A 115,343-nucleotide genomic window follows, 5' to 3' on the forward strand; every position below is an offset into this window, starting at 1 on the left:
CCGGCCACCGACATTTCCTACATCGCCAACGCGCGCAAGCTCCTGTCGATGACCGATCACATCTACCCGCAATTCGCCACGCACAACGCCCATACCGTGGCCGCCATCCTCGACATGGCACGCGAGATGGAGAAAGGCCCCGAGACCTTCGAATTCCAGCGCCTGCACGGCATGGGCGAGTCGCTGCACAACATCGTCATGAAGGACCACGGCACCAACTGCCGCATCTACGCCCCCGTCGGCGCCCACCGCGACCTCTTGGCCTATCTGGTGCGCCGCCTTCTGGAAAACGGCGCCAACTCCAGCTTCGTCAATCAGATCGTGGACGAGGACGTCGCCCCCGAAACCGTCGCCCGCGACCCGTTCGAGGCCTACAAGGACGACCGCCCACAACTGCCCACCGGGCCGGAACTCTTCCTGCCCGAACGGCCCAATTCCAAGGGCTTCGACCTCAAGCACCAGCCGACGCTCGACGTGATCGAGGCCGCCCGCGGCCCCTTCGCCAACGCCACGTGGGACGCAGCCCCGCTGATCGCGGGCAAGGCGGCCCCGGAAGACCCCGAAGCGGTCTCGAACCCCGCCGACCCTTCCGACAGCCCCGGCACCGTCGCAACGGCCAGCAAGGCCGACATCGAAACCGCGCTGTCCTCGGCCGCGCCCTGGGACGCCTCGATCGAGGAGCGCGCGAAAATCCTCAACGCCGCCGCCGATCTCTACGAGGAAAAATTCGGCGAGATCTTCGCCATCCTCGCCCGCGAGGCCGGCAAGACCCCGATGGACGCCGTGGCCGAACTGCGCGAGGCCGTGGACTTCCTGCGCTATTACGCCGCCAACGCGCCGCAGGACCCGCCCGTGGGCACCTTCACCTGCATCAGCCCGTGGAACTTCCCGCTGGCGATCTTCACCGGCCAGATCAGCGCCGCCCTGGCTGCCGGCAACGCCGTGCTCGCCAAACCGGCCGAGCAGACTCCGCTGATCGCCCATTACGCCATCTCGCTCATGCACAAGGCCGGCGTGCCGAAAACCGCCGTGCAACTCCTGCCCGGCGCGGGCGACGTGGGCGCGGCGCTCACGTCTGACGCCCGCATCGGCGGCGTGGCCTTCACCGGCTCCACCGAAACCGCGCTCAAGATCCGCGCCACCATGGCCGAGAACCTCGCCCCCGGCGCGCCGCTCATCGCCGAAACCGGCGGGCTCAACGCCATGATCGTCGATTCCACCGCCCTGCCCGAACAGGCCGTGCAGGCGATCGTCGAATCCGCTTTCCAGTCGGCGGGCCAACGCTGCTCCGCCCTGCGCTGCCTCTACGTACAAGAGGACGTGGCCGAAGGCTTTACCGAAATGCTCACCGGCGCGATGGACGCGCTTTCCATGGGCAAACCGTGGTCACTCTCGACCGATGTCGGCCCCGTGATCGACACCGAGGCCCGCGACGGCATCGCCGCCCATATCGAACAGGCCCGCGCCGACGGGCGCCTCATCCACGAGATCCCCTCGCCCAATTCCGGCTGCTTCATCGCGCCCACGCTGATCAAGGTGAACGGGATCGAGGACATGCAGCGCGAAATCTTCGGCCCCGTCCTGCACATGGCCACCTTCAAGTCGCGCAACCTCGACAAGGTGATCGGCGCCATCAACGGCACCGGCTATGGCCTGACCTTCGGCCTGATGACCCGCATCGACGACCGCGTCCAGCACGTGACCGAGGCGGTGCACGCCGGCAACATCTACGTCAACCGCAACCAGATCGGCGCCATCGTCGGCAGCCAACCCTTTGGCGGCGAAGGCCTTTCCGGCACCGGCCCCAAGGCGGGCGGCCCCAACTACCTCGCGCGCTACACGTCCCGTCCGGCGGATCACACGGATGCCACCTGGGACAAAGACATGGACGCCAAGGCGGTGCAATCCGCGCTCGACAAGGCCGCCAAGGGCCACACGCCCGACCCGGTCGAGGCCATTGTCCTGCCCGGCCCCACCGGCGAATCCAACCGCCTGACGGCCCACGCCCGCCCGCCGCTCCTCTGCCTCGGCCCGACCAAGGAGATGGCCGAGGCGCAGGCCAAGGCCGTCGAGGCCCTGGGCGGCCGCGCCCTGCGGGCCACCGGCAAAGTCGAGCCGGATGCCCTCACCACGCTCTCGGGCTTCTCCGGCGCGCTTTGGTGGGGTGACGCCGACACGGCCCGTGCCTATGCATCGGCGCTCAGCCAGCGCAATGGCCCGATCCTGCCGCTGATCACCGGCCTGCCCGATACCGGCCACGTCATGGGCGAACGCCATGTCTGCGTCGACACCACGGCGGCAGGCGGCAATGCGGCCCTTCTGGGCGGCGTCGCTTGAGCAAAGGCCGGCGCCCCGGCTTTTTCTTGCTGAAAATACTCATATCCCGCCGCCCGCCACGGGCGCGGGATATGACGTATGACACCTCGCCAAGACCACCGCGCCCATTTTCTGCGCAGAAAATGGATTGGAAAATACAAATTTTCCAAATCAGAATTTGCGCAAATTCTGCCCGCCCGGCCGCACGCGCGCGCTTGACCTTCCCGCGGCGCGCGGCCACCTTGCGTCAATGATCCCCATACGCGACCATAACCCCTCGGGGCGTATCCCATTCGTCACCTACGGGCTGATGATCCTCAATATCGGGATCTTCCTCAGTTACTTCCCCGCGCTCTCGGGCGATCCGCGCGCGTTGATGGTGTTCTATTACGACTGGGCGATGGTCCCGGCGCGGGTCACCAGCGAAGGCACTTACAGCACGCTGATCACCTCCACCTTCCTGCACGGCGGCTGGATGCACCTTGCCGGCAACATGCTGTTTTTGTGGATCTTCGGGAACAACATGGAAGAGGAATTCGGCCATGTGGGCTACCTCCTCTTCTACCTCGCCTGCGGGCTTGCCGCCAGCGGCGCGCAACTCGTTTCGGCGCCGCTCAGCCAGGTGCCCACGGTCGGCGCCTCGGGCGCCATCGCCGGGGTGATGGGCGGCTACCTGCTCCTGTTCCCCAAGGCCAAGATCGACATCTTCATCTTTCTCGTCTTCATCATCCGCATCATCTCGGTCCCGGCCTGGATCATGCTGGGCCTCTGGTTCTTCTTCCAGCTTTTCGGCGGCGCCGGCAGCAGCGCGGATGATGGCGGCGTGGCCTACTGGGCCCATGCGGGCGGCTTCGTGGCCGGGCTCATTCTGACCCTGCCGCTCTTCCTGCGCCGCGGCGGCCCCGCCTATTGGGACCGCACCGAGGGCCATCCGCCACACCCGGAAGCGAAATACAAGCTCAGCCGCACGAACATCCCCAAGGTCACACGCAAATGACCCTGCACACGGCCAGTTGCCATTGCGGCGCCGTGCGCTTCACCGTCGATATCGACGGGCCCATCCAGGGCGCGATGCGCTGCACCTGTTCGTACTGCCGTCGCCGCGCGGCCCCCAATATCAGCGTGCCCCTGTCCCGCCTCACCATCACCCAAGGCGCCGACAACCTCAGCCTCTACACCTGGGGCACCGGCACGGCGCAGCACTATTTCTGCAAGACCTGCGGGATCTACACGCACCACCAGCGCCGCTCGGACCCAACCGAGTATGGCATCAATCTCGGCTGCATCGACGGCCAGAACCCCGCCGAGCACGAGCCGATCCCGTGGAACGACGGCGTCAACCACCCCTCGGACGCGAAAAAGACCTAAGGCGTTTCCGGGTCAGTCTGAAACATGCATCGCTTTTTGCCTCTCAAGAGGCAGTGAAAAGCGATCCAGTGTGTCCCTGAAACGCTCTAGACCGGCCTCAGGTGTTGCGGATGATCCCGGCGAACTTGTCGAAAATCGCCTCGTTGGCGCAGACCACGTTCCCGTCTTCCAACAGGTCGCCCCCGGGTGTCAGCGACTCGACGAAGCCGCCGGCCTCTTTCACGATGATGACACCCGCCGCAATGTCCCAGGCGTTCAGCCTGCGCTCCCAGAACCCTTCGTAGCGGCCTGCCGCCACATAGGCCATGTCCAGCGCCGCCGACCCCCAGCGCCGCACGCCCGCGCAGGTCGGCATCAACCGCGCCAGATCCTGCAACGTCGCAGGCAGGTCGCCGCGCCCGCCGAAGGGCACGCCGGTGGCAAAGATCGACTCGATCAGCTTGGACCGGCCCGACACCCGCAAACGCTTTTCGTTGATGAACGCACCCTCGCCCTTCTCGGCCAGGAACATCTCGTCCTTGGCGGCGTCGAAAATGACCCCCGCCACGACCTGCCCCTTGTGCTCCAGCGCGATCGAAACACACCAATGCGGCAGCCCGTGCAGGAAATTCGTCGTCCCGTCCAGCGGGTCCACGATCCAGCGCCGCGTCGGGTCCTTGCCCTCTTCGCCGCCGCCCTCTTCGGCCAGCCAGCCATAGGTCGGCCGCGCGCCCATCAGCTCTTCTTTAAGGATCGCCTCGGCCGCGATGTCGGCGCGGCTGACGAAATCGCCCGCGCCCTTCATGCTGACCTGCAGGTTCTCGACCTCGCGGAAATCCTTGACCAGCGACCGCCCCGCCTTGCGCGCGGCTTTCAGCATGATGTTGAGATTGGCACTGCCGGGCATGTCTCGGGCTCCTTTGGGGTCAGGCCGCGCGTATACGCGCGCCGGTCGCGCACCGCAAGAGGCCGCAAGCGCCCGCGCGGCGACACCCCTTTCCACTCGCGCGCCCTGCGCCTAGCATGGCGGCAAAAGCAAAGGAGGTCCGGCGTAATGGACAAGGTCAGCTTCACCCAGATGAAGGACGGCACCAGGGAAGATTACGAATTCCTGACCGCCCACGAGATCGACCACACCAAGCATACCGCGCAGCGCCTGCTCAAGGCGCTGGTCGAACTGGACGAAAGCCTGTCAGGCTACCAGATCACCCGGCTGGGCCATTCGGTGCAATCGGCCACCCGTGCCTGGCGCGACGGGGCCGATATCGACTGGGTCGTGGGCGCGCTACTGCACGATATCGGCGACATTTACGCGCCCTACAATCACGACGAATACGCCGCCACGATCCTGAAACCCTTCGTGCGCGAACAGGTCACATGGTGCGTCGCCACCCATGGCGATTTCCAGATGCTATACTACGGCCACCACCTCGACGGCGCCGATCCGAACAAGCGCGACCGCCACGCCGGCCACGCCTATTTCGACGACTGCGCCGAATTCTGCGAACGCTGGGACCAGGCCTCGTTCGATCCCGGCTACGACACCCTGCCGCTCGAGTTTTTCGCGCCCATGGTCGAAGAGGTCTTCGCCCGCACGCCCTACGACCCGGACGTCATCCGCCCCGGCGCGCGCGAACCGCTGGTCAATCCGGAGAGAGCCGCCGAACGCGGCTGAAACCGTCGCGCCCCGAAACCCGGGGCGCGACCTTGGCGCGCTAGTCCGTCGATGCGATCGTCGGCGCGTCGGGATAGCTGGTGCAGGTCCCGTGGCTGCCCGCCGGGTCCTGGCAGGCAGCGTTCAGGATGCCCCAGATGAAATCCACCTGCGTCGCCGTCACCGTGGGTCCGCCCACGCCGTAGAACCAGCTGGGATTGGGCGTGCCCATTTCCACCTGCTGATAGCCCAGCAGGTTGGGCCGCCAGCCCGCGCCCACACCGGCCAGGGTCGAGGTGCCGTCCTCGTCCGCCGCCGCCTGCGAATGGCAGGTCGTGCAGCTGGCCGAATTGACGAACCCGCCCTCGGTGATCGTGGCGCCGGTGCCCGTCGGGAGACCCGTCGCCGTGGTGAACGAGGTCTGGGTGCCCTTGAGGCGATAGTTCTTCCACGCCGGATCCTCGGCGCTGATCGTCCGTGGGTCCGGGTCGGTGGCTGCCGTGGCGATGCCCATCTCCTGGAACAGCGCCTGCAACTCCGCCGTGATCTCCTCGCCCGTCTCGGCTGGGTCATAGACCTCGCCACTCACGAACAGCGGGTCATTCCCCGTCACCTTGTCGTCGTTCAGCTCGATCTTCGGCGGGATGAACCCGGTGCCGAAATTCGCGCCCGCCTGCGCCGTGGGGTTCGCGTCGTAGCCAAAGCTGTCATTGCACCCGATGTAATCACAGCGCCCTTGGTTGGCGACATGCTCCATCGCGTACCAGTGCCATGTCGGCAGGTCCTTCGATGCGTTCGTCATCGCCAGCATGTAGTAATAGCCCGGCACTTGCTCCTCCCCGCCATCGCCGTCCAGGTAGACGGTCAGGTAGGGATAATCAGGGTTGTTCGGCACGTCGCTGCCGTCGATATCCTGGATAAGACCCTGGTCCATCAGGATATCCTGGTGCAGGAAATCCGCCTTCACCATCACCGCGTCGATCGGGAATCGCACCTCCAGCGCATGCGCGCCCGCGATGTCGCCCGCCTTGATCGCCGCGTTCTGCGCCCGGTTGCGCGCGCCCAGCCCCTCGCGGGAATAAAGGTCGTTTCGATAGATGTAGTCGGTCATCGACTTGTTGCGGAACACCAGCTCCAGCTCCAGGTCCCGCAGCAGCCGCCCGGGGTCGATCTCGTCGGCGGGCACAAGGCCCCTGTGATTGATCACCCCTTGCGCCGGCTTGCCGTTGGGCGTCGCGGGCAGCGGGCTGATCGGATCATAATCCGCCCTGAAAACCGGGCATTGAGTCGGCTGATCCCCCTGCACCGGCGCCGCGTCGGGATCGCAGCAATTGCTGGTCACCTCCGCGCTGCACAGCGGCAGCGGGCTCTCGGGCCAGATCGTCTGGTCGATCCCCCAGGTCCAGAACTCGGCGGCCACCGCGTTGATCAGCTGCGCCCATGCAAAGGCATCGGGACAGGTCGCCGCCCCCGACACCGCGTTGATCCCGGCGATTGCGGCCGTGCCGTTCTCGACCGTGACCGCGCAGGTGTCGGCATCCTGCACGAAACTGCGGTACAGCATGAATTTCTGCAATCCGTTCGGCCCGTCCTGCGCCTGAACCGGCAGCGCCGTCAGTCCCGCAACTGCGGCCAGAATGGCCGACGGTCCGGTGAATCTCGGTATCATCATCTGAAAAACCCTTCGTTTGCTTGAAATGAACCCATCTGTCACTCGCACCAATGGGCTTACCTTACGTAAGTCAGCGATTCCCGCTAAGGTTTATTTTGATTTTTTTGTTTACCTTTAGATTGTTCCGCCCAACCCCGCCGCGCCGCACCCCAAGAAAATGCCGCCCGCGTCTTTCCCTCGCCCTGCCATTTGGGTATTCCGGCCAAGACCTCATTTTCCGATCACGGGACCCGCATCATGGCGATGGAAAAGACCTTCAACGCAGCCGAGGCCGAACCGCGCCTCTCCGAAGCCTGGGAAACCTCAGGGGCCTTCAAGGCCGGCGCCAACGCCAAGCCAGGGGCCGAGACCTATTCCATCATGATCCCGCCCCCGAACGTGACGGGGTCGCTGCACATGGGTCATGCCTTCAACAACACGTTGCAGGACATCCTGATCCGCTGGCACCGGATGCGCGGCTTCGACACGCTGTGGCAGCCCGGCACAGACCACGCCGGCATCGCCACCCAGATGGTAACCGAGCGCGACATGGCCGCGAATGGCGAGCCCACGCGCACGGAAATGGGCCGTGAGGAGTTCGAAAAGCGCGTCTGGCAGCAGAAGATCAAGTCGCGCGGCACCATCATCGGGCAACTGAAGCGCCTCGGCGCCTCCTGTGACTGGTCGCGCGAGGCGTTCACCATGTCCGGCGCCCCCTCGGCCCCCGAGGGCGAGGAGGGCAATTTCCACGACGCCGTCATCAAGGTCTTCGTCGACATGTTCGAGAAGGGCCTCATTTATCGCGGCAAGCGGCTGGTCAACTGGGACCCGCATTTCGAGACCGCCATCTCCGACCTCGAAGTCGAGAATACCGAGGTCGCGGGCCACATGTGGCACTTCAAGTACCCGCTGGCGGGTGGGGCCACCTACACCTATGTCGAGCGCGACGAAGACGGGAATGTCACCCTCGAAGAAGAGCGCGACTATATCTCCATCGCCACCACGCGCCCCGAAACCATGCTGGGCGACGGGGCGGTCGCGGTTCATCCGTCAGATGAACGGTACGCCCCAATCGTCGGAAAACTTTGCGAAATTCCCGTTGGTCCGAAAGAGCACCGCCGCCTGATCCCGATCATCACCGACGATTACCCGGACCCCGATTTCGGATCGGGCGCGGTCAAGATCACCGGCGCGCATGACTTCAACGACTACGCCGTGGCGCAGCGTGGAGGCATCCCCATGTACCGCCTGATGGACACCAGGGGCGCGATGCGCGACGACGGCCCGGCCTATGCCAGGATGGCCGAGATCGCCATGGCCGTCGCCAAGGGTGAGCGCACCCTGACCGAGGCCGAGGCCGACACGATCAACCTCGTCCCCGACGATCTGCGGGGCCTCGATCGCTTCGAGGCGCGCGAAAAGGTCGTCCGGCAGATCACCGACGAGGGTCTCGCGGTCAATGTTGAAAATGATCAAGGCGAGACCGTGCCGCTTGTGGAAAATAAGCCGATCATGCAGCCTTTTGGCGACCGCTCGAAGGTCGTGATCGAGCCGATGCTGACCGATCAGTGGTTCGTCGCCACCGACAAGATCGTCGGCCCCGCCATCGAGGCGGTGAAATCCGGCGAGGTCACCATCCTGCCCGAGCAGGACCGCAAGGTCTATTTCAACTGGCTGGAAAACATCGAGCCGTGGTGCATCTCGCGCCAGCTCTGGTGGGGGCACCAGATTCCGGTCTGGTACGGGTTCGACCTTGCCGCACCGGACTTCCGCGATGCCGAAGGCGACGGGGCCCTCGATCTTGTTGAAATGCTTGACGTTCTCAACGAAAGCCACTTCGCACCTCTGATGGAATGCGGCCACGATTTCGAGGCCACCGCACAAGCCTTCGCGGCGCAGCTCACCGACCTGCCCACGCCCCTGCAATCCATGACCGTGGTCGAGGCGAAGGACCGCGAGGATGCCCTGCATCAGCTTGCCTCCAGCCTCGCCGACTACACCGCCAGCCAGGACCCGACGCATCTCGTCTACCCGGTCTGGCGCGACCCCGACGTGCTCGACACCTGGTTCTCGTCGGGCCTCTGGCCCATCGGCACACTGGGCTGGCCCGAAAAGACCCCCGAGCTGGAAAAATACTTTCCCACCAGCGTGTTGGTCACCGGCTTCGACATCATCTTCTTCTGGGTTGCCCGGATGATGATGATGCAATACGCCGTCGTGGGCGAAAAGCCGTTCTCGGACGTCTATGTCCACGCGCTGGTGCGCGACGAGAAGGGCAAGAAGATGTCCAAGTCGCTTGGCAATGTGCTCGATCCGCTGGAACTGATCGACGATTACGGCGCCGACGCCGTCCGCTTCACCCTGACGGCCATGGCGGCCATGGGCCGCGACCTGAAGTTGTCGCCGCAACGCATTGCAGGATATAGAAATTTCGGCACCAAGCTCTGGAACGCCGCCCGTTTCGCCGAAATGAACGAGGCGGTCGGCAGCACCGGCGCGATCCCGCAGCCGAAACAGACCGTAAACCGTTGGATTCTCGGCGAAACCGCCAAGACCAAGGCGCTCGTCGATACGGCCCTTTCGCAGTATCGCTTCAACGATGCCGCCAACACGCTTTATGCCTTCGTCTGGGGCACGGTCTGCGACTGGTACGTGGAATTCTCCAAGCCGCTCCTGCTCGACGGCACGGGCGAGGTGAAGCGTGAGACGCAAGACACCATGGCCTGGGTCATCGACCAGTGCCTGATCCTGCTGCACCCCATCATGCCTTTCATCACCGAAGAGCTCTGGGGCACACTGGCCAAGCGCGAAGGCATGCTGATCCACGCCGACTGGCCCACCTATGGCGACGAGTTGATCGACGCCGAGGCCGATGCCGAGATGAACTGGGTCATCGCCCTGATCGACTCCGTCCGTTCCGCCCGCGCGCAAGTGCACGTGCCCGTGGGACTCTACACGCCACTCCTCGTGACCGAGTTCTCGAAATCCGCGCGCCTTGCCTGGGACAACAACGCCACGATGATCAAGCGCCTTGCCCGGATCGAGGCGCTGGAAGTCGTCGACAGCTTCCCCAAGGGCTGCATCACCATCCCCGCCGAAGGCGCCAGCTTCGGCCTGCCCCTGGCCGACGTCATCGACGTGGCCGAGGAAAAGGCGCGGCTGGAAAAGACCCTCGGAAAGCTGGAAAAGGAACTGGGCGGCCTGCGCGGCCGGCTGAACAACCCCAAGTTCGTCGAAAGCGCCCCGGAAGAGGTGGTCGAGGAAGCGCGCGAAAATCTCGCCGCCCGGGAAGAGGAAGAAAGCAAGCTGCGCGCCGCCCTCGACCGGCTGGCCGAACTGGGCTGACAAATCCCGGCTTTTTCTTGCTTAAAATACTCATAACGCCACGTCCGCCCCGGGCGTGGCGTTAACTATTCCGGGTGCCGGAAATTGGCACCGACGCGATGCCACCCAAATACCGACGCGATACCGACACGGGATTCGGGCGTTAACCTCTCCACCCTTCGCCTTGCACCCGGCTCAGGTTTGACGTTACCTCTCCGCATGACCGGCCCACGCTATACCGATATCGTCCGCGCCCTGCCCGCCTCGGTCCCCTTTGTCGGCCCCGAGGTCCGCGAGCGCGAAACTGGCACGCCCTTCGCCGCCCGTCTCGGCGCCAACGAGAATGTCTTCGGGCCTTCGCCCAAGGCCATCGCGGCGATGCAGGAGGCAGTCCACGACATCTGGAAATACAGCGACGCCACCAGCCACGATCTGCGCCACGCGCTGGCCGCACACCACGGTATAGCCCCTGAAAATATCGTTGTGGGCGAAGGGATTGACGGCCTTCTGGGGTATCTTGTCCGCCTGCTGGTCGAACCCGGCGATGCCGTCGTCACGTCCCAAGGCGCCTATCCCACCTTCAACTACCACGTCGCGGGTTTCGGCGGGGAGCTCCACAAGGTTCCCTACAAGGACGATCACGAAGACCCGACCGCGCTCTTTACTAGGGCGAAAGAGGTCGGTGCGAAACTCGTCTACCTCGCCAACCCCGACAACCCGATGGGCACATGGCACGATGGCGCGCTGATCCGCGCCGCGCTCGATGATCTGCCCCAAGGCTGCCTTCTGATGCTCGACGAGGCCTATATCGAATTCGCCCCCGACGGCACCGCGCCGGAGCTGGACATAGACGACCCGCGCGTCATCCGAATGCGCACCTTTTCAAAGGCTTACGGCATCGCCGGGGCCCGCATCGCCTATGCCATGGGCGCGCCTGACCTGATCCAGAGCTTCGACAAGATCCGCAACCATTTCGGCGTCAACCGCATCGCCCAGTCCGGTGCACTGGCGGCCTTGCAGGACGAGGCGTGGCTGACCAAGACGGTCGCATGGATGTCCGAGGCCCGCGACCGCATCGCCGAGATCGCCGCCGCCAACGGCCTGCACAGCCTGCCTTCGGCGGCCAATTTCGTCGCCGTCGACTGTGGCCACGATGGCGATTTCGCCCGCATGGTCCTGAATGAACTGATCGAACGCGACCTCTTCGTGCGCATGCCGGGTGTCGCCCCGCTAAACCGATGCATCCGCATCAGCTGTGGGCGCCCGCAGGATCTCGACCTGCTGGCACAGGCCCTGCCCGAAGCGCTGGCGGCGGCCCGTTCGTAAAATTTAACTGACAGCAACATTTCCTGCACTAAAATCACGTGTATGAGACGTGGCCAGATGCAAGAAGCACCGAACTATACCAATGCCGCATTGGTCATGGGGCTGGTCAATTTGCTTTGGATTTTCATGGCCTTGTGGATCATGTTCGGCCTGCCCGTGGTCATGGCCGTGGGCTACGGGCTGAACCTGTTGATCACGCGATTCAGCCGTTCGAACGCCTAGGCCGCGGCCAGAACCTGCGCCGCCTTCTGCACCGCACCATCGCCATGCGCGATATTCAGCGCAGTCAGCCCCGCCTCGACCGCCCCCAGCACACCCAGCAGCGCGTGACCGTTCAGGTGGCCCATATGCCCGATCCGGAAATAACCGGTGCTGCGCGGGTCCTCCTCGGTCTGCATGCCCAGCCCGATCCCCAGCGTGACGCCCATATGCGCCTCGACCCATTGGCGCAGCTCTTCGCCCAACGGCTTGCCGATCGCCAGTGACGTCACGGCCCGGCTACGATGCGCCGCATCCGGAATATTCAGCCTCAGCGGCCCCTCCGCGCTCCACGCCTCGCACGCGGCCCAGACCGCGCGGGCCAGCCGGTCATGCCGCGCCCAGACGGCCTCGATGCCTTCTTCGCCAAGCATATCAAGGGCTTCGCGCAGGCCATACAGGTGATGCGTCGGCGCCGTACCGCCGAAATACTGGTAGAAAAGCTCCGGCTCGGTCCGCGGCCCCCAGTCCCAATACCGGCTGACGCGCGGAACCGTCCGGCGCACGTCCGAAGCCTTTTCATTGAAAAAGACAAAGCCCAAGCCCGGCGGCGTCATCAGCCCTTTCTGGCTGCCCGCGACCATCACGTCGACGCCCCAGGCGTCCATCTCGAACCTGTCACAGGCCAGCGAAGCGATGCAGTCGGCGGCCAGCAGGGCCGGATGCCCCGCCGCATCCATCGCCGCGCGCACCGCGGCCACATCGTTCAGCACCGACGAGGACGTGTCCACATGTGTGACCAGAACCGCCTTGATATCATGCGCTTTATCCGCTCGCAGTGCGTCCTCGACGGTCTGTGGATCGACCGGCGCCTGCCGTCCGAAATCCAGCATCTGCACCTCGATCCCGCGCGCCTCTGCGACCTCGGCCCAGCCGTGCCCGAACCGTCCCGTCTCCAGCACCAGCACCTTTTCCCCGGGCTGCACCGTGTTTGCCAGGCCCGCTTCCCACGCGGCGTGTCCGTTGCCGATATAGATTGCGGCATGTCCCTTGGTCCGCGCCACGCCGCACAGGTCCGCCACCAGCTTCGGCATCATGTCCACCAACTCGCCGGCATAGATATTGGGCGAGGCGCGGTTCATCGCCCGCAGCACCCGGTCGGGCATGATCGAAGGGCCGGGAATGGCCAGGTAAGGGCGTCCGCCGGCTCCACTCATCACACGTCTCCATCTCAAGAATTGCGTGCAACTTAGCCGCATCACAAGCGCCGTCAATCGCGCTTGCTTGCCATGGGCGCGGCCTGCCCCTACATGGGGGCGTCATCGCAGACGGCGAAGGGTCTTCATGAAGTTCATCAAGCGGATCACCGAATGGGAGCGCAACCTGCGCGCCTCTTACAACACAGACCTGTCGACGCCGGAAAACCGCCGCCGGGCACGCATCTACAACCTGTGGTTCGACCACGAGATCCTGCGCGGCGTCTGGACCAATTTCTTTCAAATCGCGCCGGGGGTTTACCGCTCCAACCACCCGACGATGAAGCGATTCACGAAGATGAAGGAACAGGGCATCAACACCGTTCTGAACCTGCGCGGCGACTACCCCTCGGCCCACTACTTCACCGAGGTCGAGACCTGCCGCGACCTTGGCCTGGATCTCGTCAGCATCAGCCTCCAGGCCCGTCATGCGCCCCCCGCCGAGGACCTGCTGGCGCTGATCGACACATTCCGGACACTGGAAAAGCCGTTCGTGATGCACTGCAAGTCGGGCGCCGATCGTGCCGGACTCGCCTCGGCGATCTACCTGCTGGTGATCGAAGGGGCACCGCTCGACGTCGCCCGCCGCCAGCTTGGCCTGCGTTACCTGCACGTGCGGCGCTCCAAGACAGGCACGCTCGACCATATCTTCGACGTCTACGAGGCCCGCAAAGCCAAGACGCCCATCTCGTTCGAAGACTGGTTGAAGACCGAATACGACCACCTGGCCCTGCAAGCCGATTACCAGACGAACAACAAGCCCTGGTTCTGAGCGATTCAGTACCGCCGCACCAGGTCCTCGGGCCGGGCCCCGCCGAGGTAGCGCATCAACAACCACAGGTTCCGCCCACCACGGCGCAGCCACCCGTCGCGCCTGTAGCGTTCCGCGCTGGTCGTCACCGTCGCGGGCAAAAGCGTGATCCGCCGCCCCAGCGCCCTTGCAAGGGCCACATCCTCCATCAGGGGGATGTCCGGATAACCTCCGGCGGCATCGTAGTCGAACCGCGACAGCAACAGCCCCTGGTCCCCATAGGGCAGCCCGAAAACGTTGCTACGCAGGTTCGCCCAGCCTGCCACGACCCGCGGCATCAGCCCCCGCGAATCGAACGAAAGCCGGAACGCCGCCGGTCCCTGCCCGTTTGCGATATGCGCCTTCACGACCTCCGGCCAACCCGGCGGCAAACCCGTGTCCGCGTGCAGCACCAACAGCCACTCGCCCCGCGCCACGCGCACGCCCCGCCGCAATTGCCCGCCGCGCGACGCCGCGCCGGTGACCAGCACCGCGCCCGCGGCCTCGGCAATCTGGCTCGTGGCATCCTCCGATCCCCCGTCAGAGATTACCAGTTCCCGGATCAGCCCCGCCTCTAGCCCTTCGGCCAGCGCGGGCAGCGACCGCGCCAGCCCGGCCTCGGCGTTCAGTGTCGGCATCACCACGGAAAGTTTTGCCCGCATCGCTGCAAACCCTGTCATTTCATTGCCGGTTTCTTATATGACGCCCATGACAAAGACGAGGCCCCCGATGACCCGCAAGATATTTCAAATCACCGGCGCCGAGGCCAGGTCCTTTCTCCAGGGGCTGGTCACCAACGACATCGCGAAACTGGACCAGGGTCTGGTCTATGCCGCCATGCTGACACCGCAGGGCAAATACCTCGCCGACTTCCTTCTGGTCCCGTGGGACGGCGCGATCCTGCTCGACGTCGACGAAAGCCTGGCCGACGGGCTGCTGCAACGGCTCAACATGTACAAGCTGCGCGCCGATGTGCAGATCACGCAGACCGACCTTGCCGTCTGGCGTGGGACCGGCGAGCGTCCCGAGGGTGCCTTTGCCGATCCGCGCCACCCTGCCCTCGGTTGGCGCCTTTACGGTGCCGAGGCAGGCGATGACGGCAGCGATTTCGAGGCCATCCGCGTGGCGCATTGCATTCCCCGCACGAATGTCGAGCTGACGCCTGATACCTTCATCCTCGAGGCCGGGTTCGAGCGACTGAACGGCGTCGATTTCCGCAAGGGGTGTTATGTCGGGCAGGAAGTGACCGCGCGAATGAAGCACAAGACCGAACTGCGCAAGGGCCTCTCATCCGTTGCGCTCGATGGCAGCGCCCCGGTCGGCACGCCGATCACCGCGGACGGCAAGGACGTGGGCACGCTGTTCACCCAATCGGGCGACCGCGCCATCGCCTATCTGCGATTTAATCGTGCGAAAGGCGCGATGCAGGCGGGATCGGCGACCGTCACCCTGCCCGAGTGACGCGACGTCTCGACGCAGCCGGCCCGGCGCAGGCGGTGCGCCAGAGGATCAGGCGCGTTCGGCGTAATCCATCGTTTCGGTGTTGACGACGATTTCCTCGTCGGGGCCGACGAAAGGCGGCACCATCACCTTTACTCCGTTGTCGAGAATCGCCGGCTTGAAACTGTTGGCGGCCGTCTGCCCCTTGACCACAGGCTCGGTCTCGGCCACGCGGCAGTTCACCTTCTGCGGCAAAGTCGCGTTCAGCGCCTCGTTCTCGTAAAATTCGACGGTGATCGTCATGCCGTCCTGAAGAAAGGGACGGCGCTCACCCAAAAGCTCGGCAGGCAGTTCGATCTGCTCGTAAGTCTCTGAATCCATGAAGACAAGCATCCCGTCCGTCTCATAAAGGAACTGCTGATCCTTTTGCTCCAGCCGGACGCGCTCGACTTTGTCAGCACTTCTAAACCGTTCGTTAAGCTTTGATCCGTTACGAAGGTTGCGCAACTCCACCTGGGCGAACGCGCCGCCTTTGCCGGGCTTGACGTGATCCACTTTGACGGCACTCCAAAGGCCATCATTGTGCTCTAGGACGTTACCGGGACGTATTTCGTTTCCGTTGATTTTGGGCATTGTGACGAAACCATGACAAGAGGTTGATCGATATTAGACCAACCCTATATCTACCGAAGCGATGACGTGCAAGACGACGACATATCGTGCTGCAAGCGCAGCCAGCCATGCAGGAAATGCAAGGGTGTTATGTGATTGGGGGCTATCCGAATCGCAAAAAACTCTCCATAACCGGCGTCACGCCTGAAGCACAAGAGCAATAAAAACAAGGACGAAACATGAAAGATTTCGTTGACGGTACGGCTTTCAACGCTGAACAAGGCAACCGTGCCCGCAAACTCTTCGCAGCCGTCGTACTGGCTGCTCTGGACGACGCCATTGCCGACGACAAGAAGTATGGCAATGGGCCGGAACAGATCGCCCGCTGGGCCCGTTCCCGCGATGGACGCGAGGTGTTGTCCTGCGCCGGGATCGACCCGAACGAACGTGTCGTGACCGGTCTGATGGATTTCGTGGGCAAAGGTGTGCGCACCTCGGTTGCCCTGTCGCGCGAGGAAAGCGAGCGTCGCAATGCCGCCGCGCAGGCCGAAGCCGCCTGACACGCGACAAACCCCAAAGTGAAAGAGCCCTGCCGATGCGGCAGGGCTCTTTCGTTTCCAACGGTTACGTGGCGAACACGAAGGCCCAGATGAACAGCGGGAAAAGCTCCAACCCCGCCAACACCGCGATCAACAGCCGCGACCGCAAACTGGGAAACCGCCATATCAGAACGCCGCACAGCACCGCCGACACGCCCATTTCAATCGGCCCGACCACCCCGGCATGATGCGCCCTGTCCCAGTAACTGATCGGGCTTTGAAACACCCAGTCGGTCAGCGGCCAGAAATGCGGCCGTCCGTCATCGTGGTGCAAGGCCAAATCCAGCGCCAGATGCATCAGGCCTGATGCGGCAAACACCATGCCGTTCCGCGCGCCACACCACCACGACAATACCAGCCCCAGGCCCCAGACAAGAACCGAATTGTCGATCCGGAACACCTGTTGCCACGCGTCGGAAAAGTAAAGCGTGCCAAAAACATACCCCGGATCAAGCCCCAGCAGGTAAAGCGAGACCGCGACCATCACGTAAAGCGACAGATCAGGCGCCAGCCCGCCGGCCACAGCGGCAACCGTGCGCCGCCGATCAAACGGTCGGGCAAAGGCCGCCGCCGCGAATATCACGTGGGCCGGCGTGTTCATCTCTTCCCTCCCCGCCGGTGCAACCGTACCCCTGTGCACGAACTAAAGCGTTTCGCGATAACCCTGTGTCACAGCTTATCGCGAAACGCAGCACAACAGCCAATCGTTGCAGGCGTTTCGCCTTTCGCTGCTGGCTCAGGTAAAAGGCGAAACGCTTTATGGAGAGGCACCGTGGCAAAATCCATCATGATCCAGGGCACCGCCTCGAATGTAGGCAAGTCCCTGATCGTCGCCGGTCTGGGCCGGGCCTGCCTGCGCCGCGGCCTGTCCGTCGCCCCGTTCAAGCCACAGAACCTGTCCAACAACGCGGCTGTCACTGAAGATGGCGGCGAGATCGGCCGCGCCCAGGCATTGCAGGCCAGGGCCTGTGGTCGCGCGCCCCACACGGACATGAACCCTGTGCTGCTCAAGCCTCAGGCCGAGGGCGACATGCAGGTAATTGTACACGGGCAACGATGCACCGATCCCCGGCCTCTCCTGCCTCTGGTCATGGACAGTTTTCGAAGGCTCTGTGGAACTGCCGATCTGATCCTGGTCGAGGGCGCGGGAAGCCCGGCAGAGATCAACCTGCGCCAGTCGGACATCGCCAACATGGGCGTCGCCGAAGCCGCCGACCTGCCCGTCATCCTCGTGGGCGACATAGAGCGGGGCGGCGTCATCGCCCAGCTTGTCGGCACCCAAGCGGTGCTCGCGCCCTCCGACGCAGCGCGCATCAAGGCCTTTGCCATCAACAAGTTCCATGGTGATCCCCGGCTGTTCGACGACGGGCTCGCACAGATCGCCGCCCGCACCGGCTGGTCTTCGCTGGGCGTCATCCCGTGGTTCCACGACGCCTGGCGCCTGCCTGCCGAAGACGTGATCGACATCGCCCCGTCCGCCGGCGCCGGGCTGCGCGTGGCCGTACCTCAGCTCGATCGCATCGCCAATTTCGACGATCTCGATCCGCTCGCTTGCGAGCCGCAAGTCAGCGTCGAGATCATTGCGCCCGGCCGCCCCCTGCCGGGCGATGCAGATCTCGTGCTGATCCCCGGCAGCAAATCCACCATCGCCGATCTTGCCGCCTTCCGCGCCAATGGCTGGGACATAGACCTTGCCGCGCATATCCGTCGCGGCGGGCATGTACTCGGGCTTTGCGGCGGCTATCAGATGCTGGGCCGCTCGGTGTCCGACCCAGAGGGGATCGAAGGCACGGCTGGAACCGTTGCCGGCCTTGGCCATCTGGACTGCAAAACCGTCCTGGGTCCCGAGAAGCACCTGTCGCAGGCAAGAGCCACCTACCTGCCGACAGGCGAAACGCTGACAGGCTACGAGATCCACATGGGCCGCACGGAAGGTTCCGATTGTGCCCGGGCCTGGCTGTCCATCGACGGCCGCCCCGAGGGCGCCGCCGATCCCTCGGGCCGCATCATTGGCTGCTACATGCACGGGATTTTCGCTTCAGACACGTTCCGCGCAGCTTTCCTCGCCGGTTTCGGGCAACGATCAGAAATCGCTTTCGACATGTCTGTCGAGGCGGCGCTCAACGCGCTGGCCGATCACCTGGAAAACACACTGAACTTAGATATGATTCTGGATCTGGCCGAAACACCCAGGGGCTAGTCGAGGTCCTGGCCCATCATCGCGCGGTGGATTTCGCGCCGTACCAGTTTGCGAACGTTCCGCGTGATCCGTTCACCCAGCGTGCCTTGCAATTCCTGCCGCACGATCTCGCTCACCAGGTCGCGCAGCGCGTCCTCGTCCAGGACCGCGTCGGTATCCTCGCGGTACCAGCTATTGTCGTTTCCGGCATTCTCTGCCTCGACGATGCCGGACTTGCGCGCGTGCGAGGCCTGCCCCTCATCCTTCTCCGCCTCTGGCTCGGGGCGCGAGGTCTGGCCGGACGGCATGTCCGGCTCCGCAAAGGTCATGTCAGCATCCGGCTCGCCCGCGTCCCGGGCGGCATCAGCGGACTCTTTCTGCGTCAAGCGCGACGTGAAAACGGGCACGGTCGCCTCCAAATGATCCTCCCAAGGCAGCGGTTCAGTCCGCCCCCCGGCATAGGCGTCTTCGGACGCGCCATCCGGCTCCCATTGATCATCGCGCGCGGCGACGGCGGCCTCGACCTCCGCGATCCGCGCCTCAAGCTCTGAGCCCACGGTCTCACGCCCGGACCATTCGCCTTCGGCGGCAACGCCAGCCTCACCGGGCGCGGCATATTCGAACGCGACATCCTCATCTTCCGCGAACGTCGCCGCTTCGAAATCATCATCCTCGTCGGACAGGTCCTCGGGCCCGTCACCAGGCGACTCGTTCTCGTCTTGCCAAGTGTCAGGGGACGCGGCCATGTCGCCCTCTGCGGTCAGCCACTCTTTCAGCTGCGCGTCGTCACCCTGCGGCGACTCCTCGCTCTCTTCGGGCAACAGATCGCTCAGAGCCTCCGGCTGCGTTGTTTCGTGGTCGTCATCCGGGGCACCTTCATCCGACTGCTCTAGCGCCCCAGCCTCGGCATCTTCGGGATCGACCTGCCATTGCCCAAGCGTCAGATGCTGCGGGTCCTGGTCCTCTGGCGCTTTCACGTCATGCTCGGCGCTGTCCGCGTCGTCCTTCTGATCTTCCGGCTCAACCCGGAACGACGGGGTCAGCACCAGCCGCGCATCGCCTTTGGGCGCAGCCTGGTCCGGCTTGACGGGCGCGGCATCATCGGGCAGCCCGTGATTTTGGAGAGAATGGTCCGTGGCTTTCTCGGCCTCGGCTGCACGATCAGGGCTCGCGTCCTTCGAAACAGAGGGTTTGTCGACGGATACGAGCCGACGAATAGAAGACAAAACGTCTTCGATTTCCGCATTCGAGACGGGATCAGACATGCTCAACTACCATTCTTGCCTGTGCGTCACTGTAGCGGCTGCTGCATATTCGCACAACATTTTAGAACGCCGCCTTTTAGGCGCTTCCGCCGCTCCGGGCCCGCTTGGCGGTCATTTACGTCCAAGCGATTTCAGAACCCGGTCCAGTTGCTTGCCCTGCTTGCTCAGCGGCACCGGCGCATCCTTGACCAGGTTGTAATAGGCCGCCGGGTCGTAGGTCTGCACGTTCAGGTTCAGGTCCTTCGCCGTCAATTGGCCGATGGCCGAAAGTACCTGGTAAGCCGCGATGGCCACGTCTACATCCGCTGAAATCAGGTTGCTGCGTGCGTCGAGCAGTTCCTGCTCGGCGTTCAGCACATCCAGCGTCGTCCTCGCGCCCAGCGTCGCCTCTTCGCGGACGCCACGGAACGCAACTTGTGCTGCGCGCACTTGCTCACGGCTGGCTTCACGCACAACCCGGGCCGATTGCAAGATGGCAAACGCGTTGCCGACGTCCTGCACGACCGCGCGGCGCACAACGTGAAGGTTGCCTCGGGCCGCGTCACGCTGTGCCTGCGCTTGCCGCTTGGCCGAACTCAGCAGCCCACCCTGGTAGATCGGCGCCCGCATGTTCAGCCCGAAACTGCCCGACCGGTTGTAATCGCTGTTGTCCAGGCTTTCGCTGACGCCTAGCGTGCCTTGTGCGGTAAACCGCGGCTTCATCGCGGCATCGGCGGCCAGGATCGTCAAATCAGCCGATGCCACCCGGCGCTGTGCCTCCAGGATGTCGGGATGGTTGCGTACCGCGATGTTCTTCGAGGTTTCGACCCCGCCGGACAGGTTCGGCAACTGGCGCGGAGATTGCAACGCTCCCGGCGACCGGCCCACCACGGCAATGTATTCCTCGATCGCCTGCGCAAGGTTGCCCTGCGCCTGGGCCAGTTCCCCTTGCGTGCTGGCGACACGCGCTTCGGCCTGAGCCACGTCGGTGCGCGTCACCTCGCCCACTTCGAAACGGTCGCGGGCAGCCCGCAACTCCTGCCGCAGCAGGCGCAGGTTGTTCTGGCGCAGCGACACGAACTCGCGATTGCGTTGCACGTCGTAAAAGGCCGCCACGGCCCGCAACAACACCTGCTGCTCGATGCTGCGCAACGATTGCCTCGTGGCAAGGACGGTCTCTTTTGCAGCGTCGATCTGGAACCGGGTCTGGCCGAAATCGAACAGCAACAGTTCCAGCGTGACGCCGGTGCTGAACGTTACATCGCGCGTGGTATTGATCAGGTTGTTGCCCCGGCCCTCGCCGAAGTCCCGCGTGATGTCGGCCGTCCAGTTGATGATCGGCCGCAACCCGGCGACGGCCTGCGCCACATCCTCATCCGCCGCCCGCAACAGCGCACGGTTCTGCTCCAGCAGGCCGCTGTGCTCATAGGCCCAGGCTAGCGCCTGACCCAGCGTCTCGGATTTCGCAGCACCCGGTAGCGCCGTTGCGCCCGCCAGCACAAGAATTCCGGCCGCCATCCACTTCCTCACCATCGGGAAGGGGGCGTTTTTCGCTGTCGTTTCCGGCCTCTGCACGGCTTGCCCTCGCCCGATCATAGGGTAAACGCCGCGTGCCGTTCGAAGCCCGCCAGAACGGGCGCACCGGCATTGAAAGCAAACCGCCAATTCATCTCTCCGTCGATCTTGTAGCCCACGCGCACCGCGCCCAGTCCGCCCTCTGCGAAAAGGCAGGCGATGCGCCCGCCTTCCTTGATCTGGTCAATGATCGCTTCCGGCAGGTGTTCGACCGCGCCCTGAACCATCACCACGTCATAGGGGCCATGTTCCGCCGCACCGTCCGCCAACGGACCTTCGTGAACGATCACGTTGTCGGAGCCCTGCTCCGACAGGATCCCACGGGCTTCCTCGGCCATGTCCCCGATCTCCTCGACGGCAACCACGGCTTCACCCATGCGGGCGGCAACGGCAGATGAATATCCATAGCCACACCCCAGATCGAGCACCAATTCGTCGGCACGAATATCCAATGCATCCAGCATCTTGGATAGCGTCCGCGGCTCCAGGGCAACCCGACCGCCGCCAAGGTCGATATTCTCCCCGACATAGGCCGCCTCTCTCAGGTGACGGGGCACGAATGCTTCACGCGCGACCGACAGCATGGCGTCGATGATGGGAAACTTGGTGACATCAGAGGGGCGCACCTGGGTATCGACCATCATGGTCCGGCGCGCGGCGAAATCGGTCATCTGGTCTTCCCTGTAGTTGAAGAATCCTGCCTAACGTTTTGCCACAAACCCTCGCCCCTCACAATGGGCTTAAACCGAGCGGTACAGATCACACCTTCCCCGTTCAGGAAACAGTCGGCAAAACACCCCCCAGCCAGGTCTGTCGTACAGGTCTGCCGCCGGCTTCGTGGACGGCGACTTAAGCTTTCATAGCCCGCTCCTTCAGGTTGACAGGGCTTGGATAGCCGATAGTCGAGTGCCGAAGCTTGGGATTGAAAAGCCGTTTGATGTCGCCGAAGACGTATGCGCAAGCGTGGTTCCTGTTATTGTAAGTGTTGCGCCTGTTCCGTTCTGTTTTCTGCGACAAAAAACGCTCTCCGTCCCCGCGTTGTCCCGGACATTTACGAAACGGCTCATCCATTGCCGGGCAGGCGTACACAAGGCATGCCGCCGAGCGGCGAACATATGATACCGTGATCCGCCATCAGGCGCTGAAATGGTTCTTTCGTGTATTGGCTGCCTTGGTCGGAACGATGCAGAAGCTTTTTCGGCCTGCCCCTTAGCCAAATCACCAAGACCAGCGTATGCGTGACCATTCGCGATGTCATCCGATCGCTTATCGACCTTGCACAGGAGGTCTGGACATCGCGCCGACGAAACACTAAGCAAGCATTTCAGGCCAGACGGCCCACCACGGATGGCGAGTTGGCGGAGTGGTGACGCAGCGGATTGCAAATCCGTGTACACCGGTTCGATTCCGGTACTCGCCTCCATTTAATATCAATGACTTAGTATATTTCGACGTGAGCGCAGGCAGCAGCGTTTACAGTACCGTTTACACTTGTGTTCATGCTCTGCCCCTTTTGGCACCCGCCAGCTTTCGCAATACCGCGTCGGTTTCCGCCGGCGAAAACGCTCTCCACAAAATCCTGGCAAGTCCAACAATACAACGCGGCCAGCTTATCAAAAGTCGCTGCCAGCGTCAGTGGCCTGATCTGCTTGCGCAGAACCCGCTGCCCAGACGTATCGAAACCCACGATGTGAAATGTATCCTTGCCGATATCGATGCCGATCGACATCAGCCCATTTAAGTCTTTTTTCACCATGCTACTTCTCCAATAGGCAGAAGCAGGCAAAGCCGAACCTGCCGGTGAAGCAGCCGGTACATCCCATTGCCGGACATTCCTGGTGATTGCGGCGAAGGTCCCAAAGAAAACCTGAACCTTGCGATTGCCGCGACCAGTAGCGAGCGCAAACTCGATCAAGCAACTACGACACGATAAGCGCCCCTTTCCCCTCGAGCGAACGGATCTCGTCTTGCGAATACCCATGCTCGGTCAAGATTTCCGCGCCATGCTGACCGAGCGTGGGCGCCGGGATGGTAACGGCGCCCGGGGTGCCGCTGAACTTGATCGGAAGCCCGATGGCCTTGACCGCGCCGGCCTCCGGATGATCGGTTTCCACGATCATGTCCCGTGCCAGGGCCTGCGGGTCGCGGTGCATCTCGGAGATGGTCATCACCGGCCCCGCGGGCAGGCCCGCGGCCTCCATCCGGTCCAGCCAGTCTTTCGTGTCTTGCTGTACGAAATGGCTTTCGAGAATCGGAACGAGCTCCTGCAGGTTTTGCATACGAGCGTGGTTGGTCTCGAATCGGGGATCGCTGCCGAGTTCGGGCGCGTCGAGGATCTCGAGCAGGCGCATCCAGTTGCGCTGGTTGGCGGCGCCCACATTGATCCAGCCGTCGCGCGTGCGGAACGATTGGTAAGGCGCGTTGAGCGGATGGGCCGAACCGAGTGCGCCCGGCGACTCGCCTGTGGCGAAAGCGATTGCGGATTGCCAGTACGTCAGGGAGATACCCGCCTCGAAGAGCGAGGTATCAACCATCTGTCCTTCGCCCGTCTTTTGGGCATGCGAATAGGCTGAAACGCACCCCAGGGCCGCTAGAAAACCAGCGGTGATATCTGAAATCGGCGCGCCCGGCTTGACCGGTGGACGGCCCGGCCCTTCGCCCGTGATCGACATCAGGCCCGACATGCCCTGCGCGATCAGGTCAAAGCCGCCACGCTCGGCATAGGGACCAGTGCGCCCAAACCCGGAGATTGCGCAATAGACCAGCTTCGGATTGCTTTTGCGCAGGCTTTCATAGCCGAGACCAAGCCGCTCCATCGTGTCGTGGCGATAGTTCTCGATCACCACGTCGGCACTTTCGAGAAGTTTGCGCAGGGCCGCGATAGCATCCGGTTCTTTAAGGTTCAGCGCGATGCCGCGCTTGTTGCGGTTCATCATCAGGTAGGCGGCGCTTTCGCCGTTGATGTCGGGCGGCAGAAAACGGCGACTGTCGTCGCCGTCCGGCTTTTCGACCTTGATCACGTCGGCGCCCATATCGGCGAGCATCATGCCGCAAGCAGGGCCGGCCATGATATGCGCCAGTTCGATGACTTTCATGCCGGCAAGGGGACCTTGGTTGCTCATTTTCCACTCCACTCGGGTTTGGTCTTGTTCAGGAAGGCTTCCAGCCCGTGCTTGAAATCCTCGCTCATGTAGCACATGGCGATAAGGTCCTTGTCCTCCACAGCGAGCGCCTCGCGATTGCGGCGCATCGCCTCCTTCGTGGCCCTCAGGGTCAGCGGCGCCATGTCCGCCAGGTGGTCGGCCAGTGCTTGGGCACGCTGCAGGAGAGCCTCTTCATCGGAAAGGACCTCGGAAACGAGGCCGGTCGCCAGGGCTTCGTCGGCGGTCATCAGGCGCGCGGTGAATATCATCTCGCGGACGCGCCCGGCGCCGATTAGCTCGCTCAGGCGGGCGAGGTTGCCGGCATTGAGGCAATTGCCCAGCGTCCGGGCGATGGGAAAGCCGAACTTCAGCTGCGCGCTCGCGATCCTGATGTCGCAGGCCGCGGCGATCGAGGCACCACCGCCGGTACAAGCGCCGTGGATGGCAGCCACGGTGGGCACGGGACAAGTATCCACGGCGGTCAGGATGCGGGTGATCTCGTTCTCGTAGTCATGCGCGTCCTGCGCCGTCTTGAAGCCGCGGAACTGCGTCATGTCCGTGCCCGCCGCGAAGGCCTTGCCGCCTGCGCCATGGATGACCACCGCGCGCACCGATCCGTCTGTCGGAACGTTGGCGCAGACGTCGGCCAATTCCTCGTACATGGCGAAGGTGAGGGCATTGCGCGCCTCGGGCCGGTTGAAAGCGATCCAGAGCGTGTTGTCGCGACGCTGGGAGTGAAGTTCGTTTGTCATCTTGAGAAGGTCTCCACGGAATTACGGGGATTTGCTGATCGGAAATCGAGCAGCATGCGGGGTGTGAGCAGGTCGGCGGGCCGAGGGTGGCGGCGGCGCGGCGCGTGCTCTTCCGGTACGGAAGGTGGCGCTGTCATCGCGGGGCCGGCGTTTCAGGCGTTTCGACGTCGAGAACGCCAGAGCCCAACGCCTTCAGGTGCGCCGCGAACTTGTTCATCATGTGCGTCTTCATTACCTGTCCAAGTCCTTTCGCATCGCGGTTGCGAAGTTTCTCCATGATCTCCTCATGCTCCTCGATCGCCTGTGCCCAGCGCTCTTCCGACAGGTTGACCATAAACCGTGCTCGGCGGATGCGTGCGCCGAGCATACGGTGGTGCAGTTCCAGGATATCGTTTCGCGCGCCCTTCAGCAGTGCGTTGTGGATGTCCTGATTGGCCTTGAAGTAGGTTTTGCGATTTCCGGCTTTGTATGCACTGACCATCGCGGCGTGCCTTTTCTCGATGCCTTGGACCTCGGCCTCGCTGAGGTTGCTGCAGGCCATCTCGCCGATGAGTTGTTCCAGCGCCGCGATGACGGGAAACGTGCTTTCGATCTCCGCGCGCGTCACCTCGGCAACGCGCGCGCCCCGGTTTGCCTGCAGGATGACAAGCCCCTCGGAGCCGAGCACCTTGAGCGCTTCGCGCAACGGCGTCCTCGAGACGCCGAAGGTTTCGCAAAGGTCCTTTTCGGGCACCTTCTCGCCCGGTTTGAGGGCATCTTCCACGATCAAGTTGCGCAATCGTTCAACCAGTTCCTGATGGAGGGTCTGGCGGGTGATATTTCCTCCCAAGCTCATGAAGGCCTCCTAATGATCGATGACCTGCTCCGGCAAGCGCGAGGCGTGCTGCCGCCGCGCGGAAGCACCGGCACGGCTTCTTCGCGGGTGATGTCCCTGATGGCCCCGATATCATTCACGCTGCGGGGGACAAGCACCGCGTCCGGAAACGTCTGGTAGATTGATGCGTCCGTTGCACAGCGTGCGCGCGCCGCGTCATTGGCCATTGCAGAACCTTCGACGGCAGCGCTCAGGCAGCTTGAAAGACGGCTGTTTTCACGCATGCAACTCTGATTTTCCTCCCTGTTCCGGGCGTGATCCTGAACGCGGAACTTTTTTGTTGACTGAATTATGAGTTCATAATTACGTTCGTGCAATACAAATTAGCGCCGGCCAACGTGCGCCACGGAGGACAAGTTGCGATGCGCCAAGCTGGCAGACACTTCCTGCAAATCCCCGGCCCAAGTGCTGTTCCCGATCGGATACTGAAGGCGATCGGACAGCAAACCATCGATCATCGCGGTCCCGATTTTGCCGATGTCGGCAAGAGGGCGCTGGACGGCATGAAGAGCATCTTCAAGACCGAACAGAACGTATTCATCTTCCCGGCCTCGGGCACCGGCGCGTGGGAGGCGGCACTGGTGAACACATTGTCGCCCGGCGACAAGGTACTGATGTTCGAGACCGGGCACTTCGCGACGCTGTGGAACAAGATGGCGCGCAAAATCGGGCTGGAGCCGGAGTTCCTGGAAGGCGACTGGCGCGGCGGGGCCGAGCCCGACCGAATCGAGGCGCGCCTGCGCGAGGACAAGGGCCACGAGATCAAGGCGGTCTGCGCGGTGCATAACGAGACCTCGACGGGGTCGGTTTCGCCCATCGCTGAAGTGCGCAAGGCGATCGACGCGGCGGGGCATCCGGCGCTTTTGATGGTCGACTCGATCTCGGGCCTCGCCTCAATCGACTTCCGCTTCGACGAATGGGGGGTGGATGTTTGCGTGTCGGGCTCGCAGAAGGGGCTGATGCTTCCACCAGGGCTGAGTTTCAATGCCGTGAGCGAGCGCGCGCTCGAGCATGCCAAGTCTGTGACCATGCCGCGCAGCTATTGGGACTGGCAGGACATGGTCGGGCCGAACGCAACGGGGTATTTTCCCTACACGCCCGGCACCAACCTGCTTTACGGTCTGAACGAAGCAATCGACATGCTGCACGAGGAAGGCCTGGACAACGTCTTTGCCCGCCATGCGCGCCATGGCGCCGCGACGCGGGCGGCGGTGCGAGCATGGGGCCTCGAGGTCCTCTGTGCCCGGCAGGGGCAGGAATCCGGGGTCCTGACCGCGGTGATGGTCCCTGAAGGGCATTCTGCCGATGCGTTCCGCGCAACAACGCTGAAACACTATGACATCTCGCTCGGCAATGGCCTGTCGAAAGTGGCCGACAAGGTGTTCCGCATCGGGCATCTGGGTGACTTCAACGATCTGATGCTGATGGCAACGCTGTCCGGTGTTGAAATGGGGCTGGGAAAAGCCGGCGTCCCGCACCAGTCTGGAGGCGCGCAAGCGGCGATGGACCACCTGAAGGAATCCGACAAGACGCGGTTTGCCGCGGAATAACGCTCTGGGAGGAGCATTTAGGGAGGAGAACCTATGACTATCAAAGCAACTATTCTGGCCAGCGTGGCCGCGATCGCCATGCCATTGGCGGCAACCGCCGCGGACCTGACACTGCGCTTCGGCCATGTCGGCAACCCCGGATCGCTCTTCGAGGCCTCCGCGGATGCCTTTGCCGAGTGCGCGAACGGCAAGCTGGGCGACAAGGCCGAAGTGCAGACTTTCGGCGCCAGCCAGCTGGGCAAGGACCGCGAGCTGCTGCAGAAGCTGAAGCTCGGACAGGTGGATTTCTCGCTGCCGTCGTCGGTGATGTCGTCGGTCGCGCCGGAATTCGGCGTTTTCGAGATGCCCTACATCGTCAAGGACCGCGATCACATGCGCCGCATTCAGGCCGAACTGGGTGACGTATTCCAGGCGGCGGCGCAGCGCGAGGGATACCGGATCATCGGTTACTTCGAGAACGGTTTCCGCCATATCACCAACAACATTCGTCCGATCAACAAGCCTGAGGACCTGGAAGGCGTCAAGCTGCGCACGCCGAACGGCGAGTGGCGTGTGAAGATGTTCCAGCTTTACGGCGCGAACCCATCGCCGATGGCGTTCTCGGAAGTCTTTACCGCGCTGCAGACCAACGTGATCGACGGGCAGGAAAACCCCTACGCTCAGATCGCATCGGCGAAGTTCCAGGAAGTGCAGAAGTACCTGTCGATCACGGGGCACGTCTACACGCCGGGTTATGTCCTCGTTGCCGAAAACCAGTGGCAGAAGCTGCCGGAAGATGTGCGCGCCGAACTCGAGGCGTGCGGTGCCGAGACGCAGGATTTTGTTTATGAGCACGCGGCGAAGCTGGAGACCGAGCTTCTCGAGGTAATCCGCGAGGCCGGCGTCGAGGTCAACGAGGCCGACAACCAGGCCTTCATCGATGCCTCAGCGCCGATCTACGAAGAGTTCTCTACGTCTGTCGAGGGCGGTGCGGAACTGATCGAGACAATTCAGAGCCTCGCGTCCGGCTCCTGACCCCGAATGCGCAGGGGGCCGTCAGCGGCCCCCTGCATACCTTGCTGCACGAGTTCATCACACGTCGGATGTAACAGTACCGGGTACGTTGCCCGGCAGGGACCAATCATGTTCAAATCACTGCGCAAATTCTTTGAAAGTGCCTTGGAGTACTTTCTGGTCTTCCTCATGGTCATCCTGACCGCAGTTGTTGTCGTCGCGGTGATCTACCGTCTTCTGGGGGCCAGCCTGGCCTGGTACGATGAGATTGCCGCCATCCTGCTGGCATGGATCACCTATTACGGCTCGGCGCTGGCCGCGTTGCGACGTCGCCATATCGGGTTCGATACCGTGCTGCTGGCGATCCCGATGCCTGCGCGCATGTGGGCGGTCGCGCTGGCCGAGGCCATCACCGCCGGCTTTTTCATCCTGCTGGCTTGGGCGGGCTTCACGGTACTGTCGATCCTCGGTGGCATGTCGCTTGTATCGGTCACATGGGTGCCGGTCAGCTTTACCCAATCGGTGATCCCGATCGGCGCGATTCTTTTCCTGATATGCCAAGCGCTGAGCCTGCCTGACTACTGGCGCAAAACGGCCGCGGGCGTGTCGCTCGAACATGCCGATATCGAAGAAGAGGTCGAAACAGAAATGAAGAAAGCGGGGAACGCCTGATGCTGATGCTCGGTATCTTCATCGCGATGGTCGTGATGATCTGTCTGAACGTGCCGATCGCGATTGCGCTGGCCGTGTCCGCGATCGGCGGGCTTCTGGTGCTCGAGGGCACCAACTCGCTCGTGAATGTCGCGCTGGACATGTATGGTGGCGCGACCAAGTTCTCTCTTATCGCGATCCCGATGTTCGTGCTGGCCGGCGCGATCATGAACGCGGGGGGCATCACCGACCGGCTGATCAATTTCGTGGCAGCCCTGATCGGCTTCATCCGGGGCGGGCTGGCCCATGTGAACATTGGCGTGTCTCTGTTCTTTGCCGAAATCTCCGGCTCGGCCGTCGCGGACGTCGCGGCGATGGGGTCGGTGCTGATCCCGCAGATGAAAAAACGGGGATACTCGGGCGCGCTGGCCGCGGCGGTGACCTCGTCTTCCGCATCGCTTGCGATCATCATTCCTCCGTCGATCCCGATGATCCTTTACGCAACCTCCGCCAATGTTTCGGTCGAGCAGCTTTTCGTGGCCGGCGTGGTTCCGGGCGTGATGGGCGCGGCAGGCCTGATGGGCGTCGCTTATTACTTCGCGCGCCGCTACGACCTGCCCCGCGAAGAGGCGTTTTCGGGCCGCCGCGTGTGGGAAACATTCGTTGATGCGCTGCCGACATTCGCGTTGCCGGTCATCATCCTCGGCGGCATCTTCGGCGGGTACGTCACGGCGACCGAGGCCGCGGGCCTTGCCGTTCTGGCGGCCATCGCGATTAGCCTTTGGTACCGTCAGGTGGATCTCAAACACCTGCAGCAGTCGATGCTCGACGGCGGCATGCAGACGGCCGTCGTCATGCTGCTCGTGGCGGCATCCGTGGTGATGGGCGGGTTTCTGACGCGCGCACAATATCCTCAGGAACTGGCGGCGGGGATCCTGAACATCACGGAAAACAAGTGGCTGATCCTGTTGATCCTGAACTTTTTCTTCCTCGTCATCGGCTTTTTCCTGCACTCGGCCGCCGCGATCATTCTCGTCGTGCCAATTGTCATTCCGCTGATCGAAGCTGTTGATATCAACCCGATTCACTTTGGCCTTGTTGTCACGCTGAACCTCGCCATCGGGCAACAAACGCCACCCGTCGCCAGTGTTCTGATCACGGCATGTGCGGTGGCGCGGGCGAACATATGGGAAGTGAGCAAGGTCAACATCTACTTCGTCGCCGTCCTGCTCACCGTGCTCCTGATGTGCACATACATTCCATCGATTCCGCTCTTCCTGGTGGATTATTTCTACAATTGAGGGCGAAGGTCTCGCCGGCTTGCATCACCTTGCAAGCCGGCGAGACGTTGAGGAGATGCTGACATGAACCTTGAACTTGCAAATGCACTGATCGTCTCTGCCTTGGAGTATCGGCGCGCGCATGACATGAAACCCCTCACGATTGCCGTCATAGATGCCGGAGGGCATCTTGTTGCACTTCAACGCGAGGACGGCACCAGCAACCTGCGACCCGAGATCGCACAGGGCAAGGCGAAAGGCGCAGTGGCAATGGGCCTCGGATCCCGAGCGCTGTACACGCGGGCACAGGAACAACCGTTCTTCATTGATGCCATGAACGCACTGAACCAAGGCCTGTTGGTTCCTGTTCCCGGTGGTGTCCTGATTTACCGTGACGAGAAGCTGATCGGGGCCATTGGTATCACAGGCGATTCATCGGATAACGATGAAGCATGCGCCGTGTCCGCTATAAACGTTCATGGATTGACTGCGCAAACAGGTTGAACCAACTCTGGTGTTCGCAGCCCGACGAGAGGTGTTTCCGGTGTGGCAATTCAAGGTCTGGCCCAGACACCCCTGCCTTCAAAGCAAAACGCCTCTACGGGATCGAACCCTATCCTCACGGGGCTGTCGGGCGTCATATCCTCAGAGAGAATTGATATTCCCCTACCGGCATTCGTCTCGAAGTGAAAACCCCACCAAATGTTTTTTAAAAATATCCGGTGGTGAAATACGGCCAATAGCTGGCTTTTCCGCAAGGCTGACGTAAACGCACCGCGCAGCGAACAACCGCTCTCCGCCCGCAGTCTCACTTGAGCGCTCAAGTTTCTTGAATGCCTATCCCAAACCGCACTCGTAGTTTGGCATGGGTACCCGGGAATTCACCCATAGCTAACCTTCTTTGGTGCAGCAAATGCTGTCGAAGACGTGGCACCAAACGGTGACAGGCCCACCCCGAGATGTCCACGGCACCGGCAGCCGACCAGATATAGGCCTAGCCGGTCCACCCAAGGCCAGAAGAAATCGAGTTCATGGATTGAAGCAACGGAATCGAGACCCGGTTCGGTTCATCCCGGGACCGTACATCGCGCAGCAATGACACCTGCAGCGCATTGATCCGGTCCAGACCGGGGCGTATCCGGTCAAAGCGGGCTCTCATGCGCGGGAAACGCTCGGCGATGGTCTTCTGGCCGGTCAGGAAGGTGATCCCCTCGCAGGCCAGCGCATATTCCTTGCGGACCGCGTCCGTGACACGCTTCCGGGTGTCGTCATCCGTAACCAGCGACGCATATTCCCAGGCGATGTCGAGGTCGCTTTGAAAGAGTGATTTCTCCACCTCGTCCACGATCAGCCGGAACAGCTTGGTTTTCTCGAACATGGCGCGAAGCGTCTCCTCGCCACGGGTGCCCTGGAACTTTCGAAACGACTCGATGGCAGAGCCGAACCCGTACCAGCCCGTGATCAGGTGCCGGTTCTGCGACCACGCGAACACCCATGGAATGGCCCGCAGGTCATCCAGCGACGCCGCGCCGAAACGACGCGCAGGCCGCGAGCCGATCTTCAGCATGGCCAGCTCCTCTACCGGGCTGGCCTGCTGGAAATAGTCGATGAAGCCGGGCATGTGCAGCAGCGTGGAATAGGCGGTCTGCGACAGGCCCGACAGCGCATCCAGCGCATCGTTGAATTCCGGCGCACGGGGCGGATCGTCCGCATCCGCCGTATGTTTCAGAACGCTCGAGGCCAGAAGCTCAAGATGCGCCGCCGCGGTGCCACGATTGGCATAATTGGCCGATACGACCTCGCCCTGCTCCGTCAGACGCATCCTGCCGTTCACGGTATCCGTCGGCTGGGCCGCGATGGCGCGGTCCATCGGGGCGCCGCCCCGGCTGACCGATCCGCCGCGCCCGTGAAAGAAGACAGGCTTCAGACCCTGCGACGCCAGGACCCGCGTGATCTTGCGCTGCGCCTGGTCCAGTTCGCAGGTCGAGCACACAAAGCCGCCGTCCTTGTTGCTGTCGGAATAGCCAAGCATGACCTCGATCAAGGGCCCGTCCCGCGTCAGGCTGCGTTTTGCCAGCGGCACCTTCAGCAGGTCGACAAGGATATCCGGCCCCGCCCTCAGGTCCTCGATGGTCTCGAACAATGGCACGACCTTGAGCTCCAGCGTCTCAGCACCAAAACCCGCGTACCGCGCCAGCAGGAATACCCCCAGCAGGTCGTCCGAGGAGCGGGTCATGGACAAAATGAACGGGCCGACCGCCGCCGGGTCCGGGCCGTACTGCCGCTTCGACATCAGGTTCAGCAGCTTGAGAAGCTCAACAGCCTGATCCGACAACGCGTTCTGGTCGGGCTCGGGCAGTTGCGGTTCCGCCAGCTCGGCCCGAAGCCGCTTCGACCATGCGGGGTCGCCATATTCCGGCACCTCGCCATCATCCCGGCTCCGCCAGATTTCGGTGATGGTGTCCGTCGTCACCGTGGAGTTCTGACGAATATCGAGCGTAAAGATGCTGAATCCGAAAACCGAGGCCCGCCAGCGGATCGGGCGAATGTAGCGGCGCGCCAACTGCCCCGCGTCGACTGACTCAAGTGCGTTTTCGATCATTTCCAGGTCGGCAATGAAATGGCTGATGTGCCGATATGATTCCAACCGATGCAGGATCGCCGACATCGCCTGGCGAAACAGTTCGTTGGGGTTACGATCATGCGTCGGCGATACCGAGGCAAGACGCTCGAGCCCGCCCTGCACCTCCGGATCAAGCGGCACGATCCTGTTGCTGATGCTCAGGCGTTCGGCCGCAATCCGCAGATGCCCCTTGTACATGTCCATCACCGCGTCGCGCGCCCGTTTCAGCGCGTGGGCGGTACTGTCGGCGGTGACGTTCGGGTTGCCGTCCCGGTCACCGCCGATCCAGGAATGAAAGCGGATGCAGGGGGACACCGCGTCAGATGTCCCGAACCTGTTCGTGGCGGCCTGCTCGAATTGCTCGAACACCTGCGGCACGGCGTCAAAGATCCCGTCGCGAAAGAACTGCAACCCCCATTCGATCTCGTCGCTAAGATCAGGGCGTTCCAGCCGCAACTCGCCCGTCATCCACAGCAGGTCGATCTCGCTCTCGATATCTGAAAGGATCGCGGCGCGTTCCCGGCTGGTCCAGCGTTGCGCCTCCAATGAAACCAGATTGCGATAGATCCTGCGGTGGATCTCCAGCACCGTGACACGCTTGGCTTCGGTCGGATGCGCCGTCAGGGTTGGGCCGACAGACAGGTTTTGCGATATCTCGGCAAAGCGTTCCCGCGTCAGATCCTCACGCGCCAGCGCCTGGGCAAAGCTGCTGGGAACGGTCTCTGCCCCGCTTTGCGTCTCGACGTGGCGCCGGTCCCGGATCGCGGCGTTTTCCTCCACGATCCGCAAAAGCTGAAACCAGATGTTCAGCGCCTGAAGATAGGGCACGGCACCAGGCCCTGCTGGAATCACGTGCTCAGTGTCGCTATGCGCCCACTCGGCCACATGCGGCGCGCGCCGCGTCAGCACGTTGCCCCAAAGATCGAAAAGCTCCCTGCGCAGGTCGGCGGCATAGGATTCGTCACTGTCGGTGACACCGCAGGCGGCGTTCAGCAAAACCGAAGGCATCAGTCTATGTCCCGGTTTTCGCGCAAACGGCGACCCGCATGCACGTGACGCCCGCCAGGCCTTGCGAAACAGCACCCGATGATATGTTCACACGTCCTGAAACAGATGCTTTCGCTTAGCCGCATGCCGTACATGACTTCCCTTCCCTTGGTATCGCTCACCAGCCGTCCCACACGCTCTCCTGCCACACGTTTCACCTGACTTTAGCGCAATGGCGCCCTGTTCCTCCGCGTGAGGCTACTGCCCATGTCCGTACATTGGCCTGCGGATTCCGACAGAACCCAACGTGAATCCACCTGCCCGGCGAGAATATGTGCCCCGGCAAGGTGCCACAGTGCCCCCGCGTCTGACTACCTACACTTGAGTGTGTAGTCTCTTCAGGCGACGCAACTCGGTTCGAGTGCTCTTGCCCCGACACAAGGCCGGCCCATGCTCAGCCTATACAAAATCCGGTATCTGCTTTCGCGGCAAAGCGGATGGGCATGCGCCACCGCTTCGACTCCAGCGGCACCAACCATCTAGCCCCCGTGACCGCTCGACGAAGACGGCAGGCATCGATCAACTGGTAAACAACCTCGGGCGCGATGAACGCGCTCGCCGGTCTTACGCCGCCGTCAATTATGGTCGCGCGGAATCCGGACGTCCCAGTCAAGCTCGCGGATGCAATCGCCGTTCAGGAACGCTTCAAGCCGCGCCGTGATCAGATAATCGCTGGCGGTGCAGGTCATTCGTGTCCGGGTGACGGTTTTCACGCTCCAATCCTCGCGCGCCATCTCGTGGGTCCACGTCACCTCGCCGGTGGCCGAAGTCGGATCTTCGGGCAAAATCGTGTAATGTTCCTTGGCCGCGGCCGCATGGAAATACCCCTGACTCCGGATCGTCGCCGCGCCCTCGTCGTCGGTCACCTCGATACTCAGCATTCCGGTGTCGACGTCCTCGTCCAGGCGCCAGGTCGCGCCCGGCGCACGTGTCACGTCCAATTCCAGCAATTCGGCCGATCGGGCCGGGCCGAAGGCATCGACCGCCTCGGGCGCGTCCGTGCGAATCGGCAGTTCCAGCACGCACTCTCCCGTCAGCATGGTCAGGGTCACCGGCTCCGGCGCGGGCCAGGCAACGGGAAAATAACTGGTCGAAACACCCAGCCGGATACGATGCCCCGCGCGGAAGGTCTGCGCGACATGCTTCATCGGCACGCGCACCGTGTACTTGCGCCCGGGTTCCAGGTTTTCCGGATGCTCGTGGCTGTCGCGATGCGTCAGGTTCAGCAAGCCATAGCTCACCCGTGTCGCCGCACCGTCGGGGGCCACGTCCATCAACCGCAGGGCCACCTGCGCCACCGGTTTGTCCACCTCGAACGTCAGGGTCAGCTCCGGATCGCCGACCATGTGGCAATCCTCGGTCAAGGGCGCCGTCTGGAACGTCAGGCTGCCCGCATCCTCGCGCCGCTGGTCGCCTGGCTGGTCCCCGGGATGCCCGTAAGAGCACCATTTGCCGCCATGCCGCCCGACCCAGAGCGGCGAGCAAATGTCCAGCGCGTCCTGTGGCCCCTCCGCGCCAAGACCCCCGTCGGAAGTCAGCGAAAACGCGCGGCGCTCCACGTTGGGCGACGGCCAGGCCGGCTCGTCGATCCAGACGCCCTCGCGCGTGTCATAATGCGTCTGTGGCGGGGCGTGATCCTGCAGGAACACACGCAGCTTCGGCTCATCCGCGATGCCCGTGTCCCGACCCTTCATCCACTGGTCCCACCAGCGCACTTCTTCAGTCAGCCAGTCGATGGCCGGGCCAGGCTCGCCCAGATGCGGATAGCGATGCGACCACGGGCCCACCAGCCCCTTCACCGGGCTCTTCAGGTTCTCCACCAGCCGGAACACCGCCCGGCAATAGCCGTCGGCCCAGCCGCTGACGGCATAGACCGGCACCTCGATATCCGAAAAATCCTCGCAGACAGATCCATGCTTCCAGAACGCGTCCCGCGTCTGGTGCTTCATCCAGTTCTCCAGCCACAGGCCCGACCCGTCCAGTCGCTCTTCCCACATCCCGCGCCAGCGGTCGCCCACATGCGCAGGGTCCGGCGGCAGGGTATTGATCCCGAACATCACCGATGCCCAGGACAGATGATCGCCCAGCAGCGTGCCGCCCATGTAGTGGATGTCATCGGCATAGCGGTCATCTGTCGAACAGATCGTGACCACCGCCTTCAGCGCCGGGGGCCGCAGCGCGGCAAGCTGCAGGCCGTTGAATCCGCCCCAGGAAATGCCGACGATCCCCACCCCGCCATCGCACCAGTCCTGCGCGGCGATCCACGCGATCACGTCGCATCCGTCCTGCAGCTCTTCTTCGGTATATTCGTCCGTCATCAACCCTTCGGACTCGCCCGTGCCACGCAGGTCGACGCGCACATAGGCATAGCCCTGCGCCGCCATCCAGGGCGCACGGGCATGGTCACGCTCGAGCGTCTTGTCATTCTTGCGATAGGGGATGAATTCAAGGATCGCCGGCACCGGCTCTGCCTCGGCGCCCTCCGGCATCCAGACCCGCGCCGCCAGCCGCGTGCCGTCCGGCATGGGGATTTCCAGATGCTCGATTTCGCGGATCGTCTGCGGCAGCGGATGGTCGATTATCATGAGAAACGCTCGGATCTAGGGGCGACGTGGTGTCCGAGCCCGCGTACCGCCCGCGCCGGCGGATGTCCAGCCGATGAAACCAACGCGCCCCATCCCGGGCCTGACCCGGGATCTCGTTCTGACCGGGATGCCGCCAGGATCTCCTCTCAGCTTATTCCACGATATCCGTAAACTCGTAGTTCAGCTTCTTCATCACCTGCTCGTAGTTCCAAAGCAGCTTGGATTGTTTCTGCGCGCCCATCCAGACCGACGCCACCGCATAACTGTAGGCGTCCTGCTCCGGCAGTTCCGACAGTTTGGACCCCTTGCTGACGTAAGAGGTGATGCGTGTCCCCTCCACTTGCTCGGCCGCGACCTCCACTTCGGCGCGTGACGGCGCACGGGCCACGGTCGCGTCATTGAAGAACACCCGGTAGAAGAATTCCGCCGCGACGGTTTCCGGCCCCTCGCCCTTCGGCATGTCCGGCTTGCGGCCCAGGCCAAGGTCGACCGTCACCTGCTGGTGGCTGACCCCGTCGACCATCTCGAAAAGGTCGCAGTGGGATTGCGCGATGCGCGTGTTGATCTCCAGCAGCCAGATCTGGTTCTGCACCTCGTCCCAGTAATACTCGATATTAAAGCCGGCATTGTCATAGCCGATGTGCTTCATCACCGTCTTGGTGATCTCAGCCATCTGTTCCTGGATGCGCGGCGGCAGGGTGGACGGGTAGAGATAGTAGAAAAAGCTCAGAACCTGCGGATAACGGATCGAATCCACCGTGCCGTAGGGCACGACCTCGCCGTCATGCACATAGCCCTCGACGGTACATTGCCGCCCGCCGATCACCCGCTCGGCCATGCAGTAATGCCCTTCCACCGTCTTGACGTCTTCGGGCAGGTTCGCCTTGTTCAGGATATAATTGAATGGCTCGGAAATCTCGTTGATCTCGGCGCGAAAGGCTTCGGTCGCATAGGCGAAGTCCTCGGGGCTGTCGATGCGAAAGCCCAGACGCGAGCCGGAAGACTTGATCGGCTTCACGAAGAACGGAAAGCGCAGACCCGCCTCGCCAATCTTGGACAGAGCCTCGTCGTCGAACGGGTCAAAAGCGGTGAAGTTGGGCGTATGATCGGGGATAACCTCGGCCATGACCTTGCGTGACCAATACTTGTGCTCGCACTTCAGAAGCGATTCCAGCGACGCGTTCCGCGTACCGTATTTCTCGCACAGAAGAGGCAGCATGGTGGACACGGGGAAGTCGATATAGCCCACGATAGCATCAATCGAGCCGTCGAACGCATCCAGTGTCTCCTCGGCCCGACGCAGCATGTCGGGAATGTCGAAAATCTGGGTGTCGGAGACTTCCGCGGAGGTGAGCAACGGATGGAAATTCACGTCCTCGACGCCGCGAAGGCGCTTCAATCGCGCCGCATTAAGTTCGTTCATTCCAACGACGAAAACGTTTTTTGTCATATCACTCCCTCGGTTATCAACGCCGTTGAGCCGGCGTTGTTCCCTTTCGATTGCGCAACGCTGGCTCAGGTCTGGCCCAGGTCCGACTGCGCTCCGTAGCTGCGCCCTTTCAGGCGCTCTGTCGCACCTTCGATGTCGTCGACAAGCAGCAACAGGAAATCACCGGGCTTCGCGTCACCGATGGCACGATCCATCGCGGCTTGCTCGTCCATGATAAGCTCGACCGTCCCGGCGGATCCGGCGTCTTTCGCGCCCTTCTCGATCAGCCCGGCGGTCTCGCCTTCGCTGCGCCCGCGCGCATCGGTCTCGTAAATGTAGACCGTATCGCACATCTTCGCCAGTTGCGCGCCCAGCGCCGCAAGGTCCTCGTCCCGGCGGTTGCCCGGGGCCGTGGCCACGGCGATCTTGCGCTGCTGCCCCAGGCCGTTGACCAGCGGTTCCAGCGCCTCCAGCGCCGGAACGTTATGGCCATAGTCGATCAGGCATTTGACGCCATCGGCCTCGAAATAGTTGGTCCGCCCCGGCATCTGCGCCGGTGTCGGGTGGAAGCTCAGCAGCCCGGCGCGGATATCGTCGATCTCCAGACCGTGCGCCAGCGCGGCAGCTGTGGCCGCCATGGCGTTCTGCACGTTGAAGGGCGCGTGCCCCTCGAACGAAATCGGGACGTCGTTGACCGCCGCCACCTCGACCTCGACCTGGCCGCGCAACAGCACGATCCGGCCCTGGCGCACGGTGATGACCATCTTGTGGTCGGCCAGGTGTTGCTTGAGGTCCGGATTTTCGGGGTCCATCGTGAAATAGATGATCTCGCCCCGCGCCCAGTAGGTGCCCTGGTCCATCACCAGCGGATCGTCGGCGTTCAGCACGCAGAAGCCGCCGATCTTCTTGACGGCGTCGACCACCACGGTCTTGCACCGCGCCAGTTCCTCCAGCGTGTGGATGTCGCGCTCGCCCAGATGGTCCGACGCGATGTTCAGCAGAACGCCCACATCGCATTCGTCAAACCCGAGCCCCCGGCGCATGATCCCGCCGCGCGCAACCTCGAGCACGGCGTGTTCTACCGTTGGTTCCCGCAGCACCGCGTGTGCGGCGGCGGGGCCGGAATAGTCGCCCCGCAGGATGACGTGATTGTCGATCTCGATCGTACCGGTACAGCCCATGCCCACCGAATTGCCCGCCTGCCGCAGGATATGCGTGATCAGGCGCGTCGTCGTGGTCTTGCCGTTGGTGCCGGTGATCGCGGTGATCGGGATGCGCCCGTCATCCGTCGGGTCCGGGAACAGCATGTCGACAACGGCCTCGCCCACCGGCCGCGGCGTGCCGTGCGTGGGCGCCATATGCATCCGAAAGCCGGGGCCCGCATTGACCTCGACCACCCCGGCCGATTGCTGGTCCAGCGGCTTGGACAAGGTTTCGGCCAGCATGTCGATCCCGATGATATCCAGACCGACAATCCGTCCGATCCGTTCCATCGCGAACTTGATCTCGGGATGCACCTCGTCGGTCAGATCCGTCGCGGTGCCGCCGGTCGAGATATTGGCGGTGGATTTCAGATAGACGATGTCGCCCTTGGCAGGAACGGAGTCGAGCGTCAGCTCGGCCTGCTCCAGCAGGCGCATCGTCTGTTCGTCCACGATGATCTGGGTCAACAGGTTCTCGTGCCCCACACCGCGGCGCGGGTCCTCGTTTTCCTTGTCGATCAGCTGCTGGATGGTGGATTTGCCGTCACCTTCGACATGCGCCGGACGGCGGCGGGCGGCGGCTATCATCTTGCCTCCGACCACCAGAATGCGGTGATCTTCTCCCTTGATGTAGCTCTCTACGATGACCGCGCCGTAATCGTCGCGACAGCGCGCCAGCGCGGCCTCGTAGCCCGATTTCAGCTCTTCCTCGTTGGTGATGTCCGTGGTCACGCCCCGCCCGTGATTGCCCGACAGCGGCTTGGTGACCACCGGCCAGCCGATCCAGTCAGCGGCATCCTTGATCTCGTCCCAGGAATAACAGATGTAGCCCTTGGGCACCGCCACGCCGGCATCATCGAGCACCTGCTTGGTCCATTCCTTGTCGTCGGCAATCGAGTGGCCAATGATCCCCGACGCATCTGTCACGGTCGCCTGGAACTTGCGTTGCTTCACGCCGTGGCCCAGCTGGGTATAGCTGGTGCCCTCGGTCAGGTTGTACCAGGGAATGTTGCGCGCCTTCGCGGCGTTCACGATCGACCCGGTCGACGGTCCCAGCGCGTTCGCGTCCCGCACCTCTTTCAGCCGATCGATCACCGGCTCAAGGTCCACGTCCTTGCCGTCGTAAAGCGCCTGGACGATCTCGACCGCCTCTTCGCCGCAGGCCAGTCCGCTCGCTTCGTCGCGATAGCGGTAGACAACGTGGTACACGCCCTTGTCGTAGCTATCGACGGTCTTGCCGTAGCCCACCGAAAAGCCGATCAGGTTCTGCAATTCGATCGCCACATGTTCGACCATGTGACCGGCCCAGGTGCCGTCTTTCACCCGGGACAAGAACCCACCGGCCTCTCCTACCGAGCAACGATGTTCATAGATCGTGGGAATGAGCGCTTGCAGCTTGTCTGCAATACCATCGACCTTGTCACTCGGCCGGTCTTCTAGTTCCTCGATGTCCAGCCGCATATAGATCGACTGGTAGCGGCTGTAGTAGTTCGGTCCGCGCAGCGCACGGTGTTCAAGTATACGCATCCTTCAGCTCCAGGCTCTCGGCCCCAAGCTGTTTGGCACTCAGGACCTGCCGGTCCGCCAGGTTGTATCCATCACCCTCGACCAGCGCATGCATCACGACGTTGTGGACGCTCACCGCCTCACCGTCTGATAGATCAAATACATTGCAACTGGATATTCTCGAACTGTCAACGAGGATTACGTGACCGGGCCCAAAGGCCTTAATTACACCGTTCTCGAACAATACTGCGGCATCCTCGCCCAACCCGATCCCCAGGTATTCGGGGTTGGTGGCCCCCACTTCCATCAGCCGCGAAAAGCGGCCGCGTTCCAGAAAATGGGTGTCGATGATGACCCCTTCGATCAGGCCGAAGCCGGCGCTCATCTTGACCGCGCCCTTGCGAAGGCTGTCGATAGCGCTGCCGCCATAAACCATGGTCGTCGACTGGCAGGCCGCGCCGGCGCTGGTCCCGGCGATCACGGCGCCCTCGTGGTAAATGGATCGGATCGCCTCCAGCGCCGCCGAGGCGCCGAAAATGCTGGTCAGACGCATCTGGTCGCCGCCCGAGATGAAAAGAACGTCGCAATTGCGGATCATTTCGACCATCTTGGCATCGTCGGCGTCGGACCGCTCGCGGATGCGCACATCCAGCACTTCGGCGGCGCCCAGCGCGTTGAACGCCTCCTCGTAGGCTGGGAAGACCTCATCGGGGATGCTGCTGGCGGTGGTGATCACACCGACCACCGGCGCCTCGGCAGATGACAACTTCAGGACTCGTCCAAGAATGGCCGCCTTCGCCGATTTGTCTTCGGCGCCACCAATTGCGACAAGTTTGCCCCGGGGCCTCGGTTTCACGGACATATCCATCGAGTAACTCCATCCATCTCTGGATTCTTATCTATATGTTGTGGATGTTACCATCCCGTTCACAAGAATGTCACGTTAACCAAGCCCCGCAACTGCAAAAGCGGTCGCAACGTCACGAATCCCGCGTTATGTGGGATTCTCGGCAACCAAAGCCCGCCAAAACGGCAGAAAACAACGCAGGAGCGAGAAATGGCTGACGGATTCGCACTGGCAATTCACGGTGGCGCAGGGGTTCTGCCCCGATCGGAAATGAGCGCAGAGCGTGAAGCGGCCTGCCATGCCGCGCTTGCCCGCGTTCTGGAGGCAGGTGAGTCGGTGCTGGCGGCCGATGGCACCGCGCTCGATGCCGTCGCCGCCGCCGTGCGCGCGCTGGAGGACGAGCCGCTGTTCAATGCCGGGCGCGGTGCCGTCTTTACCCGTGCAGGAACACACGAGATGGACGCCGCCATCATGGACGGGCGCGACCGCCGTGCGGGGGCCGTGGCGGGTATCTGCGGCCCGCGCCACCCGATCGATGCCGCCCGCGCGGTCATGGAACATACCTCGCATGTGCTCATGGCCGGAGAAGGCGCACACGACGTCGCCCGCGAGGCCGGCCTGCCGTTCGAGGAAGAGCGTTATTTCTTCACACAGGAACGTTGGGACACGCTGCAAGAGACCTTGCAGATGGAAGCCGACGGCACGCTCGACGACGACCCCTCCCGCCGTCACGGCACTGTTGGCGCCGTGGCCCGCGACCGCGCGGGCAACCTCGCCGCCGCCACCTCCACCGGCGGCATGACGGCCAAGAGCGCCGGACGCATCGGCGACAGCCCCCTGATCGGTGCCGGCACGCTCGCTCTCAACGAAAGCTGCGCGGTCTCCGCCACCGGCGATGGCGAGGCGTTCATCCGCTTGTCCGTCGCACATGAAATCGACGCCCGCATCCGGTTGGCCGGCCAGACCGTCACCGACGCTGCGGCGCAGGTGGTGATGCAGGATCTCGTGGCGATAGGGGGATCGGGCGGTCTCATTGCCATCGGCGCGGACGGCACCGTCACCATGCCCTTCAACTGCGAAGGCATGTATCGCGGGCAGTCGGTCGAAGGTAGGAGCCGCGACACCTTGATCTACTGATCGGGTCCTCCGCGCGCGACGCTGTCCGCCTGCCTCAGGAGGCCCTCCGGCTTTCGATCTCCTCGTTCAGCCGGTCCAACTCGCGGTCGTCCTCTGGCAGGCCTTCGCGCGAGAGCAGCACGGCCACCTTCCGCAATTGCGGCACATGGCTGCAAATCACCAGCAGCATCACCATGATCGGTACCGACAGGAACATCCCCGGAATGCCCCAGACCGCGCCCCAGAACGCCAGGCTGATGATGATCCCGAACGATGACAAGCGCAGCGCCCGTCCCATCAGCCACGGGTCGATCACGTTGCCGTTCACGAACTGGATGATCCCGGTCATCACGAACAGCCCCGCCGTCACCGATGCCTCGCCCGTCTCGACATAGCCCACCAGCGCCACCATGCCGGTGGCCACGATCGACCCGATATTGGGAATGTAGTTCAGGATGAAGGTCAGGATGCCCAGTGACAGCGCCAGCTCGATCCCGAAGAACGTCGCGACTGCGTACACCATGGCCCCGGTGATCAGGCTGACCAGCGACTTGATCAGCAGGTAATAATTCACCCGGTGAATGATCGAGTTGAAGATCCGGTTCGCCCGCTCCGCCTGCGCCGGATCGTCAAAGAAGTTCGACATCTTGGTCCCGAACCATATCCGCTCCGCGAACAGGAAGCCGAAGAAAAGGATGACCAGCACCGTGCCCTGCATCAGGCTGCCCGCCTGTCCGGCCACGGTCCGCACGTATCCCGACACTTCTACACTGTTGAGCGAGTTCAGCACCGCCCGTTCCACGTCCTCGCCCATCCACGCGAACAGCGACGCCACCGCCGACGGCGCACGCTCGGCATAGGACAGCGTCGTGCCCAGGACCGTGTTCAATTGTGCCAGGATGATCGACGACAACAGCAGCAGCGCCGTCGAGATCAGCAAGAGCGCCACGATGGACGCCAGCCAGTTGGGAATGCGGAACCGCCCGATGCTCTGCCGCGCGATCAGCCGGATCACGTCCGAGGTCAGCGTGAACAGGATCACGGCCACCGCCAGCGAAATCAGGATGAAGCGGGCCTGCACCAGCAGGAACAGCACCACGGCGAAGGCGATGATCACCAACGCCACCGTCCGGACCTGAGAATATTTCTGCGTGTCCCCCAAGTGCCCTTTCAACGGCTCGAGTTCTCTTATCTTACCTGACGTCATATTCCCTCTTGCGGCTATGAGCAATCGCCCTGCCCTGCGCGTTTTGCTCCAATCGCACCTCCAGCCGGCCGCAAAGGCGCTGCGTCGATACCGCGCGTTACGGCGTTTGCTGACCATACGCCATCACGCGCCTACCGGGAAAGAACAGGGACGTCCGGATACTCCCGCGTCAACATCGCTTCGGAGAAATCTTGCCGATCACGGAAGAGTTTGCGCCCGATCGCCTTGAAAATGAACTTTCTTGCTGGGAATGACGCTGTCCCCGTTCTAGTTTGTTCGCGGATGGGGGACACGCGCAGCGCGGCACTGGCGCATGACGCATTCTGCCCATAGTCACGCCTTGGGCCCGCTGCGGGCCCCGGAAACGGAGCTGCCTGTTGTTCGAATGTCGTCGCGTCGCGCCCTGGTTTGTCATCTTGACCTTGCTGTTGATCCGCCCCGTGCTGGCGGTCGAAGCCACGGTCCAGGTCCGGGGAGCACCGCAGGACCTGGTAGAGTACCTCAGCAGGTCCTCGCTTTCCGTTGAAACCGCTGGCACCGAGGACGCCACGGCGCAGGACATCCTCGCCGCCGCCCGCGCTGATTACGCCCGCATGGTTGGCGCGCTCTACGACGCGGGCTATTACGGCGGCGTGGTCAGCATCCGCGTCGACGGGCGCGAGGCGGCCGACATCTCGCCCATCGCCGGGCCCAGCCGCGTGAACCGTGTCGACGTGATCGTGCAACCCGGAACACCTTTCACTTTTTCCCGTGCTGCCATCGGCCCGGTCGCCCCTGAAACCGAGTTGCCCGAAGGGTATGCCCGTGGTCAGCGCGCCGGCGCCAGCGTCATCCGCAGAACGGCAGAGGCGGGCGTCACCGGCTGGCGCGAGGCCGGCCACGCCAAGGTCGAACTCGACGGCCAGTCGATCACCGCCGACCACCGCAATTCGACGCTGGCATCCGAGATCCGCCTGTCCCCCGGCCCACAGCTGCGCTTCGGCGACCTCGTGATCACCCGCCCCAGCGCCGTGCGCGCCAACCGCATCCGCGCCATCGCCGGCCTGCCCTCGGGCAAGGTCTTTTCGCCCGAGGAACTCGAAGATGCCAGCCAGCGCCTGCGCCGCACCGGCGCGTTCCGCTCGGTCGTGCTGAACGAGGCCGAGGTGCCCAACCCCGACGGCACGCTCGATATCCAGGCCGAGGTCATCGACGCCAAGCCCCGCCGCATCGGCTTCGGCGCCGAAATCGCCTCGCTCGAAGGCCTGACGCTCAGCGGCTTCTGGCTCCACCGTAACCTTCTTGGCGGCGCCGAACGCCTGCGAATCGAAGGCGAGGTAGGCGGCATCGGCGGCGACTCGGGCGGCATCGACTATCGCCTCTCCGCCCGGTTCGAGCGCCCCGCCACCTTCACGCCCGACACCACCGCCTTTCTCCAGGCCCGGGCCGAGGAACTGGACGAAGAGGAATACCGCCAGCGCACCTTCGAGATCGGCGGCGGCGTGTCGCACATCTTCTCGGACGAGTTGGAAGGCGAGATCGGCATCGCCTATCAATATGCCGAGATCGACGACGACCTCGGCTCGCGCACCAACGAACTGCTGCTGCTGCCGGGCAAGCTGACCTTCGACAATCGCGACGACCCGCTGGACGCCACGGAAGGGTTTTACGTCGGGCTGGAGGCCACGCCGTTTCTTGCGCTCGACGCGGGCGACCCGGCCTTCCGCCTCTATGCCGACGCGCGGACCTACGTGGGCTTCGGCGAAAACGACACGATCGTGCTGGCCGGGCGCACCCAGGTCGGCTCGGTCACCGGCGCATCGCTCGTGGACGTGCCGCCCGACATGCTGTTCTTCTCTGGCGGCTCCAACACGGTGCGCGGCCAGCCCTACCAGTCGCTCGGCGTCGATCTTGGCGGCGGCAACACCAGCGGCGGCCGCTCGTTCCTCGCGTTCTCTGGCGAGGTACGCGCCCGGGTAGCCGACGCCTGGCAGGTTGTGGGCTTTGCCGACACCGGCTTTGTCGGTCGCGACAGCTTCGGCAGCGACAACGGCGACTGGCATTCCGGTGCCGGCTTCGGCATCCGCTACGACACCGGCATCGGCCCGATCCGCTTTGACGTGGCCACCCCGCTCGACGGCGACGCGGGCGAGGATTACGAGTTCTACATCGGTATTGGACAGGCATTCTGATGCGCCTACTGCTTTCTTTCCTTCTCATTCTCACCTTCGCGATCTCGACGCCCCTGCTGGCCCAGGATCAGGAGGAACAAGACAAGTCCTTCATCGAGAACTGGCTGCAGGACAACCTCTCCGGCGCGGGCCGCGATGTAAATGTCACCGGGTTTCGCGGCGCTCTTTCGTCCAATGCCACGCTCGAACAGCTGACAATCGCCGACGAGAATGGCGTCTGGCTGACCCTTCGCGACGCATCGCTGGTCTGGTCCCGGTCCGCCCTGCTGCGCGGCCGGCTGGAGGTCGATGAGCTTACTGCCGCCGAAGTCATCCTCGAACGTCTGCCCGCCGGCGGTGAAACCGTCAGCACCGACGACGCCGAGGCCACACAGTTCTCATTGCCTGAACTGCCCGTGTCGGTGAATGTCGAACTGGTCCAGATAGAGAGTGTGGAACTCGGGGAGTCCGTGCTTGGCGAACCGGCCCGGCTGTCGCTGGAAGGCAGCGTCAACCTGGCCGACGGTCAGGGCGCCGCCAACCTCGCCATCCAGCGGCTGGACCGGCAGGACAGCCTGACTTTCGAAGGCTCCTTTGCGAACGAAACCCGCGTCCTCGCACTCGATCTCGATTTCGAGGAAGGCCCCGAAGGCATCGTCTCCACCCTGCTCGGCATCCCGGATACGCCCGCCCTGCGTCTGCAGGTGACCGGCGACGCCCCCCTGTCGGATTTCTCCGCACGCATCCTGCTCAGCTCCGATGGCCAGGAACGCTTTGGCGGCACCGTGAATGTCGGCGCCATCGACGGCGACGATGCCCAGGGCTACACCTTCGCCGCAGACCTTGATGGCGACCTGCGCCCGCTGTTCGAAGAACAGTTCCAACCCTTCTTTGGCGAAGCAACAAGCCTCGCCGTCTCCGGCCAGACCGAGGCAACCGGTCGGCTGGTACTCGACGAACTGGCTCTCGCCTCCGAGGCGCTGGAGCTTCAGGGCAACCTAGCGCTTTCCGCCTCCGGCTGGCCCGAAACGCTCCAGCTTGAGGGCCGCATCGGCAGCGACGAGGGCGATGTCGTGCGCCTTCCGATCTCCGGCGCGCCGACAACGCTTCAGAATGCCCGGCTCACCGCCAGCTTCGATGCCGCACAGGACGACGCGTGGCAGGCTGAAATGCAGATCGTCGACCTCGTTCAGGATAACGGAGTGCAACTGGACCGTGCCACCCTTGCGGGCACCGGCCAGATCACGGATGCACCCGACAGATCCTTTTCCGGCGACATCACCTTCAATGCCGAAGGCGTGGATCATTCCGACCCCGCGCTGGCCGAGGCCATCGGCGCCGCGCCGGCGGGCAGCATGACCCTCGACTGGCAACAGGATCAGCCCCTTGTGATCGACGCGCTCGACGTCGAAAGCGGCAACGTCACCCTCACGGCCAACGGTGAACTCGAGAGCCTCGAAGACGGCTTTCCCTTCACCGGCAGCGCGACTCTGAACGCCGCCGACCTCTCGCGCTTTGCGGCCATTTCGAACCAGGATATCTCCGGCGCCGCCAATGCCACGCTGGAAGGCACAGGCACGCTTCTGGGCGGGTCATTCGATATCGAACTCGAGGCCGAAACCAACGATCTGGCCATCGGCCAACCGCGCCTCGACCCGCTGATGACCGGCCAGGGCACCCTGTCGCTGGCCGCGCGCCGCGACACCACAGGCACCGTGCTTGAACGCCTCACGATCCAGACACAGGCCCTTGCCGCCAATGCTTCCGGCCGGCTCGACGCGGATGACGGCCAGCTGGGCATCGAGGCACGGCTGCAGAACGTCGCGCAAGTCGAGCCCACGCTGTCCGGCCCGGCCACGCTGACGACGTCGGTCAACTGGAGCACTGGCGACGCGCTCAACATCTCCGCGCTCGAAGCCACCCTGGCCGAGGCCACGCTCACTGGCAGCGGCGCGGTCTTCCCCGAAGACCCGAACCTGCCCGCCGAGGGCAAGGTGACCCTCGCCGCGCAGGACCTGTCGCGCTTTGCCCAACTCGCGGGCCGTGATCTGGACGGCGCGGCGACCGTTGTGCTCGAAGGCTCCGGACGCATCCGCGGCGGCGCGTTCGACATCGTGCTCGACGCCGAAACCAATGACGTGGAAATCGGCGAGCCGCGCGTCGACGCGCTGATGAACGGCGCGGGCACAGTGTCCATCGCCGCACAGCGCGACACCGACGGTACCGTGCTCGAACGCTTCTCGGTGCGCACCCCGGCGCTCGAGGCCGATGCCTCGGGCCGGCTCGACTCCGACGATGGCGAACTGACCCTGAAGGCCGCCATCGCCGACCTCGCCCGAATCGAACCGCGCATGTCCGGCCCCGCCACGCTCGACACCGCCGCCACTTGGGAAAAGGGCGGCGCGGTCACCATCTCGCGGCTCGAGGCCTCCGGCGCAGGCACGACCCTGTCGGCCACCGGCGCCGCCTTCCCCGAGGATGCACTGCTGCCGGTCGAAGGCCAGATGACGCTCAATGCCAGCGACCTGTCACGCCTCGCGCCGCTCCTGAACCGCCCGCTGACCGGCACGCTCGACATGACGCTCGAAGGCTCCGGCCAGGTTCGCGGCCGCACGCTCGACATCACGACCGATATCGACGGCTCCAACCTGCGCACCGGCATCGCCCAGGTCGATCAACTGATCGCCGGCAGTATCGACGCCCGCGCCTCCGTCGCACTGGGCGAGTCCGCGCCCGGCATCCGCTATATCGAGATCCAGACGCCCCGCGTGACCGTCGACGCCCAAGGCAGCGGCCCCGGCGCGCCCGTCAACCTGTCGGCCCGGCTGGCCGACCTTGGCATATTCGTGCCCGCCTTCCCCGGCGCGGTTTCGGCCAACGGCACGATCACCATCGTCGACCGGGCCGGCGAACGGATCCGGCTGTCGCTCGATGCCACCGGCCCCGGCGGCATCAATGCACGCGTGAACGGGTCGATCAACAGCTACGGCAGCAGCCTCGATCTCGACGTGAACGGCTCCGCGCCCCTCGCGCTGGCCAACCCGTTCCTGGCGCCACGGTCCATTGTCGGCCTTGCCAATTTCGACCTCAGCGTCAACGGCCCGCCCGCGCTGAATTCCCTTTCGGGCGTGGTCAACGTATCGGACGGCCGCTTCGCCCTGCCGTCCCTTTCGACCGCCATCACCGGCATCACCGGCGCTGTCCGCCTGGCCTCGGGCCGGGCCGAAACAAACATTACCGCCTCGATGGGCACCGGCGGCAATTTCCGCGTGCGCGGGCCGATCACCCTGTCGGCCCCGTTCAACGCCAATCTCGAAGCCGCGCTCAACGATCTCGTCGTCACTGATCCCGACCTCTACACGACAACCCTGTCGGGTCAGGTCGGCATCAACGGCCCGCTCACCGGCGGCGCCACGATCGGCGGCACGGTCAACCTGGGCCGGACCGAACTGCGCGTGCCCTCGGGCAGCGGCACCCGCACCCCGGGCGACATTCCCGAGATCACCCATGTGGGCGAACCCGCCGACGTGCGCCGAACCCGCGCCCGCGCCGGCATCATCGGGCAGGACAGCGGCGGCAATCCCGTCGCCTTCCCCCTGGACCTTGTCATCAACGCACCAAACCGGATCTTCGTGCGCGGCCGCGGCCTCGACGCCGAACTGGGTGGCCGCGTGCGCCTTCAGGGCACCACCGCCGACGTCGTGCCCAGCGGCCTTTTCGAACTGATCCGGGGCCGGCTCGACATCTTGGGCCGCCGCCTCGAGCTGACCGAAGGCGTCATCGACCTGCGCGGCGCGCTCGACCCCTACCTGCGCTTCGTGGCCGAGACGGAAAATGACGGCATCCTTGTGCGCACCATCATCGAGGGGCTGGCAAGCTCGCCTTCCGTTTCGTTCGAATCCGTGCCCGACCTGCCCCAGGACGAGGCCGTCGCACGGCTGCTCTTCGGTCGTGGGCTCGAAGACATCTCGGCCTTCCAGGCAGCCCAGCTGGTCGCCGCCGCCGCCACGCTTTCGGGCCAGCGCTCCGGCGGGCTGGACATTCGCGGCGCCCTCGGCCTCAGCGATCTCGACGTGTCGACTTCCGAGGATGGCGCGACACAGGTCACCGCCGGCGCCTACCTGTCGGAAAACCTTTATTCCGAGGTCACCGCCGACAGCGAAGGCAACCAGGAGATCAACCTCAACCTCGACATCGGGCGCAACCTGACGGTCAAGGGCTCGACCAGCACCACCGGCAACACCGGCGTCGGCATCTTTTTTGAGAAGGACTACTGAGCGTCCACTGACGGTTCGGACGCATCCGGCGCCAGCAGGTCCGCGATCGCCCGGAACCGTTCGGCCAGCGGGCTGGTCTTGCGCCAGATCATGCCCACCTGCCGCCTCGGCTGCGGCCCACGGAACCGCGCCACCGAGACCGGCGCCGACCGGGTTTCCACCGGCACCGCCATTTCGGGGATCAACGTGATCCCCATCCCCGCGCCCACCATCTGCACCAACGTCGACAGCGACGTGCCTTCCAGCCCGTCGCGCGGCCCGCCGCCGGGGATATTGCAAAACGCCAGCGCCTGGTCGCGAAAGCAATGCCCCTCCTCCAGCAGCAACAGGCGCCGCATGTGCAGTGTGGTCACGTCCGGCACCGGCGCATCCGCCTCTGCTTCGGGGCGGACCAGCACCATAGGTTCCTCGAAGACCGGGTATTCTTCCAGCGACCGCTCCGACACCGGCAGCGCGACAAGCGCCAGATCCAGCCCGCCCTCACCCAGCTCCGCGATCAGGCGCGGCGTGATGCTCTCGCGCACCTGCACGTCCAGATCGGGAAACGCCCCGTTCAGCCGCGTCAGGAACCGCGGAAGAAGATAGGGCGCGATCGTCGGGATGACCCCCAGCCGCAGTCGCCCGCTCAACCCCTCCTGCGCCTTGCGCGCAAGGTCCGACAGCTCGTCGACCGACCGCAGGATCTCGCGCACCCGCTCCGCGAACTCCACCCCGAACCCGGTCAACCGCACCTCGCGCGTCGTGCGCTCGAACAGCGCCGCCCCCGCCGACGCCTCCAATGCCTTGATCTGCACCGAAAGCGCCGGCTGGGTGACCGCGCAAATCTCGGCGGCCTGCCCGAAATGGCCCGTCCGGGCCAGCACCTCGAAATAGCGCAACTGTTTCAGCGAGAGATTTTTCATAAGAAACATTTATCAATCCAATCAATAAATGCAACTTATTCTCATTGAAATGCCTTGCTATGCTTCGCCCTGTGAAAGCGATTCCCGCGTTGCATCGCGCGCGGCAATGCTTACGTCTTTTAAACAAGCAATCGGCCCCGGATCACACGCATCCGGGCACAGTCAGACAGCAAACCCTGGGAGAGACTCAATGGACGGCAACGATCTCGAAAACTCCGGCAAATGCCCGGTCATGCATGGTGCGACGCGGTTCAGCGTCCAATCCAACCGCGATTGGTGGCCGAACCAGCTGAACCTCAAGATCCTGCATCAGAACACCCCTGAATCCGACCCGATGGGCCCCGATTTCAGCTATGCCGAAGCCTTCAAGGGCCTCGACATGGAGGCGCTGAAAAAAGACCTCAAGGCGCTGATGACCGACAGCCAGGACTGGTGGCCGGCCGACTATGGTCACTACGGCGGCTTCTTCATCCGCATGGCGTGGCACTCGGCGGGCACCTACCGCACCTCCGACGGGCGCGGCGGCTCGCGCTCGGGCACCCAGCGGTTTGCGCCACTCAACAGCTGGCCCGACAACGGCAACCTCGACAAGGCCCGCCGCTTGCTCTGGCCGATCAAGCAGAAATACGGCAACGCCATCTCCTGGGCAGACCTGATGATCCTCGCCGGCAACATGGCGATCGAGGACATGGGCGGCCCGATCTTCGGCTTCGGCGGCGGCCGCAAGGACGTGTTCGAGCCCGAGGAAGACGTCTACTGGGGCTCGGAAAAGGAGTGGCTCGCCACCTCCGACAAACCCAACAGCCGCTATTCCGGCGACCGCAAGCTGGAAGATCCGCTTGCCGCCGTGCAGATGGGCCTGATCTACGTGAACCCCGAAGGTCCCGACGGCCAGCCCGATCCGCTCGCCTCGGCCCGCGACATCCGCGAAACCTTCGCGCGCATGGCGATGAACGACTATGAAACCGTCGCGCTGACGGCCGGCGGCCACACGTTCGGCAAAGCACATGGCGCGGGCGATCCATCGCATGTCGGCAGCGAACCCGAGGCCGGCGCGATGGAGGCCCAAGGCTTTGGCTGGCTCTCCACCTACGGCTCCGGCAAAGGCCGCGACGCCATCACGTCGGGCATCGAAGGCGCATGGACGCCTCGCCCGACACAATGGGATATGGGCTATTTCGACGTGCTCTTCGGCTATGAGTGGGAACTGGTCAAAAGCCCCGCCGGCGCATGGCAATGGCAGCCCAAGGACCAGAAGCCCGAGGACATGGCCCCGGACCCCGAGGACCCCTCGAAGCACAATCAGCACATCATGATGACGACGGCCGACATGGCGATGCGCATGGACCCCGAGTACGAGAAAATCTCGCGCCACTTCCATGCCAACCCCGACGAGTTCGCGGACGCCTTCGCCCGCGCGTGGTTCAAGCTGACCCACCGCGATATGGGCCCGCGCTCCATGTATCTGGGCAACGAGGTGCCGGACGAAGTGCTGATCTGGCAGGATCCGGTGCCCGAGGTCGATCACCCGCTGGTCGATGACGCCGACGTGGCCAGCCTCAAGGCCAAGCTGCGCGATTCCGGCCTGTCGGTCTCCGAACTGGCCTACACGGCATGGTCCTCGGCCTCGACCTTCCGCGGCTCGGACATGCGCGGCGGCGCCAATGGTGCCCGCATCCGTCTTGCTCCGCAAAAGGACTGGGACGTCAACCAGCCCGAGCAACTGGCCAAGGTCCTGAAGGTCCTCGAAGGCATCAAGTCGGACTTCGACGCGTCCGCCTCGGGCGGCAAGAAGATCTCGCTGGCCGATCTCATCGTTCTGGGCGGTAACGCCGCTGTCGAGGCGGCCGCGAAGTCCGGCGGTCACGAGGTCACCGTGCCCTTTACCCCGGGCCGGTCCGACGCCACCGACGAGATGACCGACGCCGAGTCCTTCGAGATCATGGAGCCGCAGGCCGATGGTTTCCGCAACTACCTCTCCGGCGACTTCACCGTCTCGGCCGAGGAGCTGATGATCGACCGCGCGCATCTGCTGGGCCTCTCGGCACCGCAGATGACCGTTCTGATCGGCGGGTTGCGGATGCTGGGCACCAATTACGGCGGCACCGCGCACGGCGTCTTCACCGACCGTGTCGGCACGCTCAGCAACGACTTCTTCGTCAACCTGATGGACATGGGCACAGTCTGGGAAGCCACCGACGACAAGGGCATGACCTTCGTCGGGAAGGACCGCAAGACCGGCGACAAGAAGTGGGATGCGACCCGCTGCGATCTCGTCTTCGGCTCGAACTCGCAACTGCGGGCGCAAGCCGAGGTCTACGCACAGGCCGACAATGGCGGCAAGTTCGTCAAGGACTTCGTCAAGGCATGGGCCAAGGTCATGGATGCCGACCGGGTCCAACCGGGCTAAGGGCCTGATGCCATGCTGAAAAACAGACGGCGTCCCGGATCATCCCGGGGCGCCGTCGGCGTTTCGGCGCCCCTGCGCAAACTGTCGCACCCCGCCCCCGGCAGTCATCCAACCCTGTCCCGCGCACGTAGCACGTGCAAGAGAGGATGATATGACAAAGCTACCCAAAGACACCACGCTACTGATCCTCGAGAATGACGACGTCTTCCGCGAGCAATTGTCCAAGGTCATGGCCAGCCGCGGCTTTGATCCCATTCCGGCTGGCACCGTGGCCGAGGCCGCCGCCGCGATCGACGCGCGACAACCTGCCTTCGCCATCATCGACCTGCATCTCGGCGAAGGTTCGGGGCTCGAGGTGATCGAGATGCTAAAGAAACAGCGTACTTCCGCCCGCGCCCTCGTCCTGACCGGCTACGGTGACACACCCACTGCCGTCGCGGCAGTCAAGCTCGGTGCCATCGACTACCTGGCCAAGCCCGCCGACGGGGACGAGATCGTCGACGCCCTGCTGGCCGCAGAAGGGGTTCAGCCCCCGGCGCCCGAAAACCCGATATCGCCCGAAGAGGCCAAGCGCGTACATATCGAACGCTTCCTGGAACGCACCGACGGCAACATCACCAAAACGGCACAACTGCTCAAGATGCACCGCCGCACGCTTCAGCGTATTCTCAAGCGCGAGCCCGAACTGGGCAAGGACCCGGGCTGATCGTGCAGGGTGCGGAAGATACCCGGCTGACGGTCTACTACGATTGGTCTTGCCCGCTTTGCCGGGCCGAAGTCGGTTTCTACCAGAAACGCGACCGGGCAGACCGCATCGCCTTCACCGATATCTCGCGCAGCCAGGAGGACCCCGCACCGGACCTCGATCGCGACGCGGCCATGGGCCGGTTTCACACCCGCCGCCCCGACGGCACACTGGTCTCCGGCGCCGCGGGTTTCTTCGAGGTCTGGAAACGCCTGCCCGGCTGGCGCCATCTCGCCAAGCTGTCGCGCATCCCCGGTATCGTACCCGTCGCCGAGCTGGCCTATCGCGCCTTCCTGCGCCTGCGCCCCGCGCTGGTGCGCCTGCTTGGGCCGCGGCTGGAACGACGCGCCGAAGGCACGCGATGAACGACCAGAACCCGCCCGACCAAAAACGCGCCGCCCGCATCCCGACCGGGCGATTCAACCGCATGGCCCGCACCGGCGGCATGGCCACGGTCCTGGCGGGCAACGTCGCCACACGCGGCGGGTGGGAATTGATGCGCGGCCGCAAGCCCCGCCTGCAAGACCTGCTGATGACACAGTCCAACGTCACCCGCGTGGCCGATCATCTTGCGAACATGCGCGGCGCGGCCATGAAGGCGGGCCAGCTTCTGTCGATGGAAACCGCCGACATGCTTCCGCCCGAGCTGGCCAAGATCCTCGCCCGCCTGCGCGCCGACGCCCAGTTCATGCCGCCCGCGCAGCTGAAGAAAGTGCTGGCCACCAACTGGGGCCGAGATTTCCTGCGTCATTTCAAACGCTTCGACGTGCACCCCATCGCCGCCGCCTCCATCGGACAGGTGCACCGTGCGCAGACCCGCGACGACCGCGACCTCGCGATCAAGGTGCAATATCCCGGCATCCGCGACAGCATCGACAGCGACATGCGCAACCTCGGCCTGATCCTGCGCCGGTCCGGCATGATGCCCGCCAGCTTCGACACGGACCGCCTACTTGCCGATGCCGCCGCTCAGCTGCACGAGGAAACCGACTACGCGCGCGAAGCCGTCGCCATCAACCGCTTCCGCACCCATCTCGCGGATGACCCCGATTTCGTCCTGCCTGCCGTCCACGACGACCTCAGCACGCGCGACATCCTCGCCATGAGTTACGTCGATGGCCAAAGCATCGACACCGCGTCCGAACTGGACCAGCCCACCCGCGACCGCATCGCGACGGCGCTCGTAACCCTGACCTTGCGAGAGCTGTTCGAACTGCACGACATGCAGACCGACCCAAATTTCGCCAACTACGGATACCAGCCCGACACGGGCCATATCGTGCTGCTGGATTTCGGCGCGACGCTGCAATTCGACGCCGGGCGCGTGGACAGCTACCGTGCCCTTTTCAACGCTGCGCTGACCGGTGACGATGCCGCGGCCTGGGATGCGATGATTGCCATCGGTCTCGTCGGCGCCGACACGTCTGACATCGACCGCGCCCACATCCTGCGCCTCTTCGGGATCGCCGCTGAACCGCTGCGCCAGGGCGGCACGCTCGATTTCGCGACCTGCGGCCTCTTGGCCCGCCTGCGCCGCGAGGGGTTGCTCTTGGCCGATGAACAGGTCGACATCCACGCGCCGCCCACCGACACGCTCTTGCTGCAACGCAAGGTGCTGGGCTGCTACCTTCTGGCCGAGCGGCTCCGCGCCCGGGTCGATCTCGACCGGATCCTCGAACGCTTCGCCTAAACCTTGGGCCGCGCCCGCTTGCACCGTCCCGAGCAATAGCGCACCTCGTCCCAGACCTTTTCCCATTTCTTGCGCCACGTGAACGGCCGTCCACAGGTCGCGCAGACCTTCGTGGGCAAATCCGATTTCCGTCGCATTTTCACAGCTTTCGCACGCCCCCTGCCACTCTGGCTTCGCCTCGAAAGCTAGACCGAAACGCCGCGCGGTCATCCCGGCAAACGCCCGTCTCGGCGGTTTGCCCTTCCGTTTTTCAAGTGACGTGAAGGCATCTGCCCATTCGTTGGCTTGCAGCGCCGGACCACTAAGTTATGTTTTCGGGATCAGCCCGAGGATCAACCCGGGCGATATCCAGGGAGATATTCATGAAAACCAAGACAGTCCTTGCCGCCGCATTGCTCGCCACCACGGCGATGACCGGTGCCTCGGCCGAAACGCTGCGATGGGCCCGCGCGGGCGACTCGCTCACGCTCGACCCCCACGCCCAGAACGAGGGGCCGACCCATACCCTCTCGCACCAGATCTACGAGCCGCTGATCATCCGCGACCACTCGGGCGAGTTCCAGGCCGCGCTGGCGACCGACTGGGCGCCCAAGGAAGGCGACCCGAACGTGTGGGTCTTCAACCTGCGCCAGGGCGTCACCTATCACGACGGCGCCGACTTCACCGCCGAGGACGTGGTCTTTTCGATCAACCGCGCCCAGTCCGAAACATCGGCGATGAAGGAACTGCTGACCTCGATCACCGAGGTCCGCGCCGTTGACGACCACACCGTGGAATTCGTCACCGACGGTCCCAACCCGATCCTGCCCGCCAACCTCACCAACCTGTTCATGATGGACAAGGGCTGGGCCGAGGAAAACGACGCCGTCGCAGTTCAGGACGTGGCCAGCGGCGAAACCACCTTTGCCTCGTCCAATACCAACGGCACTGGCGCCTTCACCCTCGTCAGCCGCGAGCCCGACGTGCGCACCGTGCTGGAAGCGAACGAGAATTACTGGGGCAAGGACGAGTTCCCCCTCGACGTGACCGAGATCATCTACACCCCGATCCAGAACGCCGCCACCCGCGTGGCCGCCCTTCTGTCGGGCGAGGTCGACTTCATCCAGGACGTGCCCGTACAGGACCTTGGCCGCGTCGGCGACACCGACGGCCTTGTCGTCAAGACCGCGCCGCAGAACCGCGTCATCTTCTTCGGCATGAACATGGGCGCCGACGATATCGAGAATGACGACGTCGATGGCGCCAACCCGCTGGCCGACGCCAAGGTGCGCAAGGCGATGTCCATGGCGATCAACCGCGACGCCATCAAGCAGGTCGTCATGCGCGACCAGTCGCAGCCCGCGGGCATGATCGCCCCGCCCTTCGTCAACGGCTGGAACGAAGAGATGGACAGCAGCGCCACCACCGACATCGAAGGCGCCAAGGCCCTGATGGAAGAGGCCGGCTATGGCGACGGCTTCAGCATCCAGCTCGACTGCCCGAACGACCGCTACGTCAACGACGAGGCGATCTGCCAGGCCGCCGTCGGGATGCTCGCGCAAATCGGCGTCACCGTGAACCTCGACGCCAAGCCCAAGGCACAGCACTTCCCGCTCATCGAAAACGGCGAGACGGATTTCTACATGCTGGGCTGGGGCGTTCCGACCTACGATTCGGAATACATCTTCAACTTCCTCGTTCATACCCGCGGCGAGGAGCGCGGCAGCTGGAACGGCACCGGCTTCTCCAACTCGGATGTCGACGCCAAGATCGTCAGCCTTGCCTCGGAAACCGATCTCGAGGCGCGCAACGCCACGATCAACGAGATCTGGCAGGTGGTTCAGGAGGAACAGCTCTACATCCCGATCCACCACCAGGTGCTGAACTGGGGCATGACCGATGCGGTCGGCACCGAAGTCAGCCCCGAGGACGATCCCAAGTTCAAGTTCTTCGAGATGAACTAAGCCAATCGCGGGCGGCCTTCCTGGGCCGCCCGCCTGCCGTCACAGCCAGCAAAACAACCGTGCGTGACGACCGCTTCGGGGGCAAAAAATGCTAGCTTACATCATCCGGCGCGTGGCCCAGTCCGTGCTCGTGCTACTCGTGGTGGGCCTCGTGGCCTTCGCCATGTTCCGCTTCGTCGGCGATCCGGTCGATAACATGCTCGGCCAAGAACGCACCGTCGCCGATATAGAGCGTCTGCGCTCCGAACTCGGCCTCGATCAGAATTTCGCCGTGCAATACTACAAGTTCCTGACCAACGCCGTTCAGGGCAATTTCGGCCTCAGCTACCGGCAGGGCCGGCCCGTGGCCGACATCCTGATCGAACGCCTGCCCGCCACGCTGGAACTTGCCTTCGTCTCGGGGCTTCTTGCGCTCATCGGCGGCATCGGGCTTGGCATCTATACCGCGATCCGAAGGCGCGGGATCTCGGCCAACATCATCATGACCGCCTCTCTCATAGGGGTCTCCCTGCCCACCTTCCTGATCGGCATCCTGCTGATCTACGTCTTCTCGGTCGAGCTTGGCTGGCTGCCCAGTTTCGGGCGCGGCGAGGTGACCTTCGTCAACGGCTGGTCCACCGGCTTTCTGACCAAATCCGGGCTTCAGGCACTCATCCTGCCCGCGATCACGCTGGGTCTCTACCAGATGACCCTGATCATGCGGCTGGTGCGCACCGAGATGCTCGAGGTGCTGCGCATGGACTATATCCGCTTCGCCCGCGCCCGCGGCATCCGCGAACGCTCGATCAACTTCCGCCACGCGCTGAAGAACACGCTGGTGCCCGTCATCACCATCACCGGGCTTCAGCTGGGCTCCATCATCGCCTTCGCCATCATCACCGAAACCGTGTTCCAGTGGCCCGGCGTCGGCCTGCTCTTCATCAACGCGATCCAATTCGTCGATATCCCCGTGATGGCAGCCTACCTGATGATGATCTCGGTCATGTTCGTGGGCATCAACCTCATCGTCGACATGCTCTATTTCGCCATCGACCCGCGCCTGCGCGTCGACCGCAGCGCCGCAGGAGGCCACTGATGACCGATGCACCCGTCACGACCCCGGCGCCGAAAGTGCGCGACAGCCGCTTCCGCCGCATCTGGGAAAGCGATTTCATGTGGTCCTTCCGGCACGCGCCGGTGGCCATCGCCTCCTTCGCGGTGGTGCTGATCCTGATCCTTTCGGCCGTATTCGCACCGCTCATCGCGCCGTTTGACCCGTTCAACCCGGCCTCGCTGAACCTGATGAACGGCTTCACGCCGCCGGGCGAGGCGAACGCCTTCACCGGCGACACCTTCCTGCTGGGCACCGACGACCAGGGCCGCGACGTCTTTTCGACCATCCTCTACGGGATGCGCATCTCGCTTTTCGTGGGTTTCGCGGCGGTCTTCCTCGCCATGCTGATCGGCATCACGCTGGGGCTGATCGCGGGCTATGTCGGCGGCTGGACCGAAACGATCATCATGCGCATCGCCGATGTGCAGCTGACCTTCCCGGCGATCCTTGTGGCCATGCTGATCTTCGGCATCGCCAAGGGCATCACGCCGCCCGCCTATCGCGACCAGATGGCGCTCTGGGTGCTGATCCTCGCCATCGGCCTGTCCGATTGGGTGCAGTTCGCCCGCGTCGTGCGCGGCACGACTCTGGTGGAAAAGAACAAGGAATATGTCCAGGCCGCCCGCCTGATCGGCCGCTCGCCCATCATCATCATGCTCAAGCATATCCTGCCCAACGTGCTCAACCCGGTGCTGGTCATCGCCACGATTTCGCTGGCCCTCGCCATCATCGCCGAGGCCACGCTCAGCTTCCTCGGCGTCGGCGCCCCGCCCACGAAACCCTCGCTCGGCACGCTCATCCGCATCGGACAGGAGTTCATGTTCTCCGGCGAATGGTGGATCCTGCTCTTCCCCGCCGGCACCCTGCTGGCGCTGGCGCTGTCGATCAACCTGCTGGGCGACTGGCTGCGCGACGCATTGAACCCGAGGCTGAGATGACCGAATCGCTTTCAGCGCATGGTGAAGGGCTGCTTCAGGGGCGCGGTCGTAAACGGCAACCGCGCTTCGGTGTAAGGCGCGGCGGTGCACCATTCATCGACCACCTCGTGCCAGGTGACATCACCCTCGGTGGCATGGACCGTCACGGTCGTGCCCTCGATCGTGAAAATGCCCGTACCGATCATGTTGAGGAACAAGGCAAAAGCTTCATTGGAAAGGCACATGCATGGCCTCCTTTCTTTGCTCGATATTCCTCCCTGACTTCGGTTGCTCCCAGATTAACGCGGAGTCCCACGACGCCACACCAAAACCACGCCGCACCGCAGCAAAAGTGCTGCAATTGCAAAATATCGCCCGCTTTTAAGGCAGTCCGCGCCGCACAACAGTCACGGCAGATCGCAAAAGGCAGCACCGCATGACAGACACACCCGTCCTCTCCGTCCGCGATCTGACCGTGGAAATTCCCACCCGGCACGGCATCCTGCGCCCCGTCGATCACGTCAGCTACGACATCCGCGCGGGCGAGATCCTGGGCGTCGTGGGCGAATCCGGCGCCGGGAAATCCATGACCGGCAACGCCGTCATCGGCCTGCTGGACCCGCCCGCCCGCATCACCGGCGGCGAAGTGCTGCTGAAAGGCGAGCCCATCCACGACATCCCGCGCAGCAAGCTGCGCCGCCTGCGGGGCAAGCATATGGGCATGATCTTTCAAGACCCGCTGACATCGCTCAACCCGCTCCTGACCATCGGCGACCAACTGACCGAGACCATCACCGAGCACCTGAACGTCGGGCAGGACGAGGCCCGCAAACGCGCCATCGCGGCGCTGGACGAGGTCGGCATCCCCGCCGCCTCCGCCCGCATCGACAGCTACCCGCACGAGTTTTCCGGCGGCATGCGCCAGCGCGTCGTCATCGCCCTCGCGCTCTGCGCCGAGCCGGAACTGGTCATCGCCGACGAACCCACGACCGCGCTCGACGTCTCTGTCCAGGCCCAGATCGTATCCCTTCTGAAACGCCTCTGCCGCGAACGCGGCGTCGCCGTCATGCTGGTCACCCACGACATGGGCGTCATCGCCGAGGCCGCCGACCGCGTCGCCGTCATGTATGCCGGCCGCCTGGCCGAGCTTGGCCCGGTACGCGAGGTCATCACCAACGCCCACCATCCCTATACAGCGGGCCTCATGGCCTCGACCCCGCTGGCCAGCGTGGGGCAAAAGCGCCTGAAACAGATCCCCGGCGCCATGCCCCGCCTTGGCGCCCTGCCCGACGGCTGCGCCTTCCACCCGCGCTGCGAATATGCGCAGGACAAGTGCCGCCGAGAACCCGGCCCCAGCATCGAGGCCTGCGACGGCCGCGCCGCCTGCTGGTTCCCGCTCGGCACCACGCAAAAGGAGGACACCGTCGCATGAGCGCCCTGATCTCCATCCGCAACCTCACCCGCCGCTTCGACGTCTCGAAACCGTGGCTCAACCGCGTGATCGAGCGGCTGAACAAGGCGTATCTGACGGCTGTCTCCGACGTCTCCTTCGATATCGAGGAAAACAGCGTCTATGCCCTCGTCGGCGAAAGCGGCTCTGGCAAGTCCACCATCGGCAAGATCGTCGTCGGCCTCACCCCTCCCTCCGAGGGCAGCGTCAAGATCAACGGCACCGACCTGGCGACCGAGACCGACGCCGCCAAGATCGAAGCGGTGCGCGACGAGATCCAGATGATATTCCAGGATCCCTTCGCCTCGCTCAACCCACGCTGGCGGGTGCGCGACATCATCGCCGAACCCGTCGCGGCCAAGGGCGGCGACACCGCCGGACTGGCCGAACGCCTGCTGGAGCAGGTCGGCCTCTCCGCCGCCGACGCCTCCAAGTACCCGCACGAATTCTCGGGCGGTCAGCGCCAGCGGATCTGCATCGCCCGCGCGCTGGCGTCCGAACCCAAGATCATCGTCTGCGACGAGCCCACCTCGGCGCTCGACGTCTCGGTGCAAAGCCAGGTTCTCAACCTCATGTCCGACCTGCGCGAGGAGTTCGGACTTACCTATCTTTTCATCAGCCACGACCTGACCGTCGTGCGCCACATGGCCGACCGGATCGGCGTGCTCTACCTTGGCCGCCTGGTCGAGGAAGCGCCGCGCGACGCGCTCTTCACCGACCCCAAGCATCCCTACACCCAGATGCTGTTCGACGCCGCACCCCGCATGGATGCCTTCGGGCGCGAGGTCGATCCCCCCAAGGGCGAAATCCCCGACGCGATCAACCCGCCGTCGGGCTGCGCCTTTCATCCACGCTGCCCCATCGCCATCGACAGGTGCAGCAAGGAACGCCCCGAGATGCGCCTTCTGGGCCAGACCCGCGTCGCCTGCCACCGGGCGGAATAATCGGCCCGAAGGCCGAGGCGTCCCCTCCGGACCGCGCCAGACCTTGTTTTCAAGGCCGGACATAGTGCGCCTTTACCACATATTGGAAAAATCACTTTACCAATTTGCCGGTTTGCCATTACGCTCGGAAGCGTCGGAAACCTGAAAATACAGGACCGGCACGAATGGGAGGAAATAAATGACCAACAAACTGACCACGCGGCGCAACGCGCTGCGCACGATTGCCGGTGCGGGTGCCGCCACTCTGGCCGCGCCCCATGTTGCGGGCGCACAGGCCAACGGCACGACCTGGAAAATCCAGACAAGCTGGCCCGGCGGCGCCGGGCTTCAGATCTTCCGCGACTGGTGCGGCACCATCGCCGAGAAAACCGGCGGCGAACTGACGTTCCAACCCTTCGGCGCCAATGACGTCGTGGGCGACTTCCAGCTTTACGACGCGGTGAAGAACGGCGTTCTGGAGGCCGTGAACCCCTTCACCATCTACGCCCAGGGCATCATTCCGGCGGCGACGTTCCTGACGTCCATCCCGCTCGGCATGCGCAACCCGCATGAATTCGACGTGTTCTACTATGGCCTTGGCGGCATCGACATCGCGCGCGAACTTTACGCGGCGCAAGGCCTGCATTTCGTCGGCCCCGTGCACCACGGCCCGAACATCATCCACTCCAAGGTTCCGATCCGCTCGATCGACGACTTCGCGGGCCGCAAGATGCGTCTGCCCGGCGGCATGGTCGCCGAGATCTTCAACGAGATCGGCGCCGAGACCACCGTTCTGCCCGGCTCGGAAATCTTCCCGGCGCTGGAAAAGGGCACCATCGACGTGGCCGACTATGTGGGTCCCGCCGTGAACTATGCCCTCGGCTTCAGCCAGGTCACCGACTACATCGTCATGGGCCCTCCGGGCTTCATGTCGCTCTACCAACCGGTCGACACCATGGACATCACCGTGGGCATGGACGCGTGGGAGGCCCTCTCGCCCGAGATGAAGCAATTCGTCGAGATGGAAACCCACGTCTATTCCGACATGCACCACGCCGCGATCCAGGCCGCCGACCAGGAAGCCTGGGAAAAGTTCGAGGCCGACGGCACCGAGGTCACCCGCCTCAGCCAGGACGACGTGGCCCTGATGACCGAGGTCGCCGTGCCGATCTGGTTCGACTACGCCAACCGCGATCCGCAGGCCGCACGCGTGTTCAAGATTCAGCTTGATTACATGCAGTCCGGTTCGCTGGGCTATGTCGACCCGGCCCTGACCGAGGGACTCGAGCTCAAGCTCTGATCCCCCGACCCATCCGCCGCCCGGGTGTCTCATACTCCCGGGCGGCATTTTCCAACGCTTTCAACGAGTGAGGACCGCAATGCCGGGGCTCAGCTTCACGCTGCCGCATTGGCTGTACTGGGTGGGACTGATCGTCTTTCCCATCATCGCGATGATCCTGTCGCGCCGACCACAGCCCGAAGAGAAACGCTATACCCTGCCGCTGGCCTACATGATCGCCGTCACCGGCGGCATCCTCGGCCTGCACCGCTTTTATCTCAAAAGCCTGTGGGGCCTGGTCTTCATCCCGATCTTCCTGTTCATCCTCTACGCCAACGCGCAGACGCAGGACGCACGCACGATCCTGTCGGGCTTCGACAACGAGCTGCGCGTGGCCCAAAGGGTGATCGACCGTGAACAGGGCCGCGTCGAAGAGGCCCGCGCCGAACTGCCCGACCTTCAGGCCGCCTATGACGAGGCCGAGGAAGGCAGCTTTACCCAGCGCGCCGCAGAGCGCCGCCTGGACCGGGCGAAGGACACGCTCGACAGCGGGGCCGCCCGCCTTGAAGAGGCCCAGGCCACGCTGGAAGAGATCCGCCCGCAACAGATCGAGGCGTTCCGTACCCGCGCGTGGTGGGACAATGCCGCGGGCTATGGCTTCTACGCGCTTCTGGCGCTTCTGGCGATCGACCTTCTGCTGATGCCCATGCTGGTGCGTCGCGCCAATGAAAAGATCCCGCCCGAGGAGGTGTCCGAGACCGAAAAGGCCCTCGCCGCCCACGAGCAGGAAGAAGGCCCCAAGCACGACAGCGATTACGCCGAGAACTGGATCGACCGCCTGTCGCTCTTCTGCGGCGAATTCGTGGCCTACTGGGCCGTCATCGCCGTCTTCGTCTATTATTACGAGGTGCTGGCCCGCTACGTCTTCGGCTCGCCCACCAACTGGGCGCACGAGGCGATGTACCTGATGTTCGGGATGCAGTACCTGATCGCCGGCGCCTACGCGATGCTCACCGAAACCCATGTGCGCGTGGATATCTTCTATGCCCCGATGCGGAAAAAGAACAAGGCGTGGGTCGACCTGCTGACCTCGATCTTCTTCTTCATCTTCGCCGGCACGCTCTTGGTCACCTCATGGATCTTCGCCATGGACGCCATCGCCGTGCCCTCCGGCAACGCGGTCGTCTCCGACTGGGCACGCGGCCAGATCACCTTTGGAGAGATGGTCTCGGGCTTCGGCCTGAACCAGTGGACCGATCCCAATATCCGCTGGGGCGAGATCAGCTTCAACGAATGGGAAGTGCCGCTCTGGCCGATGAAATGGGTCATGGTGATGGGCGGGCTGCTGCTCGTCCTGCAAGGCATCTCGAAACTGTCGAAAGACATCCGTGAAATCGCACGGGGGAACTGAGGCTCATGGGTATTGAAATCGACATCGCGTGGCTCACGCTCATCATGTTCGGCAGCCTTCTGGCGCTGCTCATGGCGGGCCTGCCACTGGCCTTCGTCACCGGCGGCCTGGCCTGCGTGTTCCTGTTCATCCTCGGGGATGAACGCGCGCTCAACATCGTGCCAAGCCGTATCTTCCCGCTGATGACCAATTATCAGCTCTCGGCGATCCCGCTCTTCATCTTCATGGCTGCCATGCTGGAAAGGGCAGGCATCATCAACGACATGTTCGACGTGATCTACAAGGTCATGGGCGGGCTGAAGGGCGGGCTGGCCGCGGCCACGATCATCGCCTCCACGATCCTCGCCGCCATGGTCGGCGTGATCGGCGCGGCGGTCGTGACCATGGGCATCATCGCCCTGCCGGCGATGCTGAAACGTCACTACGACCCCAAGATCGCCATGGGCTCGATCATGGCCGGTGGCACGCTGGGCATCCTGATTCCGCCGTCGATCCTTGCGATCATCTACGCGGTGGTGGCCGAACAATCGGTGGGCGAGCTTTTCATCGGCGCGGTCATCCCGGGCCTGATGCTCTCGAGCATGTATATCGCCTACGTCGTCGTGCGCAGCTACATCAATCCGGCCCTCGGCCCTGCCATCCCGGTCGAGGAACGCGTGTCGAACCGCGAAAAGATGCAGCTCATCGGCAAGATGGCCGCGCCCATCACGCTGGTCGCGGTGGTGCTGGGCATCATCTTTTCCGGCGTCGCCACCCCGGTCGAGGCCGCCGGCATCGGCACCTTCGGCGCCTTCATCGTGGCCGCCATCCACCGCAAGCTCGACTGGCCCACCATCCGCGAGGCCTGCACCACGACGCTCAAGGCCTCGGCCATGGTCATCTGGATCATGTTCGGCGCCACGATCTTCGTCGGCCTCTACGTTCTGGAAGGCGGGCAGCAATTCGTGCAGGACGCGCTGGCGGCCACCGGCCTCGGCCCCTGGGGCATCCTGATCCTGATGCAGATCCTGCTGGTGATCCTGGGCATGTTCCTCGACTGGGTCGGCATCCTGCTCCTTTGCGTGCCGATCTTCGTGCCGATCATCAAGGCCTTGGGCGCCGCCGCCTTCGGCCTCGACAGCCCCGAGGATCTGGTTCTGTGGTTCGGCGTGCTTTACCTCGTGAACATGCAGATGAGCTTCCTGTCGCCGCCCTTCGGCTACGCGCTCTTCTACCTGCGCGGGGTGGCGCCGCCGGAAATCCCGATGACGGACATTTTCAAATCCGCCCTGCCGTTCCTGTTTCTGCAAATCGTCGGGCTGGCGCTCTGCATGGTCTTCCCGCAGATCATCACCTGGCTGCCCAGGCTGATCTACGGCTGATACCGAGCCGAAACTCGGCTGGCCCTCTCAAACGGCCTCCGCACTGCGGGGGCCGTTTTCACATCCATGACACGCCAATTGCCACGCGACGCGACCAATGAGCATATCATTCTGCCAATTCTGGAAGAAGTGGTGCCCGGGGGCGGAATCGAACCACCGACACGAGGATTTTCAATCCACTGCTCTACCCCTGAGCTACCCGGGCACGGGTGAACGGGCGCACCGTTCGGGTTCCGGCTTTCTAGGCGAGGGCCACGCGACTGTCCAGTGGGTTTTTGCCACTTTTCAGTGGGGTTTTCCCGAGCCCGCGTCCTGCGCCTCTTCCAGTGCGTCGGCGACCTCCTCTGCATCGTCCAACCGGCTGGAAGGTATGGCATAATCCCCGCGAAGCCACGCGCCCAGGTCACGGTCGGCGCAGCGTTCGGAACAGAAGGGGCGGTACTTCCTTACCGTGTCTTCCCCGCAAATCGGGCAACTCATATCACACCTTTCGGCAGCGGCAGCCTGTCACGCTTTCGTTGCAACTCATAGTGCCCAAGGGGCGTCCATCCCACAAGTGCCGTCTCCACCGTGTCGCGGCGGAACGCGGCGCGCAGGGCGGCCTCGAAGGTCTTGCGGTCCTTCTTCGGCATCGGCGCCAGGTCCAGCACCACCTGCCCTCCAAGCCCTCGCAGCCGCAAGGCCCGCGGCAAGGCCCGCGCGGCGGCCATGTTGGCTTTCACGCTTGCTGCCGGCGAGGTGTCGCCGCCCGCGTTCACATCCACCGCGACCAGCGCCCGTGTCGGTTCGACATAAATGCTGGCGCCGCCCGGCAGGTCCTCGCGCGGAGAGCCCAGCGTCTCGACCGCATCCAACACCCCGTGATGCGCGAACGCCTGCCCGTCCTCGTCCCAGATCTCCGGCTCCGGCCAGTCGCGCCAGGCCAACTCGTGCGGCCCTGGCCCCTCGACCAGTTTCTCCGGCTTGCCGCTCGCGTCGGCCATGACCGCGCGGGCCAACTCGGCCATGCGCGCCACGTCCTCGGCCACGGCGTCCTCGTCCGCGCTCTCGCAGGCCGAGCGCAGGATCAGGCCGTTGTCGTCGCCCGCCATCACGTCCTTGCCGATCAGCATCAGCCGGTCCTGCAGGTCGTCGTCCTTGATCGCCCGCGACACGTTGATCCCCGGCGCGCCGGGCGTCACGATCGCAAAGCGGCTCTTGAACAGCACCTTGGCCGTGACCGGGATCGCCTTGCCCGGCTCGGCATAGCCCGTCACCTGCACCAGAACCGTGCCCCCAGCACTCATCCCCTTGACCTGGCGCAGGAACCCATTGCCGTCAGGCGTGCGCACGAAGAGCCCACCCTGCCCCTTCACCGGCCGCTCGATCACGGCGCGATAAATCGTGCCCGGGCGCGGCTGGTCGGTGTCCACCAGCAGGTCGGACAGCACGCCATCCTCCATCAGCGCCGCCGCCTCGAATGCGCCCAGCTGGCCCAGCGCCACCACGCGTCCCTTCATGTTTTCCCTTTCCAGACCGGATACCCGGCCGCCAGAAGCAGCCCCGCCGTTTCCTTCAACGGCAAGCCCACAACGGCCGTGAACGATCCCTGGATCCACGGAATGAACGCGCCCGCAGGTCCTTGGATGCCATAGGCCCCGGCCTTGCCCTGCCAATCGCCGCTGGCCAGGTAGAACGCGATCTCGTCGTCATCCAGCCGCTTCATCTTGACGTCACTGACCACGTCACGCTCCCAGATGCGGTCACCGCGGCGCACCGCCACCGCCGTGACCACCTTGTGCCGCCGCCCCGACATCTTGCGCAGGAACGCCTCGGCCTCGCCTGCATCCCCGGGCTTTCCCAGGATGCTCCGGCCCAGCGCCACGGTCGTATCGGCAGAGAGGACGATATCGTCGGCCCCGGCCTCGACGGCCAGCGCCTTTTCCCGCGCCATGCGCACACAATAGGGACGCGGCAGTTCGGCCTTTTCGGGGGTCTCGTCGATATCCGGCGCGCGCACGTCATCGGCCACGACACCGATCTGCGCCAGCAGATCCCGGCGTCGCGGGCTACCGGACCCAAGGATGAGCTTGGGGCTGCGCAAACCTGCGGTTCGCGCTATTTGAAGCGGTAGTTGATCCGACCCTTGGTCAGATCGTAAGGTGTCATTTCCACCTGAACCTTGTCGCCTGCCAGAACACGGATGCGGTTCTTGCGCATCTTGCCTGCCGTGTGGGCGATGATCTCATGGCCGTTCTCTAGCTCGACCCGAAATGTCGCATTCGGCAGGAGTTCCTTCACGACACCTGGAAATTCGAGCGTATCTTCCTTGGCCATGGTCTCTCCTTGGTTTCCGCCCTGCCGGTTGCAGGACAGGCGTTTAAATGGCCCTATTCCCCAAGGTTTTCAAGTCAAATATCATTGCAGCCGTTCAACTGTGGGCGCGCCGTCACGGCCCGCCTGCTCGGCCCAGTGGGTGCGGTTCAGTACCCCGCCATCCGCCCGCACCTGCGCGATTTTTTCCAGATCGACCTGCGCCACGGTCCATCCCGGCGCGTCCAGCACGCCCTCGGCCAGCACGCCCGTGGGCGGGAATCCCTTGTCGGGCGGGCCGAATACGCCGCCCGCGCCGGTGTTCACGTCGCAGACCTCGCACCAGTCGGCAGGCCCCACCAGCGACGACATGGCGCTCACGCATTGCTGCTCCAGCGCGCGGGCCATGGCCCCGATCCGCACCCGCCAGTACCCGGCCAGCGTCTCGGTGCAGGACGGCACCAGCAGGATATCAACATCCTGCAACGCACGCCCCAAAAGCGGAAATTCGCAATCATAACAAATGAGTACGCCCACCCGCCCCAGCGCGGTGTCGAACGCCTTCAGAGGCCCGCCGCCCACGCACGCCATGGGCTCGCGTTCCCAGCGGGTCATGATCTGCTTGTCGACCACGCCCTTGCCCCCGCCGGGGCCAAAGAACGCCGCCCGGTTCACCGGACGCGGGCCCAGCGCATCGTCAAAGACCGGCGCCGAGCCGCCAAGGATATGCACGCCGTACTGCACCGCCAGCCTGGAATGCAGCGCGTCGGCCTCGGGCATCCGGTCCGACACCGCCCGCAGTGACGGCTCCAGGTCCGTCGCCACCTCGCGCCCGGCCAGCATCGCCAGCTCCATCGCGGCATATTCGGGGAACATCAGCAGATTGGCGCCCTGCCCGGCGGCCTCGGCCACCCAGGCCTCGATCTTGTCGGCATAGGCCTGCCAGCTGTCCAACGCGTCCATCGGATAGGCCGCACTCGCAATCTTCATCGCACTTCACTCTCCAGATCGGATTCGGCGCCACCCTACCGGCCCCGGCCCCGCGCCGCATCACCGGAATCGCGCGCTCACTCCGCGACCGTCTCCACCGGCCTTTGCATCCGCAGCGGAATCTCCCGCGCCAGACGAAGAAGATGCGCCATGTAGGGCTTGTCCGCCTCGTCCTCGCGGATCGCCGCGTACAGCCGCTTGGTCAGACCATCCTTCGTGACCGGCCGCGTGACGTATTCCGAACTCGTCCGCTGTTCCCGCAACACCCAGTCGGGCAGCACCGCAACGCCGCGGTTCGACGCCACCAGCAACAGGATCACAGCCGTCAGCTCGATCTGCCGCACCGCGCGCGGCTCGACCTTGGCGGGGGTCAGCAACTCGGTGAAGATATCCAGCCGCGAACGGTCCACCGGGTAGGTGATCAGCGTCTCGTCCCGGAAATCGTCCGCCTCGACGAAATCCTTGGCCGCCAGCACATGCTGGCTGGAGGCCACGAACAGCGGCTCGTAGTCGAACAGCGGCTGAAAGATCACGCCATCGAGGTCCTCGGGGTCCGACGACACCACAAGGTCGACCTCTTCCTTCTGCAACGCCGGCAGCGCGTCGAACGCGAGGCCCGGTCGGATGTCGATATCCACCTCCGCCCAGGTCTGCCGGAATCGCTCCAGCACCGGGAACAGCCATTCGAAACAGGCGTGGCATTCGATGGCGATATGCATCCGCCCCGCGCTTCCCTGCCGCAATCCACTGAATTCCGCCTCCAGCGCCTCGACCTCGGGCAGCACTTTCTCGGCCACGCGCAACAGGCGCAGGCCCGCCGCCGACAGCTTCAAGGGCTTCGAGCGCCGCACGAACAGCTCGACCCCCGCCTGATCCTCCAAACCCTTGATCTGATGGGACAAAGCGGACTGCGTGATGTGCAACAGCTCCGCCGCGCGGGCCAGCCCCCCGGCCTGGTGAATGGCCCGGATCGTGCGCAGATGACGAAAGTCGATATGCATGAATATTAGCCAGCCTCATTCAAACCATGAATTTTATGAAGTTGTCTCACATACGCGCACCTGCGACAAGAGACCCAACAACAGATTGCAGGATATCCGTCATGAGCACCCCCACCGTTTCCTTTGAATTCTTCCCGCCGAAATCGCTGGAGGCCTCGTTCCGCCTCTGGGACACCGTCCAGTCACTGGCGCCGCTGGACCCCACCTTCGTCTCCGTGACCTACGGTGCCGGCGGCACCACCCGCGAACTCACGCGCGATGCCGTGGCCACGCTGCACAAATCCAGCGGCCTTAACGTCGCCGCGCACCTCACCTGCGTCGAGGCAACGCGCGAGGAGACCCTCGCCATCGCCCAGGACTTTGCCGATGCCGGCGTGAACGAGATCGTCGCCCTGCGCGGCGACCCGCCCAAGGGGTCGGACGGCTTCACGCCCCATCCCGACGGCTTTGCCGACAGCTGCGAACTCATCTCGGCGCTGGCCGACATGAACCGCTTCAAGATCCGCGTCGGCGCCTATCCCGAGGTGCACCCCGAGGCGGCGGATGCCCAGGCCAATATCGACTACCTGAAACGCAAGATCGACGCCGGCGCGTCCGAGGCGATCACGCAGTTCTTCTTCGACACCGAAGCGTTCTTCCGCTTCCGCGATGCCTGTGTCGCTGCGGGCATCGACGCGCCCATCACCCCCGGCATCCTGCCGATCGAGAACTGGGCCGGCACCAAGCGCTTCGCCGCCGCCTGCGGCACCAAGATCCCCGCATGGCTCGACGAGGCGTTCACCAAGGCCGCCCGCGACGACCGCGAGACGCTGCTGGCCACGGCGCAGGCCACCGAGCTGTGCAGCGAGCTGATCGACGGCGGGGCCGAGCACCTGCATTTCTACACGCTCAACCGCCCCGAACTGACCCGCGACGTCTGTCACGCGCTCGGCATCACGCCCAAGGTCGCGCTGCGCGACGTCGCCTGATACACCCCCGATCCCTGTGACCTCCCCATTCTTGGGGCAGTCGCAATAGCCTGACCCCGCCTTCCCTGGAAGGCGGGGCTTTTTCGTGCACACCTGTCAGGCACGCAGGTAATGCGGCGCGTGCTTGACCCGTGCTCGAACGTCAGGATCGAGCCCAAGGTGAGACAAGTGTGATCTATAGCTTCGAGCGCCATTGACGGGCCGCGGCGCGGCGATCCGACGGTCGTTCGGCAGCGTTTTATCCAAGCCAAATCCGAAACAGAATTCAGCGATGCACCGAACTTCACCCAATCGCCGGGCCGTGGGGGCGGCCCGTCAATGGCGCGGGGCCTGCGGCCTGATTCCGCGCTCGGGCCTTAGATCAAATGCCTTTCATGTCCGCACAGCCGACCTTTGCCAGGCTGCGCGACAAGCACCGCAAACCTTCTGCGCATCAAAATGCGGACCCTCCATCACAGCCACGACCTGCGAAAGCCGTGATGCTTTCATGCCCCGCCGCCGGGGGCGGGCTTGTCCACGCCCGGTGCCGGGATTAGCGTGCCGCCATGACAGACACGCCCAGCCCCTTCACCGCCACATCGCTCGAGCAGATGCCCGACATGGACGCGCTCTTGTCCCGCTCGGGCCTCGACTTCATGCGCGACATGATCGCGGGCCGCCTGACCGCCCCGCCCATCGGCGCCACGCTCGGCTTCACCGCCCTCTCCGCCGATAAGGGCCGCGTGGTGTTCGAAGGCACCCCCGGTTTCGGCGCCCTCAACCCGATGCGCGGCGTGCATGGCGGCTGGTACGGCGCGATCCTCGACTCCTGCATGGCCTGCGCGGTGATGACCCTGCTGGACAAGGGCCAAGTCTACACGACACTTGAATACAAGGTGAACCTCACCCGCGCCCTGCCCATGGGGATGGCCGCGGTGGCCACCGGCACCACCCAGCACGGCGGCCGCCGCACCGCCACCGCGGTCGGTGAACTGCGCGGCAAGAACGATGGCAAGCTCTATGCCACCGGGAGCACCACCTGCCTGATCATGGACGCCGCGTGATCCGGCGGCCTTCCTTCAGCGCACGCTCGTGACCCTTCACCGACGCTTTCACCCGGCCCGCCGTCAAATCGGCAAAATCTAGCCAAACACACGCCCTGTTACGCAGCTACACGCTTTTTCAAGATCTGGCGTGGAGGCCGCTCAATGACGACGATTGTAAATGTTGCTGCGCGAGGCGACCTCTTCCTCCGCGCCATCAGCACGCACCGCGTCCTGATCTCACTGTCGCTTTTTCACGTGATGTCGGCGCTCGGTGTCAGCCTGCTTCTCGGGGTTCCCTTTCGCGCCAGCGCGGTGCCGATCCTAATGCTGCTCTTCAAGGTACTTGTGCCGGTCTTCATGATCCTGATCATGTTTGCGCATTTCTTCCACCTCGCCATCTGGGTCCGCCCCCCGAACCCTGCACGACGGTTTCTCGCAGATGCGCGCGACACGCTGCTCGATCCGGAACGCCTGGTGGCGGGCGGTGCAGCCCTTCTGTCGATCTCCGTGTTCTGCGGCAGCTTTACCTTTCTCAAGGAAACCATTCCCGTGATGAATCCGTTCTCATGGGACCCGCTTTTTGCCGGATTGGACCGTGCCATGCATGGCGGATACGATCCTTATGTTCTGGTGATGCAGGTGTTCGGCACGCCCTTTCTGACGACCGTCCTGAACGCGGCCTACCATTTCTGGTTCTTTCTTCTCTACTTCATCGTTTTCATGTGCTGCTTCTGGAAAGGCCAGCCGGCCCTGCGTCATACCTTCCTGATCGCCTACGTCCTGACCTGGACCATCGGCGGCAACGTCATGGCGACGGTCTTTTCGTCTGTCGGCCCGGTTTATTATGACTTTTTCGGGTTCGGCGCAGATTTCAAGCCGCTTGTCGGCACACTTCACCAGTTTGCCGAAACCAGCCCTGTCTGGGCGCTCGATGTGCACCAGATGCTGCTGGACGCCTATCGGGACGGTCGCGGCATCAGCGGTATTTCCGCCATGCCCAGTATGCACGTTGCGACGGCGGTCCTGATGGCCGTTTTCGGGTTTGGCCTGAACCGATGGGTAGGCTGGGCTCTGACCGCCTTCGCCGTGGTCACCATGATCGGGGCCGTGCATCTCGCCTGGCATTATGCAATCGACGGCTACGTCGGCGCCGCGGTCGCCGTCGCATGCTGGTGGCTGGCCCGAAAGCTGGCGCGTCACGAGGCGTATTAGCCGCCGCCTGACACCTCGCGCCAAATCTTTTCAGAAAAGATTTGCCAAAACTTTTCTCAAAAGTTTTGCCCCCGCCTACGTCACCGCCTGTGCATCCGGGGCATCCGGTGCGGCGCGGCCCTGCACGCTCTCATGCAGCCGCTCGGACGGATCCTGCCCCACCACCCGGGCCTTGCGAAACAGGAATATCTTCCCCCAGCCCCGCCACTTGCCGACCGACGACGCCTGCGCATCCGTCGGATACCGCGCCTGCCACCCCTCGGGCAGGGTCAGCCCATGCGCCTCCGCCCGTTCCAGCATCCAGACCAGCGGGATATTCGACAACGGCCGTGCCGCGTGAAACCCGTCCAGCTGCCCGCCCACATCGCCATGAGTGCCGCGGAACCAGACCTGCTCCACCCGGCCCTCGCCCGCGGCACGCCCCGGTCCGGTTTCCCACATCACGGGCGTATAGACCCGCCGCGTCTCGTCCAGCGCCAGCGCGTGATAGCCGTGCCGGATATGCGGCCCCAGCGCATGGCTGTGAAAGGCGTTCTTCGGCGTCAGCAGCCGCCAGATCAGCGGACCGGTCCAGTCCAGCGCCTTCACCGTATCCCAGACCCCGACCATCTCGATCTGCGAGGTCTCGTGGCACAGTTCCCGGGTAAAGGCCGCCGCAGCCGTACTCCTGGCCTCGTCGCGGTAATGGCGATAGGCCGTCCTCACCTGCCGCTCGGTCGCGTGTTCCGCCCGCAACAGCCCGATCCGGTCGATCACCCCGGCCAGCGACCGCACGGCATAGGCCCCGCGCGAGAACCCGAACAGGAAAATCCGGTCGCCGGGCCGATAGCGTGACGCGAGATAGCCATAGGCCCGGCGGATCTGCCGGTTGATGCCCCGCCCCAGCATCACGTCGCCGGTCCGCCGCCAGTCCGGCCACTGCACCCCCGGTTCGTAATACAGCGACAGCGCCGCCCCCACCTCCTCGTTCAACAGCTTGAAGGTCAGGCCCGCATTGCTCTCCAGCCCGGGATCGAGCGAGGACATGGTGCCGTCCAGGATGATCACATGCGTCACCGCCCCGCGCGGACCATGCTTGATCCGCGCCCGCTCGCCACGGGTCAGGCCAACCAGCCGCCGGACAGCCCGGCTAACGCGTTTCGTCCAGCTCATCACGGTTCAACATCATCCAGACGCGGTGCGGGGTAAAGGGCATGTCGGCCCGGCGCACGCCCCGGCCCTGCAGCGCATCGAACACCGCGTTCGCCGTGGCGGCCATCGCCCCCACGGTCCCGGCCTCGCCGCAGCCTTTCATGCCCATCACGTTGGTGGTCGACGGCACCGGCTCGGTGTCGAAACCGATCATCGGCACGCTGTCCGCCCGCGGCATCGCGTAATCCATGAAGCTCGCCGTCAGCAATTGCCCCTCCGCGTCATAGACCACCCGTTCGCACAGCGCCTGCCCGATGCCCTGCACCACGCCGCCATGGATCTGGCCTTCCACCAGCATCGGGTTGATAAGGTTCCCGAAATCGTCGACCACCGTGTAGCGTGCCACCGTGACCGCGCCGGTCTCGGGATCGACCTCCACCTCGCAGACATGCGCGCCGTTGGGAAAGGACCGCGCCTCCAGTTCCGCGCGTTTCTTGTGGCTCATCAAATCGTCGCGCCCGTCCGCCCGCGCCCACGCGGCGGCCTCCAGCAGCGTCGGCGTCTGGTTCGATCCCGGTGCGCGGAACGTCTCGTGGTCGAACTCCACCGCGTCGGCATCGACGCCCATCTTCTCGGCCAGGTAGGGCCGGAACGCCGCCACCATCGCGTCCACCGTCACCAGCGTCACATTGTTCTGCACCGTCACCGAACGTGACCCGCCCGTGCCGCCGCCCTGCGCGATCCGGTCGGTGTCGCCGGCCACGATCTCGATGTGCTCCACCGGAACCCCGGTCTGGTCGCTCAGGAATTGCGCATAGACGCTCTCATGCCCCTGCCCGTTCGAGATCGTGCCCACGTACAGCCGCACGCCCTCGTCGGTAAACTCGATCTGCGCGCCCTCCGCCGGGTCGCCCAGGATGCTCTCGATATAGAAACACAGGCCCATGCCCCGCAGCCTGCCCTGCGCCTCGCTTGCCGCACGGCGCGCCGCGAACCCGTCGCGATCCGCGTGCCGCGCCACGCTCTCCAGCACCCGCGCGAAATCGCCCACGTCATAGGTCTCGCCAAAGGCGGTGGTATAGGGAAACTGCCCGGGACGGATGAAATTCCGCCGGTGCAACTCCCACACATCCACGCCCAATTCCCGCGCCGCGTGGTCCATCAGCCGCTCCAGCGCATAGATCGCCTCGGGCCGCCCGGCCCCGCGATAGGCATCGACCGGCGTGGTGTTGGTGTAGAACCCCTCGACATGCAGGTAAGCGGCGCGGATATCAAAAACCCCCATCATCACCTTGGCGAACAGGTTGGTCTGGATGTTCTGGGCCAGCGGGCTGTTATAGGCGCCCAGGTTCATCCTGGTATCCACGCGGTAGCCCGTGATCCGCAGATCGTCATCGAACCCCATCACAAGGTCATGCTCCAGGTCCCGCGCGCCCGTGTCCGACAGCATCCCCTCAGTCCGGTCCGCCACCCAGGCCACGGGCGCCTCCAGCATCCGCACCGCCTGTCCCACCAGCAGGGTCTCAGGATAATCCGGCGCCTTGGTGCCGAAGCCACCGCCCACATCCGGGATCGTGACCCGGATATCGTCCTCCGCCATCTTCAGGATCCGTGCCGCGTGCGCCTTGGTGTTCCAGACGTTCTGCCCGCCATAGGCGATGTGCAGACGGCCCTTCTCCATCTGCGCCAATACGCTGCGGGTTTCCATCGGGTTCGAGATCACCCGGTTGTCCTCCAGCGGCATCCGCACCACATGCGCCGACCCGGCCAGCGCCGCCTCCACCGCGTCCGCGTCGCCCATGCCAAAATCGAACGCCCGGTTTTCCGGCGCCGCGTCATGCAGCGCCTGACCGCCCGGCGCCCGCTCCAGATGCACCGGCAGGCTGTCATAATCGACTTCGATCAACTCCGCCGCATCCCGCGCCGCGTCCAGGCTTTCGGCGACCACCAGTGCGATCGCCTCCCCGACAAAGCGCACGCGCCCTTCGGCCAGCAGGGGCCGCTTCGGTGCCGCCCCCATGCTGCCGTCCCGGTTTTCCACCAACAGCGCCGGCATCCCCTCGGTGATCCCCGCCTGCGCCAGATCGTCCGCCGTCAGCACAAGACGCACGCCCGGCGCCTCGCGCGCCGCCTGCGCATCCACCGAAATGTCCGCATGCGCCTCGACCGACCGCAACAGATAGGCCCGCAAACACCCCTCCGGCCACAGATCGGACGTGTACCGCCCGGCCCCGGTCAGAAACCGCCGGTCCTCGATCCGGCTCACGGGCTGAGAGCGGCCGAACTTGGCCATGCGCTGCTCGGTCATGTGGGGACACCTCTGCGCGGGAAATCTACCGCGACCCTAACGCCCGACGGCGCGGTGTCCACCCCCGATCAGATCAGGCGCGCCACCGTCACCGGCCCCTCGGGACCGTAGCCGTTGAACCGCGTCGCCAGCGCCCGCGAATAGGCCCCCATCCCCTCGAACAAAACGTAATCGCCTTCGGCCACGTCGCCAGGCAAGGCCAGCGGATCGGGCAGCCGGTCCAGGCTGTCGCAGGTCGGCCCGAACACCACCCGCGCCACCGGGGCGCCCCCGCGCGGCCGCCCGTTCGGGCTGACAACCCGCACCCGCGTCAGCGCGTCGATGTCCCGCGCCTCGGCCAGCGCGCCGTAAATGCCGTCGTTCAGGAAAAGGCTTCCGTGCGGTCGCACCGCCTTCACGCGTGCGGCCAGCGTGAACGCCTCGGCCACCATCGCCCGCCCCGGCTCGCAGACCAGGCGGGGCGGCACCTCGAATACCGCGGCGGTCACCTCTGCCACATGATCAAAAATCGCCTCCAGGTCCGGCGCCACGCCCGAACGATGCGCGGCAAATCCGCCACCCACGTTCAATCGTTCCAAAGTCACACCGGCGGCCCGCGCCACCTCCGCACTGGCCCGCACATACGCGCCCCACGCACCGGGATCGGCGCATTGCGTGCCCGGATGAAAGCAGAGGCCGGGGCGAAACCCCATATCGGCCACCTTGCGCAAAAGCCCCGCCGCGGCGTCAGGCCCCGCCCCGAACTTCGCGCCGAAATCATAGGCCGCACCCTTGACCGGCAGCGCCAGCCGCACCGTCACCTCGATGTCGCGCGGCAGGCCCGCCAGCTTGTCCAGCTCCGACGCGCAATCCACCGAAGCAGACGCCACGCCCATCTTCGCGGCCATCTCGACCTCGGCCGCCGATCGCACCGGGTTGTTGTAATGCAGCACCGCATCCGGCGCCGCCTTTCGCACCGCCCGCATCTCCGCCGGGCTGGCCACGTCGAAGGCCCGCACACCGGCCGCGGCCAGGTTCGCCAGCACTTCCTCGCCCGGGTTGGCCTTGACCGCATAGGTCACCAGCCCGCCGAAGCCGGTCAGGAACCGCCGCGCGGTGGCCTGCAGGACCTCGGGACTGAAATAAAGCACCGGCGCATCGGGTTTCTGGCGCGTCAGATGCGCCACGGGCGTGTCCCACGGGGATGTCTGATGTTGCATCGCTCTGCCTCTCGGGTCGTCTTTTCCATAGTGTGCCGCGAAACGTGGTGATTTTGTCAGGTCAGATTGCACTTTATGCAGTATGATTTCGGCACAACGCCGAGAGAATCATGCAAACAGACGAACTTGACGAAGCCCTGATCGCACTCCTGCAGGAAAACGCCCGCATGCCGGTGGCCACCATCGCCCGCCGGCTGGGCCTTGCACGCACCACCGTGCAGGCGCGGCTCGACCGGCTGGAAACCTCCGGCATCATCCTGGGCTATACCCTGCGCCTCAACGCTGCGCGCCGCGCCCCCCTGCGGGCGACCGCGCTGGTGCAGATCGAGGCCCGCAGCCAGCCCACCGTTCTGTCGCGCCTGCAATCCCTGCCCGGCGTGCGCCGCGTCCACACCACGTCCGGGCGCTTCGACCTTATCGTCACGCTCGAGGCCGAAACCACCGAGGAACTCGACGAGACGCTCGACCGCATCGGCGACGCCAAGGGCGTGCGCGGCTCGGAATCGCTCATTCACCTCGCGACCAAGCTCGACCGCAGCCGCTAGGCCATCCCCCGTCCCGGGCCTGACCCGGGACCTGCCGCGAGAGTCGAATCACCGCCCACGAACCGCACCTGTTTGCCGTTCGGCGCGGCACTTTCCCGCTTGACGCAGCACACCGTCCCGCGTCGCCGCATCCTACCCTCCGGGCGCCGGATCACCCGCGCGCCCGCACCGCCACAAAGCGGCCACATTGCGTCCCGAAACCCGTACGACCTTGGTCGGACGACCTTCCGACGATGGGGTCGTAAACCCGCCCACCGACCGAGGGAGGATTTCGGATTGTCCCGGCAGGCGTCAGTGTCGGGGCACACCAGGGTCGTTGCGGCCCGCATCCACAAACCTGTTCAAAACCACGGAAAGACACGACCATGACCATCGCACGCAAATCCATCAAGACCATCGCCCGCACCTTCGCCCGTGACGAGGACGGCGCCACAGCCATCGAATACGGCCTCTTCGCCGCACTCGTGGGCGCCGTGATCGTCGGTACCGTCGCCACGCTCGGCACCAACACAAACACCGGCTTCGAAACGATGAACACCGAGCTTGAAAAAGCCCAAGGTACGAGCGGCGGCACCTGAGCCGCGCGACGGAGCGGCCAGATCCCGGTCGGCCGCTCCACGCACCCGATCCACCTTCCCAACCCCACCGCTACCCGGAGACCGCCCCATGCCTTTCGATACCCAAGACGGCGTCGCCCCCGCGCTTCAGGCCTATGTCTGCACCGATACCGGGGCTGCCACGGCCCGCGCCGTCCTGGCCGAGAGCGGCCAGATGGCCAAGGCGATCCATGGCGGCGGGCTCAGCGGCGCGGCGCGCCTCCTGACCGACGCCTCGCCGGTGAAATGCATCCTGGCCGAGATGGGCCAGATCAGCTTGCCCATGGCCATTGAATGCGTCGAGGAACTGGCCCGCGCCGGTATCGGCGTGATCGTGCTGGGTACTGTCGACGACATCGCCACCTACCGCGCCCTGCGCCAGGCCGGCGCCCGCGACTATTTCTGCCTCCCGGCAAACGCATCGGACATCCTCGCCGCCACCAACGCCCCCACGCCCGGCCCCGTCGCCGCACCGGCGACGCCGTCGCCCGAAGCGTCCCGGGGCCTCACCATCGGCGTTCTCGGCTGCAAGGGCGGCACCGGGGCCAGCCTTCTGGCCCTCAATCTCGCCGCCCACGCCGCCGCCCCCAAGGGTGCCGCGCGCAATACCGCGCTGGTGGATGCCGATCTGGAATTCGGCAGCCAGGCCATCGACCTCGACCGGGACGAAACCCGCGGTCTGTTCGACGCCCTGCGCGCCCCCGACCGCGTCGACACCACCTTCATCGGCGCGACCATGGACCAGGTAAGCGACACGCTCTCACTCTATTCCGGCCAGGTGCGCGGCGACCAGGCCGCCGCCGCCTACGAGCCCGGCATCGCCGCCCTCCTGCCCCGCCTGCGCGAGGCGTTCGACACCGTCATCGTCGACCTGCCGCGCGGCCTTGCCCTGCGCCAGCCCGACGTGATCGGCACGCTTGACCGGCTGGTGCTGGTGCTGCCCGCGGGCTTTGCCGGGGTCAACGCCGCCAGCCGCCTCTCGGCCCGGATCCGGGCTGACAATCCCGACCTGCCGATCCTCGCCGTGCTGTCGGACACCCGCAAGGACGCGGGTCTGCGCCCCAAGGACATCGCCAGGACGCTTCAGATGCCGCTCACCGCGACGCTGCCCTGCTGCGCCCCGGCGCTGGCCCGCGCGCACAAGGCCGCCAAGCCGCTCGTCACGCTGCAACCGCGCGCGCCCTGGTCCCGCGCCGTGCGCACCGTCTTCGAGGCCGCCATGCAACCGGCGAGCGCCGCCACGGCCCTGCGCAAACCCCGCAAGAGACTGTTCGGATGAAACACGAGGTTATCGAGCATCACAATCGGGCCGCGCTCGACCGGGTGCTGCACATCGCACGCCACATCGACGCCAACGGGCTGTCGGTCGAGGAAAAGGTGAACACGGCGCTGACCTTCGTGGTCGAGGCCGCCGGGACGCCGATCCCCCTCTCCCACCAACGCGCCCTGTTGGCACAGGCCGTGGCCGAACTGGGCGGCGACGCGCCCTCGCGCACCGCACCTGCGACGCAGCCCACCGCAGTGCCACGGGCCTCGGCCCACGCCCCGGCCGACACTCCTGCCAATGCCGAGGCCCACGCCCCGGCACCGCCCCGCGCGTCCGATACCGCACCGCGCCCCGCGCCCGAGCCGAAACTTCCCGCGCTGGTCGAGTCCGTCAACGCCGCCGCGGCCTCCGCCTCCGACATCTCCGCCATGGCCGGCGAAATGATCCAGGCGCTCTCCGACGTGCTCGACTTCACCGAGGTGGCCGGCCTGCCCCGCCCCGAGCAGGAAAGCCGCATCCACGACGCGATCCACGGCCTGTCCGAACAGCGCAAGATGCACCTCAACGGCCGCGAGGTCGCCGACCTCGTCCAGGCCGTGCTGGCCGACATGCTGGGCCTCGGCCCGCTGGAACGCCTGCTGGCGGATGAAACCGTGACCGACATCATGGTCAACGGCCCCGACCGGGTCTATGCCGAACGCCGCGGCAAGCTGGAACTGACCGCCACGCGCTTTCGCGACAACGCCCATGTCCACGCCGTGGCCTCCCGCATGGTCGCCGCCGTCGGCCGCCGCATCGACGAGGCGCAGCCGATGGTCGATGCCCGCCTCAAGGACGGCAGCCGCGTCAACGTCGCCATTCCGCCGCTCGCCATCGACGGCCCCACCATCACCATCCGCAAGTTCCCCGCCGACCCGATGAAGATGGAAACCCTCGTGGCAAACGGCAGCCTGTCGGAACAGATGGCGGGCTTTCTCGGACTTGCCGCCTACCTGCGGCTCAACGTGCTGGTCTCGGGCGGCACCGGCTCGGGCAAGACCACGCTGATGAACGCGCTGTCGGCCTTCATCCCCGCCACCGAACGGCTGGTCACCATCGAGGATGCCGCCGAACTGCGCTTCCAGCAACCGCATGTCGTCCGGTTCGAGACGCGCCCGCCCAATGTCGAGGGCAAGGGCGAGGTCACCATGCGCACGCTGGTGCGCAACGCGCTGCGGATGCGCCCCGACCGCATCATCATCGGCGAGATCCGCGGCGACGAGGTGCTGGACCTGCTACAGGCCATGAACACCGGCCACGACGGCTCGATGAGCACGCTGCACGCCAACTCCCCGCGCGAGGCGATGACCCGGATCGAAAGCATGGCCGCACTGGCGGGCTTCGACATGGCCTCGGGCGTCGTGCGCCGGCAGCTGGCCGATGCGGTGCAGCTGGTGATCCAGATCTCCAGGATGCGCGACGGCACCCGCCGCATCACTTCGATATCCGAGGTCGCGGGGCTCGAACGCGATGTCGTCACCCTCCAGGATCTCTTCACCTTCGAGACCGACCCCGACAGCACCCGCAACGAAGTGCGCGGCATCTACCGCTATTCCGGCTATCGCCCCAAATTCGCCGGCCGCGCCGCCGATTACGGTGTCAGCGCCGACCTCGACGCCGTGCTGAGAGGATAACCCATGAGCCTGTTCCTGATCGTCCTCACCGCTAGCATCGTCACCTTCACCGCCCTCGTGCTCTGCGCGCTGGTCCATGCCGACCGCACCCGCCACCGTCACCAGGCCCGGATGCAGCGGGGCCTCGCCGGCCCCGGCCCCGCGGCGCCCAAAAAGCCGCGCCGGGCCGTCCGCAACACGCCCGACATCACCGGCCTCACACCCCGGATCGAGGCGCTTCTGGCCCAGACCGGCCTGCGGCTGACGCCCACCGATATCTGCATCCAGATCGCCATCGCCGCGCTGGCAATTTACGGCCTCGCGGTGCTTTACGCCGGGCTCAACCCGCTCATCGCGCTGGTGCTCGCCGTGGTCCTGCCGGTCCTGCTTGCGCTGGTCGTGCTGCGCTACGCCCGCGCCCGCTACCAGGCCGCCTTCACCGAAGGGCTGCCCGATGCGCTCGACATCTTCGCCCGCGGCCTGCGTGCCGGACGGCCCATCGCGGATTCCCTGCGAATCGTGGTCGAGACCACCACCGGCCCCGTGCAGGCCGAATTTGCCCGCACCCATGGCGAGATCTGCCTCGGCACGTCCCTTCAGGACAGCCTCGCGGCGCTCTACCAGCGCCTGCGCACCGCCGAGCTTGGCTTTTTCGCCGTGGCCACCGCCCTTCAGGCCGATTCCGGCGGCAACCTTGTCGAGACGCTGGAAAACCTCGCCGAACAGCTGCGCGAACGCCGCAAGCTGCGCAAGAAGGCACGGGCCCTGTCATCCGAGGCCCGCGCCAGCGCCATGATCCTCGCGGCCCTGCCCTTTTGCATCGCGCTGGCACTCTTCGTGCTGAACGGCGCCTATCTCCAGCCGCTCTTCACCGATCCGCGCGGCCAGGTGATGGCGGCCGGCGCGCTGACCAGCGTGGCACTCGGGGTCTTCGTGATGGCCCGGATGGGGCGCGCGGATGTCTGAGTCCACGGTAGATATCCTGTCCTGGATGGCCTTCGCAGGGCTGATTCTGGTGGCCTTCGGCCTTGGCGCTCTGATCGATACCGAACGCCGCCGCGCCGTCCTGATGCTGCGCCTGCGCCGCGCGAACGGCGAGGCCCTTGCCCCCCGCAGCGCCGCGCCGGGGAAGGCCCGCCGGTCCGGCGCGCTGGCCGGGATTTGCTCGGCGCTGCGCCGGGTGGTCCTGCGCATGGGCGAACGCCTGTCGGCGATTCTCGGCGGCGAGGCACGCGACACCGCCGCCGACCTGCGCTCGGCCGGCTACCAGGGCCGCGACGCGCTTCTGATCTACGCTTTCCTGAAAACGGTCCTGCCCGTCGGTGCCTTCCTGTCCGGTGGTGTCTGGGTGGTGACCGTCTATCCCATCGGCATGCCTGCGCTCATCCCCTCGGCCATTGTCCTGGCCGTGGCGCTCGGCATGTCGATGGTCGTCGACATGGTGGTCGATTCCCGCCGCCGCACCCGCATGGGCCAAATCCGCCGCAGCTTTCCCGACCTGCTGGAACTGCTGGTGATCGCGTCCGAGGCGGGCCAAGGCCCGCAGCAGGCGCTGCACCGCGTCTCCCGCGAACTGCAATACAGCGCCCCCGAGCTTGCCGCAGAGACCCGCCAACTGGTGGCCGAAATCGCCATGACCAACGACCGCCGCACCGCCTATGACAAGCTGCGCGCGCGCGTGCCGCTGCCCGAGATCGCCATCTTCACCCAGGCGCTGGACCAGTCCGACACCTACGGCACACCTTTCGCCCGCGCCATGCGCAACCTCGTGTCGGAACAGCGGGCCAACCGCCTGATCGCGATGGAGGAAAAGGCCGCGCGCCTGCCCGTCCTGATGACCATCCCGCTGATCTTCTGCATCATGCCGGCGGTCTTCGTGGTGCTGGTCGGGCCCGCCGGGCTTTCGATCTTCGACAACATCCTTGCGGGGCGCTGAGATCATGACCACGCATTCCCTGACCATCGCCGCCCGCCGCTTCGCCCGCGACACCACCGGCGCCGTCGCGATCGAGTTCGTGCTTATCGCACCGATCCTCTTCGCGCTGATCCTCGGCATCATCACCCTTGGCTTCTACATGGGCGTCAGCCATTCCGTGCACCAGCTGGCCGCCGGGGCCGCCCGCGCCTCGGTCGCGGGCCTCGACGAGACCGAGCGGCGCGATATCGCCACCGCGTATTTGGCCGAGGGCGCCACCCGCTATCCCCTGCTGACGGACGACGCGCTCTCCACCTCGCTCGCCTATTCCGGCGCGGCGATGGGCAGCATCACCGTCAACGTCACCTATGCCGCCCAAGGCACATTGCTCGACGCGGCCAACGGCTTTCTCGGCCTCGGGATCGACACCATCAAGGGGCGGGCCTATGTCGCTTACTGACCGCATTGCCCGCTTCCGGCGCGACGAGTCCGGCGTCGTCGCCATCATCGTGTCGCTGATGCTGACCGTGCTCTTCGGCTTCGTGGCGCTCGGCGTCGACGTCGCCGCGCTCTACCGCGACCGCGCCCGGCTTCAGGCCGCCAGCGACCTCGGCGCGATGAGCGCCGTCGCCGACGCCTCCGCCGCGCAAGACCGCGCCATCGACGCCATAACCAAAAATGACCGCGCCGCCTCCACGCTCACCGAGCTGCAAACCGGGCGCTACTTCCGCAACCCCGCCATTCCCCGGACCGAGCGGTTCATGCCGCTCGACGACGACACAGACGTCGTGAACGCCGCCCAGGTCACGCTCAGCGACGCGTCGCCGCTCCATTTCGCCCAGATCTTCAGCGGCACGCCCTCCGTCGACCTCAGCCGCACCGCCATGGCCACCCGGACCGGCGCGGCCAGCTTTTCACTGAACAGCCATCTGGCCGATCTCGACCCCGCCGCGCTCGATGCCGTGCTGACGGCGGAATACGGCGTCGGCGCCGCGATCGGGGTGGGTGATCTCGCCCTTCTGGCCGACGCGCGGGTCAATCTCGGCACCCTGTTGGACACCCTCGACGGGCTCACCGGCGGCACCTCCCGCAACCCGGCGGAGGTGCTGAACCGCGTCACCACCGCCGACACCCTGCTCGACGCGTTGGCCGCCGAATTGCCGCCCGCCCTCGCCGGCAGCCTCACCGGGCTGGCCAGCGCCGCTGCGGGCCAACAGGTCGACGTGGCCGCGGTCATCGGCGGCATCGACACCCGCCTTGGTCTCACCGCCACCGATTTCCTGATCGAAATCGACGTCACGGCCCTCGATATCGTCAAGGCCGTGGTCGCCAGCGAGGATATCGACGCCGCCTCTCTGGATCTGGACCTGGACGTCGCCGGCATCGTCGGCGTCGACGCGCAACTGACCGCCGGCGAGCCGCCCGCGCAATCGGGCTGGGTCGCCCTGGGCGAGGAAGGCGTGCAACTGCACCGCGCCGCCGCGCGCCTTGGCCTCGATATCGACGCCGATCCCGGCCTGCTGACCGGGCTGGCCGCCGAGGTCACCGCCACCGACCTGCACGTGCCGCTCTACGTGGAACTCGCCGGCGCCACCGCCACGCTGGACGAAATCAGCTGTAGCGCCTCGCGCCCGTCCGGCCCTGCCGCGTCCTTCCTGGTGTCACATACGCCCTTGCACCCGGAAAACGGCACCGCTGTCGCCGCGCTCTACCTCGGCACCCTGCCCGCAGGCACCAGCGCCACCGCGCCCGTTGATCCCGCGAGCCTCGGCTTTGCCGATCTTCTGACCGTGCGCATCGCCATCCCGGTGCCTTTGCTGCCCGACCTGGTGCTGGCCGACCTCGTGGTCCAGGCCCGCAGCCACGTCGCCGTCGGCAGATCGAACACCGACCGCATCACATTCACCCATGGCGACGTGGCTAGCGGCGACACCGAGCACAGTTACGGCTCGGAACTGTTTGTGACCAACGCCGTCAGCACGCTCCTGTCGTCCGAGAACACGGAACTCCGGATCAAGCCCGATCAGCAGGGCCTTGTCACCGGCCTCGCGGCCCCGGTCGTCAACACCCTGCTGGCCAACCTTCCGGCCCAGCTTCTGGCCGCGCTCACCACGCCGGTCGATGGCGTGGTGGACAGCGTGTTGGCGAGTGTGGGGCTAGAGCTCGGATCGGGCGAGCTGACCCTGACCGGGCATCACTGCGAACTCATCCGGCTGGTCCAGTAATGCCGGGCGGCGGTATCAGGCCGCGTGCTGCTTGCGGCGCCCGACCAGCGGCAGGGCATCCTTGGTGCTGATCTTCGCGGCGGGCTCTTCGGCCTCGCGCGCCATCGACACCACCTCGTCGGTGACGAAGGCAATCAGCTGGTAGCGCGATTCAAGGCCCGATTTCTGATAGATCCGGCCCAACTGCGATTTCACCGTGGTGATCGCGCTGCCGCGCATGTCCGCGATCTCGCCGTTGGAAAATCCCTTGGCCACGAAAATCGCCACGTCCGCCTCGGCCTGCGACAGCCCCCAGTCCGGCGCGTGGCGCAAGATGACGGTTTCCTTGGCGACGGGCTCGCTCATCCCCGGGGCCAGCTTTTCACGGCGCTTCTGCACCACGTGCCGGGTCAGCTGCGTGCAGGCGACATAGGCCACCACCGCGGTCAGCGCAAAGAACAGCGCGAAAAGCCCCGACAACACCACCAGGCTCGGCGCGCCCGAGACGCCCCCAAAGGCGAAATGAACGACCAGCAAGGTCTTGAGGGCCGCAATGACGGTGACGAGGACAGATCCGAATACCCAGATACGTTGCATTAATCGCTACTCCTGTTCGCGCTGATTTCCGGCGCCAACGTTGCCTCGAATTAAGGCAAATTTGAGGTAACTGTTTCTGGAATATCGACAATTTTAGGGATTTTTTCACGCATCTGACCTGCGCCCCGCCGTCACCACAACCGTCGAGCGTCACGGCCCAAGGATCAGGCTCAGCCCGCGTACATCACGCTCCAGCGTTCGATCAACCCCTGCTGAAGCTGCTTGGCCCTCCGGTTCCAACTGGACGCGCCCGGCGGGCGCACGTCCGACCGGCTGTCGATCGGCTCGCGCAGCTTGGCGTTATGGGTGAAGACCGCAAAGGCCAGCTCGGTGCCGTCCGGCGCCGTCGCATATCCCGCCAGCGTGCTGACGAAATACAGCGTCCCGGTTTTTGACGCGACCTTGACGGGATGGTCCCGCATGATGCCGCCCTGGCTGTCGCGCATCAGAAACGGCTTCAGGATCGGCTTCAGCCGCCCGTCCCCGTGCACCCGCGCCAGCGCCCGCGCCATGCCCAGAGGCGTCACCCGCGACATCTCGCCCAGGCCCGAATGATCGACCAGTTTGGCCCCTGTCATGCCCAGCGTCTCCTGTGCCCAGGCACTCATCTCCGCGCCCGAGGCCGCCAGGTCCGCGGGCCGGCCCAGCCGCGCGGCACTGGTCGTCAGCCCGACCAGCTCGGCGGTCAGGTTGTTGGAATACTTCAACATATCCTTCAGGATCGGCACCAGCGGCTCGCTCAGGTGACTGACCAGCACCTTGCCTTCGGGCGTGCCCTCGAACACCTCTCCCGCGCTCAACGTCACGCCCTGCGCCTGCGCCAGCGCGGTGAACACCTCGGCGGCATAATCCCCCGGCCGCCGCACCGGCAGCCAGCGCGACCCGCCATTGCCCAGCGCGCCCGACGCCACTGTCCACGCATCGTGGTCGCCCGCGTCCTCGTAGGTATAGACCGGCCCCTTGCGGTTCGCGACGCGCATCCGCGCCACCCGCACCGACGGGCGATAGCGGTCCGACCGCGCGTCCATCGCCACGGTGTAATCCCCGCCCGACCGCTTCCACTCGAAATGCACCCGGTTGAAATTCAGGTTCAGCCCCGACAGCGACGGGTTATAGCCGACGTGCAGGGGCTGCTCGTCGTCGATGAACCGGGTAAAGGGCAGCGCCCCGGCCCAGGCCCGCAGCTTGCCGGTCACCCGGGTCACCCCGGCCTTCTTCAGTCGCGCGGCCATGTCGGCCAGGCCATTCGTGTCCAGCACCGGGTCGCCGCCGCCCGCCAGCACCAGGTCGCCGTCCAGCACCCCGTCCTTGACCGGCCCGGTCGCGATCAGCCGCGTCTCGAACCGGTATCCCTCGCCCAACGTCTCCAGCGCGTAAAGCGCGGTAATCGCCTTCATCACGCTCGCGGGCGGCATACCGTCGCCTGCTCCAACGCCTTCCAGCGGCTTGCCGGACTTCACGTCGATGACCGCGAACCCCACGTCCCCGCCCAGCTTGGCTCGCTCGATCAGCGCGTCGACGCTCGGAACCGAGCGAATGCGCGCCGCCTCGGCGCCGCCTTCGGGGCGCAGCTGCGGGCGCAGCGACACCTTGGGCGCATCGGCCATCGCGCCGCCCGCCAGGCTGGCCAGCGCCGTCGTCAACAGGAACCGTCGGGAAATGTTCGTACGCATGGGTCCAATTAACCCAAGCGCGGCAGGTCACACAATCCGCAATTCGCCCCTGTCGGCACCATGTCGCGGGCGTGCGATCAACTTTCCGAAAGATCGCCCCAGTCGCCCCGTGCCCGCAGCGCCGTCGACGACAGCGCGCTCATCGGGACATTGACGAAACACCATGCCGGGGGGGCGGCCATGCGCAGCGCCCGCGACTGCCGCGCCGGGATGCGCACCGTGCGATAGATCCGCGCCGGCTTCGACATCCGCGCCGAAATGCGCTGCCCGGGCCGGGCCAGCACGCCGATCGGCACGGTATCCATGATCTGCCGCCAGTCCTGCCAATGCTCGAACTGCGCCAGGTTGTCGGCGCCCATCAGCCAGACGAAATGCACATGCGGCCGCATCTTTTGCAGCACCGCCAGCGTCTCGGCGGTATAGCGCGTGCCGACCTGCGCCTCGAAATCGCTGACGTGGATGCGCGGATGATCCACCAGCGCCCGGCACGCCGCCATCCGCCGCTCCAAGGGCTGCGGCCCCCGCGCCTTCAGCGGGTTGCCGGGGCTCACCAGCCACCACACCCGATCGAGGCCAAAGCGCCGCAGTGCCTCGCGGCTGATATGCACATGCCCCGCATGGGGCGGGTCGAACGATCCCCCCAAAAGCCCGATCACCATGCCGGGCCGCGTCATCGGCAAGCGCACACGCATGTCCTCTCCCTTCGCGTCGCCCCTGAAATCGCCGGGATGTGGCGGGATGTCCAGCCTTTTCGCCACGCGCCCCTGCACCGGGATTCGACGCAATTTTAGGGATTTAGCCTTTGAAGTCGCACGGAATGTTAAGCGCCGCATGGCAAGACGGCTCTCGGTGAGTACCGCAAGAGTATGGGCGTGGCAGAGCAGAGCAACATACCGCACCCGCATCCCGCCGATGCGGCGCAGGGTCCGTCAGCGGACAGGGCTGGCCCGTCGCGCCCTGTGGACGATCTGTCTTGCTGCCCGCAATTCCTGAACCGGACCCAGGACGCCATCATCGTCCAGGATATCGAAGGGCACGTCGAATGGATGAACCCCGCCGCCGAGGCGATGTTCGCCACCTCTCTCGACCGCGTGCGCGGGATCAAGGTCATGGCCCATGTCCTGCCCGACGGCGCCCGCGTCGACTCCGCCAAGGTGGCCGCCTTCCGCTATGACATCCACAGCGCCATCTTCGACCGCGACCACCTCGCCCGGCACAAGCGCGCGACTGGTGAAACCTTCTGGAACCTGCACAGCTTCACGCTGCTGGCCACGCCCACGGGGCACAAGATCGCCGTCACCTGCCGCGACGTGACCGGCACGGTCGAGACCGAGCAGGACCTGCGCCGCGCCATGGCCCGCCTGCAACACGTCGCACATCACGATGACCTCACGGGGCTGGCCAACCGCAAGCGGCTGTCGCAATACCTCGCCTCCGACATCGTGGCCCGCGCCCTGGCCGAGCGGCGCGTCGGCGTGCTGCATCTCGACCTCGACAAGTTCAAGGAAATCAACGACACGCTGGGCCACGCCGCCGGCGACGCCGCACTCCTGCACGTGGCCGACCTCTTGCGCCGCTTCTGCGGCCCGCAGGACCTCGCCTGCCGCATTGGCGGTGACGAATTCCTGCTGGTCTGCCTCGGCATGGCGACCGAGGAGGCGCTGCTGACCCGTGCCGAACTGCTGCTCGGCGCCACCGACGACCCGTTGATGTGGAAAAACCAGGCAATCCGCGTGGGCCTCTCGATCGGCGCCTGCCTGGCACAGAACAACAAGGAAAACGGCGAAACCCTCATCCATCACGCCGACCAGGCCCTCTACGAGGCCAAGACCCGCGGCCGCAGCCGCGTCCAGCTTTACACCCCCGCCCTGGGGCAGGTTCAGATCGCGCAGAACCGGATGGCCCGCGAACTGCGCCTCGCCACCACGGAAAAGCAGCTGACCGTGCACCTGCAACCCCAGCTTGACCTGACGCGCGGGCGCATCACCGGGTGCGAGACGCTTCTGCGCTGGAACCATCCCCGCCTTGGCCAGCTGCCCCCCGGCGCGTTCTTCGAGACCGCCCGCCGCGCCGGCGTGCTGGCCGATCTCGACTACCAGTCGATGCACCTGTCGCTCGACGCGCTCAAGCGCCTGCACGAGGCCGGCTTCGAGGATCTGACCCTCTCCCTCAACGTCTCCGCCGAGGCGCTCACGGATGTGAACTACGCAGGCCTGCTGGACTGGGCGCTGCAATCACGCGGGCTCAAGCCCGCGCAGATCTGCGTCGAGATCACCGAGACCACGATCCTCCAGGGCGGCGGCCGCACCATCGCCACCGCCGTCGACCGGCTCAAACGCATGGGCGCCCGCGTGGCGCTCGACGATTTCGGCACAGGCTATGCGGGCCTTGCCCATATCTCGGAAATCGAGGTGGACGAGATCAAGCTCGACTGCTCGCTCACCGCCAACATCGCCACCGATCCGCGCAACCGCGCCATCGTCCGCTCGATCATCGAGCTGTGCCGCAAGCTGGGCACCCATGTCACCGCCGAAGGGGTCGAAACCGCCGAGCAGCTGCGCCTCCTGCGCGTCGCGCGCTGCCCCGCGATCCAGGGCTTCGTGCTGGCCCATCCCCAGCCCTGCGACGACATGATCGCCTGGCTTTCCGCCAACCTGCCCCTGCCCGCGGATTTCGACAAGGGCCCGGACACCCCCCGCGTCACCCGCCTGCACCCGCGCGCCTGACGCGTTATCCCGTTTGAATTCGCCGCCCGGCGCGGTTACATGGGCCTCAACGTATCCCCTTTACGAAAAGAGCACGGACCATGGCAGCCTACCAATACGTCTACCACATGCAGGGCGTCTCCAAGACCTACCCCGGCGGCAAGAAATGCTTCGAGAACATCCATCTCAGCTTCCTGCCCGGCGTGAAGATCGGCGTCGTCGGCGTGAACGGCGCCGGTAAATCCACCCTGATGAAGATCATGGCCGGCCTCGACACCGATTTCACCGGCGAGGCGTGGTCCGCCGAGGGCGCCAAGGTCGGCTACCTGCCGCAGGAACCCCAACTCGACGAAAGCCTCACCGTGCGCGAAAACGTCATGCTCGGCGTCGCCGCCCACAAGGCCAAGCTCGAACGCTTCAACGAACTGGCGATGAACTACTCGGACGAAACCGCCGACGAGATGGCCGCCCTCCAGGACGAAATCGACAGCAACAACCTGTGGGATCTCGACAGCCAGGTCGACGTCTCGATGGAGGCGCTGCGCTGCCCCCCCGACGACGCCGACGTAAGCACACTCTCGGGCGGCGAAAAGCGCCGTGTCGCGCTCTGCAAGCTGCTGCTCGAGGCGCCCGACATGCTGCTCCTCGACGAGCCCACCAACCACCTCGACGCGGAAACCATCGCCTGGCTGCAACAGCACCTGATCGACTACAAGGGCACGATCCTGATCGTCACGCACGACCGTTATTTCCTGGACGACATCACCGGCTGGATTCTCGAGTTGGACCGCGGCCGCGGCATCCCCTACGAGGGCAACTATTCCGCGTGGCTCGAACAAAAGGCCAAGCGGCTGGAGCAGGAAAAGCGCGAGGACAAGTCCAAGCAGAAGACCCTCGAACGCGAACTGGAATGGATGCGCCAGGGCCAGAAGGCCCGCCAATCCAAGCAGAAGGCCCGGATCGAACGCTATAACGAGCTGGCCAACCAGTCCGAGCGTGAAAAGGTCTCCCGCGCCCAGATCGTCATCCCCAACGGCCCCCGCCTTGGCGGCAAGGTGATCGAGGTCGAGGGCCTGCAAAAGGCCATGGGCGACAAGCTTCTGATCGAGGACCTGACCTTCTCGCTGCCCCCCGGCGGCATCGTCGGCGTGATCGGCCCCAACGGCGCCGGTAAATCCACGCTGTTCAAGATGTTCACCGGGCAGGAGCAGCCGGACAAGGGCGAGCTGTCCTACGGCGACACGGTCGAACTCTCTTATGTCGACCAGTCCCGCGACGACCTCAAGGACAACGACACCGTGTGGGAGGCCATCACCGGCGGCGCCGAAATCATCCAACTGGGCGACGCGCAAGTGAACTCCCGCGCCTATTGCTCATCCTTCAACTTCAAGGGCGGCGACCAGCAGAAGAAAGTCTCGCTGCTGTCAGGCGGCGAACGCAACCGCGTCCACATGGCCCGGCTCCTGAAAGAAGGCGGCAACGTCCTTCTGCTCGACGAACCCACCAACGACCTCGACGTCGAAACCCTCCGCGCGCTGGAAGACGCGCTGGTCGACTTCGCCGGCTGCGCCGTGGTCATCTCCCACGACCGCTTCTTCCTCGACCGCATCTGCACCCACATCCTGGCCTTCGAAGGCGAGGCCCACGTCGAATGGTTCGAAGGCAACTTCGAGGATTACGAGGAAGACAAGAAGCGCCGCCTCGGCCCCGACGCACTGGAACCCAAGCGGATCAAGCACAAGAAATTCGCGAGGTGACATCCGGCCAAAGGCCGCATGTCACCCGTGCGCGAAAGCGTTTCCGCAGGAAATGCGTGCCCACCCCATCGATCTGCCGGGAACTGACCTGCTCCCCCGTCCCGGGCTTGACCCGGGACCTCCGGCCCTCGAGATGCTCGAGCCAAGCCCGACGATAACGTAGGGTGGGTGAAAACCCACGCATTCTACCCGAGATTCAAACGCCCGGATGCCAGGTCCCGATGCACCGAAGAATACGTCCAATCCGTTGGTTCTGCCACGAACCCATGCTTGACCGGATTCATCCAGCAATACCGCAACAGCGCATCGTAGTCTTCCGGGCCACGCACATGATGCTCCCAAAACCGCCGCTGCCAGATCCCGGCATCCCCTTTCCGGCGCTTGCTCTCCGACCGGCGTAGGGTGGGGTTCCACCGCACCGCATGTCCCGTCTCCTTTGCCAAGGTGGGGTGGAACCCCACCCTACAGTCATCCCGCAGGCTCCGCGTGAACCGCGACTTGATCGCGCCCCACCGCGTCGAGAAATCATGATCTCCCTCCGGCAAGGTCCAAACAGCATGCAGGTGATCCGGCAAGACCACCCAGGCGTCGATACGAAACGGCCGCTCGACCCGAGTCCGCCGGACCGCCGCACGCAAACGCGCGATCTCATCCACCAGCAATCGACTCCCCCGTTCCGCAAGAGTCACGGTGAAGAACACCGTTGCACCGGGAACGTTCGGTCGGAGGTAATTCGACATCCCCCAACCCTGAACGAAACATGATTAAGAAAAGGTTGCCTCTCCCCTACTCCCCCATCCCAACCCGCTCCCGCAAAACCTCCTCCAACCTCACCTCCTTCGCCAGATGCATCTGCATATACGTCGCGAGAAGCCGGTTGATCCGCGCGTGCCACCCCTTGCCCATCGCCCGGTAGAACCGCGCCACTGACCGGTCCAGATACAGCGTCACCTTCTCCTTCGGCTCCTCCACCGGCACATCCATCTCCAGCGTGTGCCAGGCCTCCGGAATCTCCTCGGCGATCGTGTCGGGGATCCAGCTTTCCTGTTGAAGGTAGATCAGGCTCTGCATCAGGCCGGCACGGGCGGCGCGTTCGGTCTTGGTGGGCATGTCGGGCTCCTCTGTGGCGAGCCCGCATCCTCGCCCCAAACCCTTACCGGAATTTAACCCCACCGCACCGTCGCCATACCACCCGGATACCGACGTGATACCGACACGTCTTTCCGCGCCCCTCGGGATGCTCTATCCCCCCTGTCCAAGATGCCCGATTTCGACCTTGTCATCCTCGGCGCCGGCCCCGCCGGAACCGCCGCCGCCATGCAGGCCCGCACGCTTGGCCTGACCGTGGCGCTGGTCGACAAGGCATTGTTTCCACGCCAGAAACTCTGCGGCGGGCTTGTGACAGGCCGCTGTGCGGCGCATCTGTCCGACATTTTCGGCATGCAGATCACCCCGGACCTTTTCGAGACACGGCGGAATTTCGAATTTCACCTGAAAGATCAATATCTTGGAGACCTCCAGGACGTCCCGCCACTGCACCTCACCATGCGTTGGGACTTCGATCATCACCTGCTGAAACAGGCCCTTGCCGCCGGGGCCGCCGACTATACCGGTCACCGCATCGAAGCCCTTGATTTCAAAAACAATAAAGTCAATCTGGCCGAGGGCGAACCCCTCTCCTACAAGCTCCTCATCGCCGCCGACGGCGTTCAAAGCCCCACCGCCAAGGCCTTGTTCGGCAAACCTTTTTCCCAAGACACCATCGGTTTCGCGCTGGAGGTCGAAGGCCCCGCGCAAGCCCCGACCGAGGCCACGCCCATCCGCATAGACTTTGCCGCCGCCGACTGGGGCTACGGCTGGTCCTTCCCGAAAAAATCCAGCACGACCATAGGCTTGGGTGGCCTGCACGCCCAAAACCCCGACATGAAATCGCACCTCGCCACCTATCTGGACAAGCTGGGAACCGGTCAGACCGCCAAGGTCAAAGGCCATTTTTTGCCCTTCGGCGCCCCAAGGCCCATCCCCGGCAAGGACAATGTCCTGCTCGCGGGCGACGCCGCCGGCCTTGTCGACCCGATCACCGGCGAGGGGATCGGCCACGCCATCCACTCCGGCGCCCTCGCCGCCCGTGCCGCGAAAACCGCGCTGGATCAAGGGGATGCCCAGCGCGCCCTTCCGCTCTACACGACCGCGACCAAGCCGATCCGCCGCGCCATCGCGCAGGCCCGCCTGTTGCGTCCGCTGATCTTCTCGGCACGCTTGCAGCCGTTTTTCGCCCGTACCTTTACAGCCTCGCAAACGCTCAAACGCGACTATATGCACCTGCTTTCAGGCGATATCGAGTATCCGGCCCTCCTGCGCCGCACCGCTCTCCGCCTGCCGCGCGCGGCAATCCGTTACCTCTCTGCCGCAGCTTCGGGAAACTGACGCTTGACGGTCACAGAATCGCTTGCCCTGCCGCCATTCACTTGTTTTTGATTTCTAAATGCTCATGTGGCGGAATATCGCCACACCCACATGCCGCCGTTTCGAGGGGAAGAAAACATGATGAATCGCCGCCAATTCGTGGCCACCGCGGCCGCGGCTGCCACTGCGCCCGCGCTGCCTGCCGCCGCGCAGTCGTTCCAGATCGCTCCAAAATACATGCCGCAGGACGTGAACATCTCGGCCCAGTATGCCCCCGGCCAGATGCTGATCCTGCCCAAGGCGCATTTCCTGTACCTGATCACCGAGCAAGGCCGCGCCCGCCGCTACGGCGTGGGCGTCGGCAAAGCCGGCTTGGAGTTCACCGGCCGCGCCACCATCGACGTCAAGAAAAAGTGGCCGACTTGGCGCCCGACGCAGGAAATGATCGAGCGCGAGCCCAAGACCTATGCCAAGTTCAAGGGCAACGACTACGTCCAACCGGGCGGCAAGGGCAACCCGCTGGGCGCACGCGCGCTCTACCTCTTCCAGAACGGTCGTGACACGTATTTCCGCATCCACGGCACCACCGCACCCCGCTCGATCGGGCGCTCGGTGTCCAACGGATGCATCCGTATGATCAACGAGCACGTGATCGACCTTTACGAACGCGTGCCGCTGGGCACGGTGGTCACGGTTCTCTAAGAGACCTGCGCGGAACCAAGGCGCGGCTTGTCGCGCCCCCGCGCAAGCGACGGGCCGCCAACGTCAGCCGCCAAACTTCCCGTCCCGGGCTTGACCCGGGACCGCTTCCTCGGGTTCAGACTGAGATCCGGCCAAGCAGGAAAGCCCCGCGACCTCACTCCACCCGGTCAGCCAGATCCGCGACCGCCGGCCCCATCGCCTCGACGATCCGGGCCACGCCCTCGGCATTCGGATGAATCCCGTCCGACTGGAAATACCCCTGCAGCTCGGATGGATCCCCCTCGCCCAACCCTTTGAAGAAGCTCTCGAAATAAAGCGCGCCGAACTCTTGCGACAACTCCGGGTACATCGCGTCGAACGCCGCCTTGTAATCCGGCCCGAAATTTGTCGGCGCCTGCATCCCCACCATAAGCACCGGCAGGTCTTGCCCCTCGGCCACCTCCAGGATCGTCCTCAGGTTCGCCCGCGCCTCGCCCGGGTCCAACCCGCGCAGCATGTCGTTGCCGCCCAGCGCCACGATCATCGCGTCGACCTCGGGCGTCAGGCTCCATTCGACCCGCGATGCGCCCCCGGCAGTGGTATCTCCCGACACGCCCGCATTGATGACCTCGGCCGCGACGTCGTTCTCTTCCAACCAGCTTTCCAGCTGCGGCACGAACCCGTCGTCCTGCGCCAGCCCGTAGCCCTGCGTCAGGCTGTCACCCAGCGCCAGGATCGTCACCGGCTCTTCACCAAATGCCGGTAAACCAAGGAAAACAAGCGCCGCAACCTTGCCCGCCAAGGCCCGGACACCATATGTGAAACGACGAAAAGCAGACAGGCAGAACCCCATGACAGACCCCGTGTTATCGCTACGCGAGGCCGCACTCTCGCTGCAAGGCAATGCAGGCCCCGTCGACATACTTGAGGCGATCAGCCTCGATGTCCACCGCGGCGACACACTCGGGCTGGTGGGGCCGTCGGGTTCCGGCAAATCCTCGCTGCTGATGCTGATGGGCGGGCTGGAACGCGCCACCGGTGGCACGGTCACCGCCTTGGGCCAAGACCTCACGACAATGTCCGAGGATGCGCTCGCCCGCCTGCGCCGCGATCATATCGGCGTGGTCTTCCAGTCCTTCCACCTTATTCCAACCATGACCGCACTGGAAAACGTCGCCACCCCCCTCGAACTGGCCGGCAATCCCGACGCCTTCACCCGCGCCGAGGAGGAGCTGACCGCCGTGGGCCTGGGCAAGCGCCTGAGCCACTATCCCTCGCAACTCTCGGGCGGCGAGCAACAGCGCGTGGCATTGGCCCGCGCCGCCGCCCCGCGCCCCGATATCCTGCTGGCGGACGAGCCCACAGGCAACCTCGACAGCACCACCGGCACCGCCATCATCGACCTGCTCTTCGGTCTGCAGGACCGCCACGGCGCCACGCTGGTCCTCGTCACCCACGACCCCGGCCTTGCCGATCGCTGCGCCCGCGTGGCCGAACTCAGCGACGGCCACCTTTCCGAGCGTCAGACCCCCAAGGCCCGCACCGCATGAAACTCCGGCTCGCCGCACGCCTTGCGGCCCGCGAACTGCGCGGCGGCCTGCACGGGTTCCGCATCTTCCTTGCCTGCGTGATCCTCGGCGTCGCGGCCATCGCCGCCGTCGGCACCGTCCGCCAGAGCATCACCGAGGGCCTCGCCCAGGAAGGCGCCACGCTCTTGGGCGGCGACGCGGAAATCGAACTGACCTACCGCTTCGCCAACCCGGACGAGCTTGCGTGGATGCAAGACACCGCCACGCAAGTCTCCGAGATCGCCGATTTCCGCTCCATGGCCGTCTTCCGCGAGGAACGCAGCCTGACGCAGGTGAAAGCCGTCGACACCGCCTATCCCCTCGTGGGCACGGTGGGCCTTTCCCCCGACATTCCCCTGGATGAGGCGCTGGCGGATGACGGCCTCGTCATGCACCCGACCCTGGCTGACCGCCTTGGCGCGACCCCCGGCGACACCGTCACGCTGGGCTCCAAATCCTTCACCTTGCGCGCCCTGATCGAGCGGGAACCCGACAGCCGCACCGGCGGCTTCGGCCTCGGCCCGCGCACCATCGTCTTGCGCAGCGCGCTGGACGGCGCGGGATTGCTCGAACCCGGCACGCTCTTTTCCTCGCATTACCGCCTCGACCTGCCCCCCGGCACAAATCTCGACGCCACCCGGGCAGAGGCCGAGGGCGCCCTCGAAGGCAGCGGCATGCGCTGGTCCGACGCCCGAAACGGGGCGCCGGGCGTGGCCGAATTCGTCGAGCGTCTCGGCGCGTTCCTGATCCTCGTGGGCCTCTCCGGTCTGGCCGTCGGCGGCGTCGGCATCTCCGCCGCGCTGCGCGCCTATCTGTCGGGCAAGACGCAGACCATCGCCATCCTCCGCAGTCTCGGCGCGGACCAACGCACGATCTTCCTCACCTACCTGATGCAGGTCGCCGTTCTGGGCGTCCTTGGCATCACCCTCGGCCTCGCCCTCGGCGTCGGCCTGCCGGTGCTGCTGTCGCCCATCATCACCGCGCAACTGCCGGTGCCTGCCGTCTTCGCCCCCTACCCGGGACCCATGGCCGAGGCCGCGATCTACAGCGCCCTCACCATCCTCATCTTCACTCTCTGGCCGCTCGCTCAGGCCCGCGACATCCGCCCTGCCGCGCTTTACCGAGACGCCGACACGTCCGGCACGATCCCCGGCGCGGGTTTCATCCTGACCACCGCCGCCCTCGTCGCGGCCCTCGTTTGGGTCGCCGCATGGTTCTCCGGCAACGCGACCCTGACCTACTGGACGGCAGGCTCCATCGCCGCCGCCCTCGTCGTGCTGGCCCTCGCCGGCCTTGCCCTGCGCGCCGCCGCCCGCAAAATGCGCCCGCTGGCCCGGGGCCGCACCGCGCTCGGCTGGGCGCTCGGCGCCATAGGCGGCCCGCGCAGCACCGCCAGCGCCGTGGTCCTGTCGCTCGGCCTCGGCCTGTCGGTCCTTGCCGCCGTGGGCCAGGTCGACCGCAACCTGCGCGACGCCATCACCCGCGACCTGCCCACCCGCGCGCCCAGCTTCTTCTTCGTCGACATCCAGCGCGACCAGATGCCCGACTTCTCGGCTCGGCTCGACAGCGACACCGGCGTCACCCGCGTCGACGCCGCCCCCATGCTTCGCGGTATCCTTTCCGAGATCAACGGCCAGCCCGCAGCCGAGGTCGCCGGCGATCACTGGGTCCTGCAAGGCGACCGCGGCGTCAGCTATGCCGCCGCCCTGCCCGACCGCAGCACAGTTACGGACGGCAACTGGTGGCCCGAGGACTACTCCGGCCCGCCCCAGGTCAGCTTCGCCGCCGAGGAAGCCGAAGAGATGGGCCTGAGCCTTGGCGACGAGATTACCCTCAACATCCTCGGCCGCGACCTGACGGCGGAAATCACCTCCTTCCGCGAGGTCGATTTTTCCACCGCCGGCATGGGCTTCATCATGATCCTGAACGAGGCCGCGCTGGTGAACGCCCCGCACAGCTATATCGCCACGGTCTACTCCGACGCCGAGTCCGAAACCGCCATCCTCCGCGACCTCTCGCGCCAGTTCCCCAACATCACCGCCATCTCGGTGCGCGACGCCGTCTCCCGCGTCAGCGACCTTCTGGGCAGTCTCGCCTCGGCCACCGCATGGGGCGCCGCCGCAACGCTACTCACCGGCTTCATGGTGCTGATCGGCGCCGCCGCCGCCGATGCCCGCGCCCGCAGCTACGAGGCGGCGATCCTCAAGGTGCTCGGTGCCAGCCGCGCCCGCATCCTCTGGGGTCTTTCCCTGCGCGCCGCGCTCCTCGGCGCAGCGGCGGGCAGCGTCGCACTCGGTGCTGGCATCGCCGGCGCCTGGGCCGTCAGCCACTACGTGATGGAAACCTCTTTCGCCGTGGCCTGGCCCCCCGCACTCGGCATCGTCGCGGGCGGCGCACTGATCAGCCTGCTGGCGGGCCTCGCCTTTGCCCTGGGCCCCATCTCGGCCCGCCCCGCAAAAGTTTTGCGCAGCCGCGAATAACCGCCCATCCCGTACCCCGATCCGGTTGCGATCCGGCGCGCGCGGTGGCACTTAACCCGCATTCCCTCACCTTCGAGTCGTACAAGGAGCGTCCATGACGGAAACCCTGCCCATCCCCGTGTCATCGCCGCTGACAAAGGCGCAGAAGGCTGCGCTCGTCAACCTTGTCCGCCGCGCCGCCCGGGCCGAGGTCATGCCCCGCTTCCGCAACCTTGCCGCCGCCGACATCACCTCGAAATCCGGTCCCGACGACCTGGTGACCGAGGCCGACCACGCGGCCGAGGCCATGATCGCGCGCGGCCTTCAAAAAATGTTCCCCCACGCCCTCGTCGTGGGTGAGGAAGCCGCCGCCGCCGACCCTGCCCTGCGCGGCAAGCTGGCCGAGGCCGAACTTGCCTTCATCCTCGATCCCGTCGACGGCACGTGGAACTTCGTCAATGGTCTGGCGGTGTTCGGCGTCATCGTCTCGGTCACCCGCTTCGGCAAACCGGTCTTCGGCCTGCTCTACGATCCGGTGATGGACGATTTCATCGCCGCCGAAGAGGACGGTGCCGCCCAGATGACCCGCGCCACCGGCCGCGCCCGCCCGGTCTCGACCTCGCAAGGCGGCGAGATCGACAGCCTTTCGGGCTACATTCACTTCTCATTGATGGACCGCGCGGTGCAGGAAGAGCTGGCACCGCTTCTCCCGAAATTCGGCCGCACGGGCTCGTTGCGCTGCTCTTGCCATGAATACCGGATGCTGGCCCAGGGGCAGGCCGACTTCCTGCTGTCGTCCACGCTCAACCCGTGGGACCACGCGGCGGGCGTTCTGATCGTCCAACGCGCCGGCGGCGTCGTGCGGATGCTGGACGGCCGCGATTACAACGCGGGCATCGAAACCGGCTACCTGCTTGCCGCCGCGAACGAGGCCAGCTGGCAAAATCTGCATGAAGTGTTCTCGATACTGGTCGAGGACGACTCCGCGTAACGTTCAGCCTTCGCACCAGACTTCCAAGCCTGGTGCCTCCGCGTCCCGGACCTTATCCGGGACCTCCGGCACCACGCACCCGCTCGTCAGTCAGACGCAGCGCGGCTGGCGGCGCGGCTTGCAACCCGCAAGCCCCACACCTCTTCTGCACGCCCTCCTCTGCACATCCACAAAATAATTTGAACCCGTCGCGCCCCCGCCGCGACCCATGGGCAATCGTTCGAAGGGCTCTCCCACCTTCCGAACGAGGGTCCCGCCCCTGTCCCGGGCACGACCCAAGGATTTTAGAGAGTGATTTCAGTACCAAAGTAAGGGCGGTCTCCTCCGGGAGGCCGCCTGATTACATGGTCACTCCGCCGCCTCGGCATACTCCTCCATCGGCGGGCAGGTGCACACCAGGTTCCGGTCGCCAAAGACGTTGTCGACCCGGTTCACCGGCGGCCAGTACTTGTCCACCCGGAACGCGCCCGGCGGGAAACAGGCCTGCTCGCGGCTATAGGGCCGGTCCCAGTCCCGCACGAGATCTTCCATCGTGTGCGGCGCGTGTTTCAGCGGATTGTTCTCGCGGTCGCTTTGGCCGTCCTCGATGGCGCGGATCTCCTCGCGGATCGCCAGCATCGCATCGCAAAACCGGTCCAGCTCCGCCTTGGTCTCGGATTCCGTCGGCTCGATCATCAGCGTGCCGGCCACCGGCCAGCTCATCGTCGGCGCGTGAAACCCGCAATCCATCAGCCGCTTGGCGATGTCGTCCACCGTCACGCCCGCACTGTCCGCGAAAGGCCGCGTGTCCAGGATGCACTCATGCGCCACCCGGTCGTTGCGCCCGCGGTAGAGCACGTCATACGCGCCCTCCAGCCGCTTGGCGATGTAGTTGGCATTCAAGATCGCCACCCGCGTCGCCTGCGTCAGCCCCTCGCCGCCCATCAGCAGCGTATAGGCCCAGCTGATCGGCAGGATCGAGGCCGAGCCGTAAGGCGCCGCCGACACCGGCCCCGGCCCGTCTTCCTGCCCGCGCGGATCGCCCGGCAGATGCGGCGCCAGGTGCGCCTTCACGCCAATCGGCCCCATGCCGGGCCCGCCGCCGCCATGCGGAATGCAGAACGTCTTGTGCAGGTTCAGGTGGCTCACGTCGCCGCCCAGATCCCCGGGCCGCGACAGCCCCACCATGGCATTCAGGTTCGCCCCGTCGATATAGACCTGGCCGCCGTGATCATGGGTGATCTTGCACACCTCCAGCACGGTTTCCTCGAAGACACCATGCGTGCTGGGATAGGTGATCATGCAGCCGGCGAGATTCGCGGCATTGGCCTTCGCCTTGGCGCGGAAGTCGTCAAGGTCGATATCCCCGTTCGCCGCCGACTTCACCGGCACCACTTTCCAGCCCACCATCTGCGCACTGGCCGGGTTGGTGCCATGCGCGGACATCGGAATCAGGCAGACATTGCGATGCCCCTCGCCATTCGCGGCATGATAAGCGGATATGGTCAGCAGCCCCGCATACTCTCCCTGCGCGCCCGAATTGGGCTGCATCGACATGTCGTCATAGCCGGTGATCTCGCACAGCCTTGCACTCAGATCGTCGATCATCACGCGGTACCCTTCGGCCTGGTCCTTCGGGCAGAACGGATGCAACCGCGCGAATTCCCGCATACTGATCGGCATCATCTCGGCGGCGGCGTTCAACTTCATCGTGCATGACCCCAGCGGGATCATCGCCCGGTCCAGCGCCAGGTCCCGGTCCGCCAGCCGCCGCATATAGCGCATCATCTCGGTCTCGGCCCGGTTCATGTGAAAGATCGGATGCTCGAGGTACCCGCTCTTCCGGTGCATCTTTTCGGGCACGCGGTACTCCGGCTTAAAATCCTCGTCCACCTTCTCAATCCCGAAGGCCCGCCAGACCGCCTCGATATTCTTGGGCCGGGTCGCCTCGTCCAGCGTGATACCGACGCGGTGCTCGCCCACCCGGCGCAGGTTGATCCCCTCGTCCACCGCCGATTTCATCACCGCCGCCTGCAACGGACCCACATCCACCGTGATCGTGTCGAAATAGACCTGCGGGTCCACCTTGAACCCCGCCGCCTCCAGCCCCTTGGCCAGTCGCACGGTCTTGCGGTGAATACGTTGCGCAATGGCCTGCAAGCCCTTCGGCCCGTGAAAGACAGCATACATCGACGCCATCACGGCCAAGAGCGCCTGCGCGGTACAGACATTCGACGTGGCCTTCTCGCGCCGGATATGCTGCTCGCGGGTCTGCAACGACAGCCGGTAGGCCCGGTTGCCATGGGAATCCACCGACACGCCCACGATCCGCCCCGGCATGGCCCGCTTCATCGCGTCCTTGCAGGCCATGTAGGCCGCGTGCGGCCCGCCATAGCCCATCGGCACGCCGAACCGCTGAACCGAGCCCACCGCGATATCCGCGCCCATTGCGCCGGGTTCCTTCAGCAGGGTCAGCGCCAGCGGGTCCGCCGAGACGATCCCGATCGCGTTCTCGGCGTGCAACGCCTCCATCTGCGGCGTGAAATCCCGCACATGGCCGTAGGTCCCGGGATACTGAAAGAGCGCGCCAAAGACCTTGTCCGCCTCCATCTTCTCCGGGTCGCCCACGATCACCTCGATCCCCAGCGGCGCGGCCCGCGTCTGCACCACCGCGATGTTCTGCGGATGACAATCCCGGTCGACGAAAAACGCCTTCGCCTTCGATTTGGCCACCCGCTGCGCCATGGTCATCGCCTCGGCACAAGCCGTCGCCTCATCCAGCAGCGAGGCATTCGCCACCTCCAACCCCGTCAGGTCACAGATCATCGTCTGGAAGTTCAAAAGCGCCTCTAGCCGTCCCTGGCTGATCTCGGGCTGGTAGGGCGTATAGGCGGTATACCACGCCGGGTTCTCCAGAATATTGCGCTGGATCGCCGGCGGTGTGACGGTGCCGTGATAGCCTTGGCCGATGAGGCTCACCAAAACCTTGTTTTGACTCGCGACCATCCGCATCTCGTGCATCAACTCGCGCTCGGACTTAGGCTTGCCGAAATCCAGTTTCTCCGCCTGGCGGATCGATTTGGGCACCGTCTCGTCGATCAGCTGATCGAGATCCTTCACACCCAACGCGGCATACATCTCGGCCATCTCCTCGGGCGACGGCCCGATATGGCGCCGGTTGGCGAAATCATAAGGCAGGTAATCGGTGGGCTCGAACGGCATGGCAGGCACTCCCGGGTGTCGGACAAAAGATTGTGCCGGGGCGGCCGCACCGCCCCCGCTTCCTCTGGCTCTAAATATCCCCGCCGAAGGCACAAAAATCTTCGAAAGATTTTTGCCAAAATTTTTCAAAAATTTTGCGCCCGGCGGCGCGGATCAGTCGATGAAATCCTTGTAGGCGGCTTCATCCATGTAGTCGTCCATCGGCGAGGTGTCCGACGGCTTGATCTTGAAGAACCATCCGTCGCCCTCGGGGTCCTCGTTGACCTTGCTGGGCGTGTCGGCCAGCACTTCGTTCACTTCCACGATCTCGCCATCCAGCGGCGCCAGGATATCCGAGGCCGCCTTGACGCTCTCGATCACCACGATCTCGTCGTCCTTGGTCACCTCGGCGCCCACCTCGGGCAGCTCCACGAAGACGATATCGCCCAGCTGCTCGGCGGCGTGGCTGGTGATGCCGACCGTGACGATATCCCCGTCCTGGTCCAGCCACTCGTGTTCTTCGGTGTATTTCATGCAAGTCTCCCTGATGCTCAGCGTTTGAAATTTGATGGCGTGAACGGCATATCCGCCACCCGCACGGGCAGGCGCTTGCCGCGTACCTCGCCATAGAGCGTGGTTCCGGCCGAGGCGTGGCTCGCCGCGACATATCCCATCGACATCGGCGCCTCGATGCTCGGCCCGTAGGCGCCCGAGGTGACATGGCCCACGGCCTCACCGCCCGTCTCGCTGCCGAAAATCTGCGTGCCTGCGCGCATCGGTGCACGGCCCTCGGGGCGCAGCCCCACGCGGCACCGCGCCATGCCGTTCTCCAACTGGTCCAGGATCACCTCCGCGCCGGGGAATCCGCCTTCGCGCTCCCCGCCCCGGCGGCGCACCTTCTGGATGGCCCAGCTCAGCCCCGCCTCCACAGGCGTGGTGCCTTGGTCGATATCCTGCCCGTAAAGGCACAGCCCCGCCTCCAGTCGCAGGCTGTCGCGCGCGCCCAGGCCCACAGGCTCCACCGCCTCGTGCAACAGCAGCGCCCGCGCCAGCGGTTCGGCCTGCGCTTCGGGCACCGAAATCTCGTAACCGTCCTCGCCGGTATAGCCCGAGCGTGACACCCACAATTCCCCGTAATCCGAGGTGAAAATGCCGGTATCCAGGAATTTCATGATCTCGCAGCCCGCGGCGATCGGCGCCAGCACATCGACCGCCTTCGGCCCTTGCAACGCGATCAGCGCGCGGTCCGTCACCTCGGTCACCTCGCAATCGGGCAGCCCTTCACGCATCAACGCGATATCATCCGCCTTGCAAGCCGCGTTCACCACGACCAACAGGTGATCGCCCCGGTTGGTCAGCATCAGATCATCGAGGATGCCGCCCGTCTCGTTGGTGAAAAATCCGTATCTCTGTCGCTTCTCGCCCAGCCCCAACAGGCTCACCGGCACCAGCCGCTCCATCGCCTGCGCCGCGCCGCCATATCCCGCTTCGTGGCGGATCAGGACCTGCCCCATGTGGCTGACATCGAACAGCCCGGCCTTTTGGCGCGTGTGCAGGTGTTCGCCCATGACGCCGCGCTCGTATTGCAGCGGCATCTCATAGCCCGCGAACCCGGTCATCTTTGCGCCCAGCGCCTTGTGCAGGCCCGTCAGCGGCGTCTCGCGCAGATCGTCCAAGTGGCTCTCCTTCGCATCTCGCACCGGGCGCATCTGGCAGGGCAACCGGCATCCGTTCCGCGTCTCGCATGACGCGTTCGATGCCCCCTCTGTCCTTCCGCCTGAGATCGCTATCCCTTCGGCGCCGCGGGTTTTCCCGCGATCTCTCCAGAGTCTTCCATCGGCCGGTCCTTGCGCCTGAGAGTTTCCGGGGCGGTTGCTCCTTCGGCACCGGCAACGCCGGTTCTCCCGTTCCGATACTTTAGTAGCGTAGTGACCGCCCCGCACCTCTGCAAGCAGAATGACAGGCGCCGATCACAGTTTGGTCGCCCCCATTGACCTTTGCCCCCACGCCTGTTGACATCAGGGCAATCGAGAAAGGTGGTACCCCACGTGCAACCCGGATTCTTCTTCGGCTATGGCAGCCTGGTGAATCGCGGCACCCACGCCTACACAGATGCCCACCCCGCACAGCTTTCTGGCTGGCGGCGTGCTTGGCGCAAGACGACGCTGCGCGAGGTGGCGTATCTCACGGCCGTGCCCGACACCACAGCCCAGATCGACGGCCTCGTGGCCGGCGTGCCCGGTGCCGACTGGGCTGCGCTCGACGCGCGCGAGCGCGCCTACAAACGAGTGCCCGCCCGCCACCAGGTCCGCACCCACTTGCCCGAGGACGCCGACCTCGTGGTCTTCGCCATCCAGGACGGCCAGCACCAGACCCCCGACGCCGTCAGCCCGGTTCTGCTCAGCTATATCGACGTGGTGGTCCAGGGCTACCTGCATGTCTTCGGCGAGGACGGCGTGCAGCGCTTCTTCGATACGACCGACGGCTGGGACGCCCCCATCCTCGACGACCGCCGCCGCCCGCTCTACCCGCGCCACCAAAAGCTTCAGCGCAAGGAGACGGCGCTGGTGAACGACATGCTGGATCGCGTCGGCGCCAAGGTGCAGCCGGTGTCGACCTTCAGCCCGCTCAGGGACTAACCCGCACCCCGCGCGAGTGTCGGCATTGCCCCACCTCGCACGACGACACTCGTCAGGGAGATCCCCGCCGATGCAACAGGCGAAACCGTCAGACGCGATCCCGCGCCGACGTCGTCAGCAGTGCGAACAACAGAACGGCAACGATCAGCAGTCCGATCAGTACTATGGCGCTAGACATATCTCGATCCCAGGTAGCGGTGTTGGCAGACCATCTTGATGAGGTGGAATCAGGGCCGGCAACAAGCCTCCCGGCGCAGACCGGCATCGATGTGTTGCTCAAAAACTCGGGGCATCGGCAAAGAAGCACCGATCAGCCGCCAAGGTGCCGCGTTTTTGCCCGAAGGCGGGTCTGACCTGGGTCACGCGCAGCGTTCGCGATGGCAGGTACGCGGCGAAACAGGGTCTCCGGCCATCCGCTGCGCCGTAACCGCGCGTCTGCCATGCGGGCTTTGCCGCCGTTCACGACGGAGGCAATCAGTCAGCCTCTGGGGTGGCGATCCGACGGCAATTTCGAAGCCCTTCATGCCTGCCAAATACATCCTCGGACTGATCGGTGCGCCCAGCCTCCGCCAAACCGCCAGCCCAAGGGAAGGGCTGACGAGGGCCGGGCCGCGTCGCGGCTGTTAACCGGCTGGGGGCTTGGCAACAATGACGAACACCGGACTCTCGACGCGGCCTCCGCAGGCACCTACTCTAGCAGACGTCGCGCGACGACCAGCCTTCAGCCCTTCGCCTTGATCACCTGCAACAGCGGCAGCACCTGGCTCATGTCCGGCCCGTGGTTCTGCCCGGTCAGTGCCTTGCGCAGCGGCATGAACAGACCCTTGCCCTTGCGGCCGGTCTGTTCCTTGACCACGGCCGTCCACTGCCCCCAGGTGTCGCCGTCATGCGGCCCCTCGGGCAACAGCGCCAGCGCCTCGGCCACGAACTCCCGGTCCTCGTCGTCGATCACCGGCTCGGCCCCGTCGCGGAACATGATCCACCAGCCTTCCAGGTCCTGCAGCGTTGTGATGTTCTCGCGCGTCACGCTCCAGAACCGCTCGGCCTGGTCCTCGGGCACGCCCAGCGCCACGATATGCGCCTTCACATCCGCGAAATCGCGCCCCTGCAACACCCGCGCCGTCAGCGGGAACAGGTCATTCGCATCGAACTTCGTCGGTGCCGAGCCGAAGCGCGAGATGTCGAACCCCTCGATCAACTCCGCCATGTCCGTCCGCAACTCCACCGGATCGGCCGAGCCCAGCCGCGCCATCAGCGACAACAGCGCCATCGGCTCCACGCCTTGCGCCCGCAGATCGCGCAGGCTCAGCGTACCCAGCCGTTTCGACAGCGATTCCCCCTGCGGCCCGGTCAGCAGCGAATGATGCGCGAATTGCGGCACGTTGCCGCCCAGCGCCTCGATGATCTGGATCTGCGTCGCGGTATTCGTCACGTGATCCGACCCGCGCACGACGTGCGTCACGCCCATTTCCGTGTCGTCCACGACCGAGGCCAGCGTATACAGCACTTGCCCGTCGCCCCGGATCAACACCGGGTCGCTGACGCTGGCCGCGTCGATGGAAATGTCGCCCAGGATGCCGTCATCCCACTCGATCCGCTCGTGATCCAGCTTGAATCGCCAGACGCCATCGCCCCGCTCGGCGCGCAGTGCCTCCTTCTGTTCCTCGCTCAGCCCCAGCGCGGCCCGGTCATAGACCGGCGGCCGCCCCATGTTCAGCTGTTTCTTGCGCTTCAGGTCCAGTTCGGTCGGCGTCTCGAACGCCTCGTAGAACCGCCCCATGCCGCGCAGGGTGTCGGCCGCCTCCGCATAGCGGTCCAGCCGCTCCGACTGCCGCTCGACCCGGTCCCAGGTCAGGCCCAGCCATTCCAGGTCTTCCTTGATCGCGTCCACGTATTCCTGCTTCGACCGCTCGGGATCGGTGTCGTCGATCCGCAGGATGAACGTCCCCCCGGCCTTGCGGGCAATCAGGAAGTTCATCAGCGCGGTGCGCAGGTTGCCGATATGGATGTACCCGGTGGGGGACGGCGCGAAACGGGTGGTTGTCATGGGGTGTCTCCTGTTGCCGCGCCAAATGTCACAAGGGGGGGCGCTTGTCCAGTATCAGCCGTGCGTGGGCCAGCGGTGATGGGTATCGTCGATGATCACCTCGTGAGCATGGCGCGCGCCCTGCCCGTGCGCCTCCAGATGCGGGTGATCGGGCGGCAAGTCGGGATGCCGATGCGTGATCACCCCCTCGGCGTCTCGCGGCCAGACCCGCGACGCCACCGCCACCGCGCCCAGCCCCAGCAAGGCCAGCAGGCCCAGCGCCGGCCCCAGCCCGATTGTCACGCCCGCCCAGCCCGCCAGCGGATAGGTCACCAGCCAGCACGCATGGCTCAGCGCGAACTGCGCCGCGAAGACCGCCGGGCGGTCCCCGGCATGGGCCGAGCGCCGCAACAGCCGCCCCGAGGGTGTCAGGATCGCGGCCCATAGCGCCCCGATCCCGGCCCAGCCCGCCAGCATCGCGCCCCATCCCATGCCCAGCGTCAGCCCGGCCGCCAGCACCAGGCTCAGCGCCACCAGCGCCAGTGCGGCGGCCATCATGACGGGCCGGTCCTCCACCCGGTCCAGAAGGCGCGGCAGGGCCAGCGCCGTCGCCATCGACCCGGCCCCGAAACAACCCATCGCGACCGCCAGGTCGGTCTCGGACCCGCCATAGCTGCCCCGCACCAGCACCACCGTGTTGACCAGCACGAAGGCCCCGCTCGCCGCCGCCAGGAAATTCAGGGCCAGCAATCCCCGCAATCGCGGTGTCGCCAGGTAGATCTGTATCCCCCGCGTCACCCGTTCGCCGAACGGTCTTTGCCCCGCGCCCGCGCCCACCGGCGGCACGGCTGCGCCCAGGATCAGCAGCGCCGAGGCACAGAATCCCGCCACCGTACCCAGGAACAGCCAGTTGTAGCTCATTACCGTCAGAAGCAGCCCCGCCAGCGCCGGGCTCGCAAGGTTCTCGATGTCATAGGCCAGCCGTGACAGCGACAGCGCGCGCGTATAGTCCCCCTCGTCCGGCAACACGTCCGGCAGGGTCGCCTGGAACGCTGGCGTGAACGTCGCCGACGCCGCCTGCAACGCGAAGATCAGCACGTAGATCTGCCACACCTCGCTCACGAAGGGCAGGCACAGGGCAATGCCCGCGCGCACCATGTCAGCGCCCACCAACACAGCGCGGCGCGGCAGCACCTCGACCGCCGCCTGCATCACCGGCGACAGGCCCACATAGGCCACCATCTTGATCGTCAGCGCCAGCCCCAGCACCACGCCCGCGCGCCCCCCGGCCAGATCATAGGCCAGAAGGCCCAGCGCCACGGTCAACAGGCCCGTGCCCAGCAGCGCCACGACCTGGGCCGCGAAAAACCGCGCGAAAACGGGATGCTTCAGGATCGACCACATGGCCCAAGCCTAGCCCCCCGCCCGCCCGCCGCCAAGCCGCCGGTGCCGCGCCTCAAATTCACGTGAAAGCGGCATGTCGAAGGGGACTTTCGCCCGCACCGTCCTATCCTCTCGCGCGACAGCAACAGGAGGTTTCACATGTCCACCCGCCTTTCCCGCCGCGGCTTTATCGCCTCGGCCACCGCCCTCTCCGCCGCGCCCGCCCTGCCCGCCTGGGCGACCGCGCCCATGCTCGGCGCCGCCACGCCCCCCTTCCGCCGGTTCAAACTGGGCGCGTTCGAGGTGACGACCCTGCTGGCAGGCGAGGCCACCCGCCCCGATCCGCACACCATCTTCGGCCTGAATGTCGAGGAAGAAGAGTTCATCGCCGTCTCCGAAGCCGCGATGATTCCGACCGATCAGGCGCAGTTCTTCTTCACCCCCACCGTGGTCAACACCGGGTCCGAACTTGTGCTCTTCGACACCGGCCTGAACGCCGAGGGCACCACCGCGGCGCTCGAGGCCGCGGGATACAGCACCGACATGATCGACACGGTCGTCATCACCCACATGCACGGCGACCATATCGGCGGGCTGATGAACGGCGACACGCCGACCTTCGCCAATGCAGCCTACGTCACCGGATCGGCCGAGTTCGACCACTGGGTCGCCGCCGGCGACGAGAACTTCGAGGCCAAGGTCCGCCCGCTGGCCGAGCAGTTCAGCATGATCGGCGACGGCGACGCGGGCTTTTCCGGCCATACCGCCATGGCCGCCTTCGGCCACACGCCCGGCCACATGGTCCACCTGATCGAAAGCGAAGGCGAAAGCCTGATGATCGCCGCCGATTTCGCCAATCACTACGTCTGGTCCCTCGCCCATCCCGACTGGGAGGTGAAGTTCGACATGGACAAATCCGCCGCCGCCCAGACCCGCAAGACGATCCTCGACATGCTGGCCACTGAAAAGATGCCCTTCGTCGGCTATCACATGCCCTGGCCCGCCACCGGCTTCGTCGAGAAATCGGACAGCGGCTACGCCTACGTGCCCAGCTCCTACCAGCTGCGGCTCTGATCGCTTGCGCCTCTCGGGCGCGCAGCATAAATCCTGACCATGCCCGCGCCCGACACCTCTCTCGACTGGATGGAAGACGTGGCCCGCCGCACCGTGGCGGGCTTTCCGCAGGCCTTTGCCGAGGCCGCGCGGGCCGTCGCCATCCACGTCGCCGACTGGCCGGATCAGGAGATGCTGGACAGTTTCGGCATGACCGACCCGGCCGAGTTGACGGGGCTCTATGACGGCATCCCGATGACGGAAAAGTCGGTTTTCGACCAGCCCACCGGCCCCGATATCGTCTGGCTGTTCCGCGAACCCATCCTGGCGGAATGGCGCGACCGTGGCGATGTCGACCTCGCGGATCTGGTGGCCCATGTGACGGTCCACGAGTTCGCCCACCATTTCGGCTGGTCCGACGACGACATCGCCAGCATCGACCGCTGGTGGGAATAGCAAACCCCGTCCCGGGCCTGACCCGGGACTGTGCGGACAAACAGATCCCGGATGAGGTCCGGGATGCCATCTGACAACGTACCACGCGCGGAATAAAGGCGCGGCCTCGCCGCGCCGCCGCGCGATCGCCAGACCGCCCCCCGGGCTGGCGATTGGCCTCCGTAGGCGCGTCGATTTGAGGTTTTCCGGACACGGCAACCATCAAGCGCACTGAAATACTCTTGGGTCGCCACCCCGCGGTCTGGCCATCGCGCGGTTCCCACAACATCCCCTTGCACCCCCACGCCCCCCGTGCATTCTGCCCCCATGCAAGATTACCGCGCCCACGACATGACCTCCCTCGCCGGCCTCGTCGCCAAGGGCGAGGTCACGCCCGACGACCTGCTCGACACCGCCCTCGCCCGGATGCACGCCGTGAATCCCGCGCTCAACGCCGTGGTGCACGACTATTCCGACACCGCCCGCCAGATGATCGCCGACGGCCTGCCCAACGGCCCGCTCACCGGCGTGCCTTTCCTGCTCAAGGACATGGGCGCGGAATCCACCCAGCATCCCGCCTCGCTCGGCTCCCGCCTTCTGGCCAACACCAGCTACAAGATGAATTCCGCCATCTACGACCGGCTGGAATCGTCGGGCCTCGTCACTTTCGGCCGCACCGCCGCGCCCGAGGGCGGCGTGGGCGCGGCGACCGAGGCGGCGGTCTATGGCGGCCCCACCCGCAATCCCTGGGACAGCTCCCGCACCCCCGGCGGCTCGTCCGGCGGCTCGGGCGCGGCGGTGGCGGCAGGCATCGTCCCCGGAGCGCATGGCAGCGACGGCGGCGGCTCGATCCGCATCCCGGCGTCCAATTGCGGTCTCGTCGGGTTCAAGCCCACCCGCGCCATGGTCCCCGACGGGCCCTATGCCGGGGAAGGCTGGGCGGGAATGGCGATCGAGGGCTTTCTCACCCGCTCGGTCCGCGACACGGCCCTCTTGCTCGATATCGTCTGCGGCCCCGACCTCGGCGCGCCCTACGTCGCGCCCCCGATGCCCTGCACCTTCATCGAATCGCTCGACCGGCCCAACGGCCCCCTGCGTATCGCCCTTTGTGACACCACCCTCACCGGCGACCCCATCCACCCCGAATGCCAGGCCGCCGTGCAGGACGCCGCCGCCCTGCTGCAGGAGATGGGCCACCACGTGACCCCGGCCCGCCCCACCGCCGACACGACAGGCATGATGCACGCCTGGACCAAGATCGTCGCCTGCGGCACGGCCTCCTGGGTGCGGCGGGCGCTGGCCAAACGGGGCCGCGACCTGCGCCAGGGCGATCTCGAAGGCGTCGCCCGCGGCGCCGTGGACTACGCCAAGACCGTCAGCGGCACCGATTACCTCGATGCCGTGGAGACCGTGCACGCCTATGGCCGCCAGATGGCCGCGTTCTTCGAGGATCACGACATCCTGCTGACCCCCACCATGGCCGAGCCACCGGCCGCCATCGGACGCTTCGCCCACGACACCGAGGATTACGTGGCCTACCGCATGGGCGAGGATGGCATCTTCGCCTACTCCCCCTATACCGCGGCCTTCAACGCCACCGGCCAGCCCGCCGTCTCCCTGCCGCTCTGCCGCGGCGCCGACGGCCTGCCCATCGGCATCCACCTCGCCGCCCGGTTCGGGGCCGACACCGCGCTCATGTCTCTCTGCGCCGATCTGGAACGCGCCCGCCCATGGTTTGATCAAATTCCGGCATTGCCCGGTATCGACACCTGAAAATACTTGAATGTCGTGGCCTTGTCGGGAAACACTAAGGTCATGAACATGGGGGACAACGCATGACCGAAGCCGCGGTCGAGGCCCGATCGGCCCGCAAGGAATACGGTGCCGGCGACAAGAAGGTCCGCGCCCTCAACGATGTTTCCCTTGTGATCAACAAGGGCGAATTCTTCACGCTTCTGGGCCCCTCGGGCTGTGGCAAGACCACCCTTCTGCGCCTGATCGCCGGGTTCGAATCGCCCACATCGGGGATGATCCTGCTGGGCGCGCGGGACATCAGCACGATGGCCCCCTACGACCGTCCCGTGAACACGGTCTTCCAAAGCTACGCACTCTTCCCGCATCTCAGCGTGGCCGACAATATCGGCTTCGGCCTGACCATGCAGGGCACGCCCAAGGCACAGGTCGACGCCCGCGTGGCCGAGATGCTGGCGCTGGTCAAGCTGGAGGCCTTCGCAGACCGCAAACCCCAGCAACTCTCCGGCGGCCAGCAACAGCGCGTGGCACTGGCCCGCGCCCTTGCCCCCGCGCCCGAGGTACTCTTGCTGGACGAGCCGCTTTCCGCGCTAGACCTCAAGCTGCGCAAGGAAATGCAGCTGGAACTCAAGCGCCTGCAAACCGAGACCGGCATCACCTTCGTCTTCGTCACCCACGACCAGGAAGAGGCGCTGACAATGTCCGACCGCATCGGCGTCATGCGCGACGGCGTGATCCTGCAAATCGGCGGCCCGCGCGAGATCTACAACAAGCCCGTCAACCGCTTCGTCGCGGATTTCATCGGCGAAACCAATGTCCTGACCGGCACGGTCGAGACGGGCGGCGTCCGCCTGCCCACCGGCGAC

General features: G+C 65.0%; 95 protein-coding genes, 2 tRNA genes, 2 pseudogenes and 1 riboswitch (2 of these 100 cut by a window edge). Of the genes and pseudogenes, 55 read left to right on the forward strand and 44 right to left on the reverse strand.

The window, feature by feature from the left end:
- The 3 genes from putA to PVV74_RS05115 all read left to right on the forward strand — a co-directional run.
- Positions 1 to 2,337 carry the 3' portion of a bifunctional proline dehydrogenase/L-glutamate gamma-semialdehyde dehydrogenase PutA gene (putA, locus tag PVV74_RS05105; protein ID WP_274592473.1) on the forward strand. Its footprint begins 1,110 nt before the window's first position, so 2,337 of the gene's 3,447 nt are visible here — the last part of the coding sequence; its start codon lies beyond the left edge, outside the window; the stop codon is at positions 2,335 to 2,337.
- Positions 2,338 to 2,566: 229 nt separating this feature from the next.
- A complete protein-coding gene (locus tag PVV74_RS05110) occupies positions 2,567 to 3,313 on the forward strand; it encodes a rhomboid family intramembrane serine protease (RefSeq protein WP_274592474.1) in 747 nt (248 codons plus the stop codon).
- Entirely contained in the window at positions 3,310 to 3,684 is a 375-nt protein-coding gene (locus PVV74_RS05115) for a GFA family protein (protein ID WP_274592475.1), read from the forward strand. The genes PVV74_RS05110 and PVV74_RS05115 overlap by 4 nt, the downstream gene beginning before the upstream one ends.
- A gap of 97 nt (positions 3,685 to 3,781) precedes the next feature.
- On the opposite strand, the gene PVV74_RS05120 is transcribed toward PVV74_RS05115, so the two are convergent.
- Entirely contained in the window at positions 3,782 to 4,570 is a 789-nt protein-coding gene (locus PVV74_RS05120; RefSeq protein WP_274592476.1) for an inositol monophosphatase family protein, read from the reverse strand.
- Positions 4,571 to 4,717: 147 nt separating this feature from the next.
- Between PVV74_RS05120 and PVV74_RS05125 the strand changes: the two genes are divergently transcribed.
- The gene (locus PVV74_RS05125; protein WP_274592477.1) at positions 4,718 to 5,338 is read left to right on the forward strand and encodes an HD domain-containing protein; all 621 of its coding nucleotides are present in this window, start codon (positions 4,718 to 4,720) and stop codon (positions 5,336 to 5,338) included.
- A gap of 40 nt (positions 5,339 to 5,378) precedes the next feature.
- Here PVV74_RS05125 and PVV74_RS05130 read toward each other — a convergent pair whose 3' ends face one another.
- Positions 5,379 to 6,989, reverse strand: coding sequence for a hypothetical protein (locus tag PVV74_RS05130; protein WP_274592478.1), 1,611 nt, complete (start codon positions 6,987 to 6,989; stop codon positions 5,379 to 5,381).
- Between the two features lie 237 nt (positions 6,990 to 7,226).
- On the opposite strand from PVV74_RS05130, the gene PVV74_RS05135 reads away from it, so the two are divergent.
- The 3 genes from PVV74_RS05135 to PVV74_RS05145 all read left to right on the forward strand — a co-directional run bounded on the left by PVV74_RS05135 (position 7,227) and on the right by PVV74_RS05145 (position 11,840).
- Positions 7,227 to 10,313, forward strand: a complete 3,087-nt coding sequence (locus tag PVV74_RS05135) for a valine--tRNA ligase (protein ID WP_274592479.1) — start codon at positions 7,227 to 7,229, stop codon at positions 10,311 to 10,313.
- A gap of 198 nt (positions 10,314 to 10,511) precedes the next feature.
- Positions 10,512 to 11,618 (forward strand): pyridoxal phosphate-dependent aminotransferase, encoded by a 1,107-nt coding sequence (locus PVV74_RS05140; protein WP_274592480.1) that lies wholly within the window; start codon positions 10,512 to 10,514, stop codon positions 11,616 to 11,618.
- A gap of 57 nt (positions 11,619 to 11,675) precedes the next feature.
- On the forward strand, positions 11,676 to 11,840 hold the full coding sequence (locus PVV74_RS05145; RefSeq protein WP_170067139.1) for a hypothetical protein: 165 nt from the start codon (positions 11,676 to 11,678) through the stop codon (positions 11,838 to 11,840).
- Here the strand turns inward: PVV74_RS05145 and PVV74_RS05150 are convergent.
- Positions 11,837 to 13,033: a pyridoxal-phosphate-dependent aminotransferase family protein gene (locus PVV74_RS05150; protein WP_274592481.1), complete on the reverse strand. Its 1,197-nt coding sequence runs from the start codon at positions 13,031 to 13,033 to the stop codon at positions 11,837 to 11,839. The genes PVV74_RS05145 and PVV74_RS05150 overlap by 4 nt on opposite strands.
- A 127-nt stretch (positions 13,034 to 13,160) precedes the next feature.
- Here PVV74_RS05150 and PVV74_RS05155 point away from each other — a divergent pair, with 127 nt between their 5' ends.
- Positions 13,161 to 13,844 carry a phosphatase domain-containing putative toxin gene (locus PVV74_RS05155; protein ID WP_274592482.1) on the forward strand — a complete coding sequence of 228 codons (684 nt, stop codon included), beginning with the start codon at positions 13,161 to 13,163 and terminating at the stop codon, positions 13,842 to 13,844.
- A gap of 5 nt (positions 13,845 to 13,849) precedes the next feature.
- Here the strand turns inward: PVV74_RS05155 and PVV74_RS05160 are convergent, their stop codons facing one another.
- Complete coding sequence (locus tag PVV74_RS05160; protein WP_274592483.1) at positions 13,850 to 14,524, reverse strand: TIGR04283 family arsenosugar biosynthesis glycosyltransferase; 675 nt, start codon at positions 14,522 to 14,524, stop codon at positions 13,850 to 13,852.
- A 67-nt stretch (positions 14,525 to 14,591) separates the two neighbouring features.
- Between PVV74_RS05160 and ygfZ the strand changes: the two genes are divergently transcribed.
- Complete coding sequence (ygfZ, locus tag PVV74_RS05165; RefSeq protein WP_103762310.1) at positions 14,592 to 15,323, forward strand: CAF17-like 4Fe-4S cluster assembly/insertion protein YgfZ; 732 nt, start codon at positions 14,592 to 14,594, stop codon at positions 15,321 to 15,323.
- Between the two features lie 48 nt (positions 15,324 to 15,371).
- On the opposite strand, the gene efp is transcribed toward ygfZ, so the two are convergent.
- A complete protein-coding gene (gene efp / locus PVV74_RS05170; RefSeq protein ID WP_103762309.1) occupies positions 15,372 to 15,935 on the reverse strand; it encodes an elongation factor P in 564 nt (187 codons plus the stop codon).
- Positions 15,936 to 16,153: 218 nt separating this feature from the next.
- Here efp and PVV74_RS05175 point away from each other — a divergent pair, with 218 nt between their 5' ends.
- The gene (locus PVV74_RS05175; protein ID WP_103762308.1) at positions 16,154 to 16,474 is read left to right on the forward strand and encodes a DUF6280 family protein; all 321 of its coding nucleotides are present in this window, start codon (positions 16,154 to 16,156) and stop codon (positions 16,472 to 16,474) included.
- A 64-nt stretch (positions 16,475 to 16,538) separates the two neighbouring features.
- Here the strand turns inward: PVV74_RS05175 and PVV74_RS05180 are convergent, their stop codons facing one another.
- Positions 16,539 to 17,114: a cobalamin biosynthesis protein CobQ gene (locus PVV74_RS05180; protein ID WP_103762307.1), complete on the reverse strand. Its 576-nt coding sequence runs from the start codon at positions 17,112 to 17,114 to the stop codon at positions 16,539 to 16,541.
- Positions 17,115 to 17,285: 171 nt separating this feature from the next.
- On the opposite strand from PVV74_RS05180, the gene PVV74_RS05185 reads away from it, so the two are divergent.
- A complete protein-coding gene (locus PVV74_RS05185; RefSeq protein ID WP_274592484.1) occupies positions 17,286 to 18,713 on the forward strand; it encodes a cobyric acid synthase in 1,428 nt (475 codons plus the stop codon).
- Here PVV74_RS05185 and PVV74_RS05190 read toward each other — a convergent pair.
- The 4 genes and pseudogenes from PVV74_RS05190 to PVV74_RS05205 all read right to left on the reverse strand — a co-directional run.
- Entirely contained in the window at positions 18,710 to 19,957 is a 1,248-nt protein-coding gene (locus PVV74_RS05190; RefSeq protein WP_274592485.1) for a hypothetical protein, read from the reverse strand. The two genes, PVV74_RS05185 and PVV74_RS05190, sit on opposite strands and share 4 nt — an antisense overlap.
- Positions 19,958 to 20,068: 111 nt before the next feature.
- Entirely contained in the window at positions 20,069 to 21,454 is a 1,386-nt protein-coding gene (locus PVV74_RS05195; RefSeq protein ID WP_274592486.1) for a TolC family outer membrane protein, read from the reverse strand.
- Between the two features lie 74 nt (positions 21,455 to 21,528).
- Positions 21,529 to 22,182: a protein-L-isoaspartate O-methyltransferase family protein gene (locus tag PVV74_RS05200; protein WP_103762303.1), complete on the reverse strand. Its 654-nt coding sequence runs from the start codon at positions 22,180 to 22,182 to the stop codon at positions 21,529 to 21,531.
- Between the two features lie 178 nt (positions 22,183 to 22,360).
- Positions 22,361 to 22,784: pseudogene (locus PVV74_RS05205) on the reverse strand (IS3 family transposase); the annotation flags it as partial.
- A 76-nt stretch (positions 22,785 to 22,860) separates the two neighbouring features.
- Here PVV74_RS05205 and PVV74_RS05210 point away from each other — a divergent pair.
- Positions 22,861 to 22,934, forward strand: a tRNA-Cys gene (locus PVV74_RS05210).
- A gap of 201 nt (positions 22,935 to 23,135) precedes the next feature.
- Here PVV74_RS05210 and PVV74_RS05215 read toward each other — a convergent pair.
- The 4 genes and pseudogenes from PVV74_RS05215 to PVV74_RS05230 form a co-directional block, all read right to left on the reverse strand.
- Positions 23,136 to 23,267 (reverse strand): annotated as a pseudogene (locus PVV74_RS05215) (IS110 family transposase); the annotation flags it as partial.
- A 163-nt stretch (positions 23,268 to 23,430) separates the two neighbouring features.
- The gene (locus tag PVV74_RS05220) at positions 23,431 to 24,633 is read right to left on the reverse strand and encodes a CaiB/BaiF CoA transferase family protein (protein ID WP_274592487.1); all 1,203 of its coding nucleotides are present in this window, start codon (positions 24,631 to 24,633) and stop codon (positions 23,431 to 23,433) included.
- The gene (locus PVV74_RS05225; protein WP_274592488.1) at positions 24,630 to 25,406 is read right to left on the reverse strand and encodes an enoyl-CoA hydratase/isomerase family protein; all 777 of its coding nucleotides are present in this window, start codon (positions 25,404 to 25,406) and stop codon (positions 24,630 to 24,632) included. The genes PVV74_RS05220 and PVV74_RS05225 overlap by 4 nt, the downstream gene beginning before the upstream one ends.
- A 133-nt stretch (positions 25,407 to 25,539) precedes the next feature.
- Positions 25,540 to 26,241, reverse strand: coding sequence for a GntR family transcriptional regulator (locus PVV74_RS05230; RefSeq protein WP_274592489.1), 702 nt, complete (start codon positions 26,239 to 26,241; stop codon positions 25,540 to 25,542).
- Between the two features lie 401 nt (positions 26,242 to 26,642).
- On the opposite strand from PVV74_RS05230, the gene PVV74_RS05235 reads away from it, so the two are divergent.
- From PVV74_RS05235 to PVV74_RS05255, 5 genes are all read left to right on the forward strand, one after another.
- Complete coding sequence (locus PVV74_RS05235) at positions 26,643 to 27,830, forward strand: pyridoxal-phosphate-dependent aminotransferase family protein (protein WP_274592490.1); 1,188 nt, start codon at positions 26,643 to 26,645, stop codon at positions 27,828 to 27,830.
- 33 nt (positions 27,831 to 27,863) lie between these two features.
- The gene (locus PVV74_RS05240; RefSeq protein WP_103762297.1) at positions 27,864 to 28,844 is read left to right on the forward strand and encodes a TRAP transporter substrate-binding protein; all 981 of its coding nucleotides are present in this window, start codon (positions 27,864 to 27,866) and stop codon (positions 28,842 to 28,844) included.
- 108 nt (positions 28,845 to 28,952) lie between these two features.
- Positions 28,953 to 29,495, forward strand: a complete 543-nt coding sequence (locus PVV74_RS05245; protein ID WP_103762296.1) for a TRAP transporter small permease — start codon at positions 28,953 to 28,955, stop codon at positions 29,493 to 29,495.
- Positions 29,495 to 30,775, forward strand: coding sequence for a TRAP transporter large permease (locus PVV74_RS05250; protein WP_103762295.1), 1,281 nt, complete (start codon positions 29,495 to 29,497; stop codon positions 30,773 to 30,775). The genes PVV74_RS05245 and PVV74_RS05250 overlap by 1 nt, the downstream gene beginning before the upstream one ends.
- Before the next feature lie 63 nt (positions 30,776 to 30,838).
- Positions 30,839 to 31,258: a GlcG/HbpS family heme-binding protein gene (locus PVV74_RS05255; protein WP_274592491.1), complete on the forward strand. Its 420-nt coding sequence runs from the start codon at positions 30,839 to 30,841 to the stop codon at positions 31,256 to 31,258.
- Positions 31,259 to 31,748: 490 nt separating this feature from the next.
- On the opposite strand, the gene PVV74_RS05260 is transcribed toward PVV74_RS05255, so the two are convergent.
- The 5 genes from PVV74_RS05260 to PVV74_RS05280 form a co-directional block, all read right to left on the reverse strand.
- Positions 31,749 to 34,385: a phosphoenolpyruvate carboxylase gene (locus PVV74_RS05260; protein WP_274592492.1), complete on the reverse strand. Its 2,637-nt coding sequence runs from the start codon at positions 34,383 to 34,385 to the stop codon at positions 31,749 to 31,751.
- Positions 34,386 to 34,999: 614 nt separating this feature from the next.
- Positions 35,000 to 37,009 carry a CocE/NonD family hydrolase gene (locus PVV74_RS05265; RefSeq protein WP_274592493.1) on the reverse strand — a complete coding sequence of 670 codons (2,010 nt, stop codon included), beginning with the start codon at positions 37,007 to 37,009 and terminating at the stop codon, positions 35,000 to 35,002.
- A 151-nt stretch (positions 37,010 to 37,160) separates the two neighbouring features.
- Positions 37,161 to 38,459 (reverse strand): ATP-grasp domain-containing protein, encoded by a 1,299-nt coding sequence (locus tag PVV74_RS05270; RefSeq protein ID WP_103762292.1) that lies wholly within the window; start codon positions 38,457 to 38,459, stop codon positions 37,161 to 37,163.
- A gap of 65 nt (positions 38,460 to 38,524) precedes the next feature.
- A complete protein-coding gene (gene cphA, locus PVV74_RS05275) occupies positions 38,525 to 41,167 on the reverse strand; it encodes a cyanophycin synthetase (RefSeq protein WP_274592494.1) in 2,643 nt (880 codons plus the stop codon).
- A complete protein-coding gene (locus PVV74_RS05280) occupies positions 41,154 to 42,014 on the reverse strand; it encodes a cyanophycinase (RefSeq protein WP_103762290.1) in 861 nt (286 codons plus the stop codon). Before PVV74_RS05280 ends, cphA begins: the two co-directional genes overlap by 14 nt.
- 189 nt (positions 42,015 to 42,203) lie before the next feature.
- Between PVV74_RS05280 and PVV74_RS05285 the strand changes: the two genes are divergently transcribed.
- Positions 42,204 to 43,130, forward strand: a complete 927-nt coding sequence (locus PVV74_RS05285) for an isoaspartyl peptidase/L-asparaginase family protein (protein ID WP_274592495.1) — start codon at positions 42,204 to 42,206, stop codon at positions 43,128 to 43,130.
- Positions 43,131 to 43,164: 34 nt separating this feature from the next.
- On the opposite strand, the gene PVV74_RS05290 is transcribed toward PVV74_RS05285, so the two are convergent.
- A complete protein-coding gene (locus PVV74_RS05290; protein WP_103762288.1) occupies positions 43,165 to 44,316 on the reverse strand; it encodes an AI-2E family transporter in 1,152 nt (383 codons plus the stop codon).
- A 416-nt stretch (positions 44,317 to 44,732) separates the two neighbouring features.
- On the opposite strand from PVV74_RS05290, the gene PVV74_RS05295 reads away from it, so the two are divergent.
- Both PVV74_RS05295 and PVV74_RS05300 read left to right on the forward strand, forming a co-directional pair.
- Positions 44,733 to 46,487 (forward strand): autotransporter assembly complex protein TamA, encoded by a 1,755-nt coding sequence (locus tag PVV74_RS05295; RefSeq protein ID WP_274592496.1) that lies wholly within the window; start codon positions 44,733 to 44,735, stop codon positions 46,485 to 46,487.
- Entirely contained in the window at positions 46,487 to 50,743 is a 4,257-nt protein-coding gene (locus tag PVV74_RS05300; RefSeq protein WP_274592497.1) for a translocation/assembly module TamB domain-containing protein, read from the forward strand. Before PVV74_RS05295 ends, PVV74_RS05300 begins: the two co-directional genes overlap by 1 nt.
- Here the strand turns inward: PVV74_RS05300 and PVV74_RS05305 are convergent.
- Positions 50,737 to 51,645, reverse strand: a complete 909-nt coding sequence (locus tag PVV74_RS05305) for a hydrogen peroxide-inducible genes activator (RefSeq protein WP_274592712.1) — start codon at positions 51,643 to 51,645, stop codon at positions 50,737 to 50,739. The two genes, PVV74_RS05300 and PVV74_RS05305, sit on opposite strands and share 7 nt — an antisense overlap.
- A gap of 190 nt (positions 51,646 to 51,835) precedes the next feature.
- Between PVV74_RS05305 and katG the strand changes: the two genes are divergently transcribed.
- From katG to PVV74_RS05325, 4 genes are all read left to right on the forward strand, one after another.
- Positions 51,836 to 54,055: a catalase/peroxidase HPI gene (katG, locus tag PVV74_RS05310; RefSeq protein ID WP_274592498.1), complete on the forward strand. Its 2,220-nt coding sequence runs from the start codon at positions 51,836 to 51,838 to the stop codon at positions 54,053 to 54,055.
- Positions 54,056 to 54,206: 151 nt separating this feature from the next.
- Positions 54,207 to 54,761, forward strand: coding sequence for a response regulator transcription factor (locus tag PVV74_RS05315; RefSeq protein WP_274592499.1), 555 nt, complete (start codon positions 54,207 to 54,209; stop codon positions 54,759 to 54,761).
- 2 nt (positions 54,762 to 54,763) lie between these two features.
- Entirely contained in the window at positions 54,764 to 55,165 is a 402-nt protein-coding gene (locus PVV74_RS05320) for a thiol-disulfide oxidoreductase DCC family protein (RefSeq protein ID WP_274592500.1), read from the forward strand.
- Positions 55,162 to 56,490, forward strand: coding sequence for an ABC1 kinase family protein (locus PVV74_RS05325; RefSeq protein ID WP_274592501.1), 1,329 nt, complete (start codon positions 55,162 to 55,164; stop codon positions 56,488 to 56,490). The genes PVV74_RS05320 and PVV74_RS05325 overlap by 4 nt, the downstream gene beginning before the upstream one ends.
- Here the strand turns inward: PVV74_RS05325 and PVV74_RS05330 are convergent.
- Positions 56,487 to 56,627: a DUF2256 domain-containing protein gene (locus tag PVV74_RS05330; protein ID WP_211286116.1), complete on the reverse strand. Its 141-nt coding sequence runs from the start codon at positions 56,625 to 56,627 to the stop codon at positions 56,487 to 56,489. The genes PVV74_RS05325 and PVV74_RS05330 overlap by 4 nt on opposite strands.
- 225 nt (positions 56,628 to 56,852) lie before the next feature.
- Here PVV74_RS05330 and PVV74_RS05335 point away from each other — a divergent pair, with 225 nt between their 5' ends.
- The 3 genes from PVV74_RS05335 (at position 56,853) to PVV74_RS05345 (ending at position 60,464) form a co-directional block, all read left to right on the forward strand.
- Entirely contained in the window at positions 56,853 to 58,433 is a 1,581-nt protein-coding gene (locus tag PVV74_RS05335) for an ABC transporter substrate-binding protein (RefSeq protein ID WP_103762280.1), read from the forward strand.
- A gap of 88 nt (positions 58,434 to 58,521) precedes the next feature.
- Positions 58,522 to 59,508, forward strand: coding sequence for an ABC transporter permease (locus tag PVV74_RS05340; RefSeq protein ID WP_103762279.1), 987 nt, complete (start codon positions 58,522 to 58,524; stop codon positions 59,506 to 59,508).
- Positions 59,508 to 60,464: an ABC transporter permease gene (locus tag PVV74_RS05345; RefSeq protein WP_103762278.1), complete on the forward strand. Its 957-nt coding sequence runs from the start codon at positions 59,508 to 59,510 to the stop codon at positions 60,462 to 60,464. Before PVV74_RS05340 ends, PVV74_RS05345 begins: the two co-directional genes overlap by 1 nt.
- 11 nt (positions 60,465 to 60,475) lie before the next feature.
- Here PVV74_RS05345 and PVV74_RS05350 read toward each other — a convergent pair whose 3' ends face one another.
- Complete coding sequence (locus PVV74_RS05350; protein ID WP_274592502.1) at positions 60,476 to 60,688, reverse strand: hypothetical protein; 213 nt, start codon at positions 60,686 to 60,688, stop codon at positions 60,476 to 60,478.
- A 191-nt stretch (positions 60,689 to 60,879) separates the two neighbouring features.
- Between PVV74_RS05350 and PVV74_RS05355 the strand changes: the two genes are divergently transcribed.
- The 5 genes from PVV74_RS05355 to PVV74_RS05375 all read left to right on the forward strand — a co-directional run bounded on the left by PVV74_RS05355 (position 60,880) and on the right by PVV74_RS05375 (position 66,867).
- A complete protein-coding gene (locus tag PVV74_RS05355) occupies positions 60,880 to 61,875 on the forward strand; it encodes an ABC transporter ATP-binding protein (RefSeq protein ID WP_274592503.1) in 996 nt (331 codons plus the stop codon).
- Positions 61,872 to 62,837 carry an ABC transporter ATP-binding protein gene (locus PVV74_RS05360; protein ID WP_274592504.1) on the forward strand — a complete coding sequence of 322 codons (966 nt, stop codon included), beginning with the start codon at positions 61,872 to 61,874 and terminating at the stop codon, positions 62,835 to 62,837. The genes PVV74_RS05355 and PVV74_RS05360 overlap by 4 nt, the downstream gene beginning before the upstream one ends.
- 178 nt (positions 62,838 to 63,015) lie before the next feature.
- Positions 63,016 to 64,116, forward strand: coding sequence for a TRAP transporter substrate-binding protein DctP (gene dctP / locus PVV74_RS05365; RefSeq protein ID WP_103762274.1), 1,101 nt, complete (start codon positions 63,016 to 63,018; stop codon positions 64,114 to 64,116).
- A gap of 79 nt (positions 64,117 to 64,195) precedes the next feature.
- Positions 64,196 to 65,506, forward strand: a complete 1,311-nt coding sequence (locus PVV74_RS05370; protein WP_274592505.1) for a TRAP transporter small permease subunit — start codon at positions 64,196 to 64,198, stop codon at positions 65,504 to 65,506.
- A 5-nt stretch (positions 65,507 to 65,511) separates the two neighbouring features.
- Complete coding sequence (locus PVV74_RS05375) at positions 65,512 to 66,867, forward strand: TRAP transporter large permease (RefSeq protein WP_103762272.1); 1,356 nt, start codon at positions 65,512 to 65,514, stop codon at positions 66,865 to 66,867.
- 130 nt (positions 66,868 to 66,997) lie between these two features.
- Here PVV74_RS05375 and PVV74_RS05380 read toward each other — a convergent pair.
- The 7 genes from PVV74_RS05380 to PVV74_RS05410 form a co-directional block, all read right to left on the reverse strand.
- Positions 66,998 to 67,072, reverse strand: a tRNA-Phe gene (locus tag PVV74_RS05380).
- A gap of 80 nt (positions 67,073 to 67,152) precedes the next feature.
- The gene (locus PVV74_RS05385) at positions 67,153 to 67,347 is read right to left on the reverse strand and encodes a DNA gyrase inhibitor YacG (protein WP_274592506.1); all 195 of its coding nucleotides are present in this window, start codon (positions 67,345 to 67,347) and stop codon (positions 67,153 to 67,155) included.
- Positions 67,344 to 68,366: a ribonuclease E/G gene (locus PVV74_RS05390; RefSeq protein ID WP_274592507.1), complete on the reverse strand. Its 1,023-nt coding sequence runs from the start codon at positions 68,364 to 68,366 to the stop codon at positions 67,344 to 67,346. Before PVV74_RS05390 ends, PVV74_RS05385 begins: the two co-directional genes overlap by 4 nt.
- On the reverse strand, positions 68,363 to 68,950 hold the full coding sequence (locus PVV74_RS05395) for a Maf family protein (protein WP_274592508.1): 588 nt from the start codon (positions 68,948 to 68,950) through the stop codon (positions 68,363 to 68,365). The genes PVV74_RS05390 and PVV74_RS05395 overlap by 4 nt, the downstream gene beginning before the upstream one ends.
- A 14-nt stretch (positions 68,951 to 68,964) precedes the next feature.
- Entirely contained in the window at positions 68,965 to 69,183 is a 219-nt protein-coding gene (gene infA, locus PVV74_RS05400) for a translation initiation factor IF-1 (protein ID WP_005978431.1), read from the reverse strand.
- 81 nt (positions 69,184 to 69,264) lie between these two features.
- Entirely contained in the window at positions 69,265 to 70,149 is an 885-nt protein-coding gene (locus PVV74_RS05405; RefSeq protein WP_274592509.1) for a carbon-nitrogen hydrolase family protein, read from the reverse strand.
- 77 nt (positions 70,150 to 70,226) lie between these two features.
- A complete protein-coding gene (locus tag PVV74_RS05410) occupies positions 70,227 to 71,150 on the reverse strand; it encodes a LysR family transcriptional regulator (RefSeq protein WP_103762267.1) in 924 nt (307 codons plus the stop codon).
- 101 nt (positions 71,151 to 71,251) lie between these two features.
- On the opposite strand from PVV74_RS05410, the gene metF reads away from it, so the two are divergent.
- From metF to PVV74_RS05425, 3 genes are all read left to right on the forward strand, one after another.
- Complete coding sequence (gene metF / locus PVV74_RS05415) at positions 71,252 to 72,118, forward strand: methylenetetrahydrofolate reductase [NAD(P)H] (RefSeq protein ID WP_103762266.1); 867 nt, start codon at positions 71,252 to 71,254, stop codon at positions 72,116 to 72,118.
- A 545-nt stretch (positions 72,119 to 72,663) separates the two neighbouring features.
- Positions 72,664 to 73,161, forward strand: a complete 498-nt coding sequence (locus tag PVV74_RS05420) for a PaaI family thioesterase (RefSeq protein WP_274592510.1) — start codon at positions 72,664 to 72,666, stop codon at positions 73,159 to 73,161.
- Between the two features lie 144 nt (positions 73,162 to 73,305).
- On the forward strand, positions 73,306 to 74,355 hold the full coding sequence (locus PVV74_RS05425) for a phosphatase PAP2 family protein (RefSeq protein WP_274592511.1): 1,050 nt from the start codon (positions 73,306 to 73,308) through the stop codon (positions 74,353 to 74,355).
- 75 nt (positions 74,356 to 74,430) lie between these two features.
- Here the strand turns inward: PVV74_RS05425 and PVV74_RS05430 are convergent, their stop codons facing one another.
- From PVV74_RS05430 to PVV74_RS05440, 3 genes are all read right to left on the reverse strand, one after another.
- Positions 74,431 to 75,507: a DUF2235 domain-containing protein gene (locus PVV74_RS05430; protein ID WP_274592512.1), complete on the reverse strand. Its 1,077-nt coding sequence runs from the start codon at positions 75,505 to 75,507 to the stop codon at positions 74,431 to 74,433.
- Positions 75,485 to 77,779, reverse strand: a complete 2,295-nt coding sequence (locus tag PVV74_RS05435) for a xanthine dehydrogenase family protein molybdopterin-binding subunit (RefSeq protein WP_274592713.1) — start codon at positions 77,777 to 77,779, stop codon at positions 75,485 to 75,487. The genes PVV74_RS05430 and PVV74_RS05435 overlap by 23 nt, the downstream gene beginning before the upstream one ends.
- 83 nt (positions 77,780 to 77,862) lie before the next feature.
- Entirely contained in the window at positions 77,863 to 78,993 is a 1,131-nt protein-coding gene (locus PVV74_RS05440) for a type III PLP-dependent enzyme (protein WP_274592513.1), read from the reverse strand.
- A gap of 110 nt (positions 78,994 to 79,103) precedes the next feature.
- On the opposite strand from PVV74_RS05440, the gene PVV74_RS05445 reads away from it, so the two are divergent.
- The 8 genes from PVV74_RS05445 (at position 79,104) to PVV74_RS05480 (ending at position 87,193) form a co-directional block, all read left to right on the forward strand.
- Positions 79,104 to 79,538: an Lrp/AsnC family transcriptional regulator gene (locus PVV74_RS05445; RefSeq protein WP_274592514.1), complete on the forward strand. Its 435-nt coding sequence runs from the start codon at positions 79,104 to 79,106 to the stop codon at positions 79,536 to 79,538.
- 365 nt (positions 79,539 to 79,903) lie between these two features.
- Positions 79,904 to 80,116, forward strand: a complete 213-nt coding sequence (locus tag PVV74_RS05450) for a Flp family type IVb pilin (protein WP_103762260.1) — start codon at positions 79,904 to 79,906, stop codon at positions 80,114 to 80,116.
- Positions 80,117 to 80,204: 88 nt separating this feature from the next.
- Complete coding sequence (locus PVV74_RS05455; RefSeq protein WP_103762259.1) at positions 80,205 to 81,413, forward strand: AAA family ATPase; 1,209 nt, start codon at positions 80,205 to 80,207, stop codon at positions 81,411 to 81,413.
- On the forward strand, positions 81,410 to 83,074 hold the full coding sequence (locus PVV74_RS05460; protein WP_274592515.1) for a CpaF family protein: 1,665 nt from the start codon (positions 81,410 to 81,412) through the stop codon (positions 83,072 to 83,074). The genes PVV74_RS05455 and PVV74_RS05460 overlap by 4 nt, the downstream gene beginning before the upstream one ends.
- Before the next feature lie 3 nt (positions 83,075 to 83,077).
- Complete coding sequence (locus PVV74_RS05465) at positions 83,078 to 84,019, forward strand: type II secretion system F family protein (protein ID WP_274592516.1); 942 nt, start codon at positions 83,078 to 83,080, stop codon at positions 84,017 to 84,019.
- Entirely contained in the window at positions 84,012 to 84,989 is a 978-nt protein-coding gene (locus tag PVV74_RS05470) for a type II secretion system F family protein (protein ID WP_274592517.1), read from the forward strand. The genes PVV74_RS05465 and PVV74_RS05470 overlap by 8 nt, the downstream gene beginning before the upstream one ends.
- Before the next feature lie 4 nt (positions 84,990 to 84,993).
- The gene (locus PVV74_RS05475) at positions 84,994 to 85,428 is read left to right on the forward strand and encodes a TadE/TadG family type IV pilus assembly protein (RefSeq protein WP_146049978.1); all 435 of its coding nucleotides are present in this window, start codon (positions 84,994 to 84,996) and stop codon (positions 85,426 to 85,428) included.
- On the forward strand, positions 85,415 to 87,193 hold the full coding sequence (locus PVV74_RS05480) for a TadG family pilus assembly protein (protein WP_274592518.1): 1,779 nt from the start codon (positions 85,415 to 85,417) through the stop codon (positions 87,191 to 87,193). The genes PVV74_RS05475 and PVV74_RS05480 overlap by 14 nt, the downstream gene beginning before the upstream one ends.
- A gap of 15 nt (positions 87,194 to 87,208) precedes the next feature.
- Here PVV74_RS05480 and PVV74_RS05485 read toward each other — a convergent pair whose 3' ends face one another.
- The 3 genes from PVV74_RS05485 to PVV74_RS05495 all read right to left on the reverse strand — a co-directional run bounded on the left by PVV74_RS05485 (position 87,209) and on the right by PVV74_RS05495 (position 90,134).
- Complete coding sequence (locus tag PVV74_RS05485) at positions 87,209 to 87,769, reverse strand: helix-turn-helix transcriptional regulator (protein ID WP_103762253.1); 561 nt, start codon at positions 87,767 to 87,769, stop codon at positions 87,209 to 87,211.
- Between the two features lie 170 nt (positions 87,770 to 87,939).
- Positions 87,940 to 89,442: a D-alanyl-D-alanine carboxypeptidase/D-alanyl-D-alanine endopeptidase gene (dacB, locus tag PVV74_RS05490; RefSeq protein ID WP_274592519.1), complete on the reverse strand. Its 1,503-nt coding sequence runs from the start codon at positions 89,440 to 89,442 to the stop codon at positions 87,940 to 87,942.
- Positions 89,443 to 89,519: 77 nt separating this feature from the next.
- Positions 89,520 to 90,134: a nicotinate-nucleotide adenylyltransferase gene (locus PVV74_RS05495; protein WP_103762503.1), complete on the reverse strand. Its 615-nt coding sequence runs from the start codon at positions 90,132 to 90,134 to the stop codon at positions 89,520 to 89,522.
- A gap of 180 nt (positions 90,135 to 90,314) precedes the next feature.
- Between PVV74_RS05495 and PVV74_RS05500 the strand changes: the two genes are divergently transcribed.
- Together PVV74_RS05500 and ettA are read left to right on the forward strand one after the other, a co-directional pair.
- Positions 90,315 to 92,168 carry a putative bifunctional diguanylate cyclase/phosphodiesterase gene (locus PVV74_RS05500; protein ID WP_274592520.1) on the forward strand — a complete coding sequence of 618 codons (1,854 nt, stop codon included), beginning with the start codon at positions 90,315 to 90,317 and terminating at the stop codon, positions 92,166 to 92,168.
- An 80-nt stretch (positions 92,169 to 92,248) separates the two neighbouring features.
- Positions 92,249 to 93,904: an energy-dependent translational throttle protein EttA gene (gene ettA / locus PVV74_RS05505; protein WP_103762250.1), complete on the forward strand. Its 1,656-nt coding sequence runs from the start codon at positions 92,249 to 92,251 to the stop codon at positions 93,902 to 93,904.
- 185 nt (positions 93,905 to 94,089) lie between these two features.
- Here ettA and PVV74_RS05510 read toward each other — a convergent pair whose 3' ends face one another.
- On the reverse strand, positions 94,090 to 94,644 hold the full coding sequence (locus PVV74_RS05510; RefSeq protein WP_274592521.1) for an REP-associated tyrosine transposase: 555 nt from the start codon (positions 94,642 to 94,644) through the stop codon (positions 94,090 to 94,092).
- Positions 94,645 to 94,690: 46 nt separating this feature from the next.
- Positions 94,691 to 95,014 (reverse strand): BrnA antitoxin family protein, encoded by a 324-nt coding sequence (locus PVV74_RS05515; protein ID WP_274592522.1) that lies wholly within the window; start codon positions 95,012 to 95,014, stop codon positions 94,691 to 94,693.
- A 150-nt stretch (positions 95,015 to 95,164) separates the two neighbouring features.
- Between PVV74_RS05515 and PVV74_RS05520 the strand changes: the two genes are divergently transcribed.
- Together PVV74_RS05520 and PVV74_RS05525 are read left to right on the forward strand one after the other, a co-directional pair.
- Positions 95,165 to 96,331 (forward strand): NAD(P)/FAD-dependent oxidoreductase, encoded by a 1,167-nt coding sequence (locus PVV74_RS05520; RefSeq protein WP_274592523.1) that lies wholly within the window; start codon positions 95,165 to 95,167, stop codon positions 96,329 to 96,331.
- A gap of 117 nt (positions 96,332 to 96,448) precedes the next feature.
- A complete protein-coding gene (locus PVV74_RS05525) occupies positions 96,449 to 97,012 on the forward strand; it encodes a L,D-transpeptidase (RefSeq protein WP_103762502.1) in 564 nt (187 codons plus the stop codon).
- A gap of 154 nt (positions 97,013 to 97,166) precedes the next feature.
- On the opposite strand, the gene PVV74_RS05530 is transcribed toward PVV74_RS05525, so the two are convergent.
- Positions 97,167 to 97,844 (reverse strand): arylesterase, encoded by a 678-nt coding sequence (locus PVV74_RS05530; protein WP_103762247.1) that lies wholly within the window; start codon positions 97,842 to 97,844, stop codon positions 97,167 to 97,169.
- Between PVV74_RS05530 and PVV74_RS05535 the strand changes: the two genes are divergently transcribed.
- The 3 genes from PVV74_RS05535 (at position 97,843) to PVV74_RS05545 (ending at position 102,009) form a co-directional block, all read left to right on the forward strand.
- On the forward strand, positions 97,843 to 98,541 hold the full coding sequence (locus PVV74_RS05535; RefSeq protein WP_274592524.1) for an ABC transporter ATP-binding protein: 699 nt from the start codon (positions 97,843 to 97,845) through the stop codon (positions 98,539 to 98,541). The genes PVV74_RS05530 and PVV74_RS05535 overlap by 2 nt on opposite strands.
- Positions 98,538 to 101,039 carry an ABC transporter permease gene (locus PVV74_RS05540; protein WP_274592525.1) on the forward strand — a complete coding sequence of 834 codons (2,502 nt, stop codon included), beginning with the start codon at positions 98,538 to 98,540 and terminating at the stop codon, positions 101,037 to 101,039. Before PVV74_RS05535 ends, PVV74_RS05540 begins: the two co-directional genes overlap by 4 nt.
- Positions 101,040 to 101,133: 94 nt before the next feature.
- Positions 101,134 to 102,009 (forward strand): inositol monophosphatase family protein, encoded by an 876-nt coding sequence (locus tag PVV74_RS05545; RefSeq protein ID WP_274592526.1) that lies wholly within the window; start codon positions 101,134 to 101,136, stop codon positions 102,007 to 102,009.
- 348 nt (positions 102,010 to 102,357) lie between these two features.
- Here PVV74_RS05545 and gcvP read toward each other — a convergent pair whose 3' ends face one another.
- From gcvP to gcvT, 3 genes are all read right to left on the reverse strand, one after another.
- Positions 102,358 to 105,210, reverse strand: a complete 2,853-nt coding sequence (gene gcvP, locus PVV74_RS05550; RefSeq protein WP_274592527.1) for an aminomethyl-transferring glycine dehydrogenase — start codon at positions 105,208 to 105,210, stop codon at positions 102,358 to 102,360.
- A gap of 153 nt (positions 105,211 to 105,363) precedes the next feature.
- On the reverse strand, positions 105,364 to 105,723 hold the full coding sequence (gcvH, locus tag PVV74_RS05555; RefSeq protein ID WP_103762242.1) for a glycine cleavage system protein GcvH: 360 nt from the start codon (positions 105,721 to 105,723) through the stop codon (positions 105,364 to 105,366).
- Positions 105,724 to 105,740: 17 nt separating this feature from the next.
- Positions 105,741 to 106,865 carry a glycine cleavage system aminomethyltransferase GcvT gene (gene gcvT / locus PVV74_RS05560; protein ID WP_274592528.1) on the reverse strand — a complete coding sequence of 375 codons (1,125 nt, stop codon included), beginning with the start codon at positions 106,863 to 106,865 and terminating at the stop codon, positions 105,741 to 105,743.
- Positions 106,866 to 107,020: 155 nt separating this feature from the next.
- A riboswitch (glycine riboswitch) is annotated at positions 107,021 to 107,107 on the reverse strand.
- Between the two features lie 130 nt (positions 107,108 to 107,237).
- On the opposite strand from gcvT, the gene PVV74_RS05565 reads away from it, so the two are divergent.
- Positions 107,238 to 107,828 (forward strand): gamma-glutamylcyclotransferase family protein, encoded by a 591-nt coding sequence (locus PVV74_RS05565; RefSeq protein WP_103762241.1) that lies wholly within the window; start codon positions 107,238 to 107,240, stop codon positions 107,826 to 107,828.
- 721 nt (positions 107,829 to 108,549) lie between these two features.
- On the opposite strand, the gene gltX is transcribed toward PVV74_RS05565, so the two are convergent.
- Together gltX and PVV74_RS05575 are read right to left on the reverse strand one after the other, a co-directional pair.
- Positions 108,550 to 109,875, reverse strand: coding sequence for a glutamate--tRNA ligase (gltX, locus tag PVV74_RS05570; RefSeq protein WP_274592529.1), 1,326 nt, complete (start codon positions 109,873 to 109,875; stop codon positions 108,550 to 108,552).
- A gap of 54 nt (positions 109,876 to 109,929) precedes the next feature.
- A complete protein-coding gene (locus tag PVV74_RS05575; RefSeq protein WP_274592530.1) occupies positions 109,930 to 111,258 on the reverse strand; it encodes an MFS transporter in 1,329 nt (442 codons plus the stop codon).
- A 138-nt stretch (positions 111,259 to 111,396) separates the two neighbouring features.
- Here PVV74_RS05575 and PVV74_RS05580 point away from each other — a divergent pair, with 138 nt between their 5' ends.
- From PVV74_RS05580 to PVV74_RS05595, 4 genes are all read left to right on the forward strand, one after another.
- Positions 111,397 to 112,311 (forward strand): MBL fold metallo-hydrolase, encoded by a 915-nt coding sequence (locus PVV74_RS05580; RefSeq protein ID WP_274592531.1) that lies wholly within the window; start codon positions 111,397 to 111,399, stop codon positions 112,309 to 112,311.
- A 39-nt stretch (positions 112,312 to 112,350) separates the two neighbouring features.
- Complete coding sequence (locus PVV74_RS05585) at positions 112,351 to 112,746, forward strand: metallopeptidase family protein (protein ID WP_274592532.1); 396 nt, start codon at positions 112,351 to 112,353, stop codon at positions 112,744 to 112,746.
- A gap of 306 nt (positions 112,747 to 113,052) precedes the next feature.
- On the forward strand, positions 113,053 to 114,498 hold the full coding sequence (locus PVV74_RS05590; RefSeq protein ID WP_274592533.1) for an amidase: 1,446 nt from the start codon (positions 113,053 to 113,055) through the stop codon (positions 114,496 to 114,498).
- A 62-nt stretch (positions 114,499 to 114,560) separates the two neighbouring features.
- A protein-coding gene (locus PVV74_RS05595; protein WP_274592534.1) for an ABC transporter ATP-binding protein crosses the window boundary here: on the forward strand, positions 114,561 to 115,343 show its 5' portion. It continues 279 nt past the right edge of the window; 783 of the gene's 1,062 nt are visible here — the first part of the coding sequence; it begins with the start codon at positions 114,561 to 114,563; the stop codon falls past the right edge of the window.

It is taken from the genome of Roseovarius sp. SK2 (assembly GCF_028807495.1).
GTDB classification, from domain to species: domain Bacteria; phylum Pseudomonadota; class Alphaproteobacteria; order Rhodobacterales; family Rhodobacteraceae; genus Roseovarius; species Roseovarius confluentis.

Bases quoted from the DNA above. Each gene is read 5' to 3' on its own strand.
- PVV74_RS05350 (WP_274592502.1), bottom strand. From the start codon at position 60,688: ATGTGCCTTTCCAATGAAGCTTTTGCCTTGTTCCTCAACATGATCGGT.
- PVV74_RS05265 (WP_274592493.1), bottom strand. From the start codon at position 37,009: ATGATAATCGACCATCCGCTGCCGCAGACGATCCGCGAAATCGAGCAT.
- PVV74_RS05515 (WP_274592522.1), bottom strand. From the start codon at position 95,014: ATGCCCACCAAGACCGAACGCGCCGCCCGTGCCGGCCTGATGCAGAGC.
- cphA (WP_274592494.1), bottom strand. From the start codon at position 41,167: ATGCGTATACTTGAACACCGTGCGCTGCGCGGACCGAACTACTACAGC.
- PVV74_RS05390 (WP_274592507.1), bottom strand. From the start codon at position 68,366: ATGAAGGGACGCGTGGTGGCGCTGGGCCAGCTGGGCGCATTCGAGGCG.
- PVV74_RS05245 (WP_103762296.1), top strand. From the start codon at position 28,953: ATGTTCAAATCACTGCGCAAATTCTTTGAAAGTGCCTTGGAGTACTTT.
- PVV74_RS05445 (WP_274592514.1), top strand. From the start codon at position 79,104: ATGCAAACAGACGAACTTGACGAAGCCCTGATCGCACTCCTGCAGGAA.
- infA (WP_005978431.1), bottom strand. From the start codon at position 69,183: ATGGCCAAGGAAGATACGCTCGAATTTCCAGGTGTCGTGAAGGAACTC.
- PVV74_RS05535 (WP_274592524.1), top strand. From the start codon at position 97,843: ATGACAGACCCCGTGTTATCGCTACGCGAGGCCGCACTCTCGCTGCAA.
- PVV74_RS05580 (WP_274592531.1), top strand. From the start codon at position 111,397: ATGTCCACCCGCCTTTCCCGCCGCGGCTTTATCGCCTCGGCCACCGCC.
- PVV74_RS05160 (WP_274592483.1), bottom strand. From the start codon at position 14,524: ATGCGGGCAAAACTTTCCGTGGTGATGCCGACACTGAACGCCGAGGCC.
- PVV74_RS05460 (WP_274592515.1), top strand. From the start codon at position 81,410: ATGAAACACGAGGTTATCGAGCATCACAATCGGGCCGCGCTCGACCGG.
- PVV74_RS05280 (WP_103762290.1), bottom strand. From the start codon at position 42,014: ATGGATATGTCCGTGAAACCGAGGCCCCGGGGCAAACTTGTCGCAATT.
- PVV74_RS05270 (WP_103762292.1), bottom strand. From the start codon at position 38,459: ATGACAAAAAACGTTTTCGTCGTTGGAATGAACGAACTTAATGCGGCG.
- PVV74_RS05300 (WP_274592497.1), top strand. From the start codon at position 46,487: ATGCGCCTACTGCTTTCTTTCCTTCTCATTCTCACCTTCGCGATCTCG.
- PVV74_RS05285 (WP_274592495.1), top strand. From the start codon at position 42,204: ATGGCTGACGGATTCGCACTGGCAATTCACGGTGGCGCAGGGGTTCTG.
- PVV74_RS05455 (WP_103762259.1), top strand. From the start codon at position 80,205: ATGCCTTTCGATACCCAAGACGGCGTCGCCCCCGCGCTTCAGGCCTAT.
- PVV74_RS05435 (WP_274592713.1), bottom strand. From the start codon at position 77,779: ATGGCCAAGTTCGGCCGCTCTCAGCCCGTGAGCCGGATCGAGGACCGG.
- PVV74_RS05235 (WP_274592490.1), top strand. From the start codon at position 26,643: ATGCGCCAAGCTGGCAGACACTTCCTGCAAATCCCCGGCCCAAGTGCT.
- PVV74_RS05305 (WP_274592712.1), bottom strand. From the start codon at position 51,645: ATGAAAAATCTCTCGCTGAAACAGTTGCGCTATTTCGAGGTGCTGGCC.
- PVV74_RS05530 (WP_103762247.1), bottom strand. From the start codon at position 97,844: ATGGGGTTCTGCCTGTCTGCTTTTCGTCGTTTCACATATGGTGTCCGG.
- PVV74_RS05470 (WP_274592517.1), top strand. From the start codon at position 84,012: ATGTCTGAGTCCACGGTAGATATCCTGTCCTGGATGGCCTTCGCAGGG.
- PVV74_RS05130 (WP_274592478.1), bottom strand. From the start codon at position 6,989: ATGATGATACCGAGATTCACCGGACCGTCGGCCATTCTGGCCGCAGTT.
- PVV74_RS05410 (WP_103762267.1), bottom strand. From the start codon at position 71,150: ATGCATATCGACTTTCGTCATCTGCGCACGATCCGGGCCATTCACCAG.
- PVV74_RS05485 (WP_103762253.1), bottom strand. From the start codon at position 87,769: ATGCAACGTATCTGGGTATTCGGATCTGTCCTCGTCACCGTCATTGCG.
- katG (WP_274592498.1), top strand. From the start codon at position 51,836: ATGGACGGCAACGATCTCGAAAACTCCGGCAAATGCCCGGTCATGCAT.
- PVV74_RS05220 (WP_274592487.1), bottom strand. From the start codon at position 24,633: ATGAGCAACCAAGGTCCCCTTGCCGGCATGAAAGTCATCGAACTGGCG.
- PVV74_RS05450 (WP_103762260.1), top strand. From the start codon at position 79,904: ATGACCATCGCACGCAAATCCATCAAGACCATCGCCCGCACCTTCGCC.
- PVV74_RS05425 (WP_274592511.1), top strand. From the start codon at position 73,306: ATGACGACGATTGTAAATGTTGCTGCGCGAGGCGACCTCTTCCTCCGC.
- PVV74_RS05260 (WP_274592492.1), bottom strand. From the start codon at position 34,385: ATGCCTTCGGTTTTGCTGAACGCCGCCTGCGGTGTCACCGACAGTGAC.
- PVV74_RS05480 (WP_274592518.1), top strand. From the start codon at position 85,415: ATGTCGCTTACTGACCGCATTGCCCGCTTCCGGCGCGACGAGTCCGGC.
- PVV74_RS05360 (WP_274592504.1), top strand. From the start codon at position 61,872: ATGAGCGCCCTGATCTCCATCCGCAACCTCACCCGCCGCTTCGACGTC.
- PVV74_RS05145 (WP_170067139.1), top strand. From the start codon at position 11,676: ATGCAAGAAGCACCGAACTATACCAATGCCGCATTGGTCATGGGGCTG.
- PVV74_RS05420 (WP_274592510.1), top strand. From the start codon at position 72,664: ATGACAGACACGCCCAGCCCCTTCACCGCCACATCGCTCGAGCAGATG.
- dctP (WP_103762274.1), top strand. From the start codon at position 63,016: ATGACCAACAAACTGACCACGCGGCGCAACGCGCTGCGCACGATTGCC.
- metF (WP_103762266.1), top strand. From the start codon at position 71,252: ATGAGCACCCCCACCGTTTCCTTTGAATTCTTCCCGCCGAAATCGCTG.
- PVV74_RS05255 (WP_274592491.1), top strand. From the start codon at position 30,839: ATGAACCTTGAACTTGCAAATGCACTGATCGTCTCTGCCTTGGAGTAT.
- PVV74_RS05335 (WP_103762280.1), top strand. From the start codon at position 56,853: ATGAAAACCAAGACAGTCCTTGCCGCCGCATTGCTCGCCACCACGGCG.
- PVV74_RS05405 (WP_274592509.1), bottom strand. From the start codon at position 70,149: ATGAAGATTGCGAGTGCGGCCTATCCGATGGACGCGTTGGACAGCTGG.
- PVV74_RS05325 (WP_274592501.1), top strand. From the start codon at position 55,162: ATGAACGACCAGAACCCGCCCGACCAAAAACGCGCCGCCCGCATCCCG.
- dacB (WP_274592519.1), bottom strand. From the start codon at position 89,442: ATGCGTACGAACATTTCCCGACGGTTCCTGTTGACGACGGCGCTGGCC.
- PVV74_RS05140 (WP_274592480.1), top strand. From the start codon at position 10,512: ATGACCGGCCCACGCTATACCGATATCGTCCGCGCCCTGCCCGCCTCG.
- PVV74_RS05230 (WP_274592489.1), bottom strand. From the start codon at position 26,241: ATGAGCTTGGGAGGAAATATCACCCGCCAGACCCTCCATCAGGAACTG.
- PVV74_RS05545 (WP_274592526.1), top strand. From the start codon at position 101,134: ATGACGGAAACCCTGCCCATCCCCGTGTCATCGCCGCTGACAAAGGCG.
- PVV74_RS05355 (WP_274592503.1), top strand. From the start codon at position 60,880: ATGACAGACACACCCGTCCTCTCCGTCCGCGATCTGACCGTGGAAATT.
- PVV74_RS05510 (WP_274592521.1), bottom strand. From the start codon at position 94,644: ATGTCGAATTACCTCCGACCGAACGTTCCCGGTGCAACGGTGTTCTTC.
- PVV74_RS05110 (WP_274592474.1), top strand. From the start codon at position 2,567: ATGATCCCCATACGCGACCATAACCCCTCGGGGCGTATCCCATTCGTC.
- PVV74_RS05385 (WP_274592506.1), bottom strand. From the start codon at position 67,347: ATGAGTTGCCCGATTTGCGGGGAAGACACGGTAAGGAAGTACCGCCCC.
- PVV74_RS05290 (WP_103762288.1), bottom strand. From the start codon at position 44,316: ATGACGTCAGGTAAGATAAGAGAACTCGAGCCGTTGAAAGGGCACTTG.
- efp (WP_103762309.1), bottom strand. From the start codon at position 15,935: ATGCCCAAAATCAACGGAAACGAAATACGTCCCGGTAACGTCCTAGAG.
- PVV74_RS05155 (WP_274592482.1), top strand. From the start codon at position 13,161: ATGAAGTTCATCAAGCGGATCACCGAATGGGAGCGCAACCTGCGCGCC.
- PVV74_RS05315 (WP_274592499.1), top strand. From the start codon at position 54,207: ATGACAAAGCTACCCAAAGACACCACGCTACTGATCCTCGAGAATGAC.
- gcvP (WP_274592527.1), bottom strand. From the start codon at position 105,210: ATGCCGTTCGAGCCCACCGATTACCTGCCTTATGATTTCGCCAACCGG.
- PVV74_RS05225 (WP_274592488.1), bottom strand. From the start codon at position 25,406: ATGACAAACGAACTTCACTCCCAGCGTCGCGACAACACGCTCTGGATC.
- gltX (WP_274592529.1), bottom strand. From the start codon at position 109,875: ATGACAACCACCCGTTTCGCGCCGTCCCCCACCGGGTACATCCATATC.
- PVV74_RS05585 (WP_274592532.1), top strand. From the start codon at position 112,351: ATGCCCGCGCCCGACACCTCTCTCGACTGGATGGAAGACGTGGCCCGC.
- PVV74_RS05495 (WP_103762503.1), bottom strand. From the start codon at position 90,134: ATGCGTGTGCGCTTGCCGATGACGCGGCCCGGCATGGTGATCGGGCTT.
- PVV74_RS05150 (WP_274592481.1), bottom strand. From the start codon at position 13,033: ATGAGTGGAGCCGGCGGACGCCCTTACCTGGCCATTCCCGGCCCTTCG.
- PVV74_RS05340 (WP_103762279.1), top strand. From the start codon at position 58,522: ATGCTAGCTTACATCATCCGGCGCGTGGCCCAGTCCGTGCTCGTGCTA.
- PVV74_RS05520 (WP_274592523.1), top strand. From the start codon at position 95,165: ATGCCCGATTTCGACCTTGTCATCCTCGGCGCCGGCCCCGCCGGAACC.
- PVV74_RS05195 (WP_274592486.1), bottom strand. From the start codon at position 21,454: ATGGCGGCCGGAATTCTTGTGCTGGCGGGCGCAACGGCGCTACCGGGT.
- PVV74_RS05345 (WP_103762278.1), top strand. From the start codon at position 59,508: ATGACCGATGCACCCGTCACGACCCCGGCGCCGAAAGTGCGCGACAGC.
- PVV74_RS05370 (WP_274592505.1), top strand. From the start codon at position 64,196: ATGCCGGGGCTCAGCTTCACGCTGCCGCATTGGCTGTACTGGGTGGGA.
- PVV74_RS05200 (WP_103762303.1), bottom strand. From the start codon at position 22,182: ATGACCGATTTCGCCGCGCGCCGGACCATGATGGTCGATACCCAGGTG.
- PVV74_RS05330 (WP_211286116.1), bottom strand. From the start codon at position 56,627: ATGCGACGGAAATCGGATTTGCCCACGAAGGTCTGCGCGACCTGTGGA.
- PVV74_RS05430 (WP_274592512.1), bottom strand. From the start codon at position 75,507: ATGAGCTGGACGAAACGCGTTAGCCGGGCTGTCCGGCGGCTGGTTGGC.
- PVV74_RS05525 (WP_103762502.1), top strand. From the start codon at position 96,449: ATGATGAATCGCCGCCAATTCGTGGCCACCGCGGCCGCGGCTGCCACT.
- PVV74_RS05135 (WP_274592479.1), top strand. From the start codon at position 7,227: ATGGCGATGGAAAAGACCTTCAACGCAGCCGAGGCCGAACCGCGCCTC.
- PVV74_RS05475 (WP_146049978.1), top strand. From the start codon at position 84,994: ATGACCACGCATTCCCTGACCATCGCCGCCCGCCGCTTCGCCCGCGAC.
- PVV74_RS05575 (WP_274592530.1), bottom strand. From the start codon at position 111,258: ATGTGGTCGATCCTGAAGCATCCCGTTTTCGCGCGGTTTTTCGCGGCC.
- PVV74_RS05115 (WP_274592475.1), top strand. From the start codon at position 3,310: ATGACCCTGCACACGGCCAGTTGCCATTGCGGCGCCGTGCGCTTCACC.
- gcvH (WP_103762242.1), bottom strand. From the start codon at position 105,723: ATGAAATACACCGAAGAACACGAGTGGCTGGACCAGGACGGGGATATC.
- PVV74_RS05440 (WP_274592513.1), bottom strand. From the start codon at position 78,993: ATGCAACATCAGACATCCCCGTGGGACACGCCCGTGGCGCATCTGACG.
- PVV74_RS05590 (WP_274592533.1), top strand. From the start codon at position 113,053: ATGCAAGATTACCGCGCCCACGACATGACCTCCCTCGCCGGCCTCGTC.
- PVV74_RS05120 (WP_274592476.1), bottom strand. From the start codon at position 4,570: ATGCCCGGCAGTGCCAATCTCAACATCATGCTGAAAGCCGCGCGCAAG.
- PVV74_RS05250 (WP_103762295.1), top strand. From the start codon at position 29,495: ATGCTGATGCTCGGTATCTTCATCGCGATGGTCGTGATGATCTGTCTG.
- PVV74_RS05190 (WP_274592485.1), bottom strand. From the start codon at position 19,957: ATGTCTGATCCCGTCTCGAATGCGGAAATCGAAGACGTTTTGTCTTCT.
- PVV74_RS05125 (WP_274592477.1), top strand. From the start codon at position 4,718: ATGGACAAGGTCAGCTTCACCCAGATGAAGGACGGCACCAGGGAAGAT.
- PVV74_RS05175 (WP_103762308.1), top strand. From the start codon at position 16,154: ATGAAAGATTTCGTTGACGGTACGGCTTTCAACGCTGAACAAGGCAAC.
- PVV74_RS05180 (WP_103762307.1), bottom strand. From the start codon at position 17,114: ATGAACACGCCGGCCCACGTGATATTCGCGGCGGCGGCCTTTGCCCGA.
- ettA (WP_103762250.1), top strand. From the start codon at position 92,249: ATGGCAGCCTACCAATACGTCTACCACATGCAGGGCGTCTCCAAGACC.
- PVV74_RS05465 (WP_274592516.1), top strand. From the start codon at position 83,078: ATGAGCCTGTTCCTGATCGTCCTCACCGCTAGCATCGTCACCTTCACC.
- PVV74_RS05540 (WP_274592525.1), top strand. From the start codon at position 98,538: ATGAAACTCCGGCTCGCCGCACGCCTTGCGGCCCGCGAACTGCGCGGC.
- ygfZ (WP_103762310.1), top strand. From the start codon at position 14,592: ATGACCCGCAAGATATTTCAAATCACCGGCGCCGAGGCCAGGTCCTTT.
- PVV74_RS05240 (WP_103762297.1), top strand. From the start codon at position 27,864: ATGACTATCAAAGCAACTATTCTGGCCAGCGTGGCCGCGATCGCCATG.
- PVV74_RS05375 (WP_103762272.1), top strand. From the start codon at position 65,512: ATGGGTATTGAAATCGACATCGCGTGGCTCACGCTCATCATGTTCGGC.